110 protein-coding genes, 1 tRNA gene and 2 pseudogenes (2 of these 113 only partly in view) are annotated in these 112,667 nt (G+C 64.5%); 45 read left to right on the top strand and 68 right to left on the bottom strand.

Annotated features, from left to right (window positions below; all coding sequences use genetic code 11):
• Positions 1-561: the 5' portion of a PspA/IM30 family protein gene (locus P6U31_RS05535; RefSeq protein WP_407187238.1), read on the bottom strand. The gene continues 135 nt to the left of window position 1, outside the view; the window shows 561 of its 696 coding nt (coding positions 1-561); its start codon is at positions 559-561; its stop codon lies beyond the left edge, outside the window.
• Positions 562-663: 102 nt separating this feature from the next.
• Between P6U31_RS05535 and P6U31_RS05530 the strand changes: the two genes are divergently transcribed.
• Together P6U31_RS05530 and P6U31_RS05525 are read left to right on the top strand one after the other, a co-directional pair.
• Complete coding sequence (locus tag P6U31_RS05530; protein WP_407187237.1) at positions 664-1,272, top strand: TetR/AcrR family transcriptional regulator; 609 nt, start codon at positions 664-666, stop codon at positions 1,270-1,272.
• 90 nt (positions 1,273-1,362) lie between these two features.
• On the top strand, positions 1,363-2,634 hold the full coding sequence (locus tag P6U31_RS05525) for a DUF892 family protein (protein ID WP_407187236.1): 1,272 nt from the start codon (positions 1,363-1,365) through the stop codon (positions 2,632-2,634).
• Positions 2,635-2,824: 190 nt separating this feature from the next.
• Here the strand turns inward: P6U31_RS05525 and P6U31_RS05520 are convergent, their stop codons facing one another.
• Positions 2,825-2,965 carry a hypothetical protein gene (locus P6U31_RS05520; protein WP_164937486.1) on the bottom strand — a complete coding sequence of 47 codons (141 nt, stop codon included), beginning with the start codon at positions 2,963-2,965 and terminating at the stop codon, positions 2,825-2,827.
• Positions 2,966-3,044: 79 nt separating this feature from the next.
• Between P6U31_RS05520 and P6U31_RS05515 the strand changes: the two genes are divergently transcribed.
• A complete protein-coding gene (locus tag P6U31_RS05515) occupies positions 3,045-3,614 on the top strand; it encodes an alpha-ketoglutarate-dependent dioxygenase AlkB (protein ID WP_407187235.1) in 570 nt (189 codons plus the stop codon).
• A 131-nt stretch (positions 3,615-3,745) separates the two neighbouring features.
• A complete protein-coding gene (locus P6U31_RS05510; RefSeq protein WP_407189770.1) occupies positions 3,746-4,675 on the top strand; it encodes an alpha/beta hydrolase in 930 nt (309 codons plus the stop codon).
• 52 nt (positions 4,676-4,727) lie between these two features.
• Here P6U31_RS05510 and P6U31_RS05505 read toward each other — a convergent pair whose 3' ends face one another.
• The 9 genes from P6U31_RS05505 to P6U31_RS05465 form a co-directional block, all read right to left on the bottom strand.
• Positions 4,728-6,905: a putative bifunctional diguanylate cyclase/phosphodiesterase gene (locus tag P6U31_RS05505; RefSeq protein ID WP_407187234.1), complete on the bottom strand. Its 2,178-nt coding sequence runs from the start codon at positions 6,903-6,905 to the stop codon at positions 4,728-4,730.
• A 13-nt stretch (positions 6,906-6,918) separates the two neighbouring features.
• On the bottom strand, positions 6,919-8,274 hold the full coding sequence (locus P6U31_RS05500) for a protoglobin domain-containing protein (RefSeq protein WP_407187233.1): 1,356 nt from the start codon (positions 8,272-8,274) through the stop codon (positions 6,919-6,921).
• Positions 8,275-8,326: 52 nt separating this feature from the next.
• Positions 8,327-8,782: a protoglobin domain-containing protein gene (locus P6U31_RS05495; protein WP_407187232.1), complete on the bottom strand. Its 456-nt coding sequence runs from the start codon at positions 8,780-8,782 to the stop codon at positions 8,327-8,329.
• A 57-nt stretch (positions 8,783-8,839) separates the two neighbouring features.
• Positions 8,840-8,962, bottom strand: a complete 123-nt coding sequence (locus P6U31_RS05490) for a hypothetical protein (RefSeq protein WP_407187231.1) — start codon at positions 8,960-8,962, stop codon at positions 8,840-8,842.
• Between the two features lie 32 nt (positions 8,963-8,994).
• The gene (locus tag P6U31_RS05485; RefSeq protein WP_407187230.1) at positions 8,995-9,996 is read right to left on the bottom strand and encodes a PAS domain-containing protein; all 1,002 of its coding nucleotides are present in this window, start codon (positions 9,994-9,996) and stop codon (positions 8,995-8,997) included.
• 541 nt (positions 9,997-10,537) lie between these two features.
• Entirely contained in the window at positions 10,538-13,684 is a 3,147-nt protein-coding gene (locus P6U31_RS05480; protein WP_407187229.1) for an efflux RND transporter permease subunit, read from the bottom strand.
• Entirely contained in the window at positions 13,681-14,757 is a 1,077-nt protein-coding gene (locus P6U31_RS05475; RefSeq protein WP_407187228.1) for an efflux RND transporter periplasmic adaptor subunit, read from the bottom strand. The genes P6U31_RS05480 and P6U31_RS05475 overlap by 4 nt, the downstream gene beginning before the upstream one ends.
• Positions 14,754-15,869 carry an efflux RND transporter periplasmic adaptor subunit gene (locus P6U31_RS05470; protein ID WP_407187227.1) on the bottom strand — a complete coding sequence of 372 codons (1,116 nt, stop codon included), beginning with the start codon at positions 15,867-15,869 and terminating at the stop codon, positions 14,754-14,756. Before P6U31_RS05470 ends, P6U31_RS05475 begins: the two co-directional genes overlap by 4 nt.
• A complete protein-coding gene (locus tag P6U31_RS05465) occupies positions 15,866-16,735 on the bottom strand; it encodes a sensor histidine kinase (RefSeq protein WP_407187226.1) in 870 nt (289 codons plus the stop codon). The genes P6U31_RS05470 and P6U31_RS05465 overlap by 4 nt, the downstream gene beginning before the upstream one ends.
• Positions 16,736-16,943: 208 nt before the next feature.
• On the opposite strand from P6U31_RS05465, the gene P6U31_RS05460 reads away from it, so the two are divergent.
• Positions 16,944-17,597 carry a TetR/AcrR family transcriptional regulator gene (locus tag P6U31_RS05460; protein ID WP_407187225.1) on the top strand — a complete coding sequence of 218 codons (654 nt, stop codon included), beginning with the start codon at positions 16,944-16,946 and terminating at the stop codon, positions 17,595-17,597.
• 31 nt (positions 17,598-17,628) lie between these two features.
• On the opposite strand, the gene P6U31_RS05455 is transcribed toward P6U31_RS05460, so the two are convergent.
• Together P6U31_RS05455 and P6U31_RS05450 are read right to left on the bottom strand one after the other, a co-directional pair.
• Complete coding sequence (locus P6U31_RS05455) at positions 17,629-17,850, bottom strand: hypothetical protein (RefSeq protein WP_407187224.1); 222 nt, start codon at positions 17,848-17,850, stop codon at positions 17,629-17,631.
• 5 nt (positions 17,851-17,855) lie between these two features.
• A complete protein-coding gene (locus P6U31_RS05450; RefSeq protein ID WP_407187223.1) occupies positions 17,856-18,293 on the bottom strand; it encodes a hypothetical protein in 438 nt (145 codons plus the stop codon).
• A 676-nt stretch (positions 18,294-18,969) separates the two neighbouring features.
• Here P6U31_RS05450 and P6U31_RS05445 point away from each other — a divergent pair.
• A complete protein-coding gene (locus P6U31_RS05445; protein ID WP_407187222.1) occupies positions 18,970-19,125 on the top strand; it encodes a hypothetical protein in 156 nt (51 codons plus the stop codon).
• Positions 19,126-19,142: 17 nt separating this feature from the next.
• Positions 19,143-19,361 (top strand): hypothetical protein, encoded by a 219-nt coding sequence (locus P6U31_RS05440; RefSeq protein WP_407187221.1) that lies wholly within the window; start codon positions 19,143-19,145, stop codon positions 19,359-19,361.
• Positions 19,362-19,748: 387 nt separating this feature from the next.
• Here P6U31_RS05440 and P6U31_RS05435 read toward each other — a convergent pair whose 3' ends face one another.
• The gene (locus P6U31_RS05435; RefSeq protein WP_407187220.1) at positions 19,749-21,311 is read right to left on the bottom strand and encodes an adenylate/guanylate cyclase domain-containing protein; all 1,563 of its coding nucleotides are present in this window, start codon (positions 21,309-21,311) and stop codon (positions 19,749-19,751) included.
• Between the two features lie 188 nt (positions 21,312-21,499).
• Between P6U31_RS05435 and P6U31_RS05430 the strand changes: the two genes are divergently transcribed.
• Both P6U31_RS05430 and P6U31_RS05425 read left to right on the top strand, forming a co-directional pair.
• Positions 21,500-22,591: an enolase C-terminal domain-like protein gene (locus P6U31_RS05430; protein ID WP_407187219.1), complete on the top strand. Its 1,092-nt coding sequence runs from the start codon at positions 21,500-21,502 to the stop codon at positions 22,589-22,591.
• A gap of 214 nt (positions 22,592-22,805) precedes the next feature.
• Positions 22,806-23,273 (top strand): annotated as a pseudogene (locus P6U31_RS05425) (NUDIX hydrolase).
• Positions 23,274-23,549: 276 nt separating this feature from the next.
• Here the strand turns inward: P6U31_RS05425 and P6U31_RS05420 are convergent.
• The 3 genes and pseudogenes from P6U31_RS05420 to cpdR form a co-directional block, all read right to left on the bottom strand.
• Positions 23,550-24,022, bottom strand: a pseudogene (locus tag P6U31_RS05420) (L-2-amino-thiazoline-4-carboxylic acid hydrolase).
• Positions 24,023-24,243: 221 nt separating this feature from the next.
• Positions 24,244-24,318, bottom strand: a tRNA-Val gene (locus tag P6U31_RS05415).
• A 74-nt stretch (positions 24,319-24,392) separates the two neighbouring features.
• Positions 24,393-24,752: a cell cycle two-component system response regulator CpdR gene (cpdR, locus tag P6U31_RS05410; RefSeq protein WP_007597092.1), complete on the bottom strand. Its 360-nt coding sequence runs from the start codon at positions 24,750-24,752 to the stop codon at positions 24,393-24,395.
• 330 nt (positions 24,753-25,082) lie between these two features.
• On the opposite strand from cpdR, the gene P6U31_RS05405 reads away from it, so the two are divergent.
• Positions 25,083-25,973 (top strand): N-formylglutamate amidohydrolase, encoded by an 891-nt coding sequence (locus tag P6U31_RS05405; RefSeq protein ID WP_407187218.1) that lies wholly within the window; start codon positions 25,083-25,085, stop codon positions 25,971-25,973.
• Positions 25,974-26,275: 302 nt separating this feature from the next.
• On the opposite strand, the gene P6U31_RS05400 is transcribed toward P6U31_RS05405, so the two are convergent.
• The gene (locus P6U31_RS05400) at positions 26,276-26,488 is read right to left on the bottom strand and encodes a hypothetical protein (RefSeq protein WP_407187217.1); all 213 of its coding nucleotides are present in this window, start codon (positions 26,486-26,488) and stop codon (positions 26,276-26,278) included.
• 27 nt (positions 26,489-26,515) lie between these two features.
• Here P6U31_RS05400 and hisN point away from each other — a divergent pair, with 27 nt between their 5' ends.
• The 4 genes from hisN to P6U31_RS05380 all read left to right on the top strand — a co-directional run bounded on the left by hisN (position 26,516) and on the right by P6U31_RS05380 (position 29,715).
• Complete coding sequence (gene hisN, locus P6U31_RS05395; protein WP_407187216.1) at positions 26,516-27,298, top strand: histidinol-phosphatase; 783 nt, start codon at positions 26,516-26,518, stop codon at positions 27,296-27,298.
• Positions 27,299-27,320: 22 nt separating this feature from the next.
• Positions 27,321-28,310: a Bug family tripartite tricarboxylate transporter substrate binding protein gene (locus P6U31_RS05390; RefSeq protein WP_407187215.1), complete on the top strand. Its 990-nt coding sequence runs from the start codon at positions 27,321-27,323 to the stop codon at positions 28,308-28,310.
• Positions 28,311-28,455: 145 nt separating this feature from the next.
• Positions 28,456-28,674, top strand: coding sequence for a DUF3551 domain-containing protein (locus tag P6U31_RS05385; RefSeq protein WP_407189769.1), 219 nt, complete (start codon positions 28,456-28,458; stop codon positions 28,672-28,674).
• Between the two features lie 99 nt (positions 28,675-28,773).
• The gene (locus P6U31_RS05380) at positions 28,774-29,715 is read left to right on the top strand and encodes a patatin-like phospholipase family protein (protein WP_407187214.1); all 942 of its coding nucleotides are present in this window, start codon (positions 28,774-28,776) and stop codon (positions 29,713-29,715) included.
• 34 nt (positions 29,716-29,749) lie between these two features.
• Here P6U31_RS05380 and P6U31_RS05375 read toward each other — a convergent pair whose 3' ends face one another.
• The 3 genes from P6U31_RS05375 to P6U31_RS05365 all read right to left on the bottom strand — a co-directional run bounded on the left by P6U31_RS05375 (position 29,750) and on the right by P6U31_RS05365 (position 32,243).
• On the bottom strand, positions 29,750-30,610 hold the full coding sequence (locus P6U31_RS05375) for an SIR2 family NAD-dependent protein deacylase (protein ID WP_407187213.1): 861 nt from the start codon (positions 30,608-30,610) through the stop codon (positions 29,750-29,752).
• On the bottom strand, positions 30,611-31,099 hold the full coding sequence (locus P6U31_RS05370) for an NUDIX hydrolase (RefSeq protein WP_407187212.1): 489 nt from the start codon (positions 31,097-31,099) through the stop codon (positions 30,611-30,613). It lies immediately after the preceding gene.
• A 253-nt stretch (positions 31,100-31,352) separates the two neighbouring features.
• Positions 31,353-32,243, bottom strand: coding sequence for a LysR substrate-binding domain-containing protein (locus tag P6U31_RS05365; RefSeq protein WP_407187211.1), 891 nt, complete (start codon positions 32,241-32,243; stop codon positions 31,353-31,355).
• 164 nt (positions 32,244-32,407) lie between these two features.
• Between P6U31_RS05365 and P6U31_RS05360 the strand changes: the two genes are divergently transcribed.
• On the top strand, positions 32,408-33,160 hold the full coding sequence (locus P6U31_RS05360; RefSeq protein WP_407187210.1) for a sulfite exporter TauE/SafE family protein: 753 nt from the start codon (positions 32,408-32,410) through the stop codon (positions 33,158-33,160).
• A gap of 3 nt (positions 33,161-33,163) precedes the next feature.
• Here P6U31_RS05360 and P6U31_RS05355 read toward each other — a convergent pair whose 3' ends face one another.
• Complete coding sequence (locus P6U31_RS05355; protein ID WP_407187209.1) at positions 33,164-33,574, bottom strand: GFA family protein; 411 nt, start codon at positions 33,572-33,574, stop codon at positions 33,164-33,166.
• 53 nt (positions 33,575-33,627) lie between these two features.
• On the bottom strand, positions 33,628-34,260 hold the full coding sequence (locus P6U31_RS05350) for a LysE family translocator (protein WP_407187208.1): 633 nt from the start codon (positions 34,258-34,260) through the stop codon (positions 33,628-33,630).
• A gap of 223 nt (positions 34,261-34,483) precedes the next feature.
• Here P6U31_RS05350 and P6U31_RS05345 point away from each other — a divergent pair, with 223 nt between their 5' ends.
• On the top strand, positions 34,484-36,280 hold the full coding sequence (locus tag P6U31_RS05345) for an adenylate/guanylate cyclase domain-containing protein (protein WP_407187207.1): 1,797 nt from the start codon (positions 34,484-34,486) through the stop codon (positions 36,278-36,280).
• A 193-nt stretch (positions 36,281-36,473) separates the two neighbouring features.
• On the top strand, positions 36,474-39,281 hold the full coding sequence (locus P6U31_RS05340) for a di-heme-cytochrome C peroxidase (RefSeq protein ID WP_407187206.1): 2,808 nt from the start codon (positions 36,474-36,476) through the stop codon (positions 39,279-39,281).
• A gap of 208 nt (positions 39,282-39,489) precedes the next feature.
• On the opposite strand, the gene P6U31_RS05335 is transcribed toward P6U31_RS05340, so the two are convergent.
• Complete coding sequence (locus tag P6U31_RS05335; RefSeq protein ID WP_407187205.1) at positions 39,490-40,437, bottom strand: alpha/beta fold hydrolase; 948 nt, start codon at positions 40,435-40,437, stop codon at positions 39,490-39,492.
• A 221-nt stretch (positions 40,438-40,658) separates the two neighbouring features.
• Between P6U31_RS05335 and P6U31_RS05330 the strand changes: the two genes are divergently transcribed.
• Together P6U31_RS05330 and P6U31_RS05325 are read left to right on the top strand one after the other, a co-directional pair.
• Positions 40,659-41,129, top strand: coding sequence for an Hsp20 family protein (locus P6U31_RS05330; protein ID WP_407187204.1), 471 nt, complete (start codon positions 40,659-40,661; stop codon positions 41,127-41,129).
• 149 nt (positions 41,130-41,278) lie between these two features.
• Positions 41,279-42,049 carry an alpha/beta fold hydrolase gene (locus tag P6U31_RS05325; protein ID WP_407187203.1) on the top strand — a complete coding sequence of 257 codons (771 nt, stop codon included), beginning with the start codon at positions 41,279-41,281 and terminating at the stop codon, positions 42,047-42,049.
• Positions 42,050-42,133: 84 nt separating this feature from the next.
• Here the strand turns inward: P6U31_RS05325 and P6U31_RS05320 are convergent, their stop codons facing one another.
• Positions 42,134-42,883, bottom strand: coding sequence for a hypothetical protein (locus P6U31_RS05320; RefSeq protein ID WP_407187202.1), 750 nt, complete (start codon positions 42,881-42,883; stop codon positions 42,134-42,136).
• Between the two features lie 491 nt (positions 42,884-43,374).
• On the opposite strand from P6U31_RS05320, the gene gltB reads away from it, so the two are divergent.
• Positions 43,375-48,108, top strand: coding sequence for a glutamate synthase large subunit (gene gltB / locus P6U31_RS05315; RefSeq protein ID WP_407187201.1), 4,734 nt, complete (start codon positions 43,375-43,377; stop codon positions 48,106-48,108).
• A gap of 155 nt (positions 48,109-48,263) precedes the next feature.
• Complete coding sequence (locus P6U31_RS05310; protein WP_407187200.1) at positions 48,264-49,715, top strand: glutamate synthase subunit beta; 1,452 nt, start codon at positions 48,264-48,266, stop codon at positions 49,713-49,715.
• A 126-nt stretch (positions 49,716-49,841) separates the two neighbouring features.
• On the opposite strand, the gene P6U31_RS05305 is transcribed toward P6U31_RS05310, so the two are convergent.
• Positions 49,842-51,587 carry an outer membrane beta-barrel protein gene (locus tag P6U31_RS05305; RefSeq protein ID WP_407187199.1) on the bottom strand — a complete coding sequence of 582 codons (1,746 nt, stop codon included), beginning with the start codon at positions 51,585-51,587 and terminating at the stop codon, positions 49,842-49,844.
• A 193-nt stretch (positions 51,588-51,780) separates the two neighbouring features.
• On the opposite strand from P6U31_RS05305, the gene P6U31_RS05300 reads away from it, so the two are divergent.
• Positions 51,781-52,788 carry an SIS domain-containing protein gene (locus tag P6U31_RS05300; protein WP_407187198.1) on the top strand — a complete coding sequence of 336 codons (1,008 nt, stop codon included), beginning with the start codon at positions 51,781-51,783 and terminating at the stop codon, positions 52,786-52,788.
• A gap of 112 nt (positions 52,789-52,900) precedes the next feature.
• Here P6U31_RS05300 and P6U31_RS05295 read toward each other — a convergent pair whose 3' ends face one another.
• Entirely contained in the window at positions 52,901-53,458 is a 558-nt protein-coding gene (locus P6U31_RS05295) for a carboxymuconolactone decarboxylase family protein (protein ID WP_407189768.1), read from the bottom strand.
• 84 nt (positions 53,459-53,542) lie between these two features.
• Between P6U31_RS05295 and P6U31_RS05290 the strand changes: the two genes are divergently transcribed.
• Positions 53,543-53,878 (top strand): winged helix-turn-helix transcriptional regulator, encoded by a 336-nt coding sequence (locus tag P6U31_RS05290; protein WP_407187197.1) that lies wholly within the window; start codon positions 53,543-53,545, stop codon positions 53,876-53,878.
• A gap of 117 nt (positions 53,879-53,995) precedes the next feature.
• Here the strand turns inward: P6U31_RS05290 and P6U31_RS05285 are convergent, their stop codons facing one another.
• The 4 genes from P6U31_RS05285 to hemH all read right to left on the bottom strand — a co-directional run bounded on the left by P6U31_RS05285 (position 53,996) and on the right by hemH (position 57,750).
• Positions 53,996-54,439: an NfeD family protein gene (locus P6U31_RS05285; RefSeq protein WP_407187196.1), complete on the bottom strand. Its 444-nt coding sequence runs from the start codon at positions 54,437-54,439 to the stop codon at positions 53,996-53,998.
• A 51-nt stretch (positions 54,440-54,490) separates the two neighbouring features.
• A complete protein-coding gene (locus P6U31_RS05280; RefSeq protein ID WP_407187195.1) occupies positions 54,491-55,495 on the bottom strand; it encodes an SPFH domain-containing protein in 1,005 nt (334 codons plus the stop codon).
• A 229-nt stretch (positions 55,496-55,724) separates the two neighbouring features.
• Positions 55,725-56,702, bottom strand: a complete 978-nt coding sequence (locus tag P6U31_RS05275; protein ID WP_407187194.1) for an ABC transporter substrate-binding protein — start codon at positions 56,700-56,702, stop codon at positions 55,725-55,727.
• A 10-nt stretch (positions 56,703-56,712) separates the two neighbouring features.
• Positions 56,713-57,750, bottom strand: a complete 1,038-nt coding sequence (gene hemH / locus P6U31_RS05270; protein WP_407187193.1) for a ferrochelatase — start codon at positions 57,748-57,750, stop codon at positions 56,713-56,715.
• Between the two features lie 83 nt (positions 57,751-57,833).
• Here hemH and P6U31_RS05265 point away from each other — a divergent pair, with 83 nt between their 5' ends.
• Positions 57,834-58,232, top strand: coding sequence for an MAPEG family protein (locus P6U31_RS05265; protein ID WP_407187192.1), 399 nt, complete (start codon positions 57,834-57,836; stop codon positions 58,230-58,232).
• Between the two features lie 7 nt (positions 58,233-58,239).
• On the opposite strand, the gene P6U31_RS05260 is transcribed toward P6U31_RS05265, so the two are convergent.
• The 4 genes from P6U31_RS05260 to P6U31_RS05245 all read right to left on the bottom strand — a co-directional run bounded on the left by P6U31_RS05260 (position 58,240) and on the right by P6U31_RS05245 (position 62,687).
• Positions 58,240-58,677 (bottom strand): acyl-CoA thioesterase, encoded by a 438-nt coding sequence (locus P6U31_RS05260; RefSeq protein ID WP_407187191.1) that lies wholly within the window; start codon positions 58,675-58,677, stop codon positions 58,240-58,242.
• A gap of 169 nt (positions 58,678-58,846) precedes the next feature.
• Positions 58,847-59,971: a nickel/cobalt transporter gene (locus P6U31_RS05255; RefSeq protein ID WP_407187190.1), complete on the bottom strand. Its 1,125-nt coding sequence runs from the start codon at positions 59,969-59,971 to the stop codon at positions 58,847-58,849.
• Positions 59,968-60,606, bottom strand: coding sequence for a DUF1007 family protein (locus tag P6U31_RS05250; RefSeq protein WP_407187189.1), 639 nt, complete (start codon positions 60,604-60,606; stop codon positions 59,968-59,970). The genes P6U31_RS05255 and P6U31_RS05250 overlap by 4 nt, the downstream gene beginning before the upstream one ends.
• Positions 60,606-62,687, bottom strand: coding sequence for a M3 family metallopeptidase (locus P6U31_RS05245; RefSeq protein ID WP_407187188.1), 2,082 nt, complete (start codon positions 62,685-62,687; stop codon positions 60,606-60,608). Before P6U31_RS05245 ends, P6U31_RS05250 begins: the two co-directional genes overlap by 1 nt.
• A 136-nt stretch (positions 62,688-62,823) precedes the next feature.
• Between P6U31_RS05245 and P6U31_RS05240 the strand changes: the two genes are divergently transcribed.
• From P6U31_RS05240 to P6U31_RS05220, 5 genes are all read left to right on the top strand, one after another.
• A complete protein-coding gene (locus P6U31_RS05240; RefSeq protein ID WP_128923410.1) occupies positions 62,824-63,078 on the top strand; it encodes a hypothetical protein in 255 nt (84 codons plus the stop codon).
• 689 nt (positions 63,079-63,767) lie between these two features.
• Positions 63,768-64,910: a type III PLP-dependent enzyme gene (locus P6U31_RS05235; RefSeq protein WP_126259440.1), complete on the top strand. Its 1,143-nt coding sequence runs from the start codon at positions 63,768-63,770 to the stop codon at positions 64,908-64,910.
• 133 nt (positions 64,911-65,043) lie between these two features.
• Positions 65,044-65,631, top strand: a complete 588-nt coding sequence (locus tag P6U31_RS05230) for a GNAT family N-acetyltransferase (protein WP_407187187.1) — start codon at positions 65,044-65,046, stop codon at positions 65,629-65,631.
• 146 nt (positions 65,632-65,777) lie between these two features.
• Positions 65,778-66,167: a RidA family protein gene (locus P6U31_RS05225; protein WP_128923407.1), complete on the top strand. Its 390-nt coding sequence runs from the start codon at positions 65,778-65,780 to the stop codon at positions 66,165-66,167.
• A 64-nt stretch (positions 66,168-66,231) separates the two neighbouring features.
• Positions 66,232-67,674, top strand: coding sequence for a homospermidine synthase (locus tag P6U31_RS05220; protein WP_407187186.1), 1,443 nt, complete (start codon positions 66,232-66,234; stop codon positions 67,672-67,674).
• A 153-nt stretch (positions 67,675-67,827) separates the two neighbouring features.
• Here the strand turns inward: P6U31_RS05220 and P6U31_RS05215 are convergent, their stop codons facing one another.
• The 11 genes from P6U31_RS05215 to P6U31_RS05165 form a co-directional block, all read right to left on the bottom strand.
• On the bottom strand, positions 67,828-68,157 hold the full coding sequence (locus tag P6U31_RS05215) for a hypothetical protein (RefSeq protein ID WP_407189767.1): 330 nt from the start codon (positions 68,155-68,157) through the stop codon (positions 67,828-67,830).
• A 99-nt stretch (positions 68,158-68,256) separates the two neighbouring features.
• Positions 68,257-68,973: an MgtC/SapB family protein gene (locus P6U31_RS05210; RefSeq protein WP_407187185.1), complete on the bottom strand. Its 717-nt coding sequence runs from the start codon at positions 68,971-68,973 to the stop codon at positions 68,257-68,259.
• A gap of 30 nt (positions 68,974-69,003) precedes the next feature.
• A complete protein-coding gene (locus tag P6U31_RS05205) occupies positions 69,004-70,023 on the bottom strand; it encodes a WD40 repeat domain-containing protein (RefSeq protein ID WP_407187184.1) in 1,020 nt (339 codons plus the stop codon).
• Complete coding sequence (locus tag P6U31_RS05200; RefSeq protein WP_407187183.1) at positions 70,023-71,063, bottom strand: CobW family GTP-binding protein; 1,041 nt, start codon at positions 71,061-71,063, stop codon at positions 70,023-70,025. Before P6U31_RS05200 ends, P6U31_RS05205 begins: the two co-directional genes overlap by 1 nt.
• 54 nt (positions 71,064-71,117) lie before the next feature.
• Positions 71,118-71,981: a metal ABC transporter solute-binding protein, Zn/Mn family gene (locus P6U31_RS05195; RefSeq protein ID WP_407187182.1), complete on the bottom strand. Its 864-nt coding sequence runs from the start codon at positions 71,979-71,981 to the stop codon at positions 71,118-71,120.
• Between the two features lie 2 nt (positions 71,982-71,983).
• Positions 71,984-72,853: a metal ABC transporter permease gene (locus P6U31_RS05190; protein WP_407187181.1), complete on the bottom strand. Its 870-nt coding sequence runs from the start codon at positions 72,851-72,853 to the stop codon at positions 71,984-71,986.
• A 6-nt stretch (positions 72,854-72,859) separates the two neighbouring features.
• The gene (locus P6U31_RS05185; RefSeq protein ID WP_407187180.1) at positions 72,860-73,615 is read right to left on the bottom strand and encodes a metal ABC transporter ATP-binding protein; all 756 of its coding nucleotides are present in this window, start codon (positions 73,613-73,615) and stop codon (positions 72,860-72,862) included.
• A gap of 2 nt (positions 73,616-73,617) precedes the next feature.
• Complete coding sequence (locus P6U31_RS05180) at positions 73,618-73,842, bottom strand: hypothetical protein (protein WP_407187179.1); 225 nt, start codon at positions 73,840-73,842, stop codon at positions 73,618-73,620.
• Positions 73,843-73,991: 149 nt separating this feature from the next.
• Positions 73,992-74,492, bottom strand: a complete 501-nt coding sequence (locus tag P6U31_RS05175) for a hypothetical protein (protein WP_407187178.1) — start codon at positions 74,490-74,492, stop codon at positions 73,992-73,994.
• Complete coding sequence (locus P6U31_RS05170; RefSeq protein ID WP_407187177.1) at positions 74,489-75,100, bottom strand: permease; 612 nt, start codon at positions 75,098-75,100, stop codon at positions 74,489-74,491. Before P6U31_RS05170 ends, P6U31_RS05175 begins: the two co-directional genes overlap by 4 nt.
• 258 nt (positions 75,101-75,358) lie before the next feature.
• Complete coding sequence (locus P6U31_RS05165) at positions 75,359-75,955, bottom strand: superoxide dismutase (protein WP_407187176.1); 597 nt, start codon at positions 75,953-75,955, stop codon at positions 75,359-75,361.
• A 245-nt stretch (positions 75,956-76,200) separates the two neighbouring features.
• Between P6U31_RS05165 and P6U31_RS05160 the strand changes: the two genes are divergently transcribed.
• The 3 genes from P6U31_RS05160 to P6U31_RS05150 all read left to right on the top strand — a co-directional run bounded on the left by P6U31_RS05160 (position 76,201) and on the right by P6U31_RS05150 (position 78,736).
• A complete protein-coding gene (locus tag P6U31_RS05160) occupies positions 76,201-76,728 on the top strand; it encodes a GNAT family N-acetyltransferase (protein ID WP_407187175.1) in 528 nt (175 codons plus the stop codon).
• 81 nt (positions 76,729-76,809) lie between these two features.
• Entirely contained in the window at positions 76,810-78,195 is a 1,386-nt protein-coding gene (locus P6U31_RS05155; RefSeq protein ID WP_407187174.1) for an MATE family efflux transporter, read from the top strand.
• 106 nt (positions 78,196-78,301) lie between these two features.
• Positions 78,302-78,736: a DUF2147 domain-containing protein gene (locus tag P6U31_RS05150; RefSeq protein ID WP_407187173.1), complete on the top strand. Its 435-nt coding sequence runs from the start codon at positions 78,302-78,304 to the stop codon at positions 78,734-78,736.
• A 58-nt stretch (positions 78,737-78,794) separates the two neighbouring features.
• On the opposite strand, the gene P6U31_RS05145 is transcribed toward P6U31_RS05150, so the two are convergent.
• Positions 78,795-79,940: a DUF3095 domain-containing protein gene (locus P6U31_RS05145; protein WP_407187172.1), complete on the bottom strand. Its 1,146-nt coding sequence runs from the start codon at positions 79,938-79,940 to the stop codon at positions 78,795-78,797.
• 240 nt (positions 79,941-80,180) lie between these two features.
• Here P6U31_RS05145 and P6U31_RS05140 point away from each other — a divergent pair, with 240 nt between their 5' ends.
• Positions 80,181-80,579 (top strand): hypothetical protein, encoded by a 399-nt coding sequence (locus P6U31_RS05140; RefSeq protein WP_407187171.1) that lies wholly within the window; start codon positions 80,181-80,183, stop codon positions 80,577-80,579.
• A 55-nt stretch (positions 80,580-80,634) separates the two neighbouring features.
• Here the strand turns inward: P6U31_RS05140 and P6U31_RS05135 are convergent, their stop codons facing one another.
• From P6U31_RS05135 to P6U31_RS05115, 5 genes are all read right to left on the bottom strand, one after another.
• Positions 80,635-80,844 (bottom strand): hypothetical protein, encoded by a 210-nt coding sequence (locus P6U31_RS05135; RefSeq protein WP_407187170.1) that lies wholly within the window; start codon positions 80,842-80,844, stop codon positions 80,635-80,637.
• Positions 80,845-80,970: 126 nt separating this feature from the next.
• Complete coding sequence (locus P6U31_RS05130; protein WP_407187169.1) at positions 80,971-81,696, bottom strand: SDR family NAD(P)-dependent oxidoreductase; 726 nt, start codon at positions 81,694-81,696, stop codon at positions 80,971-80,973.
• The gene (locus P6U31_RS05125) at positions 81,689-83,071 is read right to left on the bottom strand and encodes a class I adenylate-forming enzyme family protein (RefSeq protein ID WP_407187168.1); all 1,383 of its coding nucleotides are present in this window, start codon (positions 83,069-83,071) and stop codon (positions 81,689-81,691) included. The genes P6U31_RS05130 and P6U31_RS05125 overlap by 8 nt, the downstream gene beginning before the upstream one ends.
• A complete protein-coding gene (locus tag P6U31_RS05120) occupies positions 83,058-83,303 on the bottom strand; it encodes an acyl carrier protein (RefSeq protein ID WP_407187167.1) in 246 nt (81 codons plus the stop codon). The genes P6U31_RS05125 and P6U31_RS05120 overlap by 14 nt, the downstream gene beginning before the upstream one ends.
• Positions 83,304-83,443: 140 nt before the next feature.
• Positions 83,444-85,258, bottom strand: a complete 1,815-nt coding sequence (locus P6U31_RS05115) for a long-chain-acyl-CoA synthetase (protein ID WP_407187166.1) — start codon at positions 85,256-85,258, stop codon at positions 83,444-83,446.
• Positions 85,259-85,441: 183 nt separating this feature from the next.
• Between P6U31_RS05115 and P6U31_RS05110 the strand changes: the two genes are divergently transcribed.
• Positions 85,442-86,422 carry a Bug family tripartite tricarboxylate transporter substrate binding protein gene (locus P6U31_RS05110; RefSeq protein WP_407187165.1) on the top strand — a complete coding sequence of 327 codons (981 nt, stop codon included), beginning with the start codon at positions 85,442-85,444 and terminating at the stop codon, positions 86,420-86,422.
• Positions 86,423-86,584: 162 nt separating this feature from the next.
• Here P6U31_RS05110 and P6U31_RS05105 read toward each other — a convergent pair whose 3' ends face one another.
• From P6U31_RS05105 to P6U31_RS05080, 6 genes are all read right to left on the bottom strand, one after another.
• Positions 86,585-86,854, bottom strand: coding sequence for a DUF3551 domain-containing protein (locus P6U31_RS05105; protein WP_407187164.1), 270 nt, complete (start codon positions 86,852-86,854; stop codon positions 86,585-86,587).
• 33 nt (positions 86,855-86,887) lie between these two features.
• Positions 86,888-87,169, bottom strand: a complete 282-nt coding sequence (locus tag P6U31_RS05100; RefSeq protein WP_407187163.1) for a DUF3551 domain-containing protein — start codon at positions 87,167-87,169, stop codon at positions 86,888-86,890.
• A gap of 123 nt (positions 87,170-87,292) precedes the next feature.
• The gene (gene htpG / locus P6U31_RS05095) at positions 87,293-89,170 is read right to left on the bottom strand and encodes a molecular chaperone HtpG (RefSeq protein ID WP_407187162.1); all 1,878 of its coding nucleotides are present in this window, start codon (positions 89,168-89,170) and stop codon (positions 87,293-87,295) included.
• A 121-nt stretch (positions 89,171-89,291) separates the two neighbouring features.
• Complete coding sequence (locus P6U31_RS05090; protein ID WP_407187161.1) at positions 89,292-89,714, bottom strand: hypothetical protein; 423 nt, start codon at positions 89,712-89,714, stop codon at positions 89,292-89,294.
• A 263-nt stretch (positions 89,715-89,977) separates the two neighbouring features.
• Positions 89,978-90,577, bottom strand: coding sequence for a nuclear transport factor 2 family protein (locus P6U31_RS05085; RefSeq protein WP_407187160.1), 600 nt, complete (start codon positions 90,575-90,577; stop codon positions 89,978-89,980).
• A gap of 137 nt (positions 90,578-90,714) precedes the next feature.
• Positions 90,715-91,521, bottom strand: a complete 807-nt coding sequence (locus P6U31_RS05080; protein ID WP_407187159.1) for a response regulator — start codon at positions 91,519-91,521, stop codon at positions 90,715-90,717.
• A gap of 221 nt (positions 91,522-91,742) precedes the next feature.
• Here P6U31_RS05080 and P6U31_RS05075 point away from each other — a divergent pair, with 221 nt between their 5' ends.
• The gene (locus tag P6U31_RS05075; RefSeq protein ID WP_164937475.1) at positions 91,743-91,976 is read left to right on the top strand and encodes a NepR family anti-sigma factor; all 234 of its coding nucleotides are present in this window, start codon (positions 91,743-91,745) and stop codon (positions 91,974-91,976) included.
• Positions 91,976-92,524: a sigma-70 family RNA polymerase sigma factor gene (locus P6U31_RS05070; protein WP_018316216.1), complete on the top strand. Its 549-nt coding sequence runs from the start codon at positions 91,976-91,978 to the stop codon at positions 92,522-92,524. The genes P6U31_RS05075 and P6U31_RS05070 overlap by 1 nt, the downstream gene beginning before the upstream one ends.
• Before the next feature lie 85 nt (positions 92,525-92,609).
• Here P6U31_RS05070 and P6U31_RS05065 read toward each other — a convergent pair whose 3' ends face one another.
• The 8 genes from P6U31_RS05065 to P6U31_RS05030 form a co-directional block, all read right to left on the bottom strand.
• The gene (locus P6U31_RS05065; protein ID WP_407187158.1) at positions 92,610-93,308 is read right to left on the bottom strand and encodes a nitroreductase; all 699 of its coding nucleotides are present in this window, start codon (positions 93,306-93,308) and stop codon (positions 92,610-92,612) included.
• 135 nt (positions 93,309-93,443) lie between these two features.
• On the bottom strand, positions 93,444-94,688 hold the full coding sequence (locus tag P6U31_RS05060; RefSeq protein WP_407187157.1) for an acyl-CoA dehydrogenase: 1,245 nt from the start codon (positions 94,686-94,688) through the stop codon (positions 93,444-93,446).
• A 116-nt stretch (positions 94,689-94,804) separates the two neighbouring features.
• Positions 94,805-96,049 (bottom strand): acyl-CoA dehydrogenase, encoded by a 1,245-nt coding sequence (locus tag P6U31_RS05055; protein ID WP_407187156.1) that lies wholly within the window; start codon positions 96,047-96,049, stop codon positions 94,805-94,807.
• A gap of 118 nt (positions 96,050-96,167) precedes the next feature.
• Positions 96,168-97,295, bottom strand: coding sequence for an acyl-CoA dehydrogenase family protein (locus tag P6U31_RS05050; RefSeq protein WP_407187155.1), 1,128 nt, complete (start codon positions 97,293-97,295; stop codon positions 96,168-96,170).
• 126 nt (positions 97,296-97,421) lie between these two features.
• Positions 97,422-99,293: an AMP-binding protein gene (locus P6U31_RS05045; protein ID WP_407187154.1), complete on the bottom strand. Its 1,872-nt coding sequence runs from the start codon at positions 99,291-99,293 to the stop codon at positions 97,422-97,424.
• A 43-nt stretch (positions 99,294-99,336) separates the two neighbouring features.
• Positions 99,337-100,143: an enoyl-CoA hydratase/isomerase family protein gene (locus P6U31_RS05040; protein WP_407187153.1), complete on the bottom strand. Its 807-nt coding sequence runs from the start codon at positions 100,141-100,143 to the stop codon at positions 99,337-99,339.
• A 180-nt stretch (positions 100,144-100,323) separates the two neighbouring features.
• Complete coding sequence (locus P6U31_RS05035) at positions 100,324-101,082, bottom strand: SDR family NAD(P)-dependent oxidoreductase (RefSeq protein WP_407187152.1); 759 nt, start codon at positions 101,080-101,082, stop codon at positions 100,324-100,326.
• A gap of 55 nt (positions 101,083-101,137) precedes the next feature.
• On the bottom strand, positions 101,138-101,740 hold the full coding sequence (locus tag P6U31_RS05030) for a TetR family transcriptional regulator (protein ID WP_407187151.1): 603 nt from the start codon (positions 101,738-101,740) through the stop codon (positions 101,138-101,140).
• Between the two features lie 209 nt (positions 101,741-101,949).
• Between P6U31_RS05030 and P6U31_RS05025 the strand changes: the two genes are divergently transcribed.
• A complete protein-coding gene (locus P6U31_RS05025; protein ID WP_407187150.1) occupies positions 101,950-103,122 on the top strand; it encodes an acetyl-CoA C-acetyltransferase in 1,173 nt (390 codons plus the stop codon).
• Positions 103,123-103,239: 117 nt separating this feature from the next.
• Complete coding sequence (locus tag P6U31_RS05020; protein ID WP_407187149.1) at positions 103,240-104,784, top strand: acyl-CoA synthetase; 1,545 nt, start codon at positions 103,240-103,242, stop codon at positions 104,782-104,784.
• Between the two features lie 41 nt (positions 104,785-104,825).
• Here the strand turns inward: P6U31_RS05020 and P6U31_RS05015 are convergent, their stop codons facing one another.
• Positions 104,826-105,368, bottom strand: coding sequence for a methylated-DNA--[protein]-cysteine S-methyltransferase (locus P6U31_RS05015; RefSeq protein WP_407187148.1), 543 nt, complete (start codon positions 105,366-105,368; stop codon positions 104,826-104,828).
• A 139-nt stretch (positions 105,369-105,507) separates the two neighbouring features.
• On the opposite strand from P6U31_RS05015, the gene P6U31_RS05010 reads away from it, so the two are divergent.
• On the top strand, positions 105,508-106,326 hold the full coding sequence (locus tag P6U31_RS05010) for an alpha/beta fold hydrolase (RefSeq protein WP_407187147.1): 819 nt from the start codon (positions 105,508-105,510) through the stop codon (positions 106,324-106,326).
• 2 nt (positions 106,327-106,328) lie between these two features.
• Positions 106,329-107,141: an alpha/beta fold hydrolase gene (locus P6U31_RS05005; RefSeq protein ID WP_407187146.1), complete on the top strand. Its 813-nt coding sequence runs from the start codon at positions 106,329-106,331 to the stop codon at positions 107,139-107,141.
• Position 107,142: 1 nt separating this feature from the next.
• On the opposite strand, the gene P6U31_RS05000 is transcribed toward P6U31_RS05005, so the two are convergent.
• Positions 107,143-107,598 carry a carboxymuconolactone decarboxylase family protein gene (locus P6U31_RS05000; RefSeq protein WP_407187145.1) on the bottom strand — a complete coding sequence of 152 codons (456 nt, stop codon included), beginning with the start codon at positions 107,596-107,598 and terminating at the stop codon, positions 107,143-107,145.
• Between the two features lie 98 nt (positions 107,599-107,696).
• On the opposite strand from P6U31_RS05000, the gene P6U31_RS04995 reads away from it, so the two are divergent.
• From P6U31_RS04995 to P6U31_RS04975, 5 genes are all read left to right on the top strand, one after another.
• Entirely contained in the window at positions 107,697-108,554 is an 858-nt protein-coding gene (locus P6U31_RS04995; protein WP_407187144.1) for a sigma-70 family RNA polymerase sigma factor, read from the top strand.
• Between the two features lie 184 nt (positions 108,555-108,738).
• Positions 108,739-109,416, top strand: a complete 678-nt coding sequence (locus P6U31_RS04990; protein WP_407187143.1) for a GntR family transcriptional regulator — start codon at positions 108,739-108,741, stop codon at positions 109,414-109,416.
• Positions 109,417-109,560: 144 nt separating this feature from the next.
• A complete protein-coding gene (locus tag P6U31_RS04985) occupies positions 109,561-110,361 on the top strand; it encodes a phytanoyl-CoA dioxygenase family protein (protein ID WP_407187142.1) in 801 nt (266 codons plus the stop codon).
• A 107-nt stretch (positions 110,362-110,468) separates the two neighbouring features.
• Positions 110,469-111,782 carry an NAD(P)H-dependent oxidoreductase gene (locus tag P6U31_RS04980; protein WP_407187141.1) on the top strand — a complete coding sequence of 438 codons (1,314 nt, stop codon included), beginning with the start codon at positions 110,469-110,471 and terminating at the stop codon, positions 111,780-111,782.
• Between the two features lie 178 nt (positions 111,783-111,960).
• Positions 111,961-112,667, top strand: partial view of a TRAP transporter substrate-binding protein gene (locus tag P6U31_RS04975; protein ID WP_407187140.1) — the 5' portion only. 382 nt of this gene lie beyond the right edge of the window; the window shows 707 of its 1,089 coding nt (coding positions 1-707); the start codon lies at positions 111,961-111,963; the stop codon falls past the right edge of the window.

Raw genomic sequence — 112,667 nt, 5'->3', positions numbered from 1 at the left:
CAGCGCATCGTCGGCGGCCTGGGCTTCGAGCTGCCGGTCGCGCAGACGCCGCAAGGTGCTCTCCGCCTCCGGCAGCGTGGATTCGTACGGCCGCGCCGCCTCGATGCCGCTGCGGCGAAGCGAGCGCACCGCCTCCGAGGCGCGGGCGACGCGGCGGCCGCGATCGAGCTCGGTGATGCGGGCCTGCGCATTGGCGACGTGCCGCTTCAGCCGGGCGATCTCGGTTGCGAACAGCGCGCGGGCCGTTATCGCCGCATCGCGATCGGCCTCCAGGCCCGCGATGGCTTCGGCGGCCTCCTTGGCGAGGTCGTCACGGCCGCCGTCGAGCGCCGCCACCGCGCGAGTCTCGAGATCGGCGATGCGGGCGAGAGTCGCCTCGAGCTTGCGGCCCTCCTGCTGATCCTGCGCGATCGCCAAGGCCAGCGTTCGCTTGCTGCGCTCGACGGCGGCGGCCGCATCGCGCATCTGCCGGTCGAGAATGAGGAGAGACGTCCGGTCCTCCAGCTGCTCGCCGGCGGCGGCCACGCTGCCCCGGAAAAGTGTCACGACGGTCTTGAACATCTGTTGCTCCCTGTTATGAGCGTTGCTCACAGCTGGTTTGTAGCAACAACAATGAACATCGTTCAAGAAATTCTTGAGCGACGCTCAAGATTTTGATTGAAAATGACTAAGGCTCTGGAACGGCGAGAGAAATTGCGGGTCGACTTAATCCGGGCAGCGGAACGGATGATCGCTGAGCGGGGGCTGGGGGGTCTTAAGACCCGCGATCTGGCCCGCGAGATCGGCTGCGCCAATGGCGCGGTCTATAATCTCGTCGCCGACGTGGACGAGCTGGTTCTGCGCGTCGGCTCGCGCACGCTGCTGCGGCTCGACGAGGCGCTCAGCGCGGCGGTCCACGCGGGCAATCCATCGCCGGAAGAAACGCTGGTCCGCATCGCGATCGCCTATTGCGATTTTGCCGCGGAGAATCTCGAGCTCTGGCGCGCATTGTTCGAGTACCGCATGGAGGCGAACAAGGCCCTTCCCGAGTGGTCGGTCGACGACCAGTTGCACTTGTTCCGCCACATCTACCAGCCGCTGGCTGCGCTGCTTCCAAAGCGCAGCCAGGAAGAGCTCAGCATCACCGCACGCAGCCTGTTCTCGGCTGTGCACGGCATGGTGACGCTGGGGCTTGAGCAGAAGCTGGTCGCCGTTCCCCTGCCGGCGTTGCGCAAGGAGATCGCGGGCCTCGTCCGCGCGATGATCGACGGGCTGGTCGCGCGCGAGAAGTAGAAGCGCGATCTGAATCTCGGGGCTGACTAGGAACGAACATTCCGAGGACGGGTTGTCGCGCAGTGTTTCCCTCATAGCGCGAGTCCTCCCATGTATCACCACGTCAAGAAGCTGATGTTCACCGTGCGCGTCGATGAGCCCGACCCGCGCTTCGGCAATATGCTCCTCGAGCAATTCGGCGGAGCCAACGGGGAACTCGCGGCTGCGATGCAGTATTCGATCCAGGGACTGAATTGCGAGGACCCCGACCGCAAGGATCTCCTGATGGACATCGGTACCGAGGAGCTTAGCCATCTCGAAGTCGTCGGTTGCCTCGCCCGAATGCATCTTGCGCCCTCGAGGAACGACCGTCAGGCCGCCGAAGCCGATCCGCTGATCGCGATCGCTGGCGGAGGCGGCGTCAATCTGTTCAACTCGCAAGGCAATCCCTGGACCGCCGACTATCTCAAGATCACCGGCGAGCTCGACGTCGATCTGCGCAGCAACATCGCTGCCGAGGCGCGTGCGAAGATCGTCTATGAACGCCTGATCAATTTCTGCGACGACGCCGGCAGCAAGGACGCCTTGCAATTCCTGATGACGCGCGAGATCACACATATGAAGGCGTTCGCGCGCGCTCTCGAAAGCCTGTCGAAGCCGGCCTTCAGTATCGGCAGGATTGCACCGACGCCGGGTCTCGTGAACCAGTACTTCAACGACTCCACCGGGAGCGGCGACCACGGCGAAATCGACACCCGCGGCCCGTGGAACGAGGGTGAGGACTGGGTGTTCACGGAATCGCCCGCGCTGCAGTCCGCCGATCCCGGCGCGGCCACCCCGATCGTCACGGAGAGCTCGCCGCCCGTCGACGAGGCCGGCCTGACCGATCTCCTGCTCCATGAGCTGCGCGACATTCTCCATGCCGAGAAGCAACTGACCAAGGCGCTCCCGAAGATGGCGCAGTCCGCCCGTTTCGATCAGCTGCGTGAACTGTTCGAGCAGCATCTGGCGGAGACCGAAAACCAGATCGAGCGCATCAACGAATGCTTCGAGCTGCTCGGCGAGAGCGCTCGCGCCAAGCCTTGCAAGGGCATGATGGGCCTGATCGAGGAAGGCCAGGAGGTCATGAAGGAAGGCGAAGAGAAGGAGGACGCCGCCGCCGACCTCGCGCTGATCGGGGCGGCTCAACGCGTCGAGCATTACGAGATGGCCGGCTACACCACAGCACGCAACCTGGCGCAGCAACTCCGGCACAGCGCCATCGTCGCCCTGCTCTCCAAATCTCTCGCCGAAGAAGAGAATGCCGATCTCCTGCTCAACCAGGTCGCACGGTCACTGATGTCGGTGGCGAAAATGCCCGCGACGCTGGAGCAGGCCGAATAGAGGCGCCCGCCGCGCAGCGCGCGGCCGTGTCGATCCAAGCCACCTCGCGTTTGTCGCGGGGTGGCGCGGCACGGCGCCGCTGACCTCGATCAAGGGAGCGGCCGAGCTGCTGCAGGATTCGATTCAAGGCAATGCCGAGGGCCAAGCCGACTGAAGACGGCGCCGCCTTCGAGCTTCGGTTTGCTGTCGCCTAGATGGCGAAGACCCAGGCGGCGACGATGGCGCCGATGGTGACCAGACCAGCGATGGTCCAGCCGGCGGCATATTCCAGCTCAGGATGACCGGTCGCCCGCATGATCTCAGCCGGATCGGCGGTATGCTTCTGTGCCATGACAGCCTCGCACGTTTCTTCCCGCGTCTTATGTAAGTCGCATCAGACGCCATTAGGTTCCATCACGGAAATGCGAGGAATGACGCAGCTTGGCTTGTTCGCCGAACCGGACGCAGGGCCGGCCGGCCTTCACTACCGGGACAATTTTATTGACGCCGCCACCGAGCAAGCACTGATCGGCCGCATCGCAGCATTGCCGCTGCAGCGCTTCCAGTTCGGGGCGTTCGAGGGCAACCGCCGGGTGGCGTCCTTTGGGTATCGCTATGACTACGCGCTGCAGCGGCTGACCGAGGCGGACCCGATCCCGGACTGGCTCCTGCCGGTCGCGCGTCAGGTCGAGGCCTGGGCGGGGCTGCCGCAGGACAGCGTCCGGCAGGTGCTCTGCACCGACTATGACATCGGCGTCGGCATTGGCTGGCACCGCGACAAGCCGCATTTCGGCGAGATCCTCGGCCTGTCGCTCGGCTCGTCCTGCAAATTCCGCTTCCGCCGCCGCAGCGGCGACAAATGGCAACGCTACGCGCTGGAGGCGCAACCGCGCTCGCTCTACCTGATGCAGGGCGAGGCGCGCTCGCTATGGGAGCACAGCATCCCCCCGGTCGAGGCCCGCCGTTACTCCATCACCTTCCGGACCATGAAGCGGGCTTAGCGGGTGGCGATCGCGCCGCCCTCGCCGAACCAACGGTGCCGTTAAATCGCCTCAAGGCGAACGAATAAGGCGATTTGAAAAGACAGGCCAAACCGGCGAACCAAAATGAGGGGCGCAAGGCCGGCACCATGATGAAGAACTATCTCGTATTTTTCCTGCTTTTGACCATGACGGCGGCATCCGCACATGTCGGCTTGCCGGTGCGGCTGACAGGATCTCCCGATTTCGTCCTGACGGGCCTCACCGATTCCGACACCACCGCCGGCGGCACCGCGCGGCTGTGCGAGCAGGTCACCTTCTCGCGCGGCCTGCGCTACGGCGAGAGCGAAGCCAACGTACTGGATATCGCCACCAGCGCCACCAAGGCGGACACGCCGCGGCCAGTGCTGCTGTTCGTGACCGGCGACACGTTCACCGGCGACCGCGCCGCGCCGGACTTGTCGCGCCAGATCCAGGACCAGGCGATGTGCTTTGCCGCGCGCAACGACATGATCGGGGTGCGTGTCAACTATCGCCTGGCGCCATCGGCGACCTGGCCCGCCGGGGCGGCCGACGTAGCCGCGGCGCTGTCCTGGGTTCACGGCAATATCGACCTGTTCAATGGCGATGCCCGCGAGATCGTTGCGGTCGGCTACGGCGCCGGCGCCTTCCATGTCGCCACCCTGCTGGCGCATCCCGAGCTTCAGACCGACCGCGCCGATGTCGCCGCCGTCGTGCTGGTCTCCGGCATCTACCGTGCCGGCAAGGACGCGAACGATAGCGAGAAGGCCTATCTCGGCGGCGATGCCACGCAATACGACAAGCGGTCGGTATTCCCCGGCATTCTCAATGTCGACGTGCCGATCGTGCTGGCCTGGGCCGCCGACGATTCCGCCGGCATCGTTGCGCAGGGCGAGACCCTGAAGAAGACGCTCTGCGGCGCCGGCCATTGCCCGCGCAGCGCGCTGCTGCGCAGCCGCGACGGCATCGCCAACGCCTTCGGTCTCGACGGCTCCGGCGACAGCCTCGCCGAGCCGACGCTACTGCTGGTGCATCAGCTCGAGGCGCGGGGATTGCCGTAGGGGGTTTCGTTCCTCAAATGCGCGACGTCGGATCAGATCAGCCAAGCGTTGCTTAACGTGCCTCCACCCTTCCATCGGAAGTCTGATGATGGCGGCCTTCAGGAGCCCCGACCGGAATGGCCCTGATGCACTCACACTCGTCCGCCGGTGCCGGTCTGCCCAGCAAATAACCTTGGACCAGATCGACTCCTTGGCCTCTCAGGTACTGTAGCTGCTCCTGGGTCTCAACGCCCTCTGCGGTAACTTGCACGCCTAAGCCACTGGCTAGCGTCATTATTGAGGCTACGACCGTCCTGTTCGCCGGGGTGCTGATCAGGTCTTTCGTGAACGACCGATCGATCTTCACTTTGTCGAAGGGAAACGAAACGACCGCACCGAGTGACGCGTATCCAACACCGAAGTCGTCCAGCGCTATGGATATTCCGATGTTCTTGAGCTGGCGGAAGAGCAGAAGATTCTCGTCCTTCTCCTGCAGAAGCATCGACTCCGTGACCTCGAACTCCAGCCGATGCGGCGGCAGGCCCGTTTCCAGCAGTGCACCTATGACAACATCGAACAGTGCGGAGCCGCGAAACTGTGCGGGAGACAGATTGACGGCCACCTTGACACCCTCGGGCCACGAGGCTGCATCTGCGCACGCCTGACGAAGAATCCACTGGCCCAAAGGTTCCATAAGACCCGTTTCTTCCGCGATTCCGATGAACCGGTCCGGGTAAAGCAGCCCCTGCGACGGGTGACGCCATCGCACCAGCGCTTCCATGACACGCGGCTGCAGCGTCTTTGCCTCGACGATCGGTTGATAGTGCAGTTCGAATTCGCCGCGTGCGACGGACTCGCGCAGTTCGGTCACGAGCCGGTTGCGCGATTGCGCAGTCCTATGCATCTCTTCTGCGAAGAACCGGAATCCGTTTCGGCCTTCCGCTTTGACGCGATAAAGAGCCAAATCTGCTTTGTAGAGCAGTTCTGAAGCCGTCGCGCCGTGTCGCGGAGCGAGCGATATCCCAACACTCACTCCCACCTCGACGTCCTGCAACTCGATCGAGAACGGTATTGCGACGGTTTCCAGCAGGGTGGCTGCAAAGGTTTGGGCTTGCTCGCACCCCTGTCCGGAGCGGAACTGCACGATTGCGAACTCGTCGCCCCCTAGACGCGCAATCACGTCACCCTCGCCGGCGAGTGACTTGAGGCGCCTGCTTAGCTGCTTGAGCAAGGTGTCACCGGCGGCGTGTCCAAGCGTGTCATTCACCCACTTGAACCCGTCAAGATCCAGCAGGTAGACGATCAACTCTCGCTCGGTTGCCTTTGCCTGTTCGAGCCCTTCAGAAAGCTCATCGAGAAAAGCCGCCCTGTTCAAAAGGCCGGTCAAAGCGTCGTGACAAGCTGCATGGTGGACTTGCGCTTCCGCGTTCTTCCGGGCCGTGATGTCGACCCGGATCGCCATGTAAGCCACCGGTTTTCCCTCAGGTCCAAGTTGAGGGGTAATCACCGTATCAACCCAATACAGCTCGCCACCCTTCGCCTTGTTACATAGCTCACCTCGCCAAACCCTACGCTGTGCCAGTTGGCGGTACATCTGGCGGAAGTGCTCCCGCGAATGGAACCCGGAATTCAGGATTCGGTGATTGTTGCCAACGAGTTCGTCACGATCGTAGCCGCTGATTTCGCAGAAGCGGTCGTTAGCATAAGTAATCGTGCCGCGCACGTCCGTGACTGCGACAATGACTGCCTGATCGATGGCATATTGCTTCTCGATCAGCTCCTGTCTCACCGCTTCAGCACGAACCTCGGCAAGCCGCAGCTGGGTGATATCCCGATGCCTCTCGACAAAACCGCCTCCCTCCATGGGATGCATGTCTAATTCTATGAACGTCCCATCTTCAAGTGCGTAGCTGGTTCGGAACTCTGCTCCGAGCCGAATGGCTCTCATGTACTCCTCAATCCGAGCGTCCCGAGAGGCTCCAACAACACGAGCATACCGGCTCGCCAGAAGCTCCTGCACGAGAGTGCCGGCAGCAGCCTGAGAGTGCGTCAGCCCGTACAAGCTGCGATGCAGCTCATTTCCGATCACCAACCGGGAGCATGCGTCGAACACGCAAAGCCCGTGAGAACTGCTTTCAATGGCTGTGTGGACAAGCCTCTTCCAATCCATGGCCTGAGTAACTGGCACGCTGGTGGGGCCGTCTGACGCAGGCGGACCGATGGGTTCGCGAATCGTGTTACGAGACTTCATGGCTGCGTAACTGCTAAGCAGCTCTAATCTCGGCAAAGAATGCGTCCACTTCGGAGCGTAGAGCCGATGCCTGGCTGGAAAGCTCCTGGGACGCGCTCAGTAGCCGTCCCGCCGTATGTCGCGTTTCTGCGGCGCCTTGGCTCACACCATTGATGTTGCTGGACACTTCCTGCGTGCCGCGAGCCGCTTGCTGGACGTTGCGGGCGATCTCAGCTGTCGCGACACCCTGTTCCTCGACTGCCGCTGCTATCACCGTAGCAATTTCGTTGATCGATCCGATCGTACCGCAGATGTCCTGTATTGCCGCGACGGACTGCTTCGTCGCGCCCTGAATCGAGAGGATTTGCTCGCTGATTTCACCGGTGGCCTTTGCAGTCTGTTCTGCCAAGGCCTTGACCTCAGAAGCGACCACTGCGAAGCCCCGACCGGCTTCACCGGCCCGGGCGGCCTCGATCGTCGCATTGAGCGCAAGCAAATTGGTTTGCCCCGCTATCGTTTTGATCAGGTCAACCACATCGTCGATACGCTGGGCGGCCTTTGCGAGGCTCTGGACCGTGTCGCCGGAGCGGGCAGCCTGCTCCACCGCCAGCCCGGCAATTCTCGTCGATTCGGATACCTGTCGGCCGATCTCCCGGATCGAGGAGGTGAGCTGCTCGGTCGATGCGGCGACCGCCTGGACGCTGGTGGACGCTTCCTCCGAGGCTGCGGCAACCGCGGTCGATTGTTGCGTCGATTGGGAGGCGTTCGAAGCGAGAACGTTGGCTGCACTCTGCAGCTCGTGTGCCGATCTGCCGACCGTTTCGAGCACCTGTTTCATTCTGCCGTCGAAGCTCTCGATGGCGGAGCACACCTTCTCCTGTCTCTTCTCGCGATCGGCCAGCATGGCCTCCTGATAGACGGAAATCGCAATCTCCATGTCGAGCATGACCGCACAATTGATCGCGGCAAGTGCCTCAGACAGCTGGCGGGGCCGCCAACGATGATGGGCCACAGCCAGCGCTACGAGCCTGTTCAGCACGAAATTGTAGGCGCCGATGTACCAGCGCGGCTCCAGCCCGATTCTATTGTGCACCATACCAATGGTGCGAACGCCCTCCATGTAGTCCGTATCGAACCGACCGTTGAAAAGCCGAGCCCAATGCGCCCCCTGCGCCTTCTTGAGACGCGGAATTTCGCTGCCTATCATGACAGCGAGCTGCTGTTCGCTAACGACATGGCGATAAAAGCCGTCGAGAATGCCGGGAAGCGCAGGCTCTGCAACCTGCCAGAAGCGCCGTAAGAGCTCGCTGGTTCGGGCATCAATGCCCATGAACCGCATCCTGGCTTCACGATCCTGATGTGCATCCACAGATGCGCTGGAAAAAGACATGGTTGCAATCCCTGATGTGAAAGAATCTTTGCGGACGGTACGCAGTAGACGGTCAGTCGAGCAGCCACGAACAGTAGGTCGAAAGCGAAACCGCCATATCGACGGCAATGTACTTCTCCAGCGTGCTTAGCAGCGCCGTTTTGGTCTTCAGAGGCAGAGGGGTTTCCAGCAGCTTCTCGGCGAACCGAATTTTCAGCATCGCATAGCCGGCAACGTACCACTTCGGATCCAACCCGATCTCCAGATGCCTGATGGCGATCAAAGTCGCGCTGCGTTGATACTTCTCGTCGAACTGTCCATTGAACAACGCACGCCAGTGCTCTCTCTGCCGCTGTCCGAGACGAACGATCGTCACTTCGTCAAGCAGCAGGCCGGCTGCCGACTGACGGGTATCCCGATAGAAGGAGGCTATGAGTTCGGCGCTCGGCTCCTCCAGCAGGCGCCACAGCTGCTCGGCGAGCAATTGCGTCGGTGTGTCGATCACCAGATATCGAAGGATGTCTTTCATGCACCGACTCACATCGAGACAATTGCAGAACAATAGTTCGCGCGAACTAACCATCTGTTAGGCAAATTTACCGGCTGCCGCCCAAGCCGAAGCAAAAATTGGCGCGTAAATCCGAAGTTCGGGCGGGGCGGCAGCCAGATTGATCTGGTCTGGAGACAAATCCAGACCGAGTTCAGCCAAGTTTGCGGTCCATGTTGAAACACACAGCCAAGTTATCGCGGGCGCACGCCAGGCTTTCCGGTCTCCGGGAAGAAGAATTCGACGCCCGCTTTGGAGAGAGCGGCCTCAATTGTGGGAAGTGCAGCGTCGTTGGGCGACGAGGCTCCGTCCACCTCCTCGAGCCGCCGTATCGTCGCGCGAGACGCACTTGCGGCCTTGGCCAGATCTACCACCGACCACCTAAGCAATCCACGCGCAGCCCGAATTTGCGCACCCGTGATGCGACGAGATTGACCACGACCGCTTCCGTTGTCCAGATCGACGCTGATTCCAAGCCATTCCTTGACATTCCCGGCAGCATCGACGATCGGCTGTCCCGTAGAGCGCTTCCAATTGAAGCTGCCATCGGGCCGGCGAATGCGATGCACGACCTCATAGGCGCGCTTTTCACGCAGTCCCTCGTCGCGCGCTCGCACCGTCTTCTCCTTGTCGTCCGGGTGGATCAGTTGCATCCAGCCGGAGTCCAGGACCGTGCCCTGAACCTCACCCCGGTGATCGCAATTGAGGACTTCGTGGAGCTGGCCATCCGCCTTGGCGATCCACACGACCGCACCGCTCGCCTTAACCAATGCCCGATAGCGTTCATCGGAGATTCGAAGCGAGTAGAGCTGGTCCTGATGCGCTGTAACATCGGTGCAGATTCCGACGGCCTTCTCCGCGATGCCTTCAGTATTCACGAACACGATGATCTGACACGAGAGCCAGGCAGTTCTGCCACCGGGACGGATGACTCGGAATTTCCGTCGTATCGTCGACGCCTGCCTGATGACGCGCTCGACCTCGGCCTGGGGTCCGCGGTCGTCCGGATGCGTTATCTGGAGAATGGCTGCAAAGGACGGCGTTACACTTCCTGGCTCGATGCCGAGAAGATCATAGTACCCCCGCGACCATCGCATTTCGCTGGACCGCAAGTCCCAACTCCAAAAGCCACATCGCAGTTCGCGTTCGATGACACCGAAGGTTTCTTCGGTCCCTCCGCTCAAGAGGTCCAACATTTCTTGCTCTTAGTTTTTCGACCGGCGCACGTTAGCCAACTAACCAATGTTGTCCAGCGAGTCTGCTTTATTTTTCCGATGCGGCGCGCTCACTTGCTAATCGGAGACCAGATATCTGCGATACCGTCTGACGGCATAATAGCAGTCTGTACTCGAGTAGTAGCTCGAGCGCTCGCCGCCATAGGCGCACCCGACATAGGCGCACCCCACATAGGCGCCCGCCACGTATGCGCCCGCATAAGACGCGGCACGCGCTGCATACCAATCTCCGCGCGCACTGCCATGACGATAGCCGCCGGCACCGCCAATATTTACCCCCGTCGTGCGGGCCGCGCTTGCAACGGCGGGCCCACCGCCGACATTTCGGGTGGGGGGAAGATCAACAGGCGGTCCAACTGAGGGACCAAGGCGAGGTCCGGGGCCGGGCCGGTTGGCACCACCGGCGGCGGTGGCGGAAATTGCGCGAACGGCGCTCGCTGCGATCATTAGAGCGACGGCAACTTTTTTTGATAGCGCCTTCGAGAGCATCGTCGCCTCCATTCTAGAGATGGGTGTTGAGCACGGGCTCATGGGCGAGGTGAGCGACGGTCTCGGCCGGGGCTTGGTGCGCATCAGCGTCGGGGTTATGGGCAGGCGATTCGTCCGCATGGTCCGGATGGATCCTGAACCACGCCACGTACAGAGCCGGCAGGAAGAGTAGCGTCAGCAGCGTACCGACGATGATGCCGCCCATCATGGCGTAGGCCATCGGGCCCCAGAAGATCTCCCGCGCAATCGGGATGAGCGCGAGGCTTGCGGCCGCGGCCGTGAGCAGGATCGGCCGCATACGGTGCTCGGTTGCCTCCACCACGGCATCCCAGGCCGGCCTGCCCTCCTTCTTCAGATCCTCGATCTGCACGATCAGGATCACGGAGTTGCGGACCAGGATGCCGATGAGGGCGAGCACGCCGAGGATTGCGACGAAGCCGAGCGGCGCCCCGCTCGGCAGCATGGCCATGACGACGCCGATCAGCGCGAGCGGCGCGACCGCAAATACCAGAAACAGGCGCGAAAAGCTCTGCAGCTGAAGCATCAGCACGGTCGACATGACGAACAGCATGAGCGGCACGACAGCAACGATGGGCGCCTGGCTCTTCGCGCTCTCCTCCACGGAGCCCCCGATCGTCACGGAGTAGCCCGCTGGCAGCTGCCTGGCGAATTCCGCGACTTTCGGCGCGAGCTGGTCGACGACCGTTTTCGGTTGAACGTTGCTGACGACCGCGGCCTTCAGCGTGATGGTCGGAATCCGCGCGCGCCGCCAGATCGTCGGCTGCTCCAGCTCATAGCGCAGATTGGCGACAGCCCCGAGCGGCACGGATTGGCCGCCGAGGCCGGTCAATTGCAGGTCGCGCAGCGTGTCGATCGAGGCACGCTCCGCCGAGGTGGCGCGTCCCGTGACGTTGACCAGATAGATGCTGTCGCGCACCTGGGTAATTGGTGAGCCCCGAAGCACGGAGTTCAGCGTGGTGGCGATGTCTTCCGAGGTCACGCCGAGCTGGCGCGCCTTGTCCTGGAGCACGTCGACCTTGACGACGCGCGCAGGCTCCATCCAGTCGAAGACCACATTGCCGAGATCGGGACTGTTCCGCACGATTCCCGCAAGCCTCTGCGAGAGCTCGCGGACCTCGGCGATATCCGGCCCGCTCAGGCGATATTGCACGGGACGCCCGACCGGAGGCCCTACCTCGAGCAGCTTGACGTAGGTGTCGGTGCCCGGGAACGTCTTTCTCAAATAGTCTTCGAACCGCGACTTGAGCCGGTCGCGCGCGGCGATGCCGCCTTTGGTCACGATCACCTGCTGGCCGAACCAGGCGTTGGCTGTCTGCAGGTCGAACGATAGCACGAAGCGCGGCGCACCGGTGCCGACATAGGTGGACCAGTGCTCGACCGAATTATTGCCCTGCAATTGCTCGCGTTCGAAGCGCGCCATCTGCGTGTTGGTCTCGGCGATCGAGGCGTTCTGCGGCAGATTCCAGTCGATCACGAGCTCGGCACGGTCGGACGAGGGGAAGAACTGCTGCTGCACGAACTGCAAGCCGAACAGCGCAAGCAGGAAGGCGCCGACCGTCATCGCAATCGTGCTCCAGCGGTGATGCATGCAGAACAGGAGCAGACGCGCAAACATCTGCGCCATGCGTCCTTTCTGCTCGTGATGGCCCTTCATTTTGGCCGGAAGGATCGTGACGCCGAGAAGCGGCGTGAACAACACGGCCACGATCCAGGACACGATCAGGGACACCGCGATCACCACGAACAGGGTGAAGGTGAATTCGCCGGCGTTGCTGCTATTGAGCCCGATCGGGATGAAGCCCGCCACGGTGACCAGCGTTCCGGTCAGCATAGGGAACGCGGTCGACGTATAGACGTGGGTCGCCGCCTTCTCGAGGGGATCGCCGATCTCGAGCCGGGCCACCATCATCTCGACGGCGATCATGGCATCGTCGACCAGAAGACCGAGGGCGATGATCAGGGCGCCCAGCGAGATGCGCTGCAGTGAAATCCCCGAATAGGCCATCACGACGAAGGTGATCGCGAGCACGAGCGGAATGGCGATCGCCACCACGAGCCCGGCACGCAGGCCGAGGCTCAGGAAGCTGATGCCGAGCACGATGATCACGGCTTCGAACAGCGCTTCGGTGAAGCCCGAGACGGCATGCTCGACCACGACCGGCTGGTCGGCGACCAGATGCACGCCGACGCCGATCGGCAGGTCGGCGATGATTCTGGTCATCTCCTTCTGCAGCGCCTCGCCGAACTTCAGCAGATTGGCGCCCGATTTCATCCCGATCGCGAGCGCAATGGCGGGCTGACCATTGTATCTGAACAGCGTCGAAGGGGGATCGGCGTAACCGCGCGTGACGGTGGCAACGTCGGTGAGCGGAAAGAACCGATCGTTGATGCGGAGATTGACGGCCTTCAGGCTCGCCTCCGAGGTGAACTGGCCGTTGACACGGACGCTGATCTGCTCGGGACCCTCCTGGAACACGCCCGACGGCGCCACCGCGTTCTGTCCCTGCAGCGAGCTCATGATGGCGTGCACGTCGAGGCCGAGGGCCGCGATCTTGCGTGTGGAGAATTCGAGATAGATCACCTCGTCCTGCGCCCCGAGGATGTCGACTTTGCCGACGTCGGGCACGGTCAGCACCTTGGCGCGAATATCCTCCACCTGACCGCGGAGCTGCCGCTGGCTCAGGCCGTCGCTGGTGAAGGCATAGATGTTGCCGAAGACGTCGCCGAAGCGGTCGTTGAAGCCCGGTCCGATCACGCCTTGCGGGAAATCGCCCTTGATGTCGGCGATCATGTTGCGGACGCGCACCCAGGTCGGCTTGACGTCCGCGGCCTTGGTCGAATCGCGCAAGTAGACGAAGACCGTGGTCTGGCCCGCGACCGTCACGCTCTTGGTGTAGTCGAGCGATTCCAGTTCCTCCAGCTTCTTCTCGATCCGGTCGGTGACCTGGCGCGTCATCTCCTCGGGCGAGGCGCCCGGCCACTGCGCCTGGATCACCATGGTCTTGATGGTGAAGTCGGGATCCTCCTGCCGTCCGAGCTGGAGATAGGCAAACAGACCGGCCGCCATGAAGGCGATCATGAAGTACCAGACGAGCGAGCGATGGCCGAGCGCCCAGTCGGAGAGGTTGAAAGACTTCATTGCTCTTGATCCTGTTCGATGCGGACGTGCTGTCCCGGCTTGAGGCTGTGGATGCCGGCGGTGACGACGCGGGTGCCCGCGGCAAGGCCGCCGGTGACGCGAAGGCCTGCCGGTTCGGCGACACCCTCGATTTTCTGCAATGAGACCGTGCTGGTGGACTGATCGACCACCCAGACGAAATCCACGCCGTCCTTGCTGAGCACGGCCGTTGCCGGCAGGCGCGGAGCGTTGCTCTGGTCCTTGCCGAGCTTCGCCGTGACGGTCGCGCCGAGACGGAAGCTCTCGGGCGGATTGTCGAGCGCGATCCGAACCCGGCGGAGGCGCGTCACCGCGTCGGCTTGCGGCGCGATCTCGCGGATCCTGCCTTCGACCTTGATGGCGGGGAGGAGCTGCAGGCCGACGGTGAACGGAAGGCCGACTTCCAGCGGGACCGGAAAGTCTTCCCAGATGTCGACGACCGCCTCGCGAATGTCGGGCCGACAGACCGTCACCACGGTTTGACCGGGCGAGACCACCTGACCGACTTCCGCGCCGACGGCGGTGACGACGCCGCCGAAATCGGCCTTGACCTTGGCATAGCCGAGTTGCTCGATCGCCTTGGTCAGGTTCGCCTGCTCCTGGGCGACGCTCGCCTCGGCGCCGGCGCGGGCCTGCTCGGCATTGTCCAGCGTCTGCCTGGTGGTTGCATCGCTAGTGATGAGCGTGCGTTGCCGCTGTTCCGTGGCCTTGACGGTCGCAAGCTGCGCCTCCGCCTTCGCCAGTTGCGCCCTGGCGGAGCGCACGGCCAGATCGAAAGCGGTCGGATCGACCGTCGCGATGGTCTGCCCTTCCTGAACCATGTCGCCGACGTAGACCGGACGCGAGGTCAGCCGTCCGAGCACGCGGAAGCCGAGGTTGGTCTTGTAGCGCGGTTCGACGACGCCGACCGCGACCGCGCTGTCTCCGCTGCTCGGCTTGACCAGCATCGAGAGCACCGGACGAACCGGCTCCGGCGCGCTGGTCTCCTGCTGGCAGCCGGATAGCAGCACCGCTGCTGCGATCGCTCCGGCAATCATCATGTTTTCCTGCTTCATGACCCGCCTCCCACTTCAGTGACGGACTGGCCCAAACTCAGCATCTTGCCGCCGTCGATCACGACGCGCTCGCCGGGCTCGAGCCCTGCCCTGATCAGCACCTGCCCGGCCTCGTATGTGCCGACCGTGACCGGCCTCAGCGCTGCCGTCTGCGTCTTCGGATCGACGGTCCAGACCGCAGGCTTCCTGCCCGCAGCCATCAATGCGCTCCAGGGCAAGGCGATCTCGTTCTGAGGCTTCGCCATGACCGTTCCGACCACGGCGCTGCCAAGCGTCATCGCCGCCGGTGGATTGCCGATCGATACCTTGACGCGGATCGTGGAGCTCTTCGCGTCGATCGCCGGCGAGATCTCCCTCACCTCGCCAGTCGCGGTCACGCTCGGATCGGACACTAGCGCCAGCGTGACGCGGCGGCTGTCGGTCTCGCCAAGGAAGACGGATTCATAGACCTCGAAGACGGCATCCCGCTCCCCGTCCTGCGCGAGCGAGAACACCGGTTGGGCGGCCGGCACGACCTGGCCGACCTCGAGATTGCGCGCGGTGATGACGCCGTCCGCTTCGGCGCGCAGCACGGTATATCCGAGCGCATCGCGCGCGGTGGCAAGCTGCGCCTTGGCCCCTTCCAGCAGGCCCTCGGCGGTCCGCAGACCTTCCTGCGCTTGATCGTAGACGCTGCGCGTCGTGAAGCCGCTTGCGATTAGCGCTTTCTGCCGCTCGAACGTGGCCATCGCCACGCGCAGCTGGGCTTCGGCGGAAGCCACTGCTGCGGTCGCAGCATCGACATCGGCCTGTTGCTCCGCCGGATCGAGCCGGGCGAGGACGTCGCCCTTGTTGACATGGGCACCGACATCCACAGTGCGAGCAACCACACGTCCGCTGACCCGAAACGAAAGATCGGCACGGAAGCGCGCCTGAACCTCGCCCGTCAACGTGAGGGAGGCTTGCCGGTCGTGCGGTTGTACGATCGTGGTCCGAACCAGTGTTGCCCGCGTGGCTGTCTGCGGCGCCTGATCATTGCAACCGGTCAACGCCATGCTGACAAGCACGGCCGCTGCGGCGAGGGTCTTCCCCAGATGTGGCGTTCGAACGCGATTTGGGAATTGGCTGGTCATGGCGCGTCCCTATGATGGGAAGGTGACAACAGCCCGCCCAGCGCGTCGGCGGATTGGCGAAGGACCACAATTTCGCGTTCTTGCGGGCGCAGTCGTTCCGCAAAGCGATCGATCTCAACGGTGGACCCGTCTTGATCGGCCGCTGCACTTGCCGTGAGGGCCGCATCATTTGAAGCAGCAGCCTTCGTGCGGCGCGAAGCCCTCATCTGGCGCGTCGCGATTGTCCAGTTTGCGCCCCGTTCGCGCTCCGTCAGCGGGAACGACACGATGATCGAGGTGAATTCCGCGCCGAATCCCTGCTCGATCCGGCCGCCGAGCGCCCGCGCGATATCCCTGGCAATGCGCAATTCGCGGTCGGAAGTCTCCCGCGCGGGCCGCGAGCCGTTGTCCAGGATCACGCAGTTCACCAGTCCGCCGGTGCGCGTCAGCTTGATCCTGACCTGCCCTGCCCGGGCATCGAAACAGGCGTGCCTTGCCGTGTGCATCACGAGCTCGTGGACGATCAGCCCCAGATGCCAGCAGCGCTGCGGCTGAAGCGCGAGAGGCTGGGTCGCGAATGCCAGCTGAATGTTCATCCGGTCCAGGACTGCCCGACGCATGCCACAGCCCAGCTTGCGAATGTAGGTCGCGGCGTGGATCAGCGTTTCACCGGCGGGCATGGCCAACACGCGATGCACATCGGCATAGCCATGCAGGAGTTCGACGACATCGCCGAGCGCGCCCTTGGCTTCTGCCCCTTCGACGCGGATAGCGGCGGCGGAGACCAAGTTGATGGCGAAGGCGACGCCGTTGGCGACCCGCTGATTCAGCTCGCGGAGCAGCACGCCTTCCTGCAAGCCGACGAGGTCTGGATTCAAGACAGTCATCACGTTCTCCATGTGGCTCGACGAGCGGGGTCGAAAGCCCGGCGTTCGCGGCCAGGATCATCCGGGATCACGCACCCGGTTCGTCAAACAATCCGGACCGGCGCGTTAAATAAACTATACCGTATATTTTCTTTTTCTTGCCTTTCTTCGCCACCTGTGTCAAGTGGGAAAACGACGTGCACAGACTCGTGATTTCGGAGGACCAGGAATGAAGAAGACGAAACGGGGCAGGCCACCCAAGGATCTTGCCGGCGACGCGCAGGCGCGCATTCTCGATGCGGCCCAGCAGCTTTTTCTGGAGAAGGGCTACCGCAGCGCCAGCATCGACGACATTTCCGAGCTCGCGCCCGCGAGCAAGCCGACGATCTACGCCCACTTCCCCGGCAAGGAAGCATTGTTCGCCGCGGTGGTGGCTCGCACGGTTGAGGGATTGACCGATTTCGAGGGCTTTTCGCCGGAAGGCCGCGGCATTGAGGACAAGTTGATGAACCTCGGTACCGCAATCGTCGAAAGATTTGTGGAGGAATCGGTGGACCTGGTCCGCGCGACCATCGCCGAATCACAGCGATTTCCCGAATTGAGCCGCAGCGTTCATGACACCGCGCGTGATCGCTCCCAGGCTGCAGTGTCCCAGCTGCTGGATAACGCCACGCAGAAGCTCGCACGGAACCCGAGGGGCCCGTTCAGCCCCAGGCGAAGCCGCGCCACCGCGCAGATCTTTCTCGACCTAATCCTGCTGCCGATGTTGTTTCGCTCCCTCGTTGGAGAGACGCCGAAGGACCTGAAGAAGGAGCTTCCTGCATTTGTTCGTGAACGCGTCGGCTTTTTCCTGGCGGCCTGCGAGACGGACTGGCCGCAGTAGGCGCGGCCAGCTCTCCCCGGCGCTTGGCCAGTCAGCCTGCCGCCTTGAGCTCTCTATGCGACGTGCTCTCGACCGGCTGCGCCGAGGGCGCGCGACGCAGAGCGCCCGTACAAAACTTCAACATGTCCTCGAAACTTGGGCGAAGCGTCGTCGCCCCGAGGCGCGAGGGATTGAGATGGCCATCCATCGCTTCCAGAAGGCAGCAGGTCAGCGCCATCGGACTGCCGGTCTGCAACTCGCCGCTTGCCTGCATGCGGCTCATCGCGGCGGAAGATTCATGAGTTCGCTGCGGCAAGCCTCGCCGAAGTCACGCAACGGATCTACTTCCTCGATGAATTTCGGCAGATCGACCAAGTCGCGATTCGGCGACAGGTAGGTTTCGATGATGAGATGCCCGGTACGCTCGGCGGCCTGGACCACCTCGTTGCTCGACAAAATCCGCATGCGCCCGACCAGCGTATAGAGGCCGACCAGTTGCGGGATTTCCGCCCGATCGTTGACGAGCGCGTCGGCGTAGAGCCGTGAGGCCTCCTCGATGAAGTTGCGGTACAGCCGCTCGCGCTTCGAGAACGAGCGGGCATGATGGCGCTCGCGAAGTCGCCGCCGGCGGCTGAACCATCCACTGAGGATGGTCGAAACGGCCCCGAACGCGGAGCCGCCAAAGGCGGCCAACGCCGGTATGTACACCGTACTCATGGAGCACTCCTGTCTCTGCCACAGTGCGGAGGCTAAGGCTGACCCCGGTCACGTCAGCCGCAACCTTGCACTTATCTCCCCCTCGCCGATCCCGCAGTTGCTTGGTCGAACACCGCCCTGCAGGCTTCGCTCAATCGCGATTTCCGCTGCCGCAGACAGGCTTCGACGCCCGACGGATCGGGAATGTAGCTGCTGCACAGACGAAAGGCGTCGGGCGCACAGGCCGCCCTCTGCTCCGGCGTTCCCTGGTTTTCCTGAGCAGACGCGGCCGCGCTGCCAGTTGCCGCCAGCACCACTGCAAACGATATTTTCGTCAACCTATTCATCTCAGTCCTTTTTCTGCGGAGGCTTCTGGTTAGCCGCGGCGGAGCCTCGCCACCGCGATCCTGCACACGCGTTCGGGAGCCACTCGTCTTGACACCCACGGCACCGCGTGATTTATATGAACTATACAGTTTATTTTATTAACGAGACGGAAAATGTCAACTGGTCTATTCGCGCTGATGCGGGAAAATCCGTTGCCCGGTCTCGCGGCCGCATCGCTGAACGTCGTAGTCGCCCTATGCCTCGTGGCCCTGAGCCTGCTGCTTGGCATCACGATCGCGACGATCGCGTGGGTTCACTCGCTCGCCCCACGGCGGCCCACCCTTGCTGGGCTGGAACGGAGGACGGTCGCATGACTCCGGTCCTGCTGATCGCGCGCACCTGTATCATCTACTGGGTCAACGTCTGGATCGTGCCGGTCGAATACGCGTTCGACATGATCGAGTCCGAGCTCGCGCGCAGAGGCATCACGCCTGAAGGGGGCGGTCGCCTCACACATACGGCGTGAGAGGACCGGGTACCGAGATGCTGAACTTCGTCGAAGTCTTCGACGGGATGGAGGTGGACCCCATCAGCGGCGTGACCGTGTGGACCGGAGTAACCGGAACACGGACAGCGCTCGAGCGTGATGGGCTCACGTTCGATCCGAAGGCCGCAGCCTATTGCCCGACGGAATGGCTCGACGAGCGTGGCTATCTCGACGCGCAACGCGCACGCCGGCATCCGCGACCGTGGAGCATCTGACGATGAGACCGACCAAGACCGTTTTCCGGAGCAGACCGTCTTGAGCCGCCGCTCCCTACGCTTGCGCGCACGCGAAGCGCCTGATGCAACCCTCCCTCTGCGCGGCTATTTTCTCTCGGTAGGCGTCGCCCTGCTGTGCTTGCTTTTCGCGGCGGACTGGGTGTTGCCGACTCGACTGGGGGATCGGTTCGCAGAGCCGGACTCCGCGCGGCCCTTGATCCGGATCCACTCCGACATGAAGGTACCGGAACGCGTCGTGATCGAGACGGCCGGGGTTTTGCCCGCGCGTGTGGACGAGCAGATCAGCCTAGCAGCCCTGCAGCCCGATCGTCTCGAAACAGTTTACACCGTCGTCGGAGCAGAGCGGGCGGCCGCTCGCAAGCGCCCTCATGCCGGCTTCAGCGAGGCCAACGCGCTCTCCAGCAGCGCTCGCACGCGGGCGGCGTCGCCGGATTTCACCACGGCCGGATCGAGATAGAGCTCGAGACCAGGCGCCCGCTCGGTGATGATGCCATGGCTCTTCGCCGCCGCGTCGTTGAGCGCATCGACCGAATAGGGAATGACCTCGCGGCTGATCCCCTTCATCGTGATCGCGGGAAGCGCGTGGGCGCGGACGATGTCGCTGACCAGCGCGAAGGTCTCGTAGCTCAGCACGATGCCGCCGGGCTCGGCGATCGACTGCAGGCGCGCGGCGAGGTTCGCCTCGGCACCGATGATGGTGTAGTCCATGCGGTCGGTGCTGCCGAAATTGCCGACATTGCAATAGCCTGAGTTGATGCCCATGCGCGAGCGGAACGGCTGCTCGATGCCGGACGCCCGCCATTTCGCATTGAGCTCGGCGAGGCGCTGCTGCATGCGCCAGGCCATCTGCAGACAGGCCTGCGCATCGGCGCGGTCACCCCTGGTCTCGGGATCGCCGAAGAAAATCAGCATGGCATCGCCGATGAACTTGTCGATGGTGCCGCCATATTCATGGGCGATCGCCGACATCTCGGTGAAATATTCGTTGAGGAGTTGGGTCAGCTGCTCCGGCTGCAGCCGTTCGGCGGTGGCCGTGAAGTTCTGGATGTCGGAGAAGAAGATGGTGAGCTTCTTGCGCTCAGTGTGGATGGTGACGTCCTTCTGGCCGGAGAAAATGCTCTTGTAGACCTGGGGCGGGATGTAGCGCGAGATCTTCATCGAGAGCGAAGCGAGAAAGTCGTTGGCGGATTCGAGCTCCTTGTTCATGGTCTTGATGCGGTTCGCCTGACGGCGCTGCAGCGACAGGAAGGACAGGCCGCTGCCGGCCGCGATCAGGAAATAGGCCAGCAGGAACTTGAACGAGAAGATGTTGGCGGCGATCGGCTGGGCGATAATCACCTCCTGGATGCCCCTGACGTCGCCGACCTTCCAGTCCTTCTTCGGGCTCTCGGGGTGGCTGTTGTGGCAGCTCACGCAAGCCGGGCCCATGGTGACAGGCGCGACCAGGCGGACCTTGTCATTGAACAGCGAGGTCTCGGTCTCGACAATCTTCTGCTCGGGATCCTTCCGAAGTGTATCGAGTGCGTCCTTTTCGAACTTGTCGAGCTGGTGCGGGGCGCGATTCTGGAAAGGGAAGTCCGAGACGAAGCGGTAGGTGATGTTCTCCTGCTGAGCGCCGATCACCCGCCCGAGCTCCAGCGACAGCGTCGCAGGGATCGGGATCGCACCGGGCACGGATTCGTAATTGTGGACGACTTTGGTCGTGCCGTTGGGATTGGCCAGCACGCGCCCGACCACATTGGACGCGTAGTAGCTCCGCACGCTGGTGATGACCGAGTTGAGATCGGCCGCCTGCCGGCGCAGCGCGGTCTTGGAGAGCTCGGTCAGGTCCAGCCACACCGCAAGCGGCAGAGCAAGCAGGAGGAAGGCGATCGCGGCGCCCGTGAGGATGCCGTTCTTGCGCTGCTCTTCGGAGATCTCTTGTTTCACTCTGTGGCTCCGTTGTGCGGGATTTGTCGCTCTTCGGGATCGGCGACAAGGCATGCCGCGGCACAGAGCCAATAAAAGTAGGCTCGCGCAACCCCATTTTATGGTGGTCGCAGCAGCCGTCTTTTCGTTTCATGACGAATGTCTAAAATCGACATTAACTCCGTTCACGTCGCCGGGAGATCCTCCAAATGACCGAGACCATCCGTATCAGGCGCTTCCATGCGCGGCCCGTGATCGTGCCGATGAACCTGCCGCTCCAGACTTCGACCGGCGCGATCGCCCGGGCACCGCTGGTGCTAATCGACTGCGAGACCGACCAGGGCGCGGTGGGGCATGCCTATCTGTTCTCGATCACCCCATCGGCCCTGAAGCCGCTAACGGCAATGGTTACGGAAATGTCGGATCTCGTGGCCGGCGACGAACTGCTGCCGTTCGAGATCGAGCGCAAGCTGAGCCAGCGTTTCACGCTCCTGGGCCTCGCCGGCCTGCAGCGGCTGGCGCAATCCGGCATCGACATGGCGGCTTGGGACGCTCTCGCGCGCAGCAAGGGCCTGCCGCTGGCGCGGCTGCTTGGCGGCGCGCCGAAGCCGGTCAGGGTCTACAACTCGAAAGGGCTCGGCATCATGCCGGCGGATGCCGCCGCAGAGGAGGCGCACAAGCTGCTGGCCGAGGGGTTTCGGGCCGCCAAGATCCGCGTCGGCCGCCCCGATGCACGGGAGGATCTCGCCGTCGTCCGCGCAGTGCGCAAGGCCGTCGGCGACGAGGTGACGCTGATGTGCGACTACAACCAGGCGCTGACGGTCACCGAGGCGATCCGCCGCGGCGAGATGCTCGACGACGAGGGCTTGAGCTGGATCGAGGAGCCGGTCCGTCACGACGACTATGCCGGCTGCGCCCGCGTCGCCGACGCGCTGCATACGCCGGTCCAGATCGGCGAGAACTTTGACAGCGCCTTTTCGATGCAGGCGGCACTCTCGGCGGAGGCATGCGACTACGTGATGCCGGACGCACAGCGGATCGGCGGCGTCACCGGCTGGCTGCGCGCCGCCGCGCTCGCCCACGCCGCCGGCATCGAGATGTCCTCGCACCTGTTCTCGGAGGTCAGCGCGCACCTGCTTTGCGTCACGCCGACCGCGCATTGGCTGGAATATGTCGACTGGGCCGACGCGGTGCTGGCAAAGCGGCTGACGATCAAGGACGGCTTTGCGCTGCCGAGCGAAGAGCCGGGGAATGGGATTGCGTGGGACGAGGCGGCGGTGAGGAAGTATCTGGTGGAGTGATTGTGGATGTCGCCCCGTCTTGCGAGTAGCACGACGCGAAGCATCGCACTGGGATCCTCGTAGGATGAACGGCCAGATTCCGTCGGGCCGTCGCCCTTCGAGGGCCGCTGAAGAAGCGGCCAGCTCAGGGGGACGGGACTTTCATATCGCCATTGCAAGCACGCGATCTCGCTCCCTCGTTGCGACAGCGTGCGACACGGGCTAACCATCTCCCATGACCACATGGCGCCCTCATCCCCACATCCGCGTCGTCGCCATCGGCCTGCACTGGCGGACGGGCGGCTGCTGGCGGCCGAAGTGCGCGACGATGCCGGGCGGATCAAGGGCGTGCGCCCGCTCGGCGGCGAGATCGAGTTCGGCGAGAGCTGGCGAGCAGCGCTTGCGGGAGTTCAACGAGGAGCTCGGCATCGAGGTCACCATCGTGGGCGAGCCGCTGACGATGGAGAACATCTTTGTGCATGAGGGATCGACCGGGCACGAGGTGATGTTCATCGCGGATGTCGCGTTTCCGGATGGCGCATTTGCCGGCCGCGACCGCATCGACTTCCGCGAGGACAACAACGAAGAGATCGTCGCGCGCTGGTTCGACCTTGCCGATCTCGATGTCGCAGGCGGACCAAGCCTCTATCCAATCGGACTGAAGGACCTGCTGCTCAGGCAAGCTCGCGGGATGACGGTGTGAGATCAAGCTGCGCGGCCGGCCAGGCTACCACGGTTCGGCGCCAGGGATCTTCCTGCGCACCGCCCGTGCGCTGAATCCAGATGTAGCGGCGGACCGATCTATTGGAGCGGCCGACGGCGGAGATCTCTTCGCCCGCCTGAAGCAATGGCACCACGTTCTGGCGCGGCACGCGGCAGCGCCGGAGCTCGGCTTGCTAGTCGATGACCGCAGCAGCGTCCGCGCGCGGCGCGATTGACGACAGCGGCGCCATGGCGAGACAGATCGTCCGGAGTCGTCTCACTGTGATCCGTCTCCATCGCGCCGGTAGCGGAAGTCGCAATGATCGGCGCCTTGCATGATCGTCTGCGTGCGCGTTAGCTTGATGTCGGGACCAAAACCTTCCGCGGTGGCAAAGTCCGCGGTGCAGATTAACAGGAAGCCCAGCTCCGGCTCGCCCAACGCCTTGTAGAACTCGGCATAGGCGCAGCGCTCGACATCGAAAGCGAAGGCATCATGCGATTGCTCGATGACGTCGTAAGTGAGCGCATCGTCGCGGGCGTAGGTACGGAAGGCCGACGAGACGGCCTTGCCGAGATCGCTCTCGTTCTTCCCCTCCAGAATTCCTCGCTCAGGCGGCGATAGAGATCGGCGAGCGCGCTGCGCACCAGCGCGTTGGCGCGCACCTCGCCCAGCTCGGCCTGCAATGCCTTGACCAGCGGCACCAGCACCTGCGCCTGGATCTTTGCCTGTTCGATGACGGACACAGTCATGGCGGCCTCGCGTCGGAGGCGTCATCGTAGCGCGGATGCAGTGTAAGCGGAATCCGGGACCGTGCCGGGGGTACAGCCCTGGATTGCGCTGCGCTCCATCCAAGGGCCTGCGGGCTAGCTAGGAGCGCCCTAGCAAGCCCGGCGAATCCGTTTTCACTCTTCGAGCTATGCCGGACACGATTCGCCGCAATCTCCCGGCTGTGCCACGCGAAGGCGAAGCGTGGTGGGCACGACAGGGATCGAACCTGTGACCCCTACCATGTCAAGGTAGTGCTCTCCCGCTGAGCTACGTGCCCTAAAGTCCACTTGCGTCGGGTTGGGTCCCTATAACGGCTCAGGTGACCCGGCGCAAGGACCGAACGGGGCCGATTTAGGCCGCCAGCATCTTGTTCACTTCACTGACCAATTCGCGCAAGTGCACGGGCTTGGACAGCACCTTGGCGTTCTTGGGGGCGTCCGAATCCGAGTTCAGGGCGACGGCGGCAAAGCCGGTGATGAACATGATCTTGATGTCGGGATCGAGTTCCGAGGCCCGGCGGGCGAGCTCGATGCCATCCATCTCCGGCATGACGATATCGGTCAGCAACATCTCGAACGGCTCTTCCCGCAACCGCTGATAGGCGGCCATGCCGTTGTCGTGGGACGAGACCTGAAAACCGGCGTTTTCCAGCGCCTTGACCAGGAAGCGGCGCATATCGTTGTCGTCTTCGGCGAGCAGGATCTTTGGCATGGCAGGAATCGTCGAATCCCCAGAGGATATCAGCAGAGGTCACTAAGCCCGACAGAGGGTAAATTTGGGGTGAAAATCTTTACCCTGGGCCGGCTGCACTGCCGCCCTCTTTTGAACCGGAAAACGGCTCGAATCAATCGAGCCGCGCGGGCGTGTCCCTGCCTCTCTGCCCGCACGGTTAAAACGTGTTCCAATGAGCCTCACATCTTTTCGCTTGGCAGAATGGTTGCGATTCCGGACAATGAGGACACATAAGAGCCGCTCGATCGGCCGAATCGATGCGGTCTGGCCCCTGCCAGATCCCGGCGCGAAGGGACGAAGCCTGAGAAGATGACCCGGTTTGACGGCGAGACGTCGCCAGCCTTCGAGATCGTGGAGCCCGCGCAATGGCGCGCGCCGGTTATCTTCAACTCGCCCCATTCCGGTTCGACCTATCCGGACGAATTTTTGGCGGCCTCGCGGATCGACCTGCTGACGCTGCGTCGATCCGAAGATTCCTTCATGGACGAGCTGATCGGCCATTTGAGCGAGCGCGGCTTTCCGATCGTGCGGGTCAACTTTCCCCGCTCCTATGTCGACGTCAATCGCGAGCCCTATGAGCTCGACCCGCGCATGTTCACCGGTCGCTTGCCGAGCTTCGCCAACACCCGCTCGATGCGGGTTGCCGGCGGCCTTGGCACCATTCCGCGCGTGGTCGGCGACGGCCTGGAGATCTACCGCGACCGCATTCTGGTCGACGATGCGCTGGGTCGGATCGAGACGCTGTACAAGCCTTACCACCGCGCGCTGCGCCGGCTGATCAACAAGGTGCACCAGATGTTCGGAACCGTGGTGCTGGTCGACTGCCACTCGATGCCTTCGGTCGGCGTGTCCCGCGACGAGCCGCGCCGGCCCGACGTCGTGATCGGCGACCGCTATGGCACGAGCTGCACACCGCTTCTGCCCGACCGGGTCGAGGAGACAATGGCCGGACTCGGCTATTCGATCGGCCGCAACAAGCCCTACGCCGGCGGCTTCATCACCGAGCATTACGGCAATCCCGCAAGCGGGCTGCACGCGGTGCAGCTCGAGCTCAATCGCGCGATCTACATGGACGAGCGGCGGCGCGAGCGTGGTCCCCGCTTTGCGCAAGTGGCGAACGACTTCGGCGTTCTCGCCGACGTGCTGGCGACCACGATTCCGTTCGGCGACCTCGGCCCATTCCAGGCAGCGGCGGAATAGGCGTCGGCGTCTTTCGCACGATCGGCGTATAAGACCGGGTTATCTGCGACTGGCGCGAAGCGTCTTCGCTTCGCAGCTTTGCGCGTGCCGAATTGAAAGCACGAGCCCCAAGAAAAAAGGGCCGCTCGCGAATGACGCAAGCGGCCCAAGTCTAGGGAGGAAACGCCCAAGGAGGGCAGCGGTAACGCCAAGCGCTACCGCACCGCAACAATATGCGACCGCGCCGCACAAAGTGCAAGGGCTTTTGAGCCGTTTCCCATGCAATATGCACATGGCTCAGTTGCTTCCATGGAAACCCAGATTCAGTTTCTTTGATAAGGAAATTCAATGGGTTGATAATCATTTGCATACGCACGAGGCATGGTCGGAACTAAGTTTTCAACTCCGTGATCGATATTTGGCCAGCAGATGACTTGGATGAGGCAGCGCGCTTCGGCATCCAAAATACCAGGGTGCAAATCAAGACAGCGCTGCCCGCGGCAGGCGAATTGAGCTAGGCAGGAGCCGAGCTTCACCCAACTTTCGCTTTGAGGATTTGGCCTGTGACGGTGATCGACTTCTCCGCCTTCATCGGACGGCTCGCCACCGCCTCCGGCGAAACCATCCTGCCGTTCTTCCGCACCTCGCTGTCGATCGACGACAAGAGCAAGACCAAGGATTTCGACCCGGTCACCGAGGCCGACCGCGCCGCAGAGGCGGTGATGCGGCGGCTGATCAAGGCCAACTTCCCCCAGCACGGCATCGTCGGCGAGGAATTCGGCAACGAGCGCGAGGACGCCGACTATGTCTGGGTGCTCGACCCCATCGACGGCACCAAATCCTTCATCGGCGGCTTTCCGATCTGGGGGACGCTGATCGCGCTGCTGCACAAGGGCGCGCCGGTGTTCGGCATGATGCACCAGCCCTTCGTCGGCGAGCGCTTTTCCGGCGACAACGGCTCGGCCTATTACAAGGGCCCCTCGGGCGAGCGCCGGCTCCAGGTTCGCCGCTGCGCCTCGCTCGCGGAAGCGACGACCTACACCACGAGCCCCCTGCTGATGAACGAGCGCGACCGCGCCATCTTCGGCCGCATCGAGCAAGGCGCGCGGCTGTCGCGCTATGGCGGCGACTGCTACTCCTATTGCATGTTGGCGGCGGGTCACGTCGATCTCGTGGTCGAGACCGAGCTGAAGCCCTATGACATCGCCGCCCTGATCCCGATCGTGACCGGCGCCGGCGGCGTCGTCACGACCTGGGAGGGCAAGCCGGCCCAGGGCGGCGGCCGCATCGTCGCCGCCGGGGACGCCAGGGTTCACGAAGAAGCCTTGAAGCTGCTCAACCAATAACAAGCGCGAGCGGGAGGCTTGCATGACCATTTCACGCAAGCTGCTCGTTGAATTGTTCTCGAGGCTGTTCCTGGGACTGTTCCTGCTGCTGCCGTCAGCAGTGGCGGCCCAGAACTTTCCCGCCAAGCCAATCAAGCTGATCGTGCCGTTCCCGGCCGGGGGCCCCAACGACATCATCGCCCGTGTGATCGGCCAGCGCATGTCGGAGCTGTCGGGCCAGCCGGTCGTGATCGACAATCGCGGCGGCCAGGGCGGCGTGCTCGGCACCGACGCCGTCTCCAAGGCGCAGCCGGACGGCTACACCATCGCGATCTCCTCAGCCGGCGCGCTCGCAATCAGTCCGAGCATGGAGAAAGTCGCCTACGATACGCTGACCGATCTCACGCCGGTGACGCTGGTCGCGACCGTGCCGGAGATGCTCGTGGTTGCGACCAACGTGCCCGCGAAAGACATCAGCGAGTTGATCGCGCTCGCCAAGGCGCAGCCCGGAAAGCTCAACTTCGCCTCCTCCGGCCCCGGCAGCCTGCCGCATTTGGCCGGTGAGCTGTTCAAGCTGACGGCCGGGATCGACATCGTCCATGTTCCCTATCGCGGCGCGGCGCCGGCGGTGAACGACCTGCTAAGCCAGCAGGTGCAGATGACGTTCCTCGATCTTCCGATGCTGCTGCCGCAGGTCAAGGCCGGCGCGCTGCGGCCGATCGCGGTCGGCTCCGCCGAGCGCGCACCGACCGCGCCGGAGGTGCCGACTCTTTCGGAAACGGGTTTTCCCGATCTGCGCGTCGAGAACTGGTACGGCATGGTCGCCCCAAAAGGCACGCCGAAGGAGATCGTCAGCGCGCTGCATGCACTGGCGACGAAAGCGATGGCGGATCCCACCGTGAAGGAGAAGCTCGCCGCCCAAGGCGCCACGCTGGTCGGCGACGAACCGGCGCATTTTCGCTCATTCATCGCGGCCGAGACCGCGAAATGGGCGAAGGTGATCAAGGACGCGGGCGTCGAGATGGCGAAGTAAGGCGGTCGTCCCACGCACAGTGAGCGGTCGACCTCGCCGAACACCGTGAGCTGCAGCCCCAGGCGTGCCGATGCCCTTTGGAACGCCGCCTCACGGGCCGCGTTCAATGTCGAAATTGGAGATTTCCATGAAGCATCGTTTGCTGATGGCTGCCGCCACTTTGTCGTTCATGGCGTGTTTTGGCTCTTCGACCCCCGCAGTTGCGCAGGATCGCTATTGCCTCCAGGGCCGGAGTTGGGGCTATCCGGGCAATTGCCAGTTCGCCAGTTACGCTCAATGCATGGCGACCGCATCGGGGACCCACGCCTATTGCGATATCAACCCGCGATACGCCCAAACACGCCGCTACAGGGGCTACCGGTGATCAACCCGACGCTCAGGCTGACAGCAGGGACTCATCTTGACTGATCGCGCCGCCGAGCCGAGCGGCGGCGTGACGGAAGAGCGTCAGCTCACCGCCGTCGTGTTCTCCGGCGGGCTCGGGCTTGGAGCGTATCATGGCGGCGCGTTCGAAGCCCTGACCGCTCTCGCCCTGGGGATCGACTGGGTGGCGGGTTCGTCGGCTGGCGCGATCACGGCGGCGCTGATCGCGGGAAGCCCAAGCGTCGATCGGCTGCAGAACTTGCGGAGCTATTGGCATGCAGGCGCCCCGCCCGCAGGAGCGAACGACAACCGCCATCTTTTCGCGTGGCTGAGCTCGATCAACACGCGCCTATTCGGCCATACCGGTTTCTTCCATCCCCGGCTTCCGGTTCCGGTCTCTCACTTCCGCGGCCTGTATGATCTCAGCCCGACACGCGAGCGGCTGCGTCAGCTGATCGATTTCGACCGCCTGAACGATGGTGATCCCCGCATCACGATCTGCGCCACCGACGTCGAAAGCGGCGATGCCGTGCTATTCGACTCGTCGTCAGGGCGGATCGAAATCGATCACATTCTTGCCAGTTGCGGATTCCTTCCGGAATTCGCTCCCGTGCAAATTGCCGGCCGATGGCTCGGGGACGGCGGATTTTCTCTGAACGCGCCGTTTGATCCGATTCTCGAAACTCCCGGCGCGCTCAGGCTCTATGTCATCGATCTCTTTGCGCGTGACGGTAAGGTCCCCGACGGACTCGAGGCTGCGGCCGAGCGCAAGAGCGATCTGACCTTCGGCAACCAGACCTTCCAGCGCCTCGGCCCCGCGCTGGAGGCGCGCCAGCTCCGTGCCGAGCTTCAGGGACTTGCGCGCGACGACCAGGTTTATTTGCTCAGCTACCGGCCGGGCCGGGAGGAAGCCGGTCCAGAGAAATCCTTCGACCTGTCGGAAGCTGCCATGGCGCAACGCTGGCAAGCTGGCGTTCTGGATATGCAGCATGCCGCAGGCCTTGCTCCTGTTCGAAACGGAATCTGCACTGTGCGGCGATAGCGACATTCCTGCAGCTGCGGCGAATGAAGCGGCTCTAGGTCTGCCGGTCGAGGCGCTCGCGGATGTCGCGCAGAAACCGCGTCAGACCATCATCGGCGGTCATTCCACCCGTCGGCGCAATGGTCGTGATGCCCCAGTTCGCCAATACGGCTTCCTGCACCGGATTGCGTTGCGCGACGAATACAAAGGATTTCGGCCGGTCCTGGCTGTGCCCGGATTCAGCCCAGATCTGCCAGATCCGGTGCAGCAGCAGCCTTATGTTTGGATCCGACATGCTGTAGCCGACGAAGAGCAACGTGCTACCCAGTGCCTCGGCGCGAAAGCGAATATCGAGAGGCGAATTGAATGAGAGCCGGTTGAGAAAATCGGTCTCGGTCAGGACGAGCGAGGCGTCGTCGTCGAAGTCGCCGTGGAACTTGATGATGTGCGTGATGCCCGCGCCGGCGCTCGCGATCTCCTTCGCGTTGCTGATCTTCGCGTAGGGCTTCTTCAGGACATCGAAGGCGGTCTCGAGATTGCGGTCGTAGTTCGTCGTGTAGATGACAGGAAAATCGAGCTCGACGATAATCCGGTGCAGCTCGGAGGCAGCGATCCGCCCGGGGTCGACGCGCCAATTGCGATCGAGCCAACTGCGGAGCGGGCCGATGCCGCCACGCTTCAGCCGGTAGTACTCCGCAAGCATCTGATAGCCGCCATGCATTCCATCGACGACATCGTGTTCGAGACCGAGATCGTCCAGCAGATGCTCGATCAGGGACTGCCAGGATGGCAATCCTACGGCCATCGAAACGCCGGCGCCGACGAACAGGACGGCACGGCGCCGTTCTATCGCCGTGGCCAGGACTTCGTGAGCTGGCCGCTCCTCGGATGGGAGTCCTGTTGGTCGTCGATCCATTTAGCTTGAATGATCGGGCCGGACGCGGGTTCCTAGATCAGGGGCCCATCCCCTGCCGCTCGACAGCAGAGGCACACTCTTTTCCGTTTGCGCCGCGAAGCGGGCAATCAGGCGCCGAAGCTCCGCTTTGTGGACCAGGCGCGCTGCCGTTTCCGCGGTAACCCAGATCGCCTGCCGCTCGCCTTTTTCGGGCCACCAGCGCTCCTGACCGTGGACCTTCATGGGGAAGACGGCCACGTTCATGGTCCGCTTGCGCTCACCCTTCCGCTTGCGATGCTTGAAGCTGCCCATCGCGCGTGTCGCGATGACGCCGACCAGGCCCGCCTCCTCGTAAGCCTCGAGCGCCGCCGTATGATGCGGCTTCTTGTTGCGCATCGGGGATCCCTTCGGGACACTCCACCGGCGCTTGCGCCTCGTCGTAATGAGCATCACGCGCAGCTCGGCATTGTCCAGACGAAACGGTAAGGCAGCGAACTGCTTCTTTGCCATCAGCACCTCCAATTCGGCGTTTGTTAAGCGAACGCCGCGGCCATGGTTCCTGTCCGCGCGCTCAGAACTTCCGCTCGGCCCATCTGCGGGATTCCAGCTATAGACCTCGAACTCGTGCGAGCGCGTGCGCCAGGCTTTGGCCAGACCAGATCGATCCGAAGCGGCCACCGGTCGATCTGGAGAAACGGCAGAAATCGAACACGCCCGAGCGGCGGCCTGTCAGGACGTCACTCCTCGTTCGCAACGGCACTGCTCACACCGCCGCCGCCCTTAGATGCTCCACCAGCATCTTGGCCGGCCTTGGCAGCGCCTTGAAGCTGCGGGCGCATATCACGAGGCGGCGGTTGGCCCAGTTGTCGCGGAGCCTGACCATGGCGAGCGGCATCAATTTGGCGCAGCGGCGGGCAGCGGATTCGGGGACCAGGGCAACGCCGACATCGGCGGCGACCATCTGGCAGATCGCGTCGAAGTCGCGCAACCGCGCGCGGAAATACGGGCGAATGCCGAGCCGGGCCGCATGCTTGGAGATGTGCATCTGAAGCGCGGTAGCGCTGGTCAGCCCGACGAAATCACAACTCCCCGCCTCCTGAAAATCGATCTGACGCCGGCCCGCGAACGGGCCGCGTCGCGAGGTCACCAGCGTCAGACGGTCCTTGCTGAACACGAAACGCTCGATATGGTCGGGCAGCGCGTGCTCGGCGGCGAAGCCGAGATCGGCGGCGCCTGCGGTGATCGCGGCTGCGATGTCGGTGCTCTCGCGCTCCTCGATGTCGACGGCAATGTCGCGATGCTCGCGCAGGAAGCCGGCGAGCGCCTTGGGCAGATGCTCCGACAGGCTCGAGGTATTGGCGAGGAAATGCACGTTGGCGCGCACGCCGCTGGCAAAGCCGGCGAGGTCGCCGCGCATGGCGTCGATCTGGTGGATCACCAGCCGGGCATGATCCAGCAGGCTCTCGCCGGCCGCCGTCAATTCGACGCCGCGCCGCCCGCGCTTGAGCAGCGCAACCCCGAGCGCGTCCTCGAGTCCCTTGATGCGGGCGCTGGCCGAGGCCAGGGCAAGGTGTGAGCGCTCCGCGCCGCGGGTGATACTGCGCTGGTCGGCGACGGCAATGAAGAGCTGAAGGTCGACAAGGTCAAAGCGCATGGCAGGTCTCTTATTGTTGACATGATCTTGTCGGAAGGCCGCTGCGCACTTTGCGCTGACGCGGCCCCGCGGGTCCGGATCACGCTTTAGCCTTCGATCAAAGCGAAGGCTAACTCCGTAACCTCCAGATTGTGCGCCGGCGCGGCTTCGGTCAATGTGCCGGCATGATCGACCCGCTCCTCATCCTCATCGCCGCCGTCTTCCTGCTCGCCGGATTCGTCAAAGGCGTGATCGGGCTCGGCCTGCCGACGGTGTCCATGGGCCTGCTCGCGGTGAGCATGGCGCCGGGCCGTGCCATCGCCATCGTGATCGTACCGGCCATCGTCACCAACATCTGGCAGACCTTCGTCGGTCCTTACTTACGCGATATCCTGCGGCGGTTGTGGCCGCTAATGATCGGCACCGTGGTCGGCTGCTGGCTCAATGCCGGCGCGCTGACCGGCCCGCATGCGCGCTACGGCACGATCGTGCTCGGCGTCCTGCTCGTCATCTACGCGGTGATCGGGCTGACCAAATTCCAGTTCCGAGTCGCGCCCCGGAACGAGAAATGGGTCGGCGGCGTGGTCGGTGTCGTCACTGGCGTGATCTCGGCCTCGACCGGTGTACAGGTGATCCCCTCGATGCCGTTCATGCAGGCGATCGGCATGGAGAAGGACGAACTGGTGCAGGCGCTCGGCGTATTCTTCACCACCGCGACGCTGGCGCTCGCCTTCAATCTCACCGCCGGCGGATTGCTGACGCCGGCCAACGCGGTGCCGGGCGCCGTCGGGCTTGCGATGGCCTTTGCCGGCATGTTCATCGGCCAGTCGGTGCGGGCGCGGATGCCGGCCGAAGCCTTCCGCCGCTGGTTCCTGATCGCGATGATCCTGCTCGGCCTTTATCTGGCCGGCAGCGCGTTGGCAAAGGAGGTCGCTTGAAGCCTACGATTTCGGCTCGTAGCCCGGCACCCATTTCTCGTGCCGGGGCAGATCATCCTGGATCGTCCACCATGGCGCCCGCGAGGAGGTGAAGACGTGCAGGCGGGGCCGGACTTCCGGATCATCATCGAGCAGGCCGGCGGGAATGCTGAAGGTCGGGAGATAGCTCGCCCTGCCCGGCGTCAGGCAGCCGCAAATCTTGCAGCGGTGGCGGAAACTGCCCGGAGCGGATTCGTAGGATACCGTCATGTCCTCGCCCGCCACGAAGCGAAATCTGTCGGCATCGACATGGGCGTAGGTGGCAAATGCCGCGCCGGTCAGCTTACGGCAATTGGCGCAGTGACAATGCGTCAGAGCGCGTACCTGATCGATCTCGAAACGCACAGCGCCGCACAGACAGCTTCCACGGATCATCGCAACCTCCCTGCCGCGGCCGATCGAGGCTGCATCTCATCCGTTTGAAGGAGTTACCGGCTCTCCAGCATGGCGACGCGGATGCCGAGATAGATGAACAGGCCGCCGAGCGCGCGGTTGACCCAGGCGATCGCGCCCTTCGAGTTGCGCAGACGGTGGGCAGCCTTGGCGGCAAATGCCGCCAGCACCAGGCACCACAGCGTCCCCGTAAAGATGAAGATCAGGCCGAGGGTCAAGAAGGCGAGCGGCTTATGCGGCGAATCGGCTGCGACGAATTGTGGCAGGAAGGCAAGGAAGAACAGCGCGACCTTGGGATTGAGCGCGTTGGTGAAGACCCCCTGAAGGAAGACTCGCCGCAGCGAGCTCCGCATCGGCTCGTCGATCGCCGCCGGCAGCACCGGGCGCGACCACAGCATCTGAAGTCCCGTCACGACCAGGTAGGCCGCCCCGACCAGCTTCAGGACCGAGAACGCGGTCGAGGAGGCCATCAGCAGGGCCGAAAGGCCGATCGCGGCGCCCGCAACATGGACAAAACAGCCGCAGCTGATGCCGAATGCGGCCGCGGCGCCGCCCCGCCAGCCCATCTGCATGCTGCGGCCGATGACGTAGACCGAGTCCGGCCCCGGTGTGACGTTGAGCAGCACCCCCGACAGGATGAACAGCCAGATTTCGTGAATGCCCAGCATGCGAGCTCCCCTGCCGCCGTCCGGGCGGCCGCAACTCCGCTTAGTCGGTTCGTTCCTCCCCGTCCACCGCCGGAAGCGGGTAGGATTTACCTCGAATTTGCAATGCGGATCATACTTCCGCTCCGCCCCATCTGCTCTATAAAGGCAGAGTTCTTGAAATGCCGGATTCGAGGCGACTTGCCACGGTGTGGCCGGTCTGTCCTCCCTTGGAGCTCCGAGAAAGATGGAAAGACGTCTGGCTGCCATCGTCTGCGCCGATGTCGTGGGCTATTCGCGCATGATGGGCAGCGACGAAGCCGGCACCCACGCCGCCTTCAAGGCCCATCGCGCGGCGATCCATCCCATCATCCTCAATCACGGCGGCCGCGTCGTGAAGAACACCGGCGACGGCTTCCTGCTCGAGTTCGCTTCGATCGTCGGTGCCACCGAGGCCGCGATCGCGATGCAAACGCTGATGGCGGAGCGCAACAAACATCTGCCCGCCGACCGCGCCATGCAGTTCCGGCTCGGTATCCACATGGGCGACGTCATCGCCGATGAGGACGAAGTGTTCGGTGACGACGTCAACATTGCCGTTCGTCTCGAATCGGTTGCGAGCCCCGGCGGCTTCGCGATCTCGGCCAAGGCCTATCGCGAGGCGAGCAAGCATCTCACCGTGCCGCTGACCGATGCCGGCAACCACCGCTTCAAGAACATCAAAGATGCGGTCGGGGTCTTCACCTGGATCCCCGAGGGGGCACCGGCGCTCGCACCCGAGCTCCGGGAGGCCTCCGCCCTCTCGCAACAGTACCGTACCGCGATCGTCGGCGTGCTGCCCTTCGCCAATCTCAGCGACGCCCAGGACGAATATTTCTCCGACGGCCTCACCGAGGACCTGATCCACGCGCTGTCGCTGCAATCCTTCTATCGCGTGCTGAGCCGCAACTCGACCTTCGCCTTCAAGGGCAAGAACACCAGCACGCGCCTGATCGCGCGCGAGATCGACGCCACCTATCTGATCCAGGGTTCGGTCCGGCGCGCCGGCGCCAAGATCCGCGTCACCGCCGAGCTGATCGCGCCGGAGACCGGCGAGCAGCTCTGGACGGGCCGCTACGACCGCGACATCGGCGATCTCTTCGCGATGCAGGACGAGATCACCACCAACCTGTCCGCCGCCATCGCCACCGAGATCGTTCGGGCCGAGGCCTCCGCGCCGGCGCGCCTGAGCACCGACGTGACGGCCTGGGACCGCTTCCTGAAGGGACTGTCGCACTACTATCGCCAGACCAAGGAAGACCTCGCCGCCGCCGTCGAGCTATTCCGTGAGGCCATCGGGCTCGATCCCAAACTGTCGATCGCGCATGCCTATCTCGCCACGATCCAGATCCAGAGCATCCAGTTCGGCTGGGTCAAGGGCACGCGCGAGATGTGGGCCGAGGCGATGAACCTCGCCGAAACCAGCGTCCGCCTCGATCCGCGCTCCTCCTTCGCGTTCTCGATCCTGTCCTGGGTCCACGCCATGGAGGGGCATTACGAGGCCGCGATGGACGCCGCCAAGCGCGCGGTCGCGCTCAACCCCTACGACAACGGCGCGCGCGGCGTGCTCGGCATCTGCCATTTCGTCATCGGCGAGCACCGCGAGGCCATCGAGCTGTTCTCGATGGCCGCGCAGCGCGACCACAGCGACCCGCGCTACCAATGGGCGGCGCTGAACGCCTTCAGTCACTACCTGTTGCGCCAATATGACGCGACCCTGTCGTGGGCGCGCGAGCAGCTCTACATCAACCCCAACCACATGCAGGCACTGGCGATCCGTGCCGCCGCGTTGGCGCAACTGGGGCGAAGCGACGAGGCAAGCGAAGCCGCCCGCGTGCTGATGAGCAACTACCCGACCCTCAACGTCGACCGCCACCTGCGCAACTTCCATTGGAAGAAGCCCGAGCATCTCGCCCATTATCGCGAGGGGCTGCTGAAGGCGGGCGTACCGCTCGGCAAGCTGACCCTGGTCCAGAGCGACGTCAAACGCGCCGCCGAATCCTGAATGCGGGCGCAGTCCCCCTGCGGCCGTTTCCGCACCTCTCGACCGAAACACACCTGCCTATGTTGACAGCACAGTGAATTCGGCCACACTCCACCACACGCCCAAGTAGTATAGCTTGCTGTCGGTTTCTTAGGACTTTCCGCGCTTGATCGGCGCGGCATTTCGCGATTCGCCGTTTTCAGGATTTTGGGCCATGCACGACCCCGCTTCGAAGCCGCCATTCAATCCCTCCATCCAGGTCTCGCCGAACAATCCCTGCCCTTTCCTGCGCGGCCTCGTCGGCGAAGGCTTTGTCGAGGGCGGTACGGTCCCGCTGCGAACGCTGTCGCAGACCATTGCCAATGCAAGCGGCGAGACCGGGCTGAAGAAGACCTCGGCGCGCATCCAGGTCCGTGGCGTCGCGCTGATCGCCAATGGCGCCTGCCACATCGTGCAAAGCATCTTCTGGGGCGCGCAGCTCGATAGGCTGCGCGGCGGCCCACTCGACAAGCTTGGTGCCGGCTCGCGCATCCTTGGCATCGACGGGCGCGTCAACGAGAACGAGATCGCACGGCTCGCCAGTTTCGGCAGCACTTATGCCAACCCCGATGGCGGCAGCGAGGTCGGGCTCAATGCCTCGCAAATCCAGACCTTCATGAATGACAATCTCAAGCGCGCCGGCAATCAATCGCGCTGGTACTACCGGATCCTGATGAAGTTCGAATGGCCGGTCCTGCTCAAGATCATGGGCAAGGGTCAGGGTGACGATCGCTATCTCAGCGTGGCCGAGGTGAGGACATTGTTCAACGAGCGCAAATTCCCGGACAGGATCACCCAGAGGGTTGTCGCCCAGCCGGTCAAACCGCCCTCGCTGATCCTGCGCGCCGCAGGCGGCCTCGTCGCCGCGCTCCTCGTCTTTGGCATCGTCGCGCTGCGCTTTCCCGATCAATTCCAGCCGATGCTTCCCGGCATCCTCGGCGACTTCGCGGCGCCGCCGCTGCCGCAGCTCGTCGAACCCAAGGCTGCATACTGGCTGGAGCAGAACTGGGCGCTGGAGGACCGGCACTGGTTTCATCACGCCAGCCAGGGCACCGCGACGTTTCCGGTGCCCTATAGCTGGTTCATGGCGCTCGAGCAGCCGCGGCTGCATTTCTTCGCAAAGCCCGGGATGCTGCATGACAGCGACCATCTGCAGCGCTTCGGCTTCATCCCGAGCCCGCAGACGATCAACACCGACGATGCCACGCTGCGCCGGTTCGGCTACGCCAACGTCTACGACAAGACCAAGCCGGTGCCGGCGCGGCTTTGGGATCCGCCAGTCGATTGGGGGGCCCAGGCTGAAAATGTCGACGGCCTGCCCGTCGGCTTTGCGCGCATGACCGGCGTCGCCGATCCCACGACCGGCCGGATCGGCGAGGACCGGATCGGCCTGACCTGCGCCGCCTGCCATACCGGCCAGATCCAATACAAAGGCATCGCCATCCGCTTCGACGGCGGTCCGGCCATGACCGACCTGAGGAAGCTCGAGGTCACGACCGGTCTGTCGATCGCCTACACGCTGCTCGTGCCGGGTCGCTTCACGCGCTTCGCCGATCGTGTGCTCGGCCCCTCCGCCAGCGCGGAGGATCGCGATGCGCTGAAGCAGAAGCTGCGCACGATCAGCACATTCCTGATCGACTGGGAGAAGACCTACGCGAAAACCATCGCCGGCAAGACGAGGCTCAACCCCAAGACGAAGCGGGAAGAGCCGCAAGCGAATACCGAGGAGGGATATGGTCGTCTCGACGCGCTCAATCGCATCGGCAATCAGGTCTTCGCCCAGGACATGGCGATCAGCGGTCTCAGCGGCTTCGAAAAGAACCTGCATGCCCAGGACGCGCCGGTCAGCTTCCCGCCGATCTGGACCGTGCCCTGGCTCAAATACGCGCAATATGACGCTTCGATCGAACAGCCGCTGATCCGCAATGCCGGCGAAGCGCTGGGCGTCACCGCGTTGCTCAATCTGTCCGACAACACTCCCAAGGACAGGCTGTTTCGCTCCTCGATGGACATCAAGAATCTGAACTGGATCGAGGATCTGCTGAAGGGGTCGCCGCCCTATCCGAAGAAGCAACTGTCCGGACTGACGTCGCCGAAATGGCCGTCGGACATTTTTGGCGGTGGCGCCTGGAAGATCGATGACGAGCGCGTCAAGCGCGGCCGTAAGCTCTATGCGGAGCTCTGCGCCGAATGCCATCTCGGTCCGGTCAACGACAAGGCGTTCGACGCCGAGTTTCCGGCCCAGAGCATCTGGGCCTCGCCACGCTGGGAGACCATCGGCAACGAGAAATTCCTCAACGAGGTTCAGAAGAGCGTCAAAGGCATGGGCACCGACCCCGCTCAGGCGGGCGTGCTGGCGACGCGAACGGTTCAGGTGCCGGGCTTCCTCAAGCTCGATCCCACGCAGAATCTCAATGCCTGGTGGAACTGCAATCTGCCGGAGATTTCGTCGACCGACATGCCGTACTCGCTTGGCCTGATGGTGCTCGTCGACATCGTCAGCCGCAAGGCGATGGACGATGCGAAGATCGACCCGAAGGTTCAGGATGCCTGGTGGGGCAAGCGCAAGAACTGCCCGAATCCCGGTCCGCAGCCGGCCGACAAGAACGAGCCGGGGCCCTGGTATCGCGCCCGCCCGCTCAACGGTGTCTGGGCCACCGCGCCTTACCTGCACAACGGATCGGTGCCCTCGCTTTACTGGATGCTGAGCCCCGCGGCCGAGCGTCCGAAATCGTTCTGCATGGGTGGCGGCCGCGACTATGATCCGAAGCAGGTCGGCTTCGCGGTCACTGACGGCGAGAGCTGCAAGACCGGACAGACACGCTTCTCGACGCGAGCGTCCGATGGCACGGACCTGTTCGGCAACAGCAATCTCGGCCATTCGTTCGACGGCACGCCAGGCCCCGGCAAGGACGGCACCATCGGCCGCCCGCTCAAGGAGCAGGAGCGCTACGAGTTGATCGAGTATTTGAAGACGCTGTGAGCCTTCACCTCTCGGCGCGAGCGAAGCTCGTCGCGGCCCCGCTTGCGGGGCGAGGCCGGAAATCCACCCACACCGTCATTGCGAGCCAACGGGTCCGCGCGAAGCGCGGCCCGATGACAGGCTCCGCGAAGCAATCCAGACCGCCTCTGCGGTTGCAATCTGGATTGCTTCATCGCAAGGGCTCCTCGCAATGACGGAGAATGGGGACTCACTTGAACAGTGGCGTGCCCGGCACGAAGGCGTCGAAGGCGGCCCAGAACTGGGAGCGGTAGCGGTCCTGCTCCTGCAGGATCTCGTGCTTGGCGCCCGCGATCACGAGATGGGAGCCGGCGCGCAAATGATAGGCGAACTCCTCGATCGCCGCGGTCGAGACCACGGTATCGTTCGAGGCGGCCAGCATCAGGATCGGCTGGCGGATCTCGGAGGGGTAGTTAACGCGCTTGAATGTGTGCATCGCGCGGAAGGCGGTATCGGCCCAGGCGACGGTCGGTGACGCCAGTCCGAGCGTCGGGTCTTCCTCCAGGATCGCGGCGTTGCGCGCATAGCGGACCGGATCGCTGGTCACGGGATTGCTGATGAAGGGATCGAGCCCGGTGAGGCGGTCGCTGCCGCCGGGCACATAACGGCCGCCTTGCCCGAGCAGGCGCATCGTCCTCAGCAACGCGCGGACCGGAAACGAGGTGGTGCGGCCAGGCAGGTCGATCATCGGTGCCGACAGCACCATGCGGTCGAACCAGCGCTTGCCCGCATGCGCCACCCGCAACATCACTGTGCCTCCCATGGAGTGGGCCAGCGCGAAGAACGGCGGGGGGCAATCCGGCAGCACCACCTGCTGCACGAACGCCTCGACGTCGATCTCGAAATCGGCGAAGTCGCGCACATAGCCCTTGCGCGGATCGCGCAGGCGGCGCGAGGAGTGGCCCTGCCCGCGCCAGTCGATCATCGCCACCGCAAAGCCGCGGTCGCGCAGGTCCCGCACGGTCTCGAAATATTTCTCGATCTGCTCGCTGCGCCCGGTGAAGACGCAGACCGTGCCCTTGCGGCCGGCAGGCGGCGCCCAGCGCGCAAAGCGCAGCTCGACGCCATCCGGGGTCTTGATGGTGCCGCTGACGACGTTTTCGGGGACGGGGTTGGACGGGATCGAGACCAGCGTCATGATTGGAGGTGCTTGGGCGCGAAGTGCTGCAAATCAAGGGGCTAAAGCGCCGAAAAGGCGCAAATGCCGCCCTCTTGAACGCCGTCTCGTTCCACCCATATCACCTTCGTGCAGGCCGCTACCAGTGTTTCGGAACCGGAACATCAGGCTGCACACAGACGAAAGCCCGGCCCGATTGGCGGGCGGGTTACCCAAACAGTCGCTCAATGGAGGACTTGACCATGCGTAGCTACGATCTCACCCCGTTCTATCGTTCCACCGTCGGCTTCGACCGCCTCTTCAACCTGCTCGACCAGGCCGGTTCGGACGGCAGCAGCCCCGGTTATCCCCCCTATAACATCGAGCGTACCGGCGAGAACGCCTACCGCATCACCGTTGCGGTTTCGGGCTTCGCCAAGGACGAGCTCTCCATCGTCGCGAAGGAAAACACGCTGACGATCAAGGGCGAGAAGGTCGCCAACGAGAACAGCAAGAACGAAGTGCTGTACCGCGGCATCGCCGCGCGCGCCTTCGAACGTGCGTTCCAGCTCGCCGATTTCGTGCAGGTGAAGGACGCCTCGCTCGAGAACGGGCTGCTTCACGTCGACCTCGTGCGTGAGATTCCCGAGGCGAAGAAGCCGCGCCAGATCGCGATCAATACCGGCGCAAAGGCGCAGGTGATCGAGAACTCGACCGCGCAAGCCGCCGCGTAATCACACGCCACTTCCAGGTTATGAAAACGCCCCGGTGCCCCGGGGCGTTTTTGTTTTGCGCTGCATCACAGAGCGGTGAAGACGAGTAACGCCGCCGTCTTTCCCTCCGTCTTTTGGGCATCGACACCAAGACAAGACGGAGAACGATCATGTCACTTTGGCGCAGCCTTTTTGTCGCCGCGAGCCTTTTGGCGGCTCCCCTCAGCCTTGCTCATGCGCAGACACCACAGACGGTGAAAGCCAAGAACGTGGTGCTGGTGCACGGCGCCTGGGCTGACGGCTCGAGCTGGTCGGAGGTGATTCCGATCCTGCAGGCCGCGGGCCTGCATGTCACGGCCGTGCAGAATCCGCTGTCGTCGCTTGCCGATTCCGTCGAGGAGACCAGGCGCGCGCTGGCCGAGCAGGACGGTCCCACGGTGCTGGTGGCGCATTCCTGGGGCGGCACCGTGATCAGTCAGGTCGGCACCGATCCCAAAGTGACCGGGCTCGTCTATGTCGCCGCCCGCGCGCCGGATGCGAATGAGGATTTCGTTGCGCTGTCGAAGCAATTCCCGGCGGGACCCGCGCGCGCCGGCATCGTCGAGCGCGACGGCTACACCAAGCTCGCGGAAGAGGCCTTCCTGAAGTACTTTGCCAATGGCGTGAAGCCGGAGCAGGCCAAGGAGCTCTATGCCGTGCAATGGCCGACCGCGGCCTCGATCTTCGCGGGCCGCACCAATGAGGCGGCCTGGCACTCCAAGCCGAGCTGGTACGCGGTGTCGAAGAACGACTACACCATCAATCCCGATTTCGAGCGCTTCCTCGCCAAACGCATGAACGCCACCACGATCGAGCTCGATGCCGGCCACCTCTCGCTGGTGTCGCATCCGAAGGAGGTGGCGAATCTGATCCTGGAAGCGGCGGGGTATCCGCGAAGCTGAAGCGATGACTGAAATGAGGAAGGCGCCTGAATTGCTCAGGCGCCTTTTGTTTTGCCCGGCTGCCGTCGCGCCGAGCTCGGAGCGCTAATCCAGCCCCTGTACCGCAGGCATCTCCTGCGTCGGCAGAATGGTCGCGGCCGGCTTGGCATGGCCGACAGTCGGCGCGGCGGCCTCGGTCGGCTTGGCCTGCGCGGCAGCGGACTGCTGCGGGGCCTGCGCCTCCGGCGCTTGGGCCTGCGGCGCCGCTGGCTCTGCCGGCTTGGCGGCGACCGGCGTCTCGCCGCGTCGCGGGGCAGCCTTGGGCAGCGGCACCGTGCGGCTCGCCACATGCGGGATGGCGGCCGGCGGCCGCGGCGGGCCGCTGCGGATCACGGTCGGCGGCGGCAATGCGCTTTGCGGACCAAAGGGCGCGACCGCGCCCTCGTCATAACCGGGCGCCATGCCGTAGGCGTCGGCGGCCGGCATGAAGCGAATGATCCGACCGTCGCGGGCATCGATCACGAGCCGGCCGTCGTCGCCGTGCCGGTCGATCACCGCGATGGTGTAGACGCTGCCGCGCAGGCGCGGGATGCCGAGCGGCGAGAAGCCGCTATCGCGCAGCACCGCATAGACCTCGGTCGGCGGCAACAGCTCCGGCGCCGGGCCGCGTTCATCGTAGCCATAGCCGTAGCGCGGCGGCGGGGCGGCCTCGGGAGGCGCATAGGGTCCATCGAAATCCGACACCGGGACCACCGCGATACCGCTCGTGGAAACTTGCGCCAAAACCTGCCCCTGCCCGGCGCTCACGACCAGCGCCAGCGTGGCGGCAGCCACACATCCTGTGAAAAACTTCATCGGTCGACACGCTCCTGTCAGGCCCCGGATGGCTCGCGCTCTTTCGCTTCTTGTGGCGTGGCGCGCCTTCCGAAGGGTTGATCCGAAGCCTCATTTGGGATTTCGGCGCCCACAGGGCCGGATCGGGGCGCGTTTGCTTCAAAACCGGGGCTGCGCAACTTTTGGAAAGCGATTGATTGACTTATCGGGAATCGGGACTTTCGCGCGCTTGTGTGCTAGACAAAAATTTGGCAAGGTGATGGTTAGGACAGGAAGACTGTCTCAATTTTGCTTGCGGTCCCGGCACAGGGATTGCAGCGAAAGTCGGTGCTCTCGAGCACCATAAGGCAACGGGCAAAGCCGTTCTCGGGGACGAAGAACGCCTTGGCCTGAATTTAAGAAAATGCGGCTCGCAGCGGACGAGCGGTGACCCAGAGGCGGGTGCCGCGGAACACCCAAGGTGCGCCGAAGATGGCGGTGAGGCAGCTTGCCGCACGGAGAGGACAGGAACAATGAACGGGTCGCAATTCGAGCGCGCAAACATCGTGGCAGAACAGCTGTCGGCGACGGTCGCCTCGAAAACGACCGATCCGATTCAGGAGCACAATTCGCGTCCCAAAGCCGAAGGCCTGTACGATCCGAGCCTGGAGAAGGATTCTTGCGGCGTCGGCTTCATTGCCAACATCAAGGGCAAGAAGTCGCATGAGATCGTCTCGGACGCGCTGAACATCCTCTGCAATCTCGAGCATCGCGGCGCCGTCGGCGCCGACCCGCGCGCCGGTGACGGCGCCGGCATCCTGGTGCAGATCCCGCACGCCTTCTTCAGCCGCAAGGCCGGTGAGCTCGGTTTTACCCTGCCGGCGCCCGGCGAATACGCCATCGGTGCGCTGTTCATGCCGCGCGACACCGCCTGGCGTAACGTCATCAAGAGCATCATCGCCGACCAGATCAAGGAGGAGGGCCTGACCCTGCTCGGCTGGCGCGACGTGCCGACCGACAATTCCTCGCTCGGCGTCACCGTGAAGCCGACCGAGCCCGCCTGCATGCAGGTGTTCATCGGCCGCAACGGCACCGCCAAGACCGAGGACGAATTCGAGCGCCGGCTCTACATCCTGCGCAAGTCGATCTCGCAGGCGATCTACCAGCGTCGCGACCGCGGCCTTGCAGGCTATTACCCCTGCTCGATGTCCTGCCGCACCGTGATCTATAAGGGCATGTTCCTGGCCGACCAGCTCGGCAAGTACTATCCCGACCTGCATGAGAAGGACTTTGAGAGCGCGCTGGCCCTGGTGCATCAGCGCTTCTCGACCAACACCTTCCCGGCCTGGTCGCTGGCGCATCCCTATCGCATGATCGCGCATAACGGCGAGATCAATACGCTGCGCGGCAACACCAACTGGATGGCGGCGCGGCAGGCTTCGGTGAGCTCCGAGCTCTACGGCAAGGACATCAACCGGCTCTGGCCGATCTCCTATGAAGGCCAGTCGGACACCGCCTGCTTCGACAACGCGCTCGAATTCCTGGTGCAGGGCGGCTACTCGCTGCCGCACGCCGTCATGATGATGATCCCGGAGGCGTGGGCCGGCAATCCCCTGATGGACGAGAAGCGCCGCGCTTTCTACGAGTATCATGCCGCGCTGATGGAGCCGTGGGACGGACCCGCCGCGATCGCCTTCACCGACGGTCGCCAGATCGGCGCCACGCTCGACCGCAACGGCCTCAGGCCCGCGCGCTATCTCGTCACCAAGGACGACCGCATCGTGATGGCGTCCGAGATGGGCGTGCTGACGATCCCGGAGGACCAGATCATCACCAAGTGGCGCTTGCAGCCCGGCAAGATGCTGCTGGTCGACCTCGAGCAGGGTCGTCTCATTCCCGACGACGAGATCAAGGCCGAGCTCGCCAGGAGCCATCCCTACAAGGAATGGCTGGAGCGGACCCAGATCGTGCTGGAAGAGCTGCCGAAGGTCCCGACCACAGGCGTGCGATCCAACCTGTCGCTGCTCGATCGCCAGCAGGCGTTCGGCTACAGCCAGGAAGACATCAACATCCTGATGACGCCGATGGCCGCCACCGGCGAGGAAGCCGCGGGCTCGATGGGTAACGACACGCCGATCTCGGCGCTGTCGGACAAGGCCAAGCCCCTGTTCACCTATTTCAAGCAGAACTTCGCGCAGGTCACCAACCCGCCGATCGACCCGATCCGCGAGGAGCTGGTGATGAGCCTCGTCTCCATCATCGGACCGCGGCCGAACCTGTTCGACCTGCAGGGCATGGCCACGACCAAGCGTCTCGAAGTGCGTCAGCCGATCCTGACCGATGCGGACCTGGAGAAGATCCGCTCGATCTCCGAGGTGGCCGACACCCACTTCAAGTCGCGCACGCTGGACACCACCTTCCACGCCGGTCTCGGCGCGGCCGGCATGGACCAGGTGCTGGACGAGCTCTGCGCGCGCGCTGAAAGCGCGGTGCGCGAGGGCGTCAACATCATCATCCTGTCCGACCGCATGGTCGGCACCGACCGGGTGCCGATCCCCTCGCTCTTGGCCTGCGCCGCCGTGCATCATCACCTGATCCGCACCGGCCTGCGCACCTCGGTCGGCCTCGTCGTCGAATCCGGCGAGCCACGCGAAGTGCACCACTTCGCCTGCCTTGCCGGCTACGGCGCCGAGGCGATCAATCCGTACCTGGCGTTCGAAACCATCATCGCGATGAAGGACCGCCTGCCCGGCTCGCTCGACGACTACGAGATCGTCAAGCGCTACATCAAGTCGATCGGTAAGGGCCTTTTGAAGGTGATGTCCAAGATGGGCATCTCGACCTATCAGTCCTATTGCGGCGCGCAGATCTTCGATGCGGTCGGTCTGAAGGCTGATTTCGTTGCCAAGTTCTTCGCCGGCACGCACACCCGCGTCGAAGGCGTCGGCCTGGCCGAGATCGCGGAAGAGGCGGTGCGCCGGCACGCCGACGCGTTCGGCGAGGCCCAGGTCTACAAGAGCGCGCTCGACGTCGGCGGCGAATATGCCTATCGCAGCCGCGGCGAGGACCATGCCTGGACCGCCGAATCGGTGTCGCTGCTGCAGCACGCCGCGCGCGGCAATTCGCAGGAGCGCTATCGCGCCTTCGCCAAGATCCTGAATGAGCAATCGGAGCGCCTGTTGACGCTGCGCGGCCTGTTCCGGATCAAGGGTGCGGAGGAGGAGAAGCGCAAGCCGATCCCGCTCGACCAGGTCGAGCCGGCCAAGGAGATCGTCAAGCGTTTCGCCACCGGTGCGATGAGCTTCGGTTCGATCTCGCGCGAGGCGCATACCACGCTCGCCATCGCCATGAACCGGATCGGCGGCAAGTCGAACACCGGTGAAGGCGGTGAGGAAGCCGACCGCTTCAAGCCGATGCCGAACGGCGATTCCATGCGCTCGGCGATCAAGCAGGTCGCCTCCGGCCGCTTCGGCGTCACCACGGAGTATCTCGTCAACTCCGACATGATGCAGATCAAGATGGCGCAGGGGGCCAAGCCCGGCGAAGGCGGCCAGCTGCCCGGCCACAAGGTCGACGCGACCATCGCCAAGGTCCGGCACTCGACGCCGGGCGTCGGCCTGATCTCGCCGCCGCCGCATCACGACATCTACTCGATCGAGGATCTGGCGCAGCTCATCTACGACCTCAAGAACGTCAACCCGACGGGCGACGTGTCCGTCAAGCTGGTCTCCGAGATCGGCGTCGGCACGGTCGCCGCGGGCGTCGCCAAGGCGCGCGCCGACCATGTCACCATCGCGGGCTTCGAGGGCGGCACCGGCGCTTCGCCGCTGACTTCGATCAAGCACGCTGGCTCGCCATGGGAGATCGGCCTCGCCGAGACCCACCAGACCCTGGTGCGCGAGCGGCTGCGCAGCCGCATCGTGGTCCAGGTCGACGGCGGCTTCCGCACCGGCCGCGACGTCGTGATCGGCGCGCTGCTCGGCGCCGACGAGTTCGGCTTTGCCACCGCGCCGTTGATCGCGGCCGGCTGCATCATGATGCGCAAGTGCCACCTCAACACCTGCCCGGTCGGCGTCGCCACCCAGGATCCGGTGCTGCGCAAGCGCTTCACCGGCCAGCCCGAGCACGTGATCAACTACTTCTTCTTCGTCGCCGAGGAAGTCCGCGAAATCATGGCGAGCCTCGGCTTCCGCACCTTCAACGAGATGGTCGGCCAGGTGCAGCTGCTCGACCAGACCAAGCTGGTCGCGCACTGGAAGGCCAAGGGCCTCGACTTCTCCAAGCTGTTCGTCAAGCAGAAGGAAGAGAAGGGCCAGAAGATCTATCACTCCGAGCGCCAGAACCATCATCTGGAGGCTGTGCTCGATCGCACGCTGATCGAGAAGGCCCAAGCGGCGCTCGACCGCGGGGCGCCGGTGAAGATCGAGGCCGCCATCAACAGCACCAACCGCTCTGCGGGCGCTATGCTGTCCGGCGCGGTCGCCAAGATCTACGGCCATGCCGGCCTGCCGCACGATACCATCCATGTCAGCCTCAAGGGCACCGCGGGTCAGGCCTTCGGCGCCTGGCTCGCCCACGGCGTCACCTTCGAGCTCGAAGGTGAAGCCAACGACTATGTCGGCAAGGGCCTCTCGGGCGGCAAGATCATCGTCAAGCCGCCGAAGAACTCCGCCATCGTGCCGGAAGAGAGCATCATCGTCGGCAACACCGTGATGTACGGCGCGATCGAGGGTGAGTGCTATTTCCGCGGCATCGCCGGCGAACGTTTCGCCGTGCGTAACTCGGGCGCGGTCGCCGTGGTCGAGGGCGCAGGCGATCATTGCTGCGAATACATGACCGGCGGTATCGTTGTCGTGCTCGGCAAGACCGGGCGCAACTTCGCGGCCGGCATGTCCGGCGGCATCGCCTATGTGCTGGACGAGGCCGGCGACTTCGACCGGCTGTGCAATCTCAGCATGGTCGAGCTCGAGCCGGTGCTTTCGGAAGAGCTGATCAACGCCGGTACCTATCACCACGCCGGTGACCTCGAGGCGCATGGCCGGGTCGACGTGTTCAAGAATCTGCTCGCCTCCGACGTCGAGCGGCTGCACGTCCTGATCTCGCGCCACGCGAAAGCCACCGGCTCCAAGCGCGCCGCCGACATCCTCGCCAATTGGAAAGACTGGCTGCCCAAATTCCGCAAGGTGATGCCGGTCGAGTACCGGCGCGCGCTGCGTGAGATGGCCGCCAATGCGGACGCCGAGCCGAAAATCGCGATCGGGGCGTAATAAAAGCCCTCATGGTGAGGAGCGCGAAGCGCGTCTCGAACCATGAGGTCACCATCTGGGCCTCTGTCCTTCGAGACGCGGCGCCAAGAGCGCGCCGCTCCTCAGGATGAGGAGTGAGACAACAAACGAATTAAGCGGCAGGGACTTCGGGTTTAATGGGCAAGATCACGGGTTTTCTGGAAATCGAACGGCATGACCGCAAGTACACCCCGGTCGCCGAGCGTGTGAAGCATTACAAGGAATTCGTCGTTCCCCTCTCCGAGAGGGAGGTGCGCGACCAAGCCGCGCGCTGCATGAACTGCGGCATTCCCTATTGCCACGGCACCGGGTCGGTCGCGCCCGGCACGCCCGGCTGCCCGGTCAACAACCAAATTCCCGACTGGAACGACCTCGTCTATCAGGGCAATTGGGAAGAGGCCTCGCGCAACCTGCACTCGACCAACAACTTCCCGGAGTTCACCGGGCGCATCTGCCCCGCGCCATGCGAAGCATCGTGCACACTCAACATCGACGACAATCCCGTCACCATCAAGACCATCGAATGCGCGATCGTCGACCGCGCCTGGGACAATGGCTGGCTCAAGCCTGAAGTCGCCGCGCATAAGTCCGGCAAGAAGGTCGCCGTGATCGGCTCGGGTCCGGCCGGCATGGCCTGCGCGCAGCAGCTCGCCCGCGCCGGCCACGACGTCCACGTCTACGAGAAGTACGCCAAGGCCGGCGGCCTGCTGCGCTACGGCATCCCCGACTTCAAGATGGAGAAGGGCGTCATCGACCGCCGCGTCGCGCAGATGGAAGCCGAAGGTGTCACCTTCCACTACAACAGCCATGTCGGCGCTGACGGCAATGTCGATCCGCGCGAGATGCTCAACGAGTACGATGCGGTGGCGCTGACCGGCGGCGCGGAAGCCCCGCGCGACCTGCCGATCCCCGGCCGCGAGCTCGCCGGCATCCACTACGCCATGGACTTCCTGCCTCAGCAGAACCGCCGCGTCTCCGAGGAGCCGCTCGGCGGCGTCCAGGAGATTTTGGCCGGCGGCAAGCACGTCGTCGTCATCGGCGGCGGCGACACCGGAAGCGACTGCATCGGCACCTCGCTGCGCCAGGGCGCGCTGTCGGTCACTCAGCTCGAGATCATGCCCGCCCCGCCCGAGCGCGAGAACAAGGGCCTGACCTGGCCGAACTGGCCGCTGAAGATGCGGACCTCCTCCAGCCAAGCCGAAGGCGCGGTGCGCGAATACGCCGTGCTGACCCAGAAGTTCTCGGGAGAGAACGGAAAGGTCAAGAAGCTGCACTGCGTCCGTGTCGACGACAAGTTCAAGCCGATTGCCGGCACCGAGTTCGAGCTCGATGCCGAGCTCGTCCTGCTCGCGATGGGCTTCGTCCACCCAGTGCACGAAGGCCTCTTGAAGCTGCTTGCCGTCGACCTCGACCCGCGCGGCAACGTCAAGGCCAACACGCTGGACTACCAGACCTCGCGCCCCAACGTGTTCTCCGCCGGCGACATGCGCCGCGGCCAATCGCTGGTGGTGTGGGCCATTCGCGAGGGCCGGCTGTGCGCCCGGTCGATCGATACGTTCCTGATGGGGAAGACGGATCTGCCGCGGTAGTCTATCGCTCCGCTACGGTTTGATGCGGATAAGCAGCGGCGTACTGGATGCCCCGTCAAGCCGGGGCATGACAGCGGAGCAAGCGGCAAGGGTAGCGCGTCAATCTACGCGCACTCGCCGCATCGTTTAGTTCTGCAACCTCACGCCCACCAATACCACCGTCCCTTGCGAGCTCGCCCCGGCCTGGTTGGAATCCAGGATGTCGTGGCGCAGCGTGCCCTTGACCCAGATGTTGCGGTTGAGCTTGTAGATCAAGTTGCTCTCGAACGAGTAGGTCTTGTCGTTACGGTTCTGGCCCTGGTAGTCGAGCGTGCCGTAGGTGAACTTGCCGACGGCGGTGAGCCAGCGGCGGAAGTCGTGGTCGACCTCGGCCGAGTAGGTGCGCACCAGCACGCCGGAGGAGCCGGGGATGGTGGTCTCGGCGATCTGCGTGTCGGTGAAGAATTTCACCGTGGTGAGGCCGCTCGCATTCCAGATCAGCGAGCCCGTGGTCAGAAACCCTGCGAGCTGGCTGAGACGCGGGTCGGTGTAGTTGCGCGCGGAATAGCCGACCGAGATCTCGCCGGTGAGGATGCGCGAGAATTCGAAGGACGAGCCGATCTTGGCGTAGCCACCATTTGAGTCGCGGAAATAGCCGTTGCGGTCGGCCGCCTGGTCGTGCACGCGGGTGTCGCCCTGGATCTCGACGAACGGCTTCAGGCCCGGCTTGAGATCGTAGGAGAAACGTCCCACGCCGCCATACTGATTGAAATCGCGGTCATTGTTGCTGAAGGTCGAGCCGTCGGTGAGCTTTGAATCGGTGTAGGCGGTGCGATCGACGGTGGCGCCGGCGGCGACCTGGAAACGATTGAAGGTCTGATCGAAGCCGACCGTCGTGCCGTAGGCGGCGTACACGGGATATTTCTGCAGGCCGGCCTGCACGTTCGGGCTGCCGGGATTGTCGGTGGCGAGGCGCAGGCGCAGCTGCGAGGTCAGCTTGAGGTCGCGGTCGACGTCGAGGCGCCCGTCGACATGGCCGGTGAAGTCGGGGCGATTGGCCTCGACCGGCGAAGGCGAGGCTAAACCGTCGACCGTCGCCGGCATGTTGTTGGTGTAGCCGGAGAACGAGCCGCGCAGGTCGGCGACCAGCGCGTGGCGCTCCCAGTCCGACATCACCAGAAGATCCGGAGCAACGACGTAGGCCGGCGAGCCGACCGGCTTGTTGAGACGCGTCGGGTTGGTGTCGTAGCCGGTCGAGAGCTCGAGCCCGCCCTTGATCAGGAAGCTGCCGGCATAGTCGCCGACGGCGCCGAACGGATCCTCATCCGCCTTGAGGCGGCGGCGTAGCGGCTGGCCGGGCACGGTGCCCGCCATCGCCGCAGGCACCGGCGCCCTGTTCGCGGACGCAGATGGTGGCGGCGCGATTCTGGGGGGGCCGAGCGCGGTCGGCGGCGGCGGTGTCGTCGGCACTGGCGAGCCGGGCCCGGCCGCGCGCTTGGGCTTCGGCTGGCCGGGATAGAGCTTGGGCTGCTGTCGCTTGCGGTTGAGCGCGTCGTAGCCGGAGCTGCTCGCGCCGGTGGCGGCAGGCAATCCGTAGGTCGGGACCTGACCGACTCGCGAGGCCACCGGCCTCTCGCGGGCCTTGCGCGGATCGGCACTGGGATCGGGCAGCGCCGGCAACGCATCCGACGGCGCCTGCGGCACGCCCGCCGTGCGGCGCGTCGGCAGCGTGTCGGGCGAGGCGAAGCCGCCGCGGTTGGGATTGAACAGATTGGGCGTGAGGCTCTGGGCGGCCACGGGGGCGCTTCCGAGGACCGTCAGCGCAAGGCACGGCAAAGCCGCGCGCAGGACTTGCGCGCGTTTGCTCCGGCCGGTGCCTGGAGACGACCCCACGATGGAATAACCCCAACGAAATCAAACACTTTCAAGATGGCGTCCACCGGCTGGCGGGAACCATCGTTAATGGAGTTAAAACAATTATGGTTAATGAGGCGTTGAGGGACTTGGTGCCCTCGTCGCCTCCACGCCTGCGGCATGCTAAGGAGGCACCGACCGGGCGAACGCCCCCTCCTCCCTGGACCAGACCATGCCGAGCTCGAAACCGCTGATGACCGCATCATCCGGCCCCATCCCCGACAGCGTCGAATCCGCGCTCCGCACCCTGGAGACGGAGAGCGGCGGCATCAACGCGCTCGCAGCCGCGCTGCGCGGGCCGCTCGGCGAGACATTTGCCAAAGCGGTCGACCTGATCCGCAGCGCCAAGGGCCGCGTCATCGTCACCGGGCTCGGCAAATCAGGCCATATGGGGCGCAAGATCGCCGCGACGCTGGCCTCGACCGGCACGCCCGCCTTCTTCGTGCACGCCGCCGAAGCCGGCCATGGCGACCTCGGCATGATCACCACCGACGACGTCATCATGGCGCTGTCCTGGTCCGGCGAGCAGCCGGAGATGAACAACCTCGTGAACTATTCGGCGCGCTTCGCCATTCCCATGATCGCCATCACGTCGAACGCGGCCTCCTCGCTCGGCCAGGCCGCCGATATCGTGATCGAGCTGCCGAAAGCGCGCGAGGCTTGCCCGCACAATCTGGCGCCGACCACCTCGACGCTGATGCAGGCCGCGATCGGCGACGCGCTCGCGATCGCGCTGCTCGAAGGCCGCGGCTTCACCGCGCTCGAGTTCGCCCATTTCCACCCCGGCGGCAAGCTGGGCGCAATGCTGAAATTCGTCCGCGACTATATGCGCACGGGCGCGGAAATCCCCCTCAAGCCTGAGGGCACCGCGATGTCGGAGGCCGTGGTCGAGATGTCGGCGAAGGGCCTCGGCTGTGTCTGCATCGTCAACGATGCGGGCGAGGCCGTGGGCATCATCACCGATGGCGATCTGCGCCGCCACATGCGCCCAGACCTGCTGACCGCGTCGGTCGACGAGATCATGACCAGGCAGCCGAAGACGGTGCCGCCCTCGATGCTCGCCACCGAAATGATCGAGGTGCTGAACACCCGCAAGATCACGACGCTGGTCGTCACCGAGGCGGGCAAGGTGGTCGGCATCGTGCATCTGCACGATCTGCTGCGCGCGGGCGTGGCTTAAGGCACGCGCCCCTCTTCACTCGTCATTGCGAACGTAGCGAAGCAACCCAGGCCGCCACAACGGCGACAATCTGGATTGCTTCGTCGCAAGGGGCTCCTCGCAATGACGGCGGTCAGCGTGCGGCCGGAAACCGCGCCGCTTTCTCCTCCAGCGGCAGCCGCAGCCCGTTCGCCAGATACGACACCGTGCGGTAGAAGCCGCACAGCAGCATGATCTCCAGGATCTGCGCCTCGTCGTAATGCACCGACAGCGCCGCGAATTCCTCGTCGGTGAACGTCGCGCGGGCATGCAGCGCGTCGACCGCCGCGATCAGCGCCTGCTCGCCCGGTGACCAGCACGACGACGTTGCATCGCCCTGCACCGTAGCCCGCACCTCCTCCGCGGTGAGCTTTGCCGGCCCGGCGAAGACAGCGACATGCACGCCCCACTCATATTCGCAACGATTGAGCGCGCAGGTGCGGTCGATGACAATCTCGCGCTGGCGGAGCGACAGCGGTCCGGGATCGAGCAAGCCGCCGGCGCGGAACTTGTCCCAGGCGCGGGCGTGCCCCGCCATCACCCGGAACAGCATCAGCGGCGGCGCGCCGCGCATGATGCGGTCGAATTGCTGCTGGATCTCCGGTGGATAAGGCGGGGTAAGCGGCGCAAGGCGCGGCGTGGCCTGGGACATGGCAGAAGACATGGGCGGCTTCCGTTGCTACATTTATCGTAGCATACAGCTACATTATCTGTAGCGTAACGCAAGGGGCCCGACATGGCGAAACAGGCAACATCGGAACGCCGCGTGCGCGGCTCGCGGACCGGGCGGCCGATCATGGCGCTGCTGGACCTGCTCGGCCGGCGCTGGGCATTGCGGATATTATGGGAATTGCGCGATGAGCCCCTGACCTCGCGCGCGCTCCGTACGGCCTGCGACGAGGCCTCGCCGACGGTGCTGCAGGCGCGGCTGACCGAGCTGCGCGAAGCGGGGTTCGTCGAGCTTGGCGACGGCGGTGGCTATGGACTGACGCCGCTCGGGCGGGAATTGTGCGCGATGGTGATGCCACTACACCGATTTGCGGAGCGGTGGCGCGGCAAGGGCGGCGCCTGAACTCGGCAATGCCACCTCAACAAACTCGTCATTGCGAGCGAAGCGAAGCAATCCAGAATCCTTCCGCGGAGAAATTCTGGATTGCTTCGTCGCAAGGGCTCCTCGCAATGACAGCGCTTAAGCCGCTGCCACCGTCAGATTGGCGCCGTCCACCTGCACCACCTTCACCCGCGTTCCGGCCGGCGTGTCAGGGCCCGCGACGCGCCAGACCGTATCGCCGATGCGCACGGTGCCGCTGCCGTCGATGATCGGCTTCTCCAGCGTGAACTCGCGGCCGAGCAAGGCCTCGGTGCGCTTGTTGAGGAAAGGACTGGCGTTTGCGTCCGGCTTCGGCCGGGCAAGGCGGCGCCACACCGGCACGGCGGCGGCGGCGAACAGCGCGAACATTACGAGCTGGATCTGCCACGATATGAGGACCGCGAACGAGATCAGGCCGACGAGCAGGGCAGCCAACCCGAGCCAGAACAGGAAGACACCCGGCGCCAGCACCTCCAGCGCCATCAGGATGAAGCCGAAGATCAGCCAGTTCCAGGTGCCGAGCGATACGAACATGTCGGTCATGACACGACCTTCTATCATGCGCACGCCCCTGTCGGGGCCATGCGCGGGTGACTAACCCTGCCGCGGCGGCACCACCGGCGGCGTGCTGCCGGTCGGCGGCACCGAGCCGGTGCGACGGGCGGCAGCCGCTGCGGACGCCGCGCTCTCGCCGAACGTTGCCTTGGCGATCTCGCCGATGCCGGCGAGCGAGCCCAGCATGCTCACGGCTTCCACCGGCAGCATGATGATCTTCTGGTTCGGCGCGTCGGCGAACTGGCCGAACGCCTTGATATATTTGTCGGCGATAAAATAGTTCAACGCGGCGACGTCGCCCTTGGAGATGGCTTCCGAGACTGCCTGCGTCGCCTTGGCCTCGGCTTCGGCCAAGCGCTCGCGCGCCTCGGCATCGCGGAAGGCAGCTTCGCGGCGGCCTTCGGCCTGCAGGATCTGGCCCTGCTTGGCGCCTTCGGCGCGCAGGATCTCGGACTGGCGCTGGCCTTCGGCGGCGAGAATGTCGGCGCGCTTGACGCGCTCGGCCTTCATCTGCCGGCCCATGGCTTCGACGAGATCAGCCGGCGGCACGATGTCCTTGATCTCGATGCGGTTGACCTTGACGCCCCAGGGCGACACCGCGGCGTCCACGACGCGCAGCAGGCGTTCGTTGATCTCGTCGCGATGCGACAGCACCTGGTCGAGATCCATCGAGCCCATCACCGAGCGGATGTTGGTCATGGTAAGAACCGTGATCGCCTGGGTGAGGTTGGCGACCTCGTAGCTCGCCTTCGCGGCATCGAACACCTGGAAGAAGGCGACGCCGTCGACCGTCACCGTGGCGTTGTCCTTGGTGATCACCTCCTGCTCGGGAATGTCGATCACCTGCTCCATCATGTTGATCTTGCGTCCGACGCGATCGAAATAGGGCACGATCAGATTGAGCCCGGGGCTGAGCGTCTGGGTGTATTTGCCGAATCGCTCGATGGTCCAGTCATAGCCCTGCGGCACCGTTTTCACGCCGGCCACCAGCGTGACGATGACAAGCAACACCAGGACAATCGCGAAAATGTCGAAACCGCTCATAGCTCCTCCAAGGCGGGCAGAAGCCGGAAAAAGCCCTTTCCCGCGCTGTCATTGGTCGGGATCACGACCTTACCGGTTCAGCGGTCGCAATTCACGTCGGTATCGGCGCGATTCTACACAAGGCGCACAGCAAGAGAACGGCCGCGATATGTATTTGCGACAGGCTCTTGAAAGCGTTCAGCCGCAGACCTAGCAGCGATGGTTAACAATTGCGTCGTCACGGCGAGCTCTACTCGATGACCTCATTCGCGATTGCAAGCAGCCCCGGGGCAAGCGTGACGCCGAGCGCCTTGGCCGTCTTCAGGTTGACCGCAAGCTCGAACTTGGTGGGGTTCTGCACCGGCAGGTCGGCCGGCCGCGCGCCCTTCAGGATGCGGTCGATATAGTCGGCAGCGCGGCGGAGCTGCTCGGCGCTGTCGGTGCTATAGGACATCAGCCCACCTTCGTCGACGAAGGTGCGGCTCCAGAACACCGCGGGCACGCGCGCCTCCGCAACGGCCGCCAGAAGCTGCGCGCGGTTGGCCATGGTGAAGAAATCCGGCAGGACCAGCAGCCCATCGGCCTTGCGCGAGGCCAGCGCCGCGACCGCAGCCGTGTCATGCACCGGCGCGGGCTCCACCGTCATTTGGAGCGCGCGGCCGGCGTCCTCGATGGTGCGCAGCATCAGGGGTGCGAACGGGGCGGTGGCGGGATTGTAGACGACGGCAACGCGGGACACCTTCGGCGTGACCTGCGTCAGCATCTCCAGCCATTTGCCGGCCAGGGGGCCGTTGTAATCGGTGAAGCCGGTGAGGTTGCCGCCGGGATGCGCGAGGTTCTCGACGAAGCCCTGGCTGACCGGATCGGTGACGACGGCGAACACGATCGGGATCGTCGTGGTGCGCCGGCGCAGCTCTTCGACCGAGGGCGTGCCGACCGCAAGCAGGATGTCGGGCTTGAGCGCGATCAGCTCCTCGGCGAGCTGCGCGATGCGGGCGCGGTCGCCGCCTCCGCTGCGCCAATCGACCTTGAGATTGTCCCGCTCCTTCCAGCCATGGCCTAAGAGCGCTTCCACCAAGACCGTGCTGCGCGCCTGGCCGATCGCATCATCGGCGGCCGTGACCGAGAGCACACCGAGCCGCCGTGTCGCGTTCGGCTGCTGCGCCAGGGCCGGAGCCGGCAGCGCCGCGAGCATCCCAAGAAGCGCCAGGCACCGGCGGCGGTTCATGGGATGCCCATCAGATCCAACCCTGGAGCTCGCGCTGCACCAGGGTCCGGATCACGTCCATTCCGGGCTCGCTATCGTTGAGGCAGGGGATCGCGGAAAACTCTTCGCCGCCATTGTGCTTGAAGATCTCCGCGTTCTCCTGCGCGATCTCCTCCAGCGTCTCCAGGCAGTCGGCGGAAAAGCCCGGCGTCACCACCGCGATGCGGCGCACGCCTTCCTTGGCGAGCCGCTCCATGGTCTTGTCGGTATAGGGCTGGAGCCACTCGGCATTGCCGAACCGCGACTGGAAGGTCAGCAGCAGCTTCGTCTCGTCCATGCCGAGCCGGCGGCGCAGTGCCTCGGTCGTGGCGATGCAATGGGTCTGATAGGGATCGCCCTTGTCGACATAGGATTTCGGCATGCCGTGGAAGGAAGCCACGATCAGCTCCGGCGCGAACGGCAGGCCCGCCAGATGCGTCTCGATCGAGGTCGCGAGCGCCTCGATATAGGCCGCATCCTCATAATAAGGTGGCGTCACCCGCAGCGTCGGCTGGTTGCGCAGGCGGGCGAGCACGCGGAACACTTCGTCGCAGACGGTTGCCGAGGTCGAGGCGGAGTATTGCGGGTAGAGCGGAACCGCGAGGATCCGCTCGCAGCCTTTCGCGATCAGCGCATCGATGCCCGACTTGATCGAGGGATTGCCGTAGCGCATGGCCCAGTCCACCACGACATGGCGGTAGTCCGACAGCCCGGCGGCGAGCTTGTCGGCTTGCGACCGCGTGATGGTCTTCAGCGGCGACTCGTTCTTCTCGGTGTTCCAGATCTTCTGGTAATCCAGCGCCTTGGTGCGGGGGCGGCTGCGCAGGATGATCCCGTTCAGCACGGCCTTCCAGATCAGCCCCTGATCCTCGATGACGCGGGCGTCCGAGAGGAATTCCTTCAGGTACACCCGCACGCCCGGCGCATCAGCCGTGTCGGGCGTTCCGAGATTGATCAGGAGCACGCCAACGCGCGGCAAGGCGGGGTGGGCGGCCGGTCTTGCGGTCTCGATGGGAACGACACTGGTCATGGCCCTGTGGGTCGCGCGTTGGTCCGAACTTGTCAAGATGAGGGCGGTTTCGCTAGGGTCGCACCCAAGCGGGGGGAGGGACGATGACACTCGCGGAATGGTGCATCTTTGGAGCGCTGCTGCTCTATCTGTCTACGATCGTCTCGATCAAATGGATCGGGTTTGGCCGCTTCGACAATTCCCGGCCGCGCGACCCTGCCTTCTATGAGGACGCGCTCTCGCAGCGCGCGCTTGGCGCGCACCAGAACGGCATCGAGACCTTCCCGTTCTTCGCCTTCGCGGTCCTGCTCGCCGAATTCAGGGATTCGCCGCAGCGTCTCGTCGACGAGCTCGCGGCGCTGTTCCTGATCGTGCGGATCGCCTATGTGCTGACCTATCTCGGCAACCGCCCGACGCTGCGCTCGATCCTCTGGAGCGTCGGCTTTGCGATCAACCTCGGGATCTTCTTCATGCCGGCCTTGAAGCGGTTCCTGCCGGTGTGAGGCGGCCTCACGCCGCCAGATGACGCTCCCGCGTCGCGATGAGGTCGCGGATCCATGCCGCGATCGGCACCGGCCGATGGGTTTCCTGATTGGTGTAGACCCACACGATCTCGCCGGTCACCAGCGCATCCGTGCCGCCCTTCCGGAAAATAGCGAGCTCGAACACGAGGCTCGAATTGCCGATCCGCGCCACGCGAGCGCCGACCTCGAGCTCCCAGTCGAACCGGACCGGCGCCTTGTACTCGATCAGCGACTTCACGACATGGAAGTCGATGCCGGTGGTCTTTGCATCGGCATATTGGTCATAGCCCAGTGCGCGGAAATATTCGGTGATGGTGGTGTCGAAATAGGTCAGGTAATGCGCATTGAAGACGACGCCCTGGCCGTCGATCTCGGAATAGCGCACCCGGAAGGGGTGAAAGAACCAGAATTCTTCGCGCGACATGGAATCCTCTGACTCAAATTTCCGGCTCGTCATTGCGAGGAGCCCTTGCGACGAAGCAATCCAGACTGCCGCTGCGGAGACACTCTGGATTGCTTCGCTACGCTCGCAATGACGGAGCAAGCTGCGAGACCGTCGTGCTCAACTGAACACCGTGAATTGCAGGGGCTATTTAAAAACACGTGGTCCGTTCGGCGGCGATGTAGCCGAACAAGAGGCCTGCGCCGAACAGCAGCACGACGGCCGCCGCGGCAAATTCGACGCCGCGCATGAACAGCGCGCCGCCGCCGTCGCGCCCGGCGCTGAGCCGCCCGGCGATGTCCTTGGCGGTGACGGCGACGACCGCAATCGCCGCGACGGTGATCGCGGTGCCCAATCCCATCAGGAAGGTCGCGGCGATGCCGGCCCAGAACAGGCCCTGGGCGAGCGCAAACACCAGCACCAGGATCGCACCCGAGCAGGGCCGGATGCCGACGGTGAGGATCGCCGCAAAGCCGCGCCGCCAACCGCCGGGGCCGGCGAGCTCGCTCGGGGTCGGCCCGTGGGAATGGCCGCAATGCTCGTCGTGGACATGCTCATGCCCGTGATGGGCGTGCGCGTGGTCGTGACCATGAGTGTGGTGTTGATGATCGTGCTCACCATGATCATGCGCGTCGTGATGATGATGGTGATGGCCGTGGTCATGATCATGCGGCACGCCCGCCATCGCCGGCACCGGCTGGGCCGCCTGCAGCGCGCGGATGAAGGTGCGGCCCTTGACCCAGACGAGGCGCAGGCCGAACAGCGCGATCAGGGCGTAGCTCGCGATCTCGATCACCCCTTCCGCCTTGCACATGGTCTTGGCGGTCGCATTCAGGATCCAGGCCGAGATGCCGACGATCAAGATCGCCACCAGCGACTGCATCAGCGCCGAGGCAAAGGACAGAGCGATGCCGCGCCGCGCGGTCTCGCGGTTGGCAACCAGATAGGAGGCGATCACCGCCTTGCCGTGGCCAGGGCCGGCGGCATGAAAGATGCCATAGGCGAACGAGATGAAGAGCAGCGTCCATACCGCCGACCCGTCGGACTTGGCGGCGCGGATGGTCGACGACATCTGGCGATAGAATTCAGACTGTTTTGCCAACAACCAGCCGATGAGGCCGCTCGCTTCCGGTTCGGCGGCCTGCGCGGGGCGCGGCGCGCCAAAGGGGTTTTGCGCAAGGAGATCGTGAAGCGCGGCGTCGGCCGCGATCACGACCAGCAGAGCGGCCCCGCAGGCGACCAGCCCGCGGATGAGCGGGGAGAGATGCGGCTTCAAGGACAATCCACCGTGATCTTGTTGGCGAACATCATGCCGAAATTGCTGTTCTCGCCGTTCATGAAGGTTTGCTCGTTGAGCTTCTGCGCGGTCGCGGTGCCGTCGCTCGGCCGATCCAGCTTCATCTGGCAGCCCGCGGGCGCGCCGACCAGCTTGACGGGATTCTCCTTGGCCATCTGGAAATCGATGAAGAAGGAGCGATCGAACACTTCGAGCACCAATTGCCTCGGCTTGACCGGGTTCTTCAGCGGCAGCGTGAAGTGCAGGGTCAGGACAGTGTCCTTGTAGTCGAGGAAGTAGTCGACCGGCTCCTGGAATCGCTCCTTCTTGCCGTCGGCTCGCGCAAAGGTGAAGTAGGCATATTCCTTCAGCGACTCGACATTGGTCTGCGCCAGCGGCCCGAGCTCCTCGCGCGTATAGGCGCCCTTGGTCTTGCTCCCGAGCCCCTGCACCGCATAGGCCGAGAACATGTCGTCGAAGGTCCAGGCGTGGCGGACACCGGTGATGGTGCCGTCCGCCGCATAGAGCAACTCGCTGGTCGCGGTGATCCAGACATGTGGATGCGCGCTCGCTGCGTTTGCGGCGAGCGACAGGCCGGCGGCGAGCAGCAGACCGAGAAGGGCGCGCATGCGCATCAGGCGGCCTTGGCGCTGTCGAGCAGGCCGCGCCGGCGCAGCAGCGCGTCGGGCTCGGGCGGGCGGCCGCGGAAAGCCTCATAGGCGGCTTCCGGATCGAGCGATCCGCCGCTCGAATAGATATCGTCATGCAGGCGCTTGGCGACCGCGGGATCGAAGATGTCCCCGGCCTCCTCGAACGCGCCGAAGGCGTCGGCGTCCATCACCTCGGACCACATGTAGCTGTAATAGCCGGCGGCATAGTGGTCGCCGGTGAAGATGTGGCCGAACTGGGTGGGGCGGTGACGCAGCGCGATCTCCTCGGGCATACCGATCTTCTCCAGCTCGCGTCGCTCGAAGGCGCGGACATCCTGCGCGGCGGCCGCCGGCTGGGTATGGAATTCCAGGTCAATCAGCGCGGACGAGACGAACTCGACCGTGGCAAAGCCTTGGTTGAATTTTCGCGCGGCGAGGAAGCGTTGCAGGAGGTCGTCCGGCAGCGGCTCGCCGGTCTGGTAGTGACGGGCGAACTTCTGCAGCACCTCGGGCCGCTCCTGCCAGTGCTCGTACAGCTGCGACGGCAGCTCGACGAAGTCGGTGAACACGGAGGTGCCCGAGAGCGAGGGATAGGTCACGTTGGAGAGCATGCCGTGCAGCCCGTGGCCGAACTCGTGGAACAGGGTGCGGGCATCGTCGGGCGACAGCAGCGAGGGCTCGCCGCCGGCCCCCTTGGCGAAATTGCAGATGTTGAGAACGAGCGGCGCGACATCGCCATCGAGCTTCTGCTGGTCGCGCAGCGAGGTCATCCAGGCGCCGGAGCGCTTGGACGGCCGGGCGAAGTAGTCGCCGTAGAACAGCGCCTTGTGCTTGCCGTCCCTGTCCTTCACCTCCCAGACCCGGACATCCGGGTGCCAAACCGGAACGTCCTTGCGCTCCTCGAAGGTGATGCCGAACAGGCGCGTGGCGCAGTCGAAGGCGGCAGCGATCATATTGTCGAGGCCGAGATACGGCTTGATCGCGGAATCGTCGAAATTGGCGCGCTGGAGGCGGAGCTTCTCGGCGTAGAAGCGCCAGTCCCAGGGGGCGAGCTTGAAATTGCCGCCCTCCTCCGTGATCAGCGCCTGCATCTCGTCGCGGTCGGCGAGCGCCCGGGCGCGAGCCGGCTTCCAGACCCGCTCCAGGAGGCCCCGCACCGCATCCGGCGTCTTGGCCATGGAATCCTCGAGCCGATAGGCGGCGTAGGTCGGATAGCCCAGGAGGTTCGCGCTCTCCTCGCGCAGCTTCAGGATCTCGACGATGGTGGTGTTATTGTCGTTCGCATTGCCGTTGTCGCCGCGGGCGACGAAGGCCTTGTAGACCTTCTCGCGCAGGTCGCGCCGCGCCGAGCTCTTCAGGAACTGTTCGACCGAGGAACGCGACAGCGTGACGATGGCCTTGCCTTCCATGCCGCGCTCTTCCGCCGCAGCCCTTGCGGCGGCAACAAAGCTCTCCGGCAGGCCCTGGCGGTCATCCTCTCCCAGCTCCATGACCCAGTCCTGCTCGTCGCCGAGCAGATGATGGCTGAAGCTGGTGCCCAGCTGGGCGAGCCTCTCGTTGATCTCGGCCATCCGGGTCTTGGCGTCCTCGGAGAGCCCGGCGCCGGCGCGGTGGAAGCGGGTGTAGGTGCGCTCCAGCAGACGGAGCTGTTCGGGCGACAGACCGAGACTGGCGCGGTTCTCGTGCAGCTGGGCGATGCGACCAAACAGCACGGCGTTCATCATGATCGGATTCCAGTGCCGCGCCATCCGCAAGGAAACCTCCTTGTCGATCTCCAGGATGGCCGGGTTGGAATGCGCCGAGACGAGGTCGTAGAACACCGCCGCGACCTTGCTCAAGAGCTTGCCGGAGCGCTCCAGCGCCGTGATGGTGTTGGCGAAGTCGGGCGCGGCCGGATCGTTGGTGATCGCTGCGATCTCGGCGGAATGGTCGGCAAAGGCCTGCTCGAAGGCGGGCAGAAAGTGCTCCGGCTTGATCTCGTCGAACGGCGGGGTCGCAAACGGCGTCACCCAGGCCTTCAGCAGCGGATTGGCCTCGGAGTCCGTAATTTGGCGGGGTTCTGACATCACAAGTCCCGATTTGCGTGGCTCGATCGTTGCGGCCAGCTATAGCACGCGATGGGGCTTTTTTGGGCCATTTGGCCTTGCTCCCGGCCGCCTTTTCGAGGAGATTGCGGCCCTCGAAGCCACGGACCCTGAGCTCATGAACGCGCCTGCTTCCTCGTCCCGCCAGATCGTCTGGCCCAGCGTCATCACCGTCATCAGCGCCGCCATCCTGATCGGTGCCGAAGTGTTCGGCGCAGCGTTCGCCGGTGGCTGGGCGCTCGCGATCCTGTTCGGACTCGGCGACCAGGGCACGCACATCCTGCAGGCGGTGCTGTTCGCGCTCGGTGTGCTCGTGATGACCGCGTTCATCCGCGGAGCCCAACGCGTCGAGCCGTTCACGAAGCGCGGCTGAAGCGCGCACGCGCGCGGCAGACGCGCCGCTGCCACAGAAAACTTAACGCACGTTCATCTTCCGCGTCGCTCGCGCAACACCGCGCAAGCAGATGTTAGGCAATTCCGTTCGCAGCCTAAAAAAATTCTTGCGAAGCAGAGTCAAAACGCTTATGTGCGGACTTGCCCAATTTCGCACGTGCCTGTGGTCGTGTGTCAGTCGGTAGGTATCCGGACAAGAGGCCGGACAGCCGCCAAGGGGTGAAGAAGCCGAGGGGCTCTTCGGAAGTGCGGAAATCGGAAGACTGAAGGTCGCAAGATCAGAAGGTCGAACGAGAAAGCAAACCCGAAGCGCCCAGCATCTCTCTCAAGAGGTGCCTTGTCGAAGGTGACTTCGCTCTTTGCAACCGTGACTGGCAGCCGGAGGCGAACCGGCGCACCCCGCTCTCAACGGGGGACGCGACTTAAAGCAACGACGGATCGGGCTTTTTTGGTCTCTACCGGCAGTCCAACGCCGGCGCGGGCTACTGAAAAGGCTTGTCCTTCATTGCCAGGTGTGCGGGCGGGAGCATTCCCAACCAATCCACGGCAGCACAATTCGGTCTGGGGTTTTAGCCCTGTCGCGTCTCCATCGTGCGACAGCGGCAAAGCACCCTCGTCCGGGAACCACTTTGAACGAGCTCCGTCGCTGGGGCCGCTTTGGAGAGTGCTATGACCGAACGTATCCAGGAATTCCTGCGCAACCGCCGCAAGGATGGCCTCGACACCGAGCCGTGCCTCGTCGTCGACCTCGAGGTCGTGCGCGACAATTATCAGAGCTTCGCCAAGGCGCTGCCCGACAGCCGTGTGTTCTACGCCGTGAAGGCGAACCCGGCGCCGGAAGTGCTGGCCCTGCTCGCCTCCATGGGCTCCTGCTTCGACACCGCCACCGTCGCCGAGATCGAGATGGCGCTGGCTGCCGGTGCGACGCCCGACCGCATCTCCTTCGGCAACACGATCAAGAAGGAGCGCGACATCGCGCGCGCCTTCGCGCTCGGCATTCGCCTGTTCGCGGTCGATTGCGCCGCCGAGGTCGAGAAGGTCGCCCGTGCCGCCCCCGGCGCGAAGGTGTTCTGCCGCATCCTCTATGACTGCGCCGGCGCCGAGTGGCCGCTGTCGCGCAAGTTCGGCTGCGATCCGGAGATGGCGGTCGAGGTGCTCGACCTCGCCAAGCGCCTGCGCCTGGAGCCGTGCGGCATCTCCTTCCATGTCGGCTCGCAGCAGCGCAAGGTGAAGGCGTGGGACCGTGCGCTGGCAATGGCCTCGCAGGTGTTCCGCGACTGCGCCGAGCGCGGCATCAACCTGACCATGGTCAACATGGGCGGCGGTTTCCCGACCAAGTACCTGAAGGACGTGCCGCCGGTCGTGACCTACGGCCGCTCGATCTTCCGCGCGCTGCGCAAGCACTTCGGCAACCAGATCCCGGAGACCATCATCGAGCCGGGCCGCGGCATGGTGGGCAACGCCGGCATCATCGAATCCGAGGTCGTGCTCATCTCGAAGAAGAGCGACGAGGACGAGGTGCGCTGGGTGTACCTCGACATCGGCAAGTTCGGCGGTCTCGCCGAGACCATGGACGAGTCGATCCGCTACGCCATCCGCACCCGTCACGACGGCGCGGACATGACGCCGTGCGTGCTCGCAGGTCCCACCTGCGACAGCGCCGACGTGCTGTACGAGAAGAACCCGTATCCGCTTCCCGTCACGCTCGAGATCGGCGACAAGGTGCTGATCGAAGGCACCGGGGCCTATACGTCGACCTACTCGTCGGTGGCGTTCAACGGCATCCCGCCGCTGAAGACGTATCACATCTGATCCGCCTCTCGGTTCTAGAGGCCTGACGAACCCGGGAGCCGGCTTGCCGGCTCCCTTCCCGACATCTCGATTCTGACGACGTCTTGGACCGGCGTGCTGATCGCACGTCCGTTCAAGCGGGGACTGGCGCGCCATGACTGCTTTTCGGAAGCCACAAGTCACCCTCACCTCGAAAGCCGCTCCGTTCGCGATCCGTGCGGAGCGTGCTGCCGACGTCGCGATGCGTGAAGCGCTGCTGGATGCCTGCTTTGGCGAGAACCGCCATGACCGCACCTGCCAGCGCCTGCGCGACGGACGTGCACCTGCCACAGGCCTCGCCCTGTCGGCCGTGCGCGAGGGCAAGCTCGTGGGAACCGTGCGACTGTGGCACGTCAGCGCCGGAGGCAGGCCCGCTCTGGTCCTCGGACCGCTGGCGGTCGACGCTGCCTGCCGCGAGCTCGGGATTGGCGCCGCGCTGATGCAACAAGCGCTGGCCGCCGCTCGGGCGCGCGGTCATGACGCCGTGATCCTGCTCGGCGATGCGCCTTACTATGCCCGCTTCGGCTTCTCGGCCGAGAAGACCGGCGCGCTCTCGCTGCCCGGCCCGTTCGAACCCGATCGCCTGCTGGCGATCGAATTCCAGGCTGGCGCGCTCGATGGCGCCGAGGGGATGATCGTCCCGACCGGCGCGGCCCTGCCCAAACGGAGGGTAGTTCGTCCCCTCCAGGCGCACGCGGCCTAAGACGGCGCCATGATGGCGACGGCAGCAGCCGCGCTCCGCGGCAGCGGCCGGCCGCGCCTGGGCCAAGCGCGTTCCTTTGGGGTTGCGCAGGCCCCGGAAACGCCGTTTAACCCGCAAAACCACCCCTTCAGTCGAGACCCGTCACCATGCCCCGTCGCCTGATCTCCACCGGCTCTCCGCTCGAGAAGACCGTCGGCTACAGCCGCGCCGTGATCGACGGCGAGTTCGCCTTCGTCGCGGGCACCACGGGCTATGACTATGCCACGATGACGATGCCGGCCGACGTCACGAGCCAGTCACGCAACTGCTTCAAGACCATCGCAGCCGCCCTGAAGGAGGGCGGATTCGAGATGGCCGATATCGTCCGTGCGACCTACTACGTCACCGACGCCAGCTACATCGATGCTCACTTCGCCGTCTGCGGCGAGGTCCTCGGTGACATCAGGCCGGCTGCGACGTTGTTGGTCGTCAGCGCTCTCGCCAAGCCCGAGATGAAGGTCGAAATCGAAGTCACCGCCAAGCGCCGCAGCGTCTGACAAGCGCCGCAGCGCCTGATCTCACCCACCTCTGCCTGCCAGCACGTTCCGGAGAAACCGTCCCATGAGCCCTCCCTCGCAGATTTACGCGAAGATCACCGGTCCCATCGTCATGGTCGGCTTCGGCTCCATCGGCAAAGGCACGCTGCCGCTGATCGAGCGGCACCTCGACTACGACAAGTCGCGCATCACGGTGCTGGATCCCAAGGACGAGGGCCGCAGGGCGCTTTGCGAGAAGCACAATGTCCGCTTCATCCAGAAGGGCCTCACCAAGGACAATTATCGCGAGGTGCTGACCCCGCTGCTCACGGAGGGCGGCGGCCAGGGCTTTTGCGTCAATCTCTCGGTCGATACCGGCTCGACCGACATCATGGAGCTCTGCAACGAGCTCGGCGCGCTCTACATCGACACCGTCAACGAGCCCTGGCTCGGCTTCTATTTCGACGCTTCGAAGGGGCCGGAAGCGCGCTCGAACTACGCCCTTCGCGAAGTGACGCTGGCCGCCAAGAAGGCGCGCCCTAAGGGCTCGACGACGGCCGTCTCCTGCTGCGGCGCCAATCCCGGTATGGTTTCGTTTTTCGTCAAGCAGGCGCTGCTCAACGTCGCCGCCGATCTGAAGCTCAATGCCCCCAAGCCGAAGACCAAGGCCGAATGGGCGGATTTGATGCGGCAGGCCGGCATCAAGGGCATCCACATCGCCGAGCGCGACACCCAGCGCTCCAAGAAGCCGAAGGAGCCCGACGTCTTCGTCAACACCTGGTCGGTGGAAGGTTTCCTCTCGGAGGGCATGCAGCCGTCGGAGCTCGGCTGGGGCACCCATGAGAAATGGATGCCCGAGAATGCGCATACCCATGAAGCCGGCTGCGGCGCTGCCATCTATCTGATGCAGCCCGGCGCCAATACCCGCGTGCGCACCTGGTGCCCGACCCGCGGCGCCCAGTACGGCTTCCTCGTCACCCACAACGAGTCGATCTCGATCGCCGATTACTTCACGGTGCGTGATGCTTCGGGCAACGCAATCTATCGGCCGACCTGCCATTACGCCTATCATCCGGCCGACGACGCCGTGCTGTCGCTGCATGAGCTGTTCGGTCGCGCCGGCAAGATGCAGGAAAAGCACCACATTCTCGAAGAGGATGAGATCGTGGACGGCATCGACGAGCTCGGCGTGCTGCTGTTCGGTCACGACAAGAATGCATACTGGTACGGCTCGCAGCTCTCCATCGAAGAGACCCGCGAGCTCGCGCCCTACCAGAACGCCACCGCCCTGCAGGTGACCTCCGCCGTACTCGGCGGCATGGTGTGGGCGCTGGAAAACCCGAACGAAGGCATCGTCGAGGCCGACGAGATGGATTTCGATCGGCTCCTGGAAATCCAGCTGCCCTATCTCGGCCCGGTGAAGGGCTTCTACACCGAATGGACGCCGCTGACGGATCGTCCGGGGCTGTTCCCGGAGGATATCGACACCAGCGATCCCTGGCAGTTCAAGAATATTCTGGTGCGGTGAACGGCGCGAAGCTTCTCACTCCAAGCCAGCTGTCATGCCCGGGCTTGACCAGGGCATCCAGTACGCCGCAGCTTCTCGGCTCCAGCACCGCGGCCTCTGGAATACCGGATTGCCCGCCTTCGCGGGCAATGACACTGAGTGTGGAGAGAACCGCTACTTCTTCTCGATCGGCGGCGCGATCTTTTCCGCGGGGGCCGGCGGCAGTGCCGGCTTGGTCGCTGCGCCCTGCGTTTGCGGATCGGGGCGCGCCGGCTCGGGGGCCGGCGTGGTTGGCCGGTCGCCGCCGGGCTTGGCTTCCGCGGGCTTGTTCTGATCGTCGGACGGCGTGCCCTGGAGCGGCGGCGTCGCCTGGGCCAGCTCCATGCGGCTCTCGGCCCGGATCTGGACCAGCGAGATTGCCGACACAATGAGTCCTGCTGCAAGGAGCGAGCAGGCAATTGCCATATCGAGCTTCAGTCTGCGCTTGTCATCCGGGCCGGGCATGTCGATCACCGCCTTTATCCGCGGAATCAACGAAACTGGGCCCCACCGGTTCCGGCACGAAGGGCGGGAACCGCCCGCTCGCGCGCCAAAACGCCGCGCCTATTCCGTCGTGCTGACTTCCCAGGTGGCGTGGCGCACGCCCGGCAGATGCTGGAGATCGGTCGCCACCGCGTTCAGCTCGTTCGGATCGATCGCGGTCGCGACCAGCTTGGCGACGATCTCCAGATTGTCCTCGCCGATCTCGGCGACCTCGATATCAGCGACTGGATATTTCGCGGCCTCGAGCTTGTCGACGAGGCGGTCGCGCATGTCCGGAAGGGCGTCGGTGGCAACAGCCAGCTTGAAATAGTAGGTCGCCTCCAGCGCCTTCTCGTTCAGCGGGATGCGATTGATGGCGTTGACCAGCGGGCGCAGCATGGTGTTGCCGGCGATGACGAAGACGGTGAGGGCTGCCGCCTGCGCAACCATGTCGGCGCCGGCACAGGAGCCGACCGCGGCCGAAGCCCATAGCGTTGCCGCGGTGTTGAGCCCGCGCACGTCCATGCCCTGCTTCATGATGACGCCGGCCCCTAGGAAGCCGATGCCGGAGACGACATAGGCGATCACCCGGACCGCACCGTCGGCGCCGTCGAGATGCATGGCGAGGTCGACGAAAGCGGCCGCTCCCACCGCGACCAGCACGTTGGTGCGCAGGCCCGCAGTACGCTGGCGATATTGCCGCTCGGCACCGATCAAGGTGCCCAGCACGAAGGCCGTGGTCAGGCTGATGAGCGTGTCGGCGAAGTCAGCAAGCTGGAAGGTGGTCAGAAACCGCATGGCCCCCTATACGGCGGGAACCATGACAGATCAAAGCTGAAGCAGGCCGCCGTCCCCATTTTCGTCGGCAAACGCCAGCAGCGTGCCCTTGGCATTCCATGCGAGCGCCGCGACCGGAGGTGTGCCGTTACGGCGAACCAGGATCTCCGCACCGTCCTCCAGCCGCACCATCAGCACGGTGCCGTCGCTGTAGCCGGCAGCGAGAATGTCGTTCTTGGGGTGACAGGCGACGACCGCCACGCGAGCCTGCAGCGGCGCCAGCATCGCGGGCTCCTTGCCCATCGGACCGTCCTTGCTGCCGAACGGCCATATGATGACCGTGTCGGCGCCCGAGGTGGCGAGCCCCTTGCCGCCTGCGCTCCACGACATCGAGCGGACGCGGCCGGGGTAGCCGGTCATGCGCATGTGCCTGTTGTCGGCGAGCCGCCAGCCGTGCAGCGCCGGCTCGTGCATCGCTGTGACCAGGAATTTGTTGTCCGGGCTGAAGGTGACGGCGTGATGCGAGCCGGCCCAGGGCAGGAATTCGGCCGATCCTTCCATGTTCGGAAACCACAGGGTCGCGCCGTTGTAATGCGCGATCGCGAGCCGCAGGCCTTTCGGCGCAAACGCAAGCCCGCCGACGGTCGAGGGCACGTCAATCGACTTCTCTTCGGCCTTGCCGCTCTTGACGGTCGCGGTCTTGCCGGCCGACCAGGCGAACGCGCCATCGGCATGCAGCGCCACTGCGTCGATCCAGCGCCGCTTCGGGTCGGTGGCGAGCAGCGTTACCTCCCCCTTGGCATCGAGCGAGACGACCTTGCCGTCGTCGCCGCCCATCACCAGGCGCTTGCCGTCCGAAGCAGTGGAGAGAATGCCGCCGCTGTGCACGGCGACGGTGGAGATCTCACCCTTGGCGTCGACGAAGGCGACGTTCTCCTCGCCGCCGACGAAGGCGGCGCGATCGGCCAGGAAATGCACGGACGTAACTGCCATGCCGAGCGCAACAGGCTTGACGCGGTCGGTGACGGAGACGATCGAGGCGGAATCGGGGGCCGGCGTAAACTCTTTCATCACGAGACGATGCAGCTCTCAAAGCCCTTGCGGATCGCCTCTTCCGGCAATTCGCGGCCAATGAAGACGAGGCGGCTCTCGCGCGGCTCGCCCTCCTTCCATTTCCGCTGGTGGTTGCCCTCCAGCATCATGTGGACGCCCTGGAAGACGTAGCGGTCGTCGTCGTCATGGAACGCGAGGATGCCCTTGGAGCGCAGGATCTTGCCGCCCTCGACCTGCACCAGGTTCTGCAGCCAAGGCATGAACACGTTGGGATCGAGCGGCTTGTCGGTCCTGAGCGAGAGCGACTGCATGTCCTCGTCGTGATAGTGCTTCAGGCCGTGGCCGTGATCATGGTCGTGGCCATGATGGTGGTGATGGTCATGGTCGTGGTCATGATCATCGGCTTCGAGGAAATCCGGCTCGATGTCGAGAATGCGGTCGAGGTCGAAGGCGCCGCGGTCGAGCACGTCGGCCAGCGCCACCGAGCAGCGCTCGGTGCGGTGGAGTTTCGCATAAGGGTTGATGCCGCGGATGCGGGCCTCGATCTCGCCAAGCTCGCCCTTGTTGACGAGATCGGTCTTGTTAAGGATGATGACGTCGGCAAAGGCGATCTGGTTCTTGGCCTCCGGCGCATCCTTGAGCCGGTCGGACAGCCATTTGGCGTCGGCGACCGTGACGACTGCGTCGAGCCGCGCGTTCTTCTGCACGTCCTCGTCGACGAAGAAGGTCTGGGCGACGGGCGCGGGATCGGCAAGGCCGGTGGTCTCGACGATGATGGCGTCGAACTTGCCCTTGCGCTTCATCAGCCCGTCCATGATACGGACCAGGTCGCCGCGCACGGTGCAGCAGATGCAGCCGTTGTTCATCTCGAACACTTCCTCATCGGCGCCGATGATGAGGTCGTTGTCGATGCCGATCTCGCCGAATTCGTTGACGATGACGGCGTATTTCTTGCCATGGTTCTCCGACAGGATGCGGTTCAAGAGCGTCGTCTTGCCGGCACCGAGATAGCCGGTCAGAACGGTCACGGGAATTTTCTGGGAGGTCGCTTCAGACATAACAACTCCGGACGTAGGGCTGGTCGCGCGACGCGAGGCAGGGTGGCCCCTGCCCTAGTGGTCAAGCGCGCTGGTCAGGGCCTTTATATTGTGCCTGACCATGTCAATGTAAGTGGGTGCAGCCCCCTTTTCGCCGGTCAAACCGTCCGAAATCAGGGTCCCGCCGACTTTCGAGCCGGTCTCCGCCGCGATCCGCCGGATCAGCCGGTCATCGCTGATATTCTCCAGGAACACGGCCGGGATTTTCTGAGCCTTGATCTGGCCGATGATGGCCGCGATGTCACGCGCGCTCGGCTCGGTTTCGGTGGAGACGCCCAGGGGAGCGATGAACTGGATACCGTATTCAGCGGAAAAATAGCCGAAGGCATCATGGGTGGAGATCACCTTGCGCCGGTCCGGTGGGATCCTGGCTACGGCCTCGCGGATCTCTCGGTCGAGCGTTTCGAGCTTTTCCAGATAGGCCTTGGCCCGCGTGCGGAAAAAATCGGCATCGTCGGGATCGGCTGCGGCCAGGGCATTGGCGATATCGGTCACGTAGACCCTGGCGTTGGGGACGGACTGCCAGGCATGGGGATCGGCGCCTGAGCCGAGCTTGAGCGGCGCGATGCCGGCACTGGCGGTGACGACCGTCGCTTTGCTGCCGGAAGACTGCACGAGGCGCGGCAGCCAGCCTTCGAGCCCGAGCCCGTTGACGATGACAAGCTTCGCCTCCGCGACACGCTTCGCGTCGGCAGGCGGCGGCGTGTAGACGTGGACGTCGCTGTCGGCCCCAACCAGCGTCGTTAGATTGATCCTGTCGGCGCCGACATTGCGGACGAAATCGGCCAGGATCGAGAAGCTCGCGACGACGTTGAGCCGCTCCGCGGCGTGCAGAGGCGAGGCGATCAGCAGGAGCACGCAAAGCAGGATCCGCCGCATCGTCACGCTTCCAGATGCCGGCCGGGAAACATCTGCCGGACGATGCCGCCGACACGTCCGAACAGAACCGAGACGATGTAGAGCACCGTCGCCACGAGAATGATTGCAGGGCCGGACGGCACCCGGGTCTGGAACGACAGCACGAGGCCGGCATAGCCGGAGACAGCGGCAGCGACCACCGCGATGCAGATCATCGCAGTGAGATCGCGCGACCAGAACCGGGCGATGCCTGCCGGCAGGATCATCAGGCCGACGGCCAACAGCGTGCCCAGCGCCTGAAAGCCATTGACGAGGTTGATGACGACCAGGGCGAGGAAGGCAAGATGCGCGGGTCCGCCGGCGCGGCTGACGGTGCGCAGGAACAACGGATCGACGCTTTCGATCACTAGCGGGCGGTAAATCACGGCGAGCACGAGCAGCGTGATCGTGGCATTGAAAGCGACCACCAGCAGGGTCTGGTCGTCCATCGCCAGGATGTTGCCGAACAGCACGTGCAAGAGGTCGATATTGGTGCCCTTGATCGAGACGATGGTCACGCCCAGCGCCAGCGAGGCCAGATAGAAGGTCGCGAGCGACGCGTCCTCCTTCAGCCCGGTCGAGCGGGCAACCACACCGGCGAGGATCGCCACGGCAAAGCCCGCGATCAGACCGCCGGCCGTCATCGCGAACAGATTGAGGCCGGAGAGCAGGAAGCCGACCGCGGCGCCCGGCAGGATCGCATGCGCCATGGCGTCGCCGACGAGGCTCATCCGCCGCAGCATCAGGAACACGCCGATCGGCGCGCCGGCCAGCGACAGCGCGATCACGGCGGCGAGCGCGCGCCGCATGAACTCGAATTCGGTGAACGGACCGATCAGCGCGTCATAGGCCATTTGCGGTCACGCGGCCCGCGAGTTGATGTCATCGGCCGCGCATGCCGCGGCGGTGTCGTCGAAGGCCTCGCACATCCGCATCGCAACCAGCAGGTTTTCCGGCGTCAGGACCTCCGCGGTCGGCCCCCATGCCACCGGGCCGCGCGCCAGCACCAGCGTCTCGCTGAAATGGTTGCGCACCATCTCCATGTCGTGCAGCGCGGCGAGCACGGTGCGGCCCTCGCCGTGCCATTGCTTGACCAGCGCGAGCAGGTCGGCGGTGGTTTTGCTGTCGATGGCGTTGAAGGGCTCGTCCAGCACGATGAGCGCAGCGTCCTGGAGCAACACGCGCGCGAACAGCACGCGCTGCATTTGCCCGCCCGAGAGCGTGCCGATCGGGCGGTTCTCGAAGCCGTTGAGGCCAACGGACGCGATTGCGCGCAGAATCTTTTCGCGGGCCGGCTTGCCGATGCCCCCGAACAGGCCGGCGTGGCGCCACAGGCCGGTGCCGACAAAATCGAACACCGAGATCGGGAAACTGCGGTCGATCTCCGCGCTCTGCGGCAGATAAGCGATGTCCCTGCTGTCCAGCCCGCCGAGATGGATGCTGCCGTCGAGCGGACTAAGGATGCCGACGATCCCACGCAGCAGGGTCGACTTGCCCGCACCATTCGGGCCGATCACGGCAACCAGAGCGCCTCGCGCAACCTCACCGTTGAGATGGTGCACCGCCGGGTGGCGGTCGTAGCCAAGCGTGACGTTATGAAACCGCAGCGCCGCCATCGTCACCTCATCGCCAGGAAGACCACGCCCCAGAGCACGGCACAGACGGCGAGTGCCGCCGCGAGCCGACCCGCCATGGTCATGCGCAGGATCGACCAGGGCGCCGCCTGGGCCGGATGCGGCGAGGCCGCATCGTGGACATGGGCGTGGGTATGGTCGTGCCCGTGGCCATGGGAATGGCTGTGGGCATGGTCGTGATGATGAGCGTGGGACGCGGCGGGAACCATCCAGAAATGTTATATTATAACATTACGCCTGTCCACGCTTCGAGGTGTCATCCTGGGGCTATGCGGAGCATAGAACCCGGGATCTCGAGATTCCGGGTTCGGCTCTTTGAGCCGCCCCGGAATGACGCCCCAAAGCGCCCACGGCTGGATCAGGGCTTCCCGATCACCATGGCGATCGCCGCCGCCACGAACGGGAACGGCACCGAGACGGCGCAGCGAAACCAGACGAAACGGGCCGGCATGAACGGGATTTCCCACAGGATCACCCGCTGGAAGGCAAACAGGGCCCAGGCGACGACATAGGCCACCACCTGCGGCACCCCGCCGCCGGACTTCAGCGCCACCGTGCCAATGGAGAAGCCGATCACCGGCCCACCGGGCGTCGCGGCCCCAGCGACCACGGCGCTCGCAACCCCGAGCCAGCCGCTGTCCGGGCCGAGCCAGCCGGTGATCACCTCCTGCGGGATGATGGCGGCAATATAGCCGGAGCCGATCACCCCTAACGCGATCCGCGGCACGATATTGATGAAATCCATCGAGCCTTCGCGCAGCGAGGCCACGAACACCGGGCGCCCACGACGGAAGGCGATCAGGCCGACGCCGATCACCGAGCCCCACAGCAGGATGTCGATGAGAAGCGCCGCGCTCAATTCTCGTCGTCCTTGGCGAGCGGCTTCGGATAGAGCCGGACATAGACGAAACGGCCGAGCGCGCCGGCAAGCACCGGCAGCGGCAGGGAGATCAGGATCCGCCATAGCGTGAAGTCGGTGCCCATGATGGGGATTTCCCAGGCCACCGCCCGGCCGTAGCCGATCAGCGTCCAGCTCACGACCATGGCGATTGTGGCGCCGAAATCGGCGCCGACGGCGAGCAGCGCACTCGCCACGGGGTAGGCGGTGAAGGGACCGCCGGGCAGGATCGCGCCGAAGGCAGTGCCGATCAGGAGGCCCATCAGGCCCGATCTCGGCCCGAGCGAGCGCGAGACTTTTTCGTGCGGCAGGATTTCGGAGATGAAGGCGCCGAGCAGGCAGCCGGCGAGAACACGCGGCAGGATGCCCGAGAACAGCGAGAGATCGTGGGTCAGAATCTCGAGAACGCCATCGGTGCCGTCACGCCGCCAGACCAACGCCGCACTCACCGCGACCAGAACTGCGATGATGATCGTCGACCAGCCGATCGGCTTGCGGACCCGCCCGGGCCGCGGCTCGGACTCCGCGTCCTCGGCAGGCGCCGGGTGGTTCGGGGAAGGTTCTGACAACGGGCTGGGTCGCTCGAGGGTGATGCCCATCCTGATTAAGGGCGACGTCCCTGCGATGCAAACGGTACGATCACAGGCCGATGCGCGCACCGTGCAGGGCAATTCCGCACAGCAAAAGGCGGCCGCGCGAGCGACCGCCTTTGTTATTTCGTCATTTCGGGCGCACGAGTGCGAACCTTGGTGCGCAGTTGCGCAACTGAGAATCTCGAGATTCCGGGTTCGATGCTAACGCATCGCCCCGGAATGACGGGGCAAGGCTCACGCCTTCTCGAACAGGGACTCGACGTATTCCCAGTTCACGAGGTTCTCGACGAACGCCTTGAGATAATCAGGGCGGCGGTTGCGATAGTCGATGTAGTAGGAGTGCTCCCAGACGTCGCAGCCGAGGATCGGGGTGGCGCCGTGCACCAGCGGATTCTCGCCGTTCGGGGTCTTGGAGATCTCGAGCTTGCCGTTCTTGACCTGGAGCCAGCACCAGCCGGAGCCGAACTGGCCGACGCCGGCCGCCTGGAAGTCCGCCTTGAACTTCTCGAAGCCGCCGAGGTCCTCGTTGATCTTCTTCTCGATCTTGCCCGGCAGCTTGGTGCCGCCGCCATTGGGCTTCATCCAGCTCCAGAAGTGGATGTGGTTGTAGTGCTGGCCGGCGTTGTTGAACACCGCGGGGTTCTTGCCGAACGAGCCCTTGACGATCTCCTCAAGGGACTTGCCTTCCCATTCGGTCCCCTTGAGCGCGTTGTTGCCGTTGGTGACGTAGGCCTGATGATGCTTGTCGTGGTGATATTCCAGCGTCTCCTTCGACATGTACTGGCCGAGGGCGTCATAGGCGTAAGGAAGTGGGGGCAGCGTAAAGGTCATGGCTTCTTGTCCGCAACTGGTGGGGAACGAGTTCTAACGGTCACCCCTTATAGAAGGTTCCGCCGGCGTTAAATACCTTCAATTTGCGAAAACGCGCGATGCGACCGCGTGGCCGGATTGCATAAAATCGCCGCAACCGCAGACATTGCCCGCAGGCGTGATCGGTCGCCAGAAAATATCATTGCCTTTGAAGCGCTTATGACAGAACGAAGGCACCACGAAGCGGAGCTCCGAAGGACCACGCCATGAGCATTGAGATCGACATTTTGAACGGCGACGCCTCGTGGCCAATTGCAGAACCGCTGCATCGGGCTGTCTGGGGACCGCAGATGATTGCGGACAAGCCCTGGGCTCACGTCAAATGGGCCAATGCCGACCTGCGGGTGCTGATCGAGACGCCCGAGGATGGCCTTATCTGCCATGTCGGCATCTACTTCCGCACGGTCACGTGGAACGGACAGAAGACGCATATCGGGGGCATCGGCGGCGTCTGCACGCGGGAAGACCAGCGCGGGCGAGGTTATGCAACCATGGCAATCGACGCAGCAGTGCATACGATCCGCGCCAATGAGGCGGTCCGCTTCGCCCTGCTGTTCTGCGAGCCGCACAACGCCGCCTTCTACGGCGCCCGGAGCTGGCTGCCCTTCAACGGCGAAGTCTATTGCGAGCAGCCGGAGGGGCGGATCCGGTTCACTTACATGGCGCCCTACGTCTTCCACATCGTCCGCGCGCCGACCCTGGGCACCATCGACCTCTGCGGCCTGCCCTGGTGAGCCCTGCATGGCGAGGGGTGGCGCGGACATTGCGCGCTCTTTAATATGTCGATTATCATCCAATGTTTCATCCGGTGACAGATGACGATCGACGCTCCCGTAGACGCCGCCCAGCCGGTTGCGCCGGTCGCCTCCCGCATCGCCAGCCTCCTGACCGCCCCGATCCTGCCGACGCTGCTCCGGCTCGCGATCCCCAACATGATCGCGATGGTCGGCAGCACGCTGGTTTCGGTGGCCGAGACCTCCTATATCGGCCGGCTCGGCACCATCCCGCTCGCCGCGATCGCGCTGGTGTTTCCGTTCGCGATGCTGACGCAAATGATGAGCGCGGGCGCGATGGGCGGCGGGGTCTCCTCTGCCATCAGCCGCGCGCTCGGCGCAGGGGATCGTGACCGCGCCGCGACGCTGGCCTTGCATGCCGCCATCATCGGCCTCTGCGGCGGACTGTTCTTCACGGCGATGATGCTCGGCTTCGGCCGCACATTCTTCACGCTGCTCGGCGGCCGCGAGCGCGTGCTGCAGGAGGCCTGCGGCTACTCGCAGGTGCTGTTCTCCGGCGCGGTCGCGATCTGGCTCGTCAACACCCTGGCCTCGGTGATCCGCGGCACCGGCGACATGCGCCTGCCCTCGATGACGCTGATCGGGGCGAGCGTGCTCCAGATCGCGCTCGGCGGCACGCTGGGGCTCGGCCTGTTCGGAGTGCCGCAATTCGGCATGCCGGGCGTCGCCAGCGGCCAGCTGATCGCGTTCAGCTGCGCCGCGATCTTCCTCCTCTGGTATCTGTTGTCCGGCCGCAGCCGGCTGCGGCTCGACTTCCGCGCCTTCCATTTCGAGCGGGCCATGTTCCTGGACATTCTCAAAGTGGGCGCGGTGGCCTGCCTGTCGCCGCTCCAGACCGTGCTCACGATTCTGATCTTCACCAAGATCCTGGCGACCTTCGGCACCGAAATGCTGGCCGGCTACGGCATCGGCTCGCGGCTGGAATTCCTGCTGATCCCGATCACCTTCGCCTTCGGCATCGCCTCGGTGCCGATGGTCGGCATGGCGATGGGCGCCGGACATGTGAAACGGGCGCGGCGGGTTGCCTGGACCGCGGCTGCGGCCTCCGGCCTCACGGTCGGGCTGACCGGGCTCGTCGTCGCGCTCGCTCCGTCGCTGTGGGTCGGGCTCTTCACGCGCGATGCCGGCGTCACCGCCGCCGCGCACAGCTATTTCCATTGGGCCGGACCGGCCTTCGTGTTCTTCGGCATAGGCGTGTCGCTCTACTTCTCCTCACAAGGCGCGGCGCGCGTCGGCGGGCCCGTGCTGGCCTCCACCGCGCGTCTTCTGATCGTCGCGATCGGCGGCATCGGCCTGATGACGGCGCAGGCGCCGGCCTGGACGTTGTTCGCACTGGTCGGCGGCGCGATGGTCGTGTTCGGCGTGTCGACCGCGGCCTCGGTCGCCCTCGCGCGCTGGGGCAAATGAGCGCAGCCGGATAAGCGCGGGCCAAAACGCAGGAATGTGATTCCAGCCAGCGTTGCACTATTCTGCTGGGCTGCTATGGAGGCGCTCCATTTTTGGGGCCTCCTCCATGACTTTCAGATTCGCAGCTCTCATCATCCTCCTTGCGACGCTGCTTGGTCCATCTGCCGCTCATGCGCAGAACGTCGACGGGACGTGGCTGACCCAGGCGGGCGATGCGCGCGTCAAGATCACCAAATGCGGCGGCGGCCTCTGCGGCATCGTCGCCTGGCTGCGCGAGCCCTATGACACCGCGACCGGCCAGCCCGCTACCGACAGCAAGAATCCCAATCCGGCACTCGCCAAGCGCCCGATGATCGGTTTGCCGCTGTTCAGCGGCATGCCGCCGGCAGGGCCGAACAAATGGTCCGGCCAGATCTACAATGCCGATGACGGCAGCACCTATGCCAGCAGCGTCACCTTGACGGGAGCGGATTCGCTGCGGGTCGAAGGCTGCGTCGGCGCGCTCTGCGGCGGTGAGACCTGGACGCGCGCGGGGCGGTGAGCAGCTCTCGTGTCCCGGACGCGATGCAGCGCACCGTTTCACGGGGTACAAGAATCTTTTACGCCATCATCGCCTTCAACGCCGTCGCCGCCGAGGCGTAGCCGCCCCGTGCGCCATCGATGAAGTGCACATGATCGCTGCGCAGGACCGACGGGGTGAAGCAGGTCATCATGGCGGCGTCCTGTCGATGGAGACCGTAGCGAACGGTGCCCTCGCGCGCGGCCGCCGCCAGGCGATCGCTGAGCGTGCGTTCGAGCTGCGGCGTGCAATCGAGGATCATGCGCAGGCCATCGTCATATTTGCGGAAGTCCGAGTTCTCGACGACCTGACGCCGGTAGATGTTGGGCACGAAGCCGCCGACCTTGAGGTCGAAGCGCATGACCAGATAGACGAACAAGGTGTAGGCCAGCACGCTCGCGCGGCGCGCGAGTAGCGACCTCCCGCGCCGGGTGCGGGCCTCGTAGTCCAGCCCCTGCGGCGGCCATTTCAACGGCGGCCCCTGCGACGGCACCGGGCGCGCACCGTCAGGGCTGCGCTCGACGAGATCGATGATGTCCTCGATCACGTTGCGAAAGAGCTGCGGATCGGCGCCGCGTGCCGGCATCACCAGCACCGACAGGATCAACCCACGCGAGGCCGGAATCACCTCGAAGCGGCAGGACAGGCCCGACAGATCGGGCTGCGTGCCGGCCGGCGCCTCGGCGACCGCGAACTCGCCGCGCTTCATCGCGGCGTCGGCCCAGGCGAGCCCGCCGCCCGAGAACATCGCGTAGGAGAGGTTCGCCGACGGCCCGAAGCGCGCAACGCGTACGTCGAGGCCCTGCGCGCGGATGGCGCTCACCGGCACCAGCGCGACCCGCATCGTCAGCTCGAGATCTTCCCGCACCCAGGTCGCGGTCGCGGCCAACGCCTCGCGGGCAGCATCGAGGTCGGAAGGTGCAACCGCGAAGCTGGCACCGTCGCCGCCGAACACGAAGGGGAATTCGCGGCCCTCCAATGCGTTCGTCACCGCCGCGATCACGGCCGCACCGGCCATGTTGACCGCCTTGTAGCGCTGCGCGGCGATCGCCTTGGTGGAATCGACGATATCGGCAACGCCGATGCTCCAGTCGTCCGGCAGCGGCACATAGAGCGCCGGGTCCATCAGGCTGGTGAAGCCGCGGAACACGGGAATGCCGCCATAGAAGGATTCGCCTGATGTCATCGGGAATGCCGGATGGTTGGAATGCGAGACAAATACGTGGCGGGATCGATCCGGGTTCGCCGGCCGGCGGCCGCTTTCGATCATTGGCCGAAATGGGCCAGGACAACAAGATGCGGCGACAACAGGATGCGGCCGCGCTGCAATGCCGCAGCGGGTCATTGATCGGCATCAAACGACCGGCCGGGAAGTGTGGCTATCGTTCTCAGCTTCAAGGGTTGTCTGCTCCAAGGTTTGCATGGGATGATCGAGGTGACCGACTTCGGCAACAAAGACTCCACCTCTCCGGTCCGTCGGCGCACGGGCATCGACCCGGTCAGCGCCGTGAAGCTGCCCGAACGACTGACCGAAGCCGTCGATGCCTGGGCCGAAGCTCATCGCCTGACCCGCGCGGATGCCATCTGCAAGCTGATCGAGCTGGGCCTGAAGATCGCGCCGCCCGTGCTCTCCTCCGAGCATCCGATCGCCTCGGACGCCACCAGGATCGAAGAGATCGCAGTCCACGAGATCGAGACGCTGCTCGATCCGGGCCTGCCGCCGGACGAACGCGAACGCCGCATCCGCCGCCTCACCGAGGGGCCGCCCGAATTTTCACATCAACGAATTGACCTGCCGAAGGACCCGCCGAAACACCGGACCTGAGCAACTAAAGCATGATCCGGAAACGTGCGCAGCGATCTTCCGGAAAGATCATGCTTTAGTGCAGCTTCTCGTCCTGGTGCTTGCGCAAGGTGTCGAGCGACGCATCGTGACAGCCGACCAGGCGCACGAATTGCTGGGGGTACATTTCATAGCCGTGACTGCCGGAATTCTGATGCGTCATCGGCAGGCAACGGGTGTCGTCCGGCTTGGCGCGGGATTGCTCGGTCCGGCCCTGAGTTGAAGCGGTCATGTTTGGCATGGCCATGGACTGCTCCCTGTCAATTAGGGCAGATCGATTGACGTAACCCAATCGATTGCGGGGCATCTTACGACCAAATCCGGCAGAATGTCATTGTGCCGGATCAACACAATCGTAACGGCGGGGTTCCGCCTATGCGGTATTCCCAGCGTCGATCGTGAACACGGTCCCGGTGACGTTGCGGCCGCCTTCCCCCAGCAGGTATTCCACCATGCGTGCGACGTCGTCGGTCTCCGGCAGGCGGCGCAGTGCGCTGCGCCCGGCGATGCGCTTGCGCCCCTCGTCTGAAAGGTTGTGCGTCAGCTCGGTGTCGATGAAGCCCGGCGCGATCGCATTGACGGTGATGCCGAGCTTGCCGACCTCGCGCGCCAGCGAGCGGGTGAAGCCGGTGGCAGCGGCCTTGGTCGCGCCATAGACGGACAGGCCGTTATAACCGGTCGTCGCGATGATCGAGGAGATGTTGATGATGCGCCCTGTGCCGTCCGCCATCATCTGCCGCGCCACATATTTGGTGAGGATGATGGGTGACAGCACGTTGAGCTGCACCAGCGCCTCGATCTCGGAATTATGCATGGTGGCGAGCAAGCCTTCGGTGCCGAGGCCCGCATTGTTGACGAGGCCGTAGACCGGGCCGAACTCGTCACGCACGAGCTTTGCGAAAGCCGGGATCGCGTCGATCACGGCAAGATCGCAGGCGCGGAAATGCAGCCGCCCGTCCGCTTCGGTAATCGCCGCCTTGAGCTCATCGCTCTCGCGCCGCGCCGCCGCGATCACGTTATAGCCGGCGCCAGCCAGGCGTCTGCCGATCGCAAGACCGATGCCGCGGCTACCGCCGGTGACGAGAACGTTCTTATGCATCGGAGCGCGCCAGTTTTCCGGCCGGGGTGACATCGAGCGCCTCGACGAAGCGGATCACCGCCGGCACCTTGTGCGGTGCGAGTTGCGCGCGGCACCGGTCCAGGATCTGGCCGCGGATCTCTTGCGCGCGCGCCGGATCGGTCCCGTCGGCGAGGATCACGTCGGCGACCACGATGCCGCCGGTGATCGGGCTCTTCCGCGACTTGGCCCGCGACATCCGCACGTCGGGATGGCGGTTGATGACGGCCTCGATCTCTTCGGGATGAACCTTCAGCCCGCCGATATTGATGATGCCGCCGCGGCGGCCGACGAAATAGTAGCGCTCGCCGCGCAGCTCGACGATGTCGCCGCTGTCGACGAATCCGTCCGCATCGGTGAGTGCCGCGGCATTGCGGCCGACATAGGCATGCGCAGTGCGCGTCGAGCGGATCCGCAGCGACCCATCGACCACCTTCATCTCGACGCCGTTGCGATTGCCGAGATAGTCGGCCGGAAAGCCTTCCAGCCCGTCATTCACCGCAAAGCCGACGCCGGCTTCGGTCGAAGCATAGGCATGACCGACCGAGGAATTGGGGAATGCGGCCTTCAACCCGTCGAGCACCGCCTGGTCGGCGATTTCACCGGAAAGGCGGACGTAAGACGGCGCGAATTGCGCGGCCGAGCCGCTCATCAGGAGCTTGCGCCAGTGCGAAGGCGTGCCGGAGATATGCGAGACACCGCGCGCCTTCAGGCGAGCGACGTGATCGCCGAGCGCCTCATGCGGATCCGACAACACCATCGAGCCGCCGGAGAGAACGGTACGAAGGAAAATCTGCAGGCCGCCATAGCGGCGGATATCGTAGAACGTCGCCCACACCGGCGCAGGTCCGCGCGCGGGGCCTTCGGCGACGATGGCACCGGTCAGCGCCTCCAGCGTATGGCCGACGATCTTCGGCACGCCCGACGTGCCCGAGGTCAGCATCAGCCATTCCGTGGCGCGTTCGGTCTTGGCCGGCGCGGCAGATTGAAGCGGCAATTGTGCGGTGACGACGAGCGACACGCCCGAATTGGCCCAGCGATCGGACTCGTCGGTGACGATGGCGTCGATCCCGGCATCCGCGATCAGCGCATCGAGGTGCGCCGGGTTGAGATCGGGCGGGCAGAGCAGCATGCGACGCGCGATGCCGTCGAGCTCGATCATGGCAAGGCCCGACCGGAGCTGGTCGGACAATTTGAGCAGCACCGAGCGGCCCGACAATTCGCACAAGCGGCCGCCGAGGACCGTCTGCGACAGGATGTCGGTCAACGACACGACATGATGCGCATCGGAGATGGTGCGGCCCTTCAACTCCGCGCCGAGATGGTCGCGGAGCGCAAAGATCTCACGCGGGGACATTTTCGTAGGCCCGCACGAAGTCACCCACGGTGGCGGGGAACGCTGCGTCCTCGGAAATGGTGAAGGGGTCGACGCCGGTCTCATCCTCGAGGCGCGCGACCAGAATGGCGAAGGCGAGCGAGTCGAAGCCCGTCTCGTGCAGCGACAGATCGTCCGACAGCTCGGGAAGCGTGACGTTTTGCTCCTTGGCGATCTGCCGGATCGCCTCAATGATCTTAGACCTTACCGACATGGCTGGCTCGCTTTGTTATCGTTGGTGTTGCGGCGGCTCTTGCTGGCCGCCTCCCATGGCCGTTTGTTTACCCGACAGAAGTAAATGTCTTCTTGGACAATTCAGATAAAATTGGAGCTATCTTCGGATTTTGGCGGGCCCTACAGGCGGATCGAGCCGTCCAGGATGCCTGCATGGACCTCGGCGTCCAGCGGCAGATAGGCCCCGGATCTCAAGTCCGCCATGAACAGCGGATCGGAGATCGTGGCGGGATCGAAGCCCTCCCGCGACAGATCGTTCTTCTTCTGCTTGAACGTCTCGGTCGCGTTGAGCTCACGCGAGATGCGGATGAAGACGGGATGTGCGTAGGCCGGCAGACGCTGCGCGAGATGTGCGGGCAGCGCCGCAATGTCGAACCCCTCGTTGACGACGATCGCACTCATGCCGGCGCGGCCATCGGTACCGGGGATGCTGACGCCGTAGGTGGTGGCGTCGACCACGCCGTTGAAATCGCGCATCGCGTCGTTCACCTCCGAGGTCGCGACGTTCTCGCCCTTCCAGCGGAACGTGTCGCCGATACGGTCGACGAAATGGAAGAATCCCTTGTCGTCGATCCGCATCAAATCGCCAGTGCGGAACCAGGCATCGCCCTTGGCGAACACATTGCGGAGAATCTTCTTCTCCGTCTCGCCGGCGTCGGTGTAGCCCTCGAAGCGGCCGCCGCCTTCGTCGGCCGTGCCGATGCGGCCGATGGCTTCACCGGCCTCGCCGCGGGCGCAGGCGAGACAAAACCCCTCTTCGTTGCGCAGCGGTGCGCCGCTGCCGGGGTCGAGCCTGACGAGATTGGCGGGAAAGCGATGCGCGAGCAGCGGCGGGATGCGACCGATCGCGCCCGGCTGGCCCTCGACGTTGAATAGCGAGAAATTGCCTTCCGTCGCCGCATAGAATTCGAGGATACGGGGAATGGCGAAACGCGCCTGAAAGTCTTCCCAGATATCGCCGCGCAGGCCGTTGCCGCAGACGAGGCGGAGACGATGGCGGTTCTCATATTCCGACGGCGGCGCCTTGAGCAGATAACGGCAGAGCTCGCCGATATATTGGAACAGCGTGCAGTCGTGACGGACAATGTCGGACCAGAAATGCGAGGCCGAGAACTTCTCCGCGATCACCACCGAGCCGCCGGCCGCAAGCATGCTGCACGGCGCGACGATGCCGCCGACAGAGTGGAACAGCGGCAGGCAATCATAGAGCCGGTCCTGCGGACCCGCGCCGGTCAGACCGGCGAACCAAAAACCCCAATTGAGAATGCGGCGGTGACTGATACTTGCGGCCTTCGGCAGGCCCGTGGTGCCCGAGGTGTAGATCAGCAGCGCGCGATCGTCGATGCTGATCTCGCCGTGCTCCTCCGGCGACAGCGGCGCATCGTCCAGCGCCGCAAGCGCGACATCGATGGCGCGATCACTGCGGGAATCGCCGTGCGTCCATACCTTGGCCTCTGTGTTCAGATGCGGCGCTGCGCCGTCCAGCGTCCCCATCAACTCGTGGGCCGCGATAATATGGGCGGGCTTGGCGACGTCGATGCAATGCGCCAGCGAGGGCCCGACCAGCTTGGTGTTGAGCAGCGCGACCACGCCACCGACCCGGCTGATCCCGAGCCAGGCCGCGACGTAGTCGACGCCGTTCGGCATGATCAGCGCGACAGTGTCGCCCTTGGCCAGGCCGACCGAGCGCGCCCAGCGCGCGTAGCGATTGATGCGCTTCGATAGGGCCGCGTAATCGAGGCTTGTGTCATCCGTGAGCAGCGCGAGGCGGTCCGGCTGGCGCTGCGCCCAATCGTCGATGACGTCGGCGAACAGGCGGCCGGGCAGAGCCTCGATCCGCGCGGTGAGCTCGATGGCCTTCAGCCAGATCTTCGAAGCCGAAGGCGTGCGCAGCGCTGTCGGTCGCTCGATGACGCCGGTGGTCATATTGTTCACTCTTTCGGGCCGCTCGCAGGTTTCCGGCAATATATAGTCCGCGCGCCCTGCCCAGGTGTTAAGAGGCAAGGTAAAACTCCGTTAGTGCGCGATTAACTCTAGCCATCCTTTACCAAGCCGATGGGATCGGCGTGCGCGGCTGCACAATTCTTGCGATAGCAGAGCGAGAATGGGATGCAGACCATGATCACCAGACGATATTTTCTCCAGACTGCCGCCTGTGCCGCAGCCGCGCTCGCGGCGCCGCGCGCTTTTGCGCTCGGCAACCCCTCCTATCCCTCGCGCAGCGTGAAATGGGTGGTGCCTTACGCGCCGGGTGGCGCAACCGACGTGCTGTCGCGGCTGCTGTGCCAGCGGCTATCCGACCGGCTCGGCCAGACCTTTGTCGTCGAGAACAAGCCGGGGGCCGGCAGCAATATCGGGACGCAGGCGGTCATCACCTCGGCACCCGACGGCTACACGCTGCTGCTGACCTCGACCGCGAATGCGATCAACGCCTCGTTCGATCCGGCGCTGCCCTATGATTTCGCCCAGGGCATCGCGCCGGTCGCGGGCGTCGCACGGATTCCGCTGGTGCTGGTCGTCAACAACGACCTGCCGGTGAAGACCATCGCCGACTTCATCGCCTACGCCAAGGCCAATCCCGGCAGGATATCGATCGCTTCCTCGGGCATCGGCACCTCGCTGCACCTCTCGGGCGAATTGTTCAAGTCGCTGGCCGGCGTGCAGTTCACCCATGTTCCCTATCGTGGCTCGGCGCCGGGTTTGACCGACGTGATGAGCGGGCAGATCCAGGGCATGTTCGACAACGTCACCTCGTCCTTCGAGCTGGTGCGCGCTGGCAAGCTGCGCGCCCTCGGCGTCACCACGCGCGAGCGCTCCGAGATCCTGCCCGACGTGCCCGCGATCGCCGACACGCTGCCCGGCTACGAGACGAGCTCGTTCTACGGCGTCGGCGCCCCGCGCGATACGCCGCACGAGATCATCGATCTGCTCAATCGCGAGATCGACGCTGCACTGTCCGATTCCGTGATCAAGGCCCGCATCGCCGAGCTCGGCGCCATCCCGCTGCATGGCAACGCCAGTGAGTTCGGCGGCCTGCTGGCAGCCGAGACCGAGCGCTGGCGCAAGGTGGTCGAGCTGTCGGGGCTCAGGAAAGACTAGAGCATGATCCGGAAAAGTGCGAAGCGGTTTTCCGGAGAAATCATGCGCAAACAACAACCTGAAGCGCGATGACGATTCATCTAAATCTCATCGCGCTTTAGCGTTTGAAGGCACTGGTCTTGCGAGCATCCGCTCGCCAGCGCTAGCGGCAATCGTCCGGCGCTAGCCGCCACGCCTGTAGCGAAACTGCTGCGGGGGCGGACTGATCGGGTAATACGGATTGAGATCGCAGATTGCCGAGCGACCCGAAGCGGTGGCGCGGCACTGCGGCAACGAGGTGAAGGAGCAGTCGTACCACTCACCGCCTCCCCCGTTCGCACCTGAATAAACATGCATGCAGACGGGGTAGCGCGGATCAAAGGTCTGCGCCTGCGACGGCGCGGCCGTGAGCAGTGCGGCAGCGGTCAGGACCAGGCCGAACGAGAAGCGCATCAATACTATTCCGGTATGCTGTATCGTGGATCGCTATTGCACCTTCTTGTGGCGCCGCCGCTGCTGCGGTGGCTGATCGAAGGCGTAATAGGGGTTGAGGTCGCAGCTGGCCGAGCGGCCCGACGCGGACGCGCGGCATTGCGGCAGCGAGGTGAAGGAGCAATCGAAATAATCGCCGCCGCCACCACCGAAGCTGCCGCCCGGCGTGTAGACGTGCATGCACACCGGGTAGCGCGGATCATAGGTCTGGGCGCGGGCATCTGCCGCGACCAGCAGCGTGGCAATCGCGGTGAGGGGCAAAATCGACAAGCGCATGGACTTAATCCTCGAATCGACGGCGTCGGCTGGTGCCGACGCCCTGCTATGGCATAACACCAGGCCGGAGGCGACTGTTCCGAGGGACAGATGACGGCAAGGTGAGTGCAGTGCACTGCGGCGCTATGCGCCGAGTCCCTGCAACACCAGCCGGTTCAGCCTCGCCGCGAACGCAGCCGGGTCCTCCGGCAGTTCGCCGTCCAGGATTTGCGCCTGCTCGAGCAGGAGGAGGCTAAGATCATCGACCGCCGTCGAGCCGGCTTGCGCCTTGGTGATCGCAGTCACCAGCGGATGGCGCAAATTGATTTCGAGGATCGGCTTGGTGCGCATGCCGCGATTCTGCTGCGACAGGATGCGCTCGAGCTCGCGGCTCGGGCCCTGGCTGTCGGCAACGAGGCAGGAGGCCGAGCTGGTGAGGCGCGTCGAAGCCTTGACGTCGCTGACGCGCTCGCCGAGCGCGGCCTTGATCACGGCGATGGTGGCGGCTTCATCGGCGGCCGGCGCCTCCTTCTTCGCCTCGTCCGTCTCGTCGACGCGCGGGATCAGGTCGAGATTGAGATCGCCCTGGCTCAGCGATTTCAACGGCTTGCCCTCGAACTCCGACGGCATCGAGGTCCAGAAGGCGTCAACGGGATCGGACAGCAGCAGCACCTCGATGCCGCGCGCGGTTGCCGCCTCGAGCCGCGGATTGGATTTCAGCCGCTCGATGCTGTCGCCGACGAGATAGTAGATCTCGGTCTGGTTCGGCTTGAAATCGGCAATGACCTGCTTCAGCGAACGCTTCTCGCCCGACGTCGTGGTGAAACGCGACAGCGCGAGCAGCTTTTCGCGCCGCTCGAAATCCTCGTAAATGCCTTCCTTGAGGACCGCGCCGAAGGCGTCCCAGATCTTGGCAAAGTTCTCCGGGTCCTTCTCGGCGAGGCTTTCGAGCTCCGACACGACACGGGTCGCCACTGCCTTGCGGATCTGCGCCAACTGCGGATTGTTCTGCAGCATCTCGCGGGAGATGTTGAGCGGGAGATCCTCGCTGTCGACGACACCGCGGACAAAGCGCAGGTAGCCCGGCAAGAGATCGGCATCATCGGTGATGAAGACGCGCCGGACGTAGAGCTTCACGCGCCCCTTGCGGTTCGGCTCGAACAGGTCGAACGGCTTGGTCGAGGGCGCGAACAGCAGCACGGCGTAGGAGTAGCGTCCTTCGGCACGGTAGTGCAGCGTCATCGCGGGATCGTCGAAGGCGGACGCGATCTGCTGATAGGCCTTCTTGTAGTCGTCCGCGGTCAGCTCGGATTTGGAGCGCTGCCACAGCGCGCTCGCCGAATTGATCTGGCGCGGCTCGCCTTCTTCCGGCACGAGCTCGATGGGGAACAGGATGTTGTCGGAATAAGCGGTGACGATGCGCTCGATCTCGTAGGTCTCGAGATATTTCTTGGCGTCGTCCTTCAGGTGCAGGACGATCTCGGTACCGCGGCCAACGCGCGCGGCCTCCTCGTCGCTGGCACGTGCGATCTCGAAGCCGGAGCCGCCGGAGGACGTCCAGGTCCAGACATCGCTCTCGCCGGCGCGGCGGCTGATCACGGCGATCTTCTCGGCAACCATGAAGGCGGAATAGAAGCCGACGCCGAACTGGCCGATCAGGCCGAGACCGTCCTTGGCCTCCTTCAGCTTCGACACGAACGCCTTGGTGCCGGAGCGGGCGATGGTGCCGAGATGGTCGATCAGCTCCTGCCGCTCCATGCCGATGCCGTTGTCGGCGATCGTCAACGTCTTGGTCTTCTTGTTCGGGATGATCCGGATCTTGAGCGCGCCGCCTTCGCCCAGCAACGCCGGGCTGGCGATCGCCTCGTAGCGCAGCTTGTCGCAGGCGTCGGAGGCATTCGAGACGAGCTCGCGCAGGAAGATATCGGTCTCGGAATAGACGGAGTGCACCATGAGGTGCAGAAGCTCGGAAACCTCGGCCTGGAAGGGCTGCGTATGCACAGCCGTGTCTGACGTCGTCATGCGTTTACCCGGTCAAAACGAAAGGGAAGAAAACCGGGATATAGCGCGACGAGATAGGGGATCAAGTGGACGCGAACGATCGCCCTCCCGGCGGGAGGACGATTTCCGATCGTCCGGCGGATCAGGTCACGCAGCGGCCGGGCTGGAGCAGCTTGGCGACCTCGGTCAAGGAGCTGACCATCGGTTCGCAGGCGATCGTCGGCTTGTCGCGAACTTTCTTCTGGTTCTGGAGCAGTGCCGGCGGCTTGGCGTTGCCGGTCTCGATCACCGCGGGGACCCGCAGCAGCACCGAGGTGTCGGCGAGGTCGTTCAGCCGCATCGAGACGGTCCGGGTGGGAACTGGGGCGGGCTTAATCTCGGCAAGGCGGTCGGCCTTGCCGGCACGATTGACGTTATGGACGGGCATGGAGTTCGAGCTGTAGGCGGGGATATCGGCAACCGCTTGCCAGCGGTCGGCCAGGTCGTGCCCGGAGGCCAATTGCACCGCACCGAGCGTTGCGGCAATCGCGACGGCGCCTAAAAAAACCTTTTGAATCTGTGACATGGCTGTCGATCCCTCGCCCCATGGCAATCCCGGGAGCAACGCGGGGCGAGGACTGGGGGTTCTTGGCCGTTACGATCACTTAACCGTGTGCGACAAATGCAGCAGGGCGCAAAATATTTCGCAACGCATGGAACGTCTCGCGCAGACAGGAGTCGTCTCAGCAGCCGGCTATTCCCCCCTGCCCCATAAGCCGGCGACGTAGGGCGCGACTGTGGTGATGCCAGTCGCGCCTTACTTTTGTCTGCACCACACTTTGGTTCGAGTTATTTGGCTTTTTCCACGAGCCAGTCCCGACCCTCGCCATAGAGCTTCTCGACCTCGGGCCCGATCAGGCCGGGCATGTCGCGCTTGACCTTGTAGCCGATCAGCTCCTGCATGTAGGCGAGATGGCGATAGCCTTCGGGCAGCGCCGCAAGCGTGGTCTGGTCAAGACGCAGCGTCGCGGCGGGATCGACCGGATCGATCCGGTCCTTCTCGTAGATCGGCTGGCGGCGGACGATGCCCCACTTCCCCTGCCGCTTCTCCAGGAAATCGTAGAAGCGTCCGGTGCAGACGACATCGCAGAGCACGTCGTGCACGAGGGCGCGCTGCGAGATCGTCATCTTGGTCTGCGCAATCGCCCGCTCGCCCGCGAGATCGATGCTGGTGCCGCCGAGGAAATGCAGGATGCGAACGCCCCTGGCGAACCCCTCCTGGCTGACGCGCATGAAATCCCGGGCCGGCCCCTGAAACCAGGTCGCGGACATCCAACCTTCCTCGTGCCAGACCGTGGCAAAGCGCTCCCAGTCGCCGGCATCGCGCCACACGGCCCAGTTCTCGACGAGGTCGCGGATGGCGAGACGATCGAGCAGTTGCTGGTCCATGGGCTCATCTCCGATTGGCATCAAGGAGGAGGTATGGGCGGCGAATTCGATATCCGTCAAGCGCAGCAAGCGATCATGAAAAATCCGGCGCGCCTTGCGGCACGCCGGATCCGATCTTTTCGCGAATGACGCCTTCCTTACGCCGCCGGCGCCTTCGGCGCGCGATTGCGCGAGTTACGCTGGAAGAACAGGGCCTGGCTCGCCACCGCCGATACCATCGCGGGCTGGAACGGCTTCGAGATCAGGAAGGCCGGCTCGGGACGCTCGCCGGTGAGGAAGCGCTCCGGATAGGCGGTGATGAACACCACCGGCACCTCGAATGTGCGCAGCAGCTCGTTGACCGCGTCCAGGCCCGACGAGCCGTCGGCAAGCTGGATGTCGGCGAGGATCAGGCCCGGCCGCTTGTTCTTGGCCAGTGCCACGGCATCGGCATGGGTGCGCGCGACGCCGACGACATTGTGGCCGAGATTCTTCACCAGGCTTTCGAGATCCATGGCGATGAAGGTCTCGTCCTCGATGATCAGCACGTCGGTCGCAATCTCCGCTGCCATCTCGCGGCCTGCCGCATCCGCAAGCCGCCGCGTCTCCGCCACGTCGGTGCCGAGGATATAGCTGACTTCCTCTTCCGAAAATCCCTCCAGCGAAAGCAGCAGGAAAGCCTGCCGCGGCAGCGGCGTGATGTTCGACAGCCGACGCTCGGGCGGCATCGGCAGGGTCGCGACCTCGGAATCGTCATTGACCGAGACCGAATTCCAGATCTGGGTGAACAACCGGAACAGGCCGGCGCGCGGCCCATGGCTCTCGTCGAGCACCGCCGGATCTCCCAGCATGGCTTCCAACATGGCTGCGACATAGGCGTCGCCGGAGGCCTGGCTACCGGTCAGGGCGCGCGCATACCGACGCAACAACGGCAAATGTTCAGCAACGAGCTGTGAACGGGACATCCCCACTCCATTCATCTTCGGGCCGGCCTTAAGGTCCAGGGCGTTACGCGGGGGGCCCGGGGTTCCCCTGCTGGGCTGATTACGCCTCAGGCCAAGAAAAGTTCCGCCTCGCTGGGAACTTTTTGTCGAACCTGGAATTGAGCCTATCCAGGGAACGGCTCCCGGTTGAGAAAAATTCTCGAATTTACAGTCACTTAACTCGGGGAAACGTGGAACAGGTCATGAAAGATCTCAAGTCTCAAGCAACCAGAAGCACGACCCCCGGCAAGGGAGGGCTCACTCCGGAGATTCAATCCCGGATTGGGCACCAGCTGCGCGCCATGTACGACGACGTGGTGCGGCAGGGGGTTCCGGATCGGTTCGCGGAACTGATCAAGAAGCTTGATGCCCAGGGAGCGGCACCCCAAGTGGAAAATGACGGGGGATCTAACGACAACAACAATGGGAGGGATTAATGCCTCTCACGGACTCCCTGCGTAACGACATCCTGGCGGCCGTACCCAGTCTGCGCGCGTTCGCCATCTCGCTCAGCGGCAATGCGGACCGCGCCGATGACCTGGTGCAGGAGACGTTGCTCCGCGCGCTCGCCAACATCGACTCGTTTCAGCCCGGCTCCAACCTGCCGGCCTGGCTGTTCACGATTCTGCGCAACCTGTTCCGCTCCGATTATCGCAAGCGGCGGCGCGAGGTCGAGGATGCCGAGGGCAACTACGCCAAGACGCTGAAGACGCAACCGTCCCAGAACGCGCATCTCGAGTTCGAGGAGTTTCGCACGGCGCTCGACAAGCTTCCGCAGGACCAGCGCGAAGCGTTGATCCTGGTCGGCGCCTCCGGCTTCTCGTACGAGGACGCGGCTTCGATCTGCGGCTGCGCCGTCGGAACGATCAAGAGCCGCGTCAACCGCGCCCGTTCGAAGCTCGCCGCGCTGCTTTATGTCGACGGTGCCGAGGACTTCGGACCGGACGAGACCGTGCGAGCCGTGATCGGCGGCAGCGGCGGCTGACGGCCGGCGTCAAGCGAACCAAGGCGAAGGCGAAGGCGGCCGTTTCCGCGGCCGCCTTCGTGTGTCCGAACGACGGCGCCCTCGATCACTGGTCCACGAAGGTCACCGTATCTGCCACGCTGGCGCGCGAGGTGCGGTAGCTGTTGACCTTGTGGTCATGGTCGGCATAGCCGAACGAAATGCCGCAGACGATGCGGCGGTCGTCGGGCAGATTGAAATGGCGGCGGATCAGTCCGGAGTGGCGCGCGAGCGCCGCCTGGGGGATCGTGCCGAGCCCGAGTGCCTGCGCCGCCAGCATGAAATTGCTCACATAGGCGCCGCAATCGATCGCACCGTAAATGCCGAGCGGCTCGTTGGTGTGGATGATCGCGACATGGGGCGCGCCGAAGAAATTATAGTTCTCCAGCGCCTGCTTGGCATAGGCCATCTTGTCGCCGCGGGCGATGCCGAGCGTGTTGTAGAGCTGAAAGCCGCTTTCGCGGCGGCGCTCGAGATAGACACCGATATATTCGCGCGGCGGGGTGAAATCGTAATCGTCGCCCAGACCCTTTGAGGCTTCCCCATAGATCGCCTTGCGGAAGCGCTCCTTGGCCTCGCCGCTGGCGATGACGACCTGCCACGGCTGGCTGTTGCACCAGGACGCGGTGCGCTGCGCGGTGGTCAGCACATGCTCGATGGTGGCACGGTCGACCTGCTTTGGCAGGAACGCGCGGACGGAGTAGCGCTCGTTGAGGAGCTCTTCGAGCACGCCGATGCGGTCGTTCTGGTTGACTTTAGCGTCCATGGATCAGCTCGCGCTCTTCTCGTAGGATGGGCAAAGGCGCCTCGCGCCGTGCCCACGACAGACTTGCCCGGAACACCTGCATATGGTGGGCACGCTTCGCTTTGCCCACCCTGCGAGATGCAGCGAGAGGTGGGATCACCGCCCCTTGGTCGGGATCTTGTTGTACGGCACGTCCTTGTCGACGCGGATGTCGCCGGGCAGGCCCAGCACGCGCTCGGCGATGATGTTGCGCAGGATCTCGTCGGTGCCGCCGGCGATGCGCATCGAGGGCGAGGACAGCAGCATCTGCTGGAACTGGCCTTGCACCGTCTCCTCGTCGTTGCCGGTGAGAACACCGGCCGCGCCCTGCAGGTCCATGGCGTAGGTCGCGATGTCCTGCAGCATCATGCCCGACACCAGCTTGCCGATCGAGTTCTCCGGGCCCGGCCGCTCGCCCTTCGACAGCGCCGAGATCGTGCGGTAGCTGGTGTATTTCAGCCCGTTCGATTTTGCGGCCCAGCTCGCCAGCTTCGAGCGCACCGCGGGATCGTCGATCGCAAGCCCGTCCTCCAGCATGAGGTTGGAGCAGAACTCGAACATCTCAGGCACGCCGGTCGCAAGCCGCGCACCGATCGACATGCGCTCGTTCATCAGCGTGGTCAGCGACACGCTCCAGCCCTCGCCGACGGCCCCCAGCCGCTGGCTGTCGGGAATCACCACGTCGGTGAAATAGACCTCGTTGAACTCCTGCATGCCGTTGGCCTGCTTGATGGGGCGAACCTCGACACCGGGGCTCTTCATGTCCAGGAAGAACATGGTGAGGCCCTTGTGCTTGGGCACCTTGGGATCGGTGCGCGCGATCAAAAGGCCATAGTCGGAATAATGCGCGCCCGAGGTCCAGATCTTCTGGCCGTTGACGACCCAATTATCGCCCTTCTTCTCCGCGCGGGTGCGAAGCCCTGCGACATCGGAGCCGGCGGACGGCTCGGAAAACAGCTGGCACCAGATCTCCTCGCCCGAAGCCAGCTTCGGCAAATAACGGCGCTTGGCGTCCTCGCTACCGAAGGCCATCACTGTCGGGCCGCACATGCCCTCGCCGATCTGGAACGGCTGCGTCAGCTTGCCGTAGACGCCCTCCTCCTGCTGCCAGATCACCTTTTCGATCGGCGTCGCGCCGCGGCCGCCATACTCCCGCGGCCAGTGCAGGCAGGCCCAATTGCCCTCGAACTTCTTCTTCTGCCAGGCCTTGCCGACATCGACGATATCGTGGTTGGCAAGACGAATGCGGCCGAGCGAGGATTTCGACAGCTCGGCATGCAATTCCTTCGGCGCATTGGCATCGATCCATTTGCGCGCGGTCTCGCGGAATGCGGCTTCCTGCGGGGTGTCGTCGAAATTCATGGCGCTTCCCTTTTGTTGTCATTCCGGGGCGCGCAACGCGCGAACCCGGAATCCAGAGGTTACTTACGCATCTCGAGATTCCGGGTTCGGCTCTTCGAGCCGCCCCGGAATGACGGCTATTTCCTTCCCCTCGTCGGGATCTTGTTGAACGGCACGTCCTTGTCGACACGGATATCGCCGGGCAAGCCCAGCACCCGCTCGGCAATGATGTTGCGCATGATCTCGTCGGTGCCGCCTTCGACGCGGGTGCCCGGCGCGCGCAGCAGCATGGCCTGGAAGCGGCCGGCCAGCTCGCCATCATCACCGCTGACGACGCCCGCCGCGCCCTGCAGATCCAGTGCGTAGGTCGCAACGTCCTGGATCATGGAGCCCGCCACCAGCTTGCCGATCGAGTTTTCCGGCCCCGGCCGCTCGCCTTTCGACAGCGCCGAGATCGCGCGCATGCTGGTGTATTTCAGCCCGCTCGCCTTCACCGCCCAGTTCGCAAGCTTCGAGCGCACCGCGCGATCCTCGATCGCGGGGCCGTCGTCGAGCATCAGGCTGGAGCAATACTCGAACAATTCAGGGAAACCGGTCGAGACAGCGGCGCCGATCGCGCTGCGCTCGTTCATCAGCGTGGTCAGCGAGACGTTCCAGCCGTCACCGACCTCACCGAGACGCTGATGATCGGGAATGCGGACATTGGTGAAATAGACCTCGTTGAAATCCGAGGCCCCGCCCGCCTGCTTGATCGGCCGCACCTCGACGCCGGGGCTCTTCATGTCCAGGAAGAACATGGTGAGCCCCTTGTGCTTGGGCACGGTCGGATCAGTGCGGGTGAGCAGAATGCCGTAGTCGGAATAATGCGCGCCCGAGGTCCAGATCTTCTGGCCGTTGATGACCCAGGCGTCGCCGTCCTTCTCGGCGCGCGTGCGCAGGCCCGCAACGTCCGAGCCGCCGGCCGGCTCGGAGAACAGCTGGCACCAGACCTTCTCGCCGGAGGCGAGCGGCGGCAGATATGTGCGCTTATGCTCCTCGCGCGCGAACGCCATCATGGTGGGCCCGCACATGCCGTGGCCGATGATGAACATGCGGGAGAGCTGGCCGAACGGCCCCTCCTCCTGCTGCCAGATCACCCGCTCGATCGGCGAGGCGCCGCGGCCGCCATACTCTTTCGGCCAGTGCAGGCAGGCCCAGCCGGCGTCGGCCTTTTTCTTCTGCCAGGCCTTGGCCACTTCGAGAATGTTGGCGTTCTTGAGCACGGTGCGGCCGAGCGAGGATTTACGCAGCTCCTCCTCGTATTGCTTCGGCGCGTTGGCGCCGATCCAGGCGCGGGCGGTCGCGCGGAATTCGGCTTCCTGCGGGGTGTCGTCGAAATTCATCTCGGTTTCTCTTCTTCCGTCATTCCGGGGCGCGCGTAGCGCGAACCCGGAATCTCGACGTTATTTGACTCTTCTCTGGATTCCGGGTTCGCCGCTTTGCGGCGCCCCCGGAATGACATCACGCCGCGTTCTTCTTCCGCATGCGGTCGATCAGCTGATCCTCCCAATAGGACAGGCTGCCCAGGCCCAGCGCCATCGCATTGGCGCGGCGGTAGTACATGTGGCAGTCGAACTCCCAGGTGAAACCCATGCCGCCGTGAACCTGGATGTTGTTCTTGGCGCAGTGCTGGAAAGCCTGCGTCGCGCTGATGCGGGCGGCAGCCGCGGCTTCCGGCAGCTCGGCCGCGTTGGTCGAGAGCGCCCAGGCGCCGTAATAGCTGTTGGAGCGCGCCAACGTCGCCGAGACGTACATGTCGGCGAGCATGTGCTTGACCGCCTGGAACGAGCCGATCGGACGGCCGAAGGCGATGCGGTCGAGCGCGTAGTCGCGGCCCATCTCCAGCGCACGGTCGGAGCCGCCGACCTGCTCGAACGCGCACAGCACCGCGGCGCGGTCGAGCAGCTGGGTGAGAATGCTCCAACCTTCGCCGGCAGCACCGAGCGGCTCAGCCTTGCAATCTCTGAAAGTGATCTCGGCCTGTCCGCGGGTTGGATCGAGATTGGTGAGGCTCTTCACCTCGACGCCGCCAGCTTTGAGATCGACCAGAAACAGCGAGATGTCGCTGTCGCGCCCGCTCGATCCCGTGCGCGCGGCAACCACCGCGACATCGGCGATCGCACCGTCAGCGACCGACCTTTTGACGCCGTTGAGCACGCCGTTCGCAGCCGTCAGCTTGACGTTCTTCGGCGACGGGTTGCCCTTGCCCTCGAACAGCGCCAGCGTGCCGATCGCCTCACCCGCAGCGATCGTAGGCAACCATTTCTTCTTCTGGGCGTCGCTGCCGGCGAGCAGCAGCGCTTCGGCGGCGAGGTACACGGTCGAGGAGAACGGCACCGGCGCGTTGGCCCGGCCCATCTCTTCCGCGATCACGCACAGCTCGAGATGGCCGGCGCCCGCGCCGCCGAACTCCTCGGGGATTGCGACGCCGAGAAAACCCATCTCGGCGAGACCCTTCCAGAGCTCCTTGTCGTACGGCGCCTTGCCGTCGAGCACGACACGCACCGCCTTGGGCGAGCATTTCTCGGCGAGAAACTTGCGGGCCTGATCGCGGAGCTGTTTTTGATCGTCGGAGAAATCGAAGTTCATGGCGGCTTACCTTTTTCTTGCTGTCATTCCGGGGCGCGACGAAAGTCGCGAACCCGGAATCTAGAGGTCACTTATTCATCTCGAGATTCCGGGTTCGCCGCTACGCGTCGCCCCGGAATGACGAATTCATTTCAGCACGATCACGTCTTCATCTGGCCTATCCGCATAGAGCCGCTCCACCAGCGCGGCGCGGCGTTCCAGGCCGGCGCGCTGGTTGATGTAGCCCTTGTCGGTGAGCTCGTTGCCGTCGATCGAGGGCGGCTCGACCATCAGCATCGCACGCGCGATGATGCGACTGCTGGCGCCCTCGCACTCCCGGTTGTGGGTCTCCAGCCCACGCCTGAAACAGGCGATCACCTCGGGGTGCTTCACCGCGTCCGCAAAGCTCAGATCGGGATTGCCGACGAGCTGCCGGCAGGCATGCAGGTTCGGCCAGGCCAGCAGGCCGATGAAGGCACGGTCCTGCCCGGCAACCAGCGCGTCGTGCACGACTGGCGTTGCGGCTGCGATCGCATCGGTCCGCAGCGAGCCCACATGCACGAACGTGCCCGTGGTAAGCTTGAAGTCCTCCACCACGCGGCCGGCAAAGATGATGCCTTGCACCGGATCGGCATCGTCGACGAAAATGCCGGCATCGCCGATGCAGTAGAACCCTTCCTCGTCGAACATCTTCTGGGTCAGCTCAGGCTGGCCGAAATAGCCGGGCGTGACATTGACGCCGCGCAGGCGCAGCTCGTATTTCGACCCGCACGGCACCATCTTCAACTCGACGCCGGGAAACGGCAGGCCGATCAGACCGACGCGCTCGGTATCCCAATAGGTGCCGGTCGAGGTCGGCGCGGTCTCGGTCGAGCCCCAGCCGGTGTAGAACACGATGCGCTCGCCGGTGGTCTTCACGGCGAGCGCCTGCATACGCTCGTAGAGATCATCCGGCAGCCGTGCGCCGCCATAAGCCATGATCGAGAGGTTCTTGAAGAAGGAGCGGCAGAGCGCGTCGTCCTTCTCCATGGCGGCCGCGAGCGCGGCATAGCCGGCCGGCACGTTGGCGTAATAGGTCGGCGAGATCTCGCGCAGGTTCCGCAGCGTCTCCTCGAACTGGCCCGGCATCGGCCGGCCGTCGTCGATATAGAGCGTGCCGCCATCGACCAGGATCGGGTGGAATGCCGCATTGCCGCCCATGGTGTGATTCCACGGCATCCAATCCAGCATCGTCGCGATCGGTCCGCTGGGATCCCTGGGACGAACCTGCATCATCATCGCCGCATTCGCGCACATCATCTCTTGCGTGTTGATGACGGCCTTGGGCATGCCGGTCGAGCCTGACGTGAACAGCAGCTTGCCGACCGTCTGCGGCGTGATCTTCGCGATCGACGCATCGACGTCCGGCGTCACCGGCGTTGCCGCGAGCTCGGCAAAGCTGACGCTCTCGATGCCCTCACATGGCCGCGCGACATGAACGACGGTGACGCCGGTGAGATCGAGCGCCCGCAGCGCCTTCTCGAAGGTCGGCCCGTCCTGCACCATCACCACGGCCGGCTTGATCAGGTCGAACAGGTACTTCAGCTTGACGTGGTCGTGGCTCATCAGCGAGTAGGCGGGCGACACCGGCGCCGCGGGGGCGCGCGCTTGCATCGCGGCCTGCGTCATCAGCGCATGCTCGATCGAATTGCCGGACAGGATCGCAACGGGGCGACCATCGAGGTCGAGATTGAGCAGGCCTTGCGTCAGCGCATCTACCGTGCGCTTGGCTTCGCCATAAGAGACCTTGCGCCATTCCCGGTTCGGGCCGCCGCGCTGCGCCAGCCAGATCCGCTCGGGCGCTTCCTTCGCCCATTTCGCCAGCGAGGCCGGAATGTGCTGCTCGTAAGTCTGCAGTGGAATGCGCGACTTCAGCACCACCGTACCGTCGGCGCGGCGCTCGACGTCGATGTCGCGCTTGAGCCATTGCACCTTGCGAAAGGCGGGCTTTGTTATCACAGCCGCCGCACTTCCACTCATTTTGCGTCTCCCGGAATTATTGTCCTTTGCGGATCTTCGTGGTTCAGCGCTTGATATAGACAGGCTTTCGCTTCTCAAGGAAGGCCCTGATGCCTTCCGAAAATTCCTCGGAGCGGCTGCACAGGACCTGGTTGCGATCCTCAATTGCGATCGCCGCTTCCAGCGATCCCGCATCGACGCTCATGTTCAGGCATTCCTTGGATAGCCGCAGCCCCACGGGCGAAGCCGTCATCATCGCCTCGACATAGGGCTCGGCCGCCGCGTCGAGCTTGTCCTCGTCCACGACCTCCGAGACGAGGCCGACCGCCAGCGCGCGCTCGGCGCCGATGAAGCGTCCGGTGAGGATCAGTTCGGATGCGACGGAGACGCCGACGAGGCGTGGCAGAAAATAGCTGGTGCCGATGTCGCAGCCGCCGAGCCCGAGCTTGATGAAGGCGCAATTCATCCGCGCCGATCTCGTCGCGATGCGGATGTCAGAAGCCAGCGCCAGCGCGAAGCCGCCGCCGGCGGCTGCGCCCTGCACCAACGCCAGGATCGGCTGCGGGCATCGCCGCATCAGCATCACGATGTCGGCGATGCGCCGCTGCGAATCCAACGACTCCGTGACGCCGGGCGGCTCCTGCTGCCCGGCCCGGCGGGCCATCGCGGCCTTGAGATCAAGGCCCGCGCAGAAATTCCTGCCGGCGCCCTTGAGCACGACGACGCGGGTGTCGCGATTGCGCTGCAGGCTTTGGAAGTAGACGTTGAGCGCATCGATCAGCGCCGGATCGAGCGCGTTGAGGTGCTCGGGCCGATTCAGCGTCACCCGGTCGACGCCGTCGTCATGCTCGATCAGCAGCGGTTGGGACATGGGGCGCTCCTGCATCCGCTCTTAGAGTGGCGGTTATTGCGCCCTCTCCCCTTGTGGGAGAGGGCATGTACGTCAGTAGCCAAGAGCTCACTTGGGTGAGGGGTCTGTCTCCGCGGATAGAGCCCCTCATCCGGCGCTTCGCGCCACCTTCTCCCACAAGGGGAGAAGGAAGAAAGCGCTTTACCTTGGCGCCATGCGGATGGCACCGTCGAGGCGGATGGTCTCGCCGTTCAGCATCGGGTTCTCGACGATGTGCACCGCGAGCATGCCGTATTCACTGGCATCGCCGAGACGCGAGGGATGCGGCACCTGGGCGCCCAGGCTCTTGCGGGCCTCTTCGTTCAAACCCATCAGCAGCGGGGTGAAGAACAGGCCGGGCGCGATGGTGTTGACTCGGATCTTCTGGCTGGCGAGATCGCGCGCGGCCGGCAGGGTCAGGCCGACGACACCGCCCTTCGAGGCCGAATAGGCGATCTGGCCGATCTGGCCTTCGTAGGCCGCGACGGATGCCGTGTTGATGATGACACCGCGCTCTTCGCCGACGGGCTCGATCGTGACGAGGCGCTCGGCGAACAGCCGCAGGCAGTTGAACGTGCCGATCAGATTGACATTGATGATGCGCGCGAACTTTTCGAGCGGGTAGACGCCGTCGCGGCCGACGATGCGCTGCGAGCCGCCGATGCCGGCGCAGTTCATCAGCACGCGCGCGACGCCGTGTGCGGCTTCGGCCTTGGCGATTGCCGCCTTGATCTGCTCTTCGCTGGTGACGTCGGCATGCAGCGCGACGCCCTTCACCTCAGCGGCGACCTTCTCGGCGTTTTCCTTGCTCTGGTCGATCACGCCGATCTTGGCGCCTTTGGCCGCCATGGCGCGGGCGGTCGCGGCACCAAGGCCCGAACCACCGCCGGTGATGAGAACGGCTACGTCTTTCAACTGCATCGCTTGTACCTTTCCTTGAACGTTTCTTCTCTAGACTTGTGAACGATCGGCCGGACTATCCGGCAGCGGCAGCTTCCCCGGCTTGCGTGAGGATGCCGCCGCAGATCAGCGTTTCCATGTGCTTGATGTATTGCCGGCAGACGTCGTCGGTGACCGGGCCGACGCCGGTCGCGCGGGACATCGCGTGCCGGCCAAAAAAGAGGTGATCGCACGCGCCGATCAGGCTGGTGTAGAACAGCACCGGATCGGTGGGGCGGAATTCGCCACGGCTGACGCCGTCGGCCAGCAGGCGGCGGTGGAAATCCAGCAGCGGCGCCACGAAGAATTTCGAGACTTCATCGGCCGAGCTCGCGCTGGTCTCGTGCAGCAGATAGTGAATCAGCCGGTTCATGTAGGGGAACCGGTGATAGGCGCGGATGATGCCGGCGATATGCAGCTTCAGCTTCGCCGTCGCGGTGATCGGCTGCGCCAGCAGATATTCCAGATTGGACATCTCGGTCGCGGCATCCCGCGCGAGCAGCGCCAGCAAGAGGCCGTCCTTATTGCCGAAGTGGTACTTGACCAGCGCGGCGTTGGCGCCCGACTTCTGCGCGATATCGGAGAGCGAGATCTCGATCGAGGAGCGTTCGATCATCAGCTCGCTCGCGGCCACCAGCAATTTCTCCGCCGTGGAATTTTTCCCGCTCGGAAGCCTGTTCGGTACGCTGGTAGCCACGGAGATCCCTGTTTGGCCGCTGGAAACGGGGCGCAGATAAGCGCAAGCAGCGTCTCATCACAAGAGTTAATTGATCGATTGACTAAACGATCTCCCGTCCCTTAAATCCGCCCCGACAACCAACCCATTCAAGAATTCAGGGAGAGACCGACATGGCCGAGGCTTATATCGTCGCCGCTGCGCGTACCGCCGGCGGGCGCAAGGGGGGCCGCCTCGCCGGCTGGCATCCGGCCGATCTCGCCGCGAAGGTGCTGGACGAGCTGGTCGACCGCACCAAGGTCGACCCGGCCCAGGTCGAGGACGTGATCATGGGCTGCGTGATGCAGGTCGGCGAGCAGTCCAACAACGTCGCGCGCAACGCGGTCATGGCGTCGAAGCTGCCGGAGAGCGTGCCGGGCACCTCGATCGACCGCCAATGCGGCTCCTCGCAGCAGGCGCTGCACTTCGCCGCACAAGCCGTGATGTCCGGCGCAATGGATGTCGTGATCGCCGCCGGCGTGGAGTCGATGACGCGCGTGCCGATGGGCCTGTCCTCGCAGCTTCCAGCCAAGAACGGCTTTGGCAATTACAAGAGCCCGGGCATCGAGAAGAAGTATCCCAACATCGTGTTCAGCCAGTTCACCGGCGCGGAGATGATGGCCGAGAAGTACGGCCTCTCGAAGGATGAGCTCGACGAATATTCCTACCAGAGCCATCAGCGCGCGATCGCGGCGACGCAGGGAGGCCATTTCAAGAACGAGATCGTTCCGCTCGAGATCACCCGCGCCGACGGCAGCAAGGACACCCACCACATCGACGAAGGTATCCGCTTCGATGTCACGCTCGACGGCATCAAGGGCGTCAAGCTGATCGCCGAGAACGGCAAGCTGACCGCGGCCAGCGCCAGCCAGATCTGCGACGGCGCCTCCGGCGTCATGGTCGTGAACGAGAAGGGCCTGAAGCAGCTCGGCGTCAAGCCGCTCGCGCGCGTCCATCACATGACCATGATGGGCGGCGATCCCGTGATCATGCTCGATGCTCCCTTGCACGCCACCAAGCGTGCGCTGGAGAAGGCCGGCATGAAGATCGGCGACATCGATCTGTTCGAGGTCAACGAGGCCTTCGCCTCGGTGCCGACCGCTTGGCTGAAGACCACCGGCGCCGATCCCGAGCGCCTCAACGTCAACGGCGGCGCCATCGCGCTCGGCCACCCCCTCGGCGGCTCCGGCACCAAGCTGATGACGACGCTGGTGCACGCTCTGCATCAACGCGGCAAGCGCTATGGTCTGCAGACCATGTGCGAGGGCGGCGGCATGGCCAACGTGACGATCGTGGAACGACTGTAAGAAGAACAAAAGCGAGTAGTGAGTGGCGAGTAGCGGATGGTGAGTAGGCGAAGAGCGGTTTGCCCCTCTTCCCTATTCGCCATTTGCTACTCGCCATTCGCGTTTTGAGGAAACGCCATGACGCACCCCTCCATCCACGCAAAGACGACGCCCGACAAGATCGCCTACCGGATGGCCGGGACCGGCAAGGCGATCACCTATCGCGAGCTCGACGAGCTCTCGAATCAGGGCGCGCAGCTGTTCCGCTCACTCGGTCTCAAGGCCGGCGACCACATCGCGCTGTTGATGGAGAACCGCCTCGCCTTCATGGAGCTCTGCTGGGCCGCACAGCGCAGCGGGCTCTATTACACCGCGATCAGCCGCTACCTGAAGCAGGACGAGATCGACTACATCATCGCCGATTGCGGCGCCAAGGTCGTGATCACCACGCCGAAATGCGCCGACCAGATCAAAGGCTTGATCAAGGGCACGCCCGGCGAGCCGATCTTCTACATGATGGACGAGCCTCTGCCCGGCTTCCGCTCCTACGACAAGGAAGCCGCCGCGCAGCCGACGACGCCGATTGCGGACGAGGTCGCCGGCTACGACATGCTGTATTCGTCCGGCACCACCGGCCGGCCCAAGGGAATCAAGAAGGCTTTCGAAGGCAACAGGATCGGCGTGCCGAATGCCTTCCTGCGGGTGCTTTGCGCCGACATGTGCGGCATGAACGCGGAGAGTACTTATCTATCGCCAGCGCCGCTCTACCACGCGGCGCCCCTGCGCTTCAACATGATGGCCATCGTGCTCGGCGGCACCTCCATCATCATGGAGCATTTTGACGCCGAGGAGTTCTTGAGGCTGGTCGAGAAGTACAAGGTGACGCAATCGCAGCTGGTGCCGACCATGTTCGTGCGCATGCTGAAGCTGCCGGACGAGGTGCGCGCGAAGTACGACGTCTCCACCCTCAAGGGCGCGATCCACGCCGCCGCGCCCTGCCCCATCGACGTCAAGGCGAAGATGATCGAATGGTGGGGGCCGATCCTGATCGAGTATTACGCAGGATCTGAAGGCAATGGCGTCACCGTCTGCAACTCGCAGCAATGGCTGGCGCACCGCGGCAGCGTCGGCCGCGCCGTGGTCGGCAAAATCAAGATTCTCGACGAGAACGACGAGGAACAGCCGGTCGGCGAGATCGGCACGGTCTATTTCGCCGACGCGCCGGCCTTCACCTATCACAACGATCCCGAGAAGACGAAGAAGGCCTACAACGCCAAGGGCTGGTCGACGCTCGGCGATGTCGGCTATCTCGACAAGGACGGCTTCCTCTATCTCACCGACCGCAAGTCCTACATGATCATCTCCGGCGGTGTGAACATCTACCCGCAGGAAACCGAGGACGTGCTGATCACCCACCCGGAGGTCGCCGACGTCGCGGTGTTTGGCGTCCCGAACGAGGAGATGGGAGAAGAGGTCAAGGCGGTGGTGCAGCCGCACGACATGAGCCGCGCCGGCAAGGCGCTGGAGGCCGATCTGATTGTCTATTGCAAGGGCCGGCTCTCAGCCATCAAGTGCCCGCGCTCGATCGATTTCGAAGCCGAGCTGCCGCGCACGCCGACCGGCAAGCTGGTGAAGCGGCATCTGCGCGACAAGTATTGGCCTAAGACGACGGCGAAGATTTGAGACGCTCTTTCTCACCCTCCAGGGGAGGGGTGGCAGCCATCTCAATCAAACAGGCTCGGCGTGTGGTTCACCAGCGCGCCTTCGATCTCCAGCATCTTCAGCTTGGTCACCACCCCGCCATTGGCCGAGAAGCCGCCGGGCTTGTTGCCGGCGGCTAGCACGCGATGGCAGGGCACCACGATCGGGCAAGGGTTGCGGCCGAGCGCCTGGCCGACATCGCGCGACAGCTGGACGCCGCCGAGCTGCTTGGCGATGTCGCCATAGGTGACGGTCTTGCCGGGCGGAATCGCGCGGGCGATCTCGTAGACACCGCGGTTGAACTCGGGCACGCCGTCGAGGTCGAGCGGGATGTCGGTGAGATCATCCGGCTCGCCCGCCAGCAGTTTCGTCATGCGGTCGATCGCCTCTTGCACCTCGGCAGTCGGCTCGGTTTCGGTGGCGTCGGCATGGCGCTGGCTGATGCGGGTGCGGATCTTCTGCTCGCCGCCCATCGGCAGCTGCGTGCCGTTGATGCCGCGCGGACCCCAGGCGATGGCACAAAGGCCGATCTTCGTATCGAACAGGGCGAAATGCTGGTCGGTCATGGCTTGGTTCCTGAACTCCGCGTCCTCGTCGCATGCCCCCAATGTGCTCTCGGCTTAAATCTAGGCTTGGAAATAGTTGCGATCCACCCGGTTTCCGGGAATCTTGCACAGGAGTTCCGCCCCGTCTCGCGAGTCCCGAATGCAAAGCCTCCACGTCAACGGTTACGACATGCCCTATCTCGACGTGGGCGAAGACAGGGGCCGGCCGCCGCTGGTCTGCGTGCACGGCTCGCTGAACGATTTCCGCGTCTGGGGCTGCGTGCTCGGGCCGCTGACGCAGCGGCATCGGGTGATCGCGGTCAGCCTGCGCCATTTCTTCCCGGAAAGATGGGATGGGGTCGGCGACACCTATTCGATCGCCCAGCATGTCCAGGACATCATCGCCTTCATCGAGAAGCTCGACCTCGGCCCGGTCGATTTGATGGGCCATTCCCGCGGCGGGCACATCTGCTTCCGCGCCGCTCAGCAGCGCCCCGATCTGCTGCGGCGCCTCGTGCTGGCGGAGCCCGGCGGCGAACTCGATGCGAGTCTCGATCCTGATTACGTCGGCGGCCCCTCGCCATTGCTGGCGCGCTTCACCGCCTCGGCCGAGAAGATCGCGGCCGGCGATGTCGATGGCGGCCTTGCCGTCTTCGTCGACACGCTGGAAGGCGCCGGCACCTGGCCGCGGCTGCCGGCGATGGTGAAGCAGAATTTGCGCGACAACGCCTTTACGCTGATCGGCCAGGTTCGCGACAACCGCCCGCCGTTCTCGAAGGCGGACGCGGAGGCCATCAAGATGCCGACGCTGTTCATCCTGGGCGCGCGGACCAAGGGACTGCTGCCAAAGGTGCTGCATGCGCTCGCGGCGCATGTGCCCTACTCCAAGACGGCGATCATCCCGAACGCGACGCATCCGATGTTCGAGCAGGCGCCGCAGAAATTCTCCGAAGTGGTTCTCGACTTCATGGCAAGCTGATCATGCAGAGCTTCCGCGTCAACGGCTACGACATGGCCTATCTCGAGGTCGGAAGCGGCCCGCCGCTGGTCTGCGTGCACGGCACGCTCGGAGACTTCCGCACCTGGTATTCGGTGCTCGGCCCGCTCTCGAAAGCTCATCGCGTGATCGCGGTCAGCCTGCGGCACTTTTTTCCCGAACATTGGGATGCCGTCGGCGACGACTACAAGATGGCGCAGCACGTCGCCGACATGATTGCCTTCATCGAACAGGTGAAGCCTGGACCTGTCGATCTGATGGGGCATTCGCGCGGCGGCCACATCGCCTTCCGCGTGGCGCAGGCCCGGCCCGAGCTATTGCGAAAACTGGTGCTGGCCGAGCCCGGCGGCGACCTCGACGCCAGCCTGCCGGTGCCGGCAGGCACGCCCGCACATCCGCCGCTCGCAGCCCGCACGGCCCGCTCGGTCGAGATGATCCGCGCCGGCGACCTCGAGGGCGCGCTGCAGAACTTCTACGAAGGCATCGAGGGCGACGGCTCCTGGCGGCGCATGCCTGCGGCGGCGAAGCAGCAGCTGCGCGACAACGCGCTCACCTTCCTCGGCCAAATCAACGAGCAGCGCCGGCCCTATACGCTCACCGATGCGCAGGCCATCAGGATGCCGACGCTGCTGATCGGCGGCGGCGCCACCACCGGCAGCCTGTCGGTGATGTGGCGCGTGCTCGCCGCGCACATCGCCGGCGCCGAGACGGCGGTGATCGCGAACGCCGGCCACTGGATGTTCGAGCAGGCGCCGCTCGAGTTCGGCGAAGTAGTGAGCAGATTTCTGGCGAAGTAGCTCACACCTTCCACACGCCGACCGGCATCTTGATCGTTGCGTTCAAGCGGTTCCAGACGTTGATAGTTGCGATCGCCAGGATCAGCGTTGCGAGCTCGCGCTCGTCGAAATGCTTGTCGGCTTCGCTCCAGATCGCATCCGGCACCGGATCCTCGCGATCGGCGAGGCGCGTGACCGCCTCGGTCAGCGCCAGCGCGGCGCGCTCCGCGTCGGTGAAATAAGGCGCATCGCGCCAGGCGGACACCGCGAACAGGCGCTCGTCGGTCTCGCCCAGCTTGCGGGCGATCTTCGGATGCATGTCGACGCAGACGCTGCAACCGTTGATCTGGCTGGCGCGCAGGTGCACCAGTTCCAGGAGCTTTTCCGGCAGGCCCTGCTTGGTCAAATTGCCGAGGGACTGCAGGACATTCATGGCCTCGGGCAGGACCATGACGGGGTGATTCATGCGGGCGTGCATTTTTTGCGTCTCCATTGCGCGAATGTCGAAGGTTCCGGTCACATCGACCGGATTGGCTTCGTCATGGGCATGACGGATCGCGACGAGGGAATGTGACGATGAACGAAGAAAATTTTCTGGCGCAGCAATTCGAGGCCAGCAGGGACCACCTCAGAGCGGTGGCCTACCGGATGCTGGGCTCCCGCGCCGAGGTCGACGATGCCGTGCAGGAAGCCTGGCTGCGGGTCAGCCGCTACGACATGTCCGATATCGCGAATTTGCGCGGCTGGTTGACCACCGTGGTCGCACGCATCTGCCTCGACATGCTGCGCGCACGGAAGTCGCGCAAGGAAGAGCCGATCGGCCCGCATGTGCCGGAGCCGGTCGAAGAGACGCGCGAGCGCGAAGCGGAGATGGCTGACTCTGTCGGCGCTGCACTGCTGGTCGTGCTGGAGACGCTGCAGCCCGCGGAGCGGCTCGCCTTCGTGCTGCACGATATGTTCGCGGTACCGTTCGAGGAGATCGCGCCGATCGTCGGCCGCTCGGTCGACGCATCGCGTCAGCTCGCGAGCCGGGCGCGGCGGCGGGTACAGGGAGTGCCGGTGCCCGAGACCAACCTGTCACGCCAGCGCGATATCGTCGATGCCTTCCTCAAGGCATCGCGCGAGGGCAATTTCGAGGGGTTGTTGGCCATGCTCGATCCCGACGTCGTATTCCGCGCCGATCAGGCCGCGGTACGGCTCGGCACGCTGGCGGAGATCCGCGGCGCGGATGCGGTCGCAGAGCTCTACAAGGGCCGTGCCCAGGCCGCGCGGACGGCGCTGGTCGACGGCGAGATCGGCGTTGCCGTCATCCTCGGCGGACAGCTGCGCATCGCGCTGCGCGTGACGTTCAGGGGCGACCGCATTGCCGGGATCGAGGCGCTGGCCGATGCAGAGCACATCGCGGCGCTCGACGTGGACGTGCTGGAGCATTGAGGCCGCGGAGCCAAAATCGCGAAAACAACCCCATGCACAGTAGACGAGCCTCGACAAATCAATGACTTGGCCGGCATGACGCGAAGTCGTCAGGTCACCCTATGATACCGCTTGACGCGCCTACCTCACAAAGCGTAGCTTCGAATACGGAATTCCGTATTCCCAATTCCTCGGAGCTGCCGGTGTGATCCCTCTCGACCCGCTTCCGAACCTGATCGACCAGGTCTATGCGCGCATCCTCGAGGCGATCTCCGACCGCACGCTCGAGCCCGGTCAGCGCATCCGCCAGAACGAGCTGGCCGACAAGCTCGGCGTCTCGCGCCAACCGGTATCGCACGCGCTGCATCTCTTGCACCGGCAAGGTCTCGTCGCCGAGAGCGGCAAGCGCGGCTTCGAGGTCACCCAGCTCGATCCTTCGCGCATCCGCCAGCTCTACGAGGTGCGTGGCGCGATCGATGCGCTGGCGGCGCGGCTCGCCGCGGAGCGGGCCGCAACCGATGCCGCAGGACGCGCGCGGCTGGACGCGGCGCTCGCGGCCGGCCGCCGCATCGACCGTAACACGACGCTGGCCGAGCTCATCGTGCTCGACGTCGATTTTCACCGCGCGATCTATCAGCTCGCCGGCAATCCCGTGATCGAGGAGACCATTGCGCCGCAATGGCCGCATATGCGCCGCTCGATGGCGACGGTGCTGTCGGAGCTCGACTATCGCGACAGCGCCTGGACCGAGCACGCCGACATCGCCAGGCACATTCTCGCAGGCAACGCGAAGGCGGCCGAGCGCGCCGCGCTCGCGCACGCGCAGACGGCAGGACGGATGACCGAGGAGAGATTGAGGGCGACGGACGAGGCGGCGGCGTAGCGATTTACACGCACGCCGTCATGCCCGGGCTTGTCCCGGGCATCCACGTTCTTCCGGAGGTGGAGCAAAGACGTGGATGGCCGGGTCAAGCCCGGCCATGACGAGAGAGAAAACAAGAAACAAACACAACAGGAGGACGACCCGATGAAACTGTCCCAGGAGCAATTGGAGTTCTTTCACCGCGAAGGCTGGCTGTTCCTGCCTGAGCTGTTCACCCAGGAGGAGGTCGACCTGCTGGCGCGCGAGGCGGTCGGCATCTATGACGCCAACCGGCCGGAGGTCTGGCGCGAGAAGAGCGGCGCGCCGCGCACGGCTTTTGCCGCGCATCTCTACAACGAGGCGTTCGGCATTCTCGGCGCGCATCCGCGCATGATCGAGCCGGTCGAGCAGGTGTTCGGCGAACCCGTCTACATGCACCAGTTCAAGATCAATGCGAAATCGGCCATCACCGGCGACGTCTGGCAATGGCACCAGGACTACGGCACCTGGAAGCGCGACGACGGCATGCCGGAGCCGCGCGCGATGAACATCGCGATCTTCCTCGACGAGGTGATGCCGATCAACGGCCCGTTGATGCTGGTGCCGCGCAGCCAGAACGCCGGCGATCTCGAAGCCTCGCATGACCTCGCGACCACCTCCTATCCGTTGTGGACGCTGGACGAGGCGACGGTGACGCGCCTCGTCGAGCAGGGCGGCATCGTCGCGCCGACCGGCAAGCCCGGCGGCATGCTGATGTTTCACGGCAATCTGGTGCACGGATCAAGCGGCAACATCACCCCCTACCCGCGCAAGATCGTGTACCTGACGCTGAACGCGGTCTCGAACTACATCCGCAAGCCCACCCGGCCGGACTACATCGCCCATCGCGATTTTTCGCCGATCAAGACCGTGGACGACGACGCATTGCTGCGACTTGCCCGTGCACCACGGCAGGCGGCAGAGTAAATCTACGCGTGCAACATCCTCAGTCGTCATGCCCGGGCTTGTCCCGGGCATGACGAACTGATGGAGACACGCGTCTCACGAATCCCTGTATCATCGGAAACTCCCCCATGAACCTCTTCCGCCTCCTCCAGGCCCGCGCGTCCGCCGGCAAGCCTGTCCGTGTCGCATTGATCGGCGCGGGCAAGTTCGGCTCGATGTTTCTGGCGCAGGTGCCGCACACGCCGGGGCTGGAGGTACCCATCATCGTCGACCTCGACCGCGAACGTGCGCGCGAGGCCTGCCGCACGGTGGGCTGGAGCACTGAGCGGATCGCGGCGACCGTCTTCACCGATGACGGCGCGCGCGCCATTGCCGGCGGCGCGATGGATGTGGTGGTGGAGGCGACCGGCAATCCCGCAGTCGGTATCCGCCACGCGCGCGCCGCGATCGCTGCGGGCAAGCATATCGTGATGGTCAATGTCGAAGCCGACGTGCTGGCCGGCCCGCTGCTCGCCGAGGAGGCGCGCAAGGCCGGCGTGGTCTATTCGCTCGCCTATGGCGACCAGCCGGCGCTGACCGCCGAGATGGTCGATTGGGCCCGCGCCACCGGCTTCCGCGTCGTCGCAGCCGGCAAGGGCACGAAATATCTGCCGGCCTACCACGACGTGACGCCTGACGGCGTCTGGCAGCATTACGGCCTGACCGCGGGCGAAGCGCAGTCGGCCGGCATGAATCCGCAAATGTTCAACTCGTTTCTCGACGGCACCAAATCTGCGATCGAGATGGCCGCGATCGCCAATGCCTGCGCCCTCGACGTTCCCGCGGACGGCCTGCTGTTTCCACCCTGCGGCGTCGATGATCTGCCGCACATCATGCGGCCGCGTTCGCGCGGCGGCGTGCTGGAGCGACCGGGCGTGGTGGAGGTCGTCTCCTCGCTGGAGCGGGACGGGCGGCCCGTGTTTCGCGATCTGCGCTGGGGCGTCTATGTCGTGCTGGAGGCGCCGAACGACTATGCTGCCGACTGCTTCAAGCAATATGGCCTCAAGACCGACGCCAGCGGACGCTATGCGGCGATGTACAAGCCCTATCATCTGATCGGGCTCGAGTTGAACATCTCGGTGCTGTCGGCCGCGCTGCGGGGCGAGCCAACCGGCCAGGCTAGCGGCTTCCGCGGCGACGTCGCCGCGGTCGCCAAGCGCAATCTGCGCGCGGGCGAAATGCTGGACGGCGAAGGCGGCTACACGGTGTGGGGCAAGCTGATACCGGCCGCCGCGAGCCTGAAGGCCGGCGCCCTGCCGATCGGCCTCGCGCACCGCGTGAAGCTGAAGCATGACGTCGCACACGGGGCGGTAGTGCGCTGGAGCGATGTCGAGTTCGACGCCGGCAATGAGACGGTGAAGACGCGTAAGGCCATGGAGGCCGCGTTCGCAGCGCAGCATTGAAGGACCGGCGATAGCGCAACCAAAGTGCGCTTGATTTGCCGTCTCCCTTTGGTCCATCCTGCCTCTCGATCCGGGAACACAGAATTTCGGACGCAATAAACGTCGGCCACCGGCGAAGACAAAGCGGCGACAAGATCGCGATCCCTCGTCGAGACTCGACAAGACAGGGAGGGAATGCATGGAACGTCGTAAATTTCTGACGGCAGGCGGGCTTGGCCTGGCCGCCAGTGCTGTTGCCGCGCCGGCTGTTGCCCAATCGATGCCCGAGGTGAAATGGCGGCTGGCTGCGAGCTGGCCGAAATCACTCGATACGCTCTATGGCGGCTGCGAATATTTCTGCAAGCGCGTTGCCGAGATCACCGACAATCGTTTCCAGATCCAGCCTTTCGCGGCCGGTGAGATCGTGCCGGGCCTGCAAGTGCTCGACGCCGTCTCCAACGGTACCGTCGAGATGGGCAACACCGCGCTCTATTACTATTGGGGCAAGAACCCCGCCTTCACCTTCGGCACGTCGCTGCCGTTCGGTCTCAACACGCGCCAGCACATCTCCTGGCTGTTGTGGAGCGGCGGTCAGGACATGCTCAACGACCTGCTGAAGGAGCATAACGCGATCGGCGTTCCCACGGGATCGACCGGCGCCCAGATGGGCGGCTGGTTCCGCAAGGAGATCAAGACCATCGACGATCTCAAGGGCCTGAAATTCCGGGTCGGCGGTTTTGCCGGCACCATCATCGCGAGGCTCGGCGGCGTGCCGCAGCAGATCGCGGCCGGCGACATCTATCCGGCCCTGGAGAAGGGCACGATCGATGCGGCGGAATGGGTCGGGCCATATGACGACGAGAAGCTCGGCTTCGTGAAAGTCGCGAAGTACTACTACTATCCGGG

Source organism: Bradyrhizobium centrosematis (assembly GCF_045571495.1).
GTDB lineage: Bacteria > Pseudomonadota > Alphaproteobacteria > Rhizobiales > Xanthobacteraceae > Bradyrhizobium > Bradyrhizobium centrosematis.
The sequence above is the reverse complement of the archived record's forward strand: the minus strand, read 5'-3'. Positions and strand labels throughout refer to the sequence as shown.

Coding starts and splice junctions, on each gene's coding strand:
- P6U31_RS05530 (WP_407187237.1), top strand. CDS start 664: ATGACTAAGGCTCTGGAACGGCGAGAGAAATTGCGGGTCGACTTAATC.
- P6U31_RS05525 (WP_407187236.1), top strand. CDS start 1,363: ATGTATCACCACGTCAAGAAGCTGATGTTCACCGTGCGCGTCGATGAG.
- P6U31_RS05520 (WP_164937486.1), bottom strand. CDS start 2,965: ATGGCACAGAAGCATACCGCCGATCCGGCTGAGATCATGCGGGCGACC.
- P6U31_RS05515 (WP_407187235.1), top strand. CDS start 3,045: ATGACGCAGCTTGGCTTGTTCGCCGAACCGGACGCAGGGCCGGCCGGC.
- P6U31_RS05510 (WP_407189770.1), top strand. CDS start 3,746: ATGAAGAACTATCTCGTATTTTTCCTGCTTTTGACCATGACGGCGGCA.
- P6U31_RS05505 (WP_407187234.1), bottom strand. CDS start 6,905: ATGAAGTCTCGTAACACGATTCGCGAACCCATCGGTCCGCCTGCGTCA.
- P6U31_RS05500 (WP_407187233.1), bottom strand. CDS start 8,274: ATGTCTTTTTCCAGCGCATCTGTGGATGCACATCAGGATCGTGAAGCC.
- P6U31_RS05495 (WP_407187232.1), bottom strand. CDS start 8,782: ATGAAAGACATCCTTCGATATCTGGTGATCGACACACCGACGCAATTG.
- P6U31_RS05485 (WP_407187230.1), bottom strand. CDS start 9,996: ATGTTGGACCTCTTGAGCGGAGGGACCGAAGAAACCTTCGGTGTCATC.
- P6U31_RS05480 (WP_407187229.1), bottom strand. CDS start 13,684: ATGAAGTCTTTCAACCTCTCCGACTGGGCGCTCGGCCATCGCTCGCTC.
- P6U31_RS05475 (WP_407187228.1), bottom strand. CDS start 14,757: ATGAAGCAGGAAAACATGATGATTGCCGGAGCGATCGCAGCAGCGGTG.
- P6U31_RS05470 (WP_407187227.1), bottom strand. CDS start 15,869: ATGACCAGCCAATTCCCAAATCGCGTTCGAACGCCACATCTGGGGAAG.
- P6U31_RS05465 (WP_407187226.1), bottom strand. CDS start 16,735: ATGACTGTCTTGAATCCAGACCTCGTCGGCTTGCAGGAAGGCGTGCTG.
- P6U31_RS05460 (WP_407187225.1), top strand. CDS start 16,944: ATGAAGAAGACGAAACGGGGCAGGCCACCCAAGGATCTTGCCGGCGAC.
- P6U31_RS05455 (WP_407187224.1), bottom strand. CDS start 17,850: ATGCAGGCAAGCGGCGAGTTGCAGACCGGCAGTCCGATGGCGCTGACC.
- P6U31_RS05450 (WP_407187223.1), bottom strand. CDS start 18,293: ATGAGTACGGTGTACATACCGGCGTTGGCCGCCTTTGGCGGCTCCGCG.
- P6U31_RS05445 (WP_407187222.1), top strand. CDS start 18,970: ATGACTCCGGTCCTGCTGATCGCGCGCACCTGTATCATCTACTGGGTC.
- P6U31_RS05440 (WP_407187221.1), top strand. CDS start 19,143: ATGCTGAACTTCGTCGAAGTCTTCGACGGGATGGAGGTGGACCCCATC.
- P6U31_RS05430 (WP_407187219.1), top strand. CDS start 21,500: ATGACCGAGACCATCCGTATCAGGCGCTTCCATGCGCGGCCCGTGATC.
- cpdR (WP_007597092.1), bottom strand. CDS start 24,752: ATGCCAAAGATCCTGCTCGCCGAAGACGACAACGATATGCGCCGCTTC.
- P6U31_RS05405 (WP_407187218.1), top strand. CDS start 25,083: ATGACCCGGTTTGACGGCGAGACGTCGCCAGCCTTCGAGATCGTGGAG.
- P6U31_RS05390 (WP_407187215.1), top strand. CDS start 27,321: ATGACCATTTCACGCAAGCTGCTCGTTGAATTGTTCTCGAGGCTGTTC.
- P6U31_RS05385 (WP_407189769.1), top strand. CDS start 28,456: ATGGCTGCCGCCACTTTGTCGTTCATGGCGTGTTTTGGCTCTTCGACC.
- P6U31_RS05375 (WP_407187213.1), bottom strand. CDS start 30,610: ATGGATCGACGACCAACAGGACTCCCATCCGAGGAGCGGCCAGCTCAC.
- P6U31_RS05370 (WP_407187212.1), bottom strand. CDS start 31,099: ATGGCAAAGAAGCAGTTCGCTGCCTTACCGTTTCGTCTGGACAATGCC.
- P6U31_RS05365 (WP_407187211.1), bottom strand. CDS start 32,243: ATGCGCTTTGACCTTGTCGACCTTCAGCTCTTCATTGCCGTCGCCGAC.
- P6U31_RS05360 (WP_407187210.1), top strand. CDS start 32,408: ATGATCGACCCGCTCCTCATCCTCATCGCCGCCGTCTTCCTGCTCGCC.
- P6U31_RS05355 (WP_407187209.1), bottom strand. CDS start 33,574: ATGATCCGTGGAAGCTGTCTGTGCGGCGCTGTGCGTTTCGAGATCGAT.
- P6U31_RS05350 (WP_407187208.1), bottom strand. CDS start 34,260: ATGCTGGGCATTCACGAAATCTGGCTGTTCATCCTGTCGGGGGTGCTG.
- P6U31_RS05345 (WP_407187207.1), top strand. CDS start 34,484: ATGGAAAGACGTCTGGCTGCCATCGTCTGCGCCGATGTCGTGGGCTAT.
- P6U31_RS05340 (WP_407187206.1), top strand. CDS start 36,474: ATGCACGACCCCGCTTCGAAGCCGCCATTCAATCCCTCCATCCAGGTC.
- P6U31_RS05335 (WP_407187205.1), bottom strand. CDS start 40,437: ATGACGCTGGTCTCGATCCCGTCCAACCCCGTCCCCGAAAACGTCGTC.
- P6U31_RS05330 (WP_407187204.1), top strand. CDS start 40,659: ATGCGTAGCTACGATCTCACCCCGTTCTATCGTTCCACCGTCGGCTTC.
- P6U31_RS05325 (WP_407187203.1), top strand. CDS start 41,279: ATGTCACTTTGGCGCAGCCTTTTTGTCGCCGCGAGCCTTTTGGCGGCT.
- P6U31_RS05320 (WP_407187202.1), bottom strand. CDS start 42,883: ATGAAGTTTTTCACAGGATGTGTGGCTGCCGCCACGCTGGCGCTGGTC.
- gltB (WP_407187201.1), top strand. CDS start 43,375: ATGAACGGGTCGCAATTCGAGCGCGCAAACATCGTGGCAGAACAGCTG.
- P6U31_RS05310 (WP_407187200.1), top strand. CDS start 48,264: ATGGGCAAGATCACGGGTTTTCTGGAAATCGAACGGCATGACCGCAAG.
- P6U31_RS05300 (WP_407187198.1), top strand. CDS start 51,781: ATGCCGAGCTCGAAACCGCTGATGACCGCATCATCCGGCCCCATCCCC.
- P6U31_RS05295 (WP_407189768.1), bottom strand. CDS start 53,458: ATGTCCCAGGCCACGCCGCGCCTTGCGCCGCTTACCCCGCCTTATCCA.
- P6U31_RS05290 (WP_407187197.1), top strand. CDS start 53,543: ATGGCGAAACAGGCAACATCGGAACGCCGCGTGCGCGGCTCGCGGACC.
- P6U31_RS05285 (WP_407187196.1), bottom strand. CDS start 54,439: ATGACCGACATGTTCGTATCGCTCGGCACCTGGAACTGGCTGATCTTC.
- P6U31_RS05280 (WP_407187195.1), bottom strand. CDS start 55,495: ATGAGCGGTTTCGACATTTTCGCGATTGTCCTGGTGTTGCTTGTCATC.
- P6U31_RS05275 (WP_407187194.1), bottom strand. CDS start 56,702: ATGAACCGCCGCCGGTGCCTGGCGCTTCTTGGGATGCTCGCGGCGCTG.
- hemH (WP_407187193.1), bottom strand. CDS start 57,750: ATGACCAGTGTCGTTCCCATCGAGACCGCAAGACCGGCCGCCCACCCC.
- P6U31_RS05265 (WP_407187192.1), top strand. CDS start 57,834: ATGACACTCGCGGAATGGTGCATCTTTGGAGCGCTGCTGCTCTATCTG.
- P6U31_RS05260 (WP_407187191.1), bottom strand. CDS start 58,677: ATGTCGCGCGAAGAATTCTGGTTCTTTCACCCCTTCCGGGTGCGCTAT.
- P6U31_RS05250 (WP_407187189.1), bottom strand. CDS start 60,606: ATGCGCATGCGCGCCCTTCTCGGTCTGCTGCTCGCCGCCGGCCTGTCG.
- P6U31_RS05245 (WP_407187188.1), bottom strand. CDS start 62,687: ATGTCAGAACCCCGCCAAATTACGGACTCCGAGGCCAATCCGCTGCTG.
- P6U31_RS05240 (WP_128923410.1), top strand. CDS start 62,824: ATGAACGCGCCTGCTTCCTCGTCCCGCCAGATCGTCTGGCCCAGCGTC.
- P6U31_RS05235 (WP_126259440.1), top strand. CDS start 63,768: ATGACCGAACGTATCCAGGAATTCCTGCGCAACCGCCGCAAGGATGGC.
- P6U31_RS05230 (WP_407187187.1), top strand. CDS start 65,044: ATGACTGCTTTTCGGAAGCCACAAGTCACCCTCACCTCGAAAGCCGCT.
- P6U31_RS05225 (WP_128923407.1), top strand. CDS start 65,778: ATGCCCCGTCGCCTGATCTCCACCGGCTCTCCGCTCGAGAAGACCGTC.
- P6U31_RS05220 (WP_407187186.1), top strand. CDS start 66,232: ATGAGCCCTCCCTCGCAGATTTACGCGAAGATCACCGGTCCCATCGTC.
- P6U31_RS05215 (WP_407189767.1), bottom strand. CDS start 68,157: ATGCCCGGCCCGGATGACAAGCGCAGACTGAAGCTCGATATGGCAATT.
- P6U31_RS05210 (WP_407187185.1), bottom strand. CDS start 68,973: ATGCGGTTTCTGACCACCTTCCAGCTTGCTGACTTCGCCGACACGCTC.
- P6U31_RS05205 (WP_407187184.1), bottom strand. CDS start 70,023: ATGAAAGAGTTTACGCCGGCCCCCGATTCCGCCTCGATCGTCTCCGTC.
- P6U31_RS05200 (WP_407187183.1), bottom strand. CDS start 71,063: ATGTCTGAAGCGACCTCCCAGAAAATTCCCGTGACCGTTCTGACCGGC.
- P6U31_RS05195 (WP_407187182.1), bottom strand. CDS start 71,981: ATGCGGCGGATCCTGCTTTGCGTGCTCCTGCTGATCGCCTCGCCTCTG.
- P6U31_RS05190 (WP_407187181.1), bottom strand. CDS start 72,853: ATGGCCTATGACGCGCTGATCGGTCCGTTCACCGAATTCGAGTTCATG.
- P6U31_RS05185 (WP_407187180.1), bottom strand. CDS start 73,615: ATGGCGGCGCTGCGGTTTCATAACGTCACGCTTGGCTACGACCGCCAC.
- P6U31_RS05180 (WP_407187179.1), bottom strand. CDS start 73,842: ATGGTTCCCGCCGCGTCCCACGCTCATCATCACGACCATGCCCACAGC.
- P6U31_RS05165 (WP_407187176.1), bottom strand. CDS start 75,955: ATGACCTTTACGCTGCCCCCACTTCCTTACGCCTATGACGCCCTCGGC.
- P6U31_RS05160 (WP_407187175.1), top strand. CDS start 76,201: ATGAGCATTGAGATCGACATTTTGAACGGCGACGCCTCGTGGCCAATT.
- P6U31_RS05155 (WP_407187174.1), top strand. CDS start 76,810: ATGACGATCGACGCTCCCGTAGACGCCGCCCAGCCGGTTGCGCCGGTC.
- P6U31_RS05150 (WP_407187173.1), top strand. CDS start 78,302: ATGACTTTCAGATTCGCAGCTCTCATCATCCTCCTTGCGACGCTGCTT.
- P6U31_RS05145 (WP_407187172.1), bottom strand. CDS start 79,940: ATGACATCAGGCGAATCCTTCTATGGCGGCATTCCCGTGTTCCGCGGC.
- P6U31_RS05140 (WP_407187171.1), top strand. CDS start 80,181: ATGATCGAGGTGACCGACTTCGGCAACAAAGACTCCACCTCTCCGGTC.
- P6U31_RS05135 (WP_407187170.1), bottom strand. CDS start 80,844: ATGGCCATGCCAAACATGACCGCTTCAACTCAGGGCCGGACCGAGCAA.
- P6U31_RS05130 (WP_407187169.1), bottom strand. CDS start 81,696: ATGCATAAGAACGTTCTCGTCACCGGCGGTAGCCGCGGCATCGGTCTT.
- P6U31_RS05125 (WP_407187168.1), bottom strand. CDS start 83,071: ATGTCCCCGCGTGAGATCTTTGCGCTCCGCGACCATCTCGGCGCGGAG.
- P6U31_RS05120 (WP_407187167.1), bottom strand. CDS start 83,303: ATGTCGGTAAGGTCTAAGATCATTGAGGCGATCCGGCAGATCGCCAAG.
- P6U31_RS05110 (WP_407187165.1), top strand. CDS start 85,442: ATGATCACCAGACGATATTTTCTCCAGACTGCCGCCTGTGCCGCAGCC.
- P6U31_RS05105 (WP_407187164.1), bottom strand. CDS start 86,854: ATGCGCTTCTCGTTCGGCCTGGTCCTGACCGCTGCCGCACTGCTCACG.
- P6U31_RS05100 (WP_407187163.1), bottom strand. CDS start 87,169: ATGCGCTTGTCGATTTTGCCCCTCACCGCGATTGCCACGCTGCTGGTC.
- htpG (WP_407187162.1), bottom strand. CDS start 89,170: ATGACGACGTCAGACACGGCTGTGCATACGCAGCCCTTCCAGGCCGAG.
- P6U31_RS05090 (WP_407187161.1), bottom strand. CDS start 89,714: ATGTCACAGATTCAAAAGGTTTTTTTAGGCGCCGTCGCGATTGCCGCA.
- P6U31_RS05085 (WP_407187160.1), bottom strand. CDS start 90,577: ATGGACCAGCAACTGCTCGATCGTCTCGCCATCCGCGACCTCGTCGAG.
- P6U31_RS05080 (WP_407187159.1), bottom strand. CDS start 91,521: ATGTCCCGTTCACAGCTCGTTGCTGAACATTTGCCGTTGTTGCGTCGG.
- P6U31_RS05075 (WP_164937475.1), top strand. CDS start 91,743: ATGAAAGATCTCAAGTCTCAAGCAACCAGAAGCACGACCCCCGGCAAG.
- P6U31_RS05070 (WP_018316216.1), top strand. CDS start 91,976: ATGCCTCTCACGGACTCCCTGCGTAACGACATCCTGGCGGCCGTACCC.
- P6U31_RS05065 (WP_407187158.1), bottom strand. CDS start 93,308: ATGGACGCTAAAGTCAACCAGAACGACCGCATCGGCGTGCTCGAAGAG.
- P6U31_RS05060 (WP_407187157.1), bottom strand. CDS start 94,688: ATGAATTTCGACGACACCCCGCAGGAAGCCGCATTCCGCGAGACCGCG.
- P6U31_RS05055 (WP_407187156.1), bottom strand. CDS start 96,049: ATGAATTTCGACGACACCCCGCAGGAAGCCGAATTCCGCGCGACCGCC.
- P6U31_RS05050 (WP_407187155.1), bottom strand. CDS start 97,295: ATGAACTTCGATTTCTCCGACGATCAAAAACAGCTCCGCGATCAGGCC.
- P6U31_RS05045 (WP_407187154.1), bottom strand. CDS start 99,293: ATGAGTGGAAGTGCGGCGGCTGTGATAACAAAGCCCGCCTTTCGCAAG.
- P6U31_RS05040 (WP_407187153.1), bottom strand. CDS start 100,143: ATGTCCCAACCGCTGCTGATCGAGCATGACGACGGCGTCGACCGGGTG.
- P6U31_RS05035 (WP_407187152.1), bottom strand. CDS start 101,082: ATGCAGTTGAAAGACGTAGCCGTTCTCATCACCGGCGGTGGTTCGGGC.
- P6U31_RS05025 (WP_407187150.1), top strand. CDS start 101,950: ATGGCCGAGGCTTATATCGTCGCCGCTGCGCGTACCGCCGGCGGGCGC.
- P6U31_RS05020 (WP_407187149.1), top strand. CDS start 103,240: ATGACGCACCCCTCCATCCACGCAAAGACGACGCCCGACAAGATCGCC.
- P6U31_RS05015 (WP_407187148.1), bottom strand. CDS start 105,368: ATGACCGACCAGCATTTCGCCCTGTTCGATACGAAGATCGGCCTTTGT.
- P6U31_RS05010 (WP_407187147.1), top strand. CDS start 105,508: ATGCAAAGCCTCCACGTCAACGGTTACGACATGCCCTATCTCGACGTG.
- P6U31_RS05005 (WP_407187146.1), top strand. CDS start 106,329: ATGCAGAGCTTCCGCGTCAACGGCTACGACATGGCCTATCTCGAGGTC.
- P6U31_RS05000 (WP_407187145.1), bottom strand. CDS start 107,598: ATGCACGCCCGCATGAATCACCCCGTCATGGTCCTGCCCGAGGCCATG.
- P6U31_RS04995 (WP_407187144.1), top strand. CDS start 107,697: ATGAACGAAGAAAATTTTCTGGCGCAGCAATTCGAGGCCAGCAGGGAC.
- P6U31_RS04985 (WP_407187142.1), top strand. CDS start 109,561: ATGAAACTGTCCCAGGAGCAATTGGAGTTCTTTCACCGCGAAGGCTGG.
- P6U31_RS04980 (WP_407187141.1), top strand. CDS start 110,469: ATGAACCTCTTCCGCCTCCTCCAGGCCCGCGCGTCCGCCGGCAAGCCT.